Annotated in this window: 116 protein-coding genes and 1 riboswitch (2 of these 117 only partly in view); of the genes, 58 read left to right on the forward strand and 58 right to left on the reverse strand. The window is 48.9% G+C overall.

Annotation, left to right across the window (positions count from 1 at the left end; translation table 11 throughout):
* The 3 genes in view from FPE01S_RS07255 to FPE01S_RS07265 are tightly spaced (at most 3 nt apart) and all read left to right on the forward strand, a layout consistent with a single transcriptional unit that may run on beyond the window.
* A protein-coding gene (locus FPE01S_RS07255; protein ID WP_046368104.1) for a glycoside hydrolase family 127 protein crosses the window boundary here: on the forward strand, positions 1–630 show its final stretch. 1,323 nt of this gene lie to the left of the window's left edge; 630 of the gene's 1,953 nt are visible here — the last part of the coding sequence; the start codon falls outside the window, past its left edge; its stop codon occupies positions 628–630.
* On the forward strand, positions 627–1,403 hold the full coding sequence (locus FPE01S_RS07260; protein WP_046368105.1) for a TIGR02757 family protein: 777 nt from the start codon (positions 627–629) through the stop codon (positions 1,401–1,403). The genes FPE01S_RS07255 and FPE01S_RS07260 overlap by 4 nt, the downstream gene beginning before the upstream one ends.
* Before the next feature lie 3 nt (positions 1,404–1,406).
* Positions 1,407–1,727 (forward strand): hypothetical protein, encoded by a 321-nt coding sequence (locus FPE01S_RS07265; RefSeq protein ID WP_052955573.1) that lies wholly within the window; start codon positions 1,407–1,409, stop codon positions 1,725–1,727.
* Between the two features lie 24 nt (positions 1,728–1,751).
* On the opposite strand, the gene FPE01S_RS07270 is transcribed toward FPE01S_RS07265, so the two are convergent.
* Together FPE01S_RS07270 and paaZ are read right to left on the reverse strand one after the other, a co-directional pair.
* On the reverse strand, positions 1,752–2,534 hold the full coding sequence (locus FPE01S_RS07270) for an enoyl-CoA hydratase/isomerase family protein (RefSeq protein WP_046368106.1): 783 nt from the start codon (positions 2,532–2,534) through the stop codon (positions 1,752–1,754).
* A 42-nt stretch (positions 2,535–2,576) separates the two neighbouring features.
* Complete coding sequence (gene paaZ / locus FPE01S_RS07275; protein ID WP_046368107.1) at positions 2,577–4,634, reverse strand: phenylacetic acid degradation bifunctional protein PaaZ; 2,058 nt, start codon at positions 4,632–4,634, stop codon at positions 2,577–2,579.
* Between the two features lie 56 nt (positions 4,635–4,690).
* Between paaZ and FPE01S_RS07280 the strand changes: the two genes are divergently transcribed.
* Positions 4,691–5,158, forward strand: a complete 468-nt coding sequence (locus FPE01S_RS07280) for a hypothetical protein (RefSeq protein ID WP_046368108.1) — start codon at positions 4,691–4,693, stop codon at positions 5,156–5,158.
* Positions 5,159–5,169: 11 nt separating this feature from the next.
* On the opposite strand, the gene FPE01S_RS07285 is transcribed toward FPE01S_RS07280, so the two are convergent.
* On the reverse strand, positions 5,170–5,751 hold the full coding sequence (locus FPE01S_RS07285) for an adenylate kinase (protein WP_046368109.1): 582 nt from the start codon (positions 5,749–5,751) through the stop codon (positions 5,170–5,172).
* 369 nt (positions 5,752–6,120) lie between these two features.
* On the opposite strand from FPE01S_RS07285, the gene msrB reads away from it, so the two are divergent.
* Positions 6,121–6,657, forward strand: coding sequence for a peptide-methionine (R)-S-oxide reductase MsrB (msrB, locus tag FPE01S_RS07290; protein WP_046368110.1), 537 nt, complete (start codon positions 6,121–6,123; stop codon positions 6,655–6,657).
* Between the two features lie 68 nt (positions 6,658–6,725).
* Here the strand turns inward: msrB and FPE01S_RS07295 are convergent, their stop codons facing one another.
* Positions 6,726–7,313, reverse strand: a complete 588-nt coding sequence (locus FPE01S_RS07295; protein WP_046368111.1) for a YceI family protein — start codon at positions 7,311–7,313, stop codon at positions 6,726–6,728.
* A gap of 70 nt (positions 7,314–7,383) precedes the next feature.
* Entirely contained in the window at positions 7,384–7,731 is a 348-nt protein-coding gene (locus tag FPE01S_RS07300) for a response regulator (protein WP_052955574.1), read from the reverse strand.
* Positions 7,732–7,916: 185 nt separating this feature from the next.
* Here FPE01S_RS07300 and FPE01S_RS07305 point away from each other — a divergent pair, with 185 nt between their 5' ends.
* The 3 genes from FPE01S_RS07305 to FPE01S_RS07315 are packed head-to-tail and all read left to right on the forward strand — an operon-like array spanning position 7,917 to position 8,970.
* Positions 7,917–8,186, forward strand: a complete 270-nt coding sequence (locus FPE01S_RS07305) for a YtxH domain-containing protein (protein ID WP_046368112.1) — start codon at positions 7,917–7,919, stop codon at positions 8,184–8,186.
* Positions 8,187–8,246: 60 nt separating this feature from the next.
* Positions 8,247–8,594, forward strand: a complete 348-nt coding sequence (locus FPE01S_RS07310; RefSeq protein ID WP_046368113.1) for a hypothetical protein — start codon at positions 8,247–8,249, stop codon at positions 8,592–8,594.
* Positions 8,584–8,970 carry a hypothetical protein gene (locus tag FPE01S_RS07315; protein WP_046368114.1) on the forward strand — a complete coding sequence of 129 codons (387 nt, stop codon included), beginning with the start codon at positions 8,584–8,586 and terminating at the stop codon, positions 8,968–8,970. Before FPE01S_RS07310 ends, FPE01S_RS07315 begins: the two co-directional genes overlap by 11 nt.
* Before the next feature lie 8 nt (positions 8,971–8,978).
* Here the strand turns inward: FPE01S_RS07315 and FPE01S_RS07320 are convergent, their stop codons facing one another.
* Positions 8,979–9,410 carry a response regulator gene (locus FPE01S_RS07320; RefSeq protein ID WP_046368115.1) on the reverse strand — a complete coding sequence of 144 codons (432 nt, stop codon included), beginning with the start codon at positions 9,408–9,410 and terminating at the stop codon, positions 8,979–8,981.
* Between the two features lie 42 nt (positions 9,411–9,452).
* Entirely contained in the window at positions 9,453–9,617 is a 165-nt protein-coding gene (locus tag FPE01S_RS25390; RefSeq protein WP_046368116.1) for a DUF1328 domain-containing protein, read from the reverse strand.
* A gap of 128 nt (positions 9,618–9,745) precedes the next feature.
* On the opposite strand from FPE01S_RS25390, the gene FPE01S_RS07330 reads away from it, so the two are divergent.
* The 5 genes from FPE01S_RS07330 to FPE01S_RS07350 all read left to right on the forward strand — a co-directional run bounded on the left by FPE01S_RS07330 (position 9,746) and on the right by FPE01S_RS07350 (position 16,671).
* Positions 9,746–10,054 (forward strand): hypothetical protein, encoded by a 309-nt coding sequence (locus FPE01S_RS07330; protein ID WP_046368117.1) that lies wholly within the window; start codon positions 9,746–9,748, stop codon positions 10,052–10,054.
* Positions 10,055–10,313: 259 nt separating this feature from the next.
* Complete coding sequence (rpoN, locus tag FPE01S_RS07335) at positions 10,314–11,720, forward strand: RNA polymerase factor sigma-54 (RefSeq protein WP_046368118.1); 1,407 nt, start codon at positions 10,314–10,316, stop codon at positions 11,718–11,720.
* Positions 11,721–11,760: 40 nt separating this feature from the next.
* Entirely contained in the window at positions 11,761–13,221 is a 1,461-nt protein-coding gene (locus tag FPE01S_RS07340; RefSeq protein ID WP_046368119.1) for a sigma-54-dependent transcriptional regulator, read from the forward strand.
* Positions 13,221–15,197, forward strand: a complete 1,977-nt coding sequence (locus FPE01S_RS24695; RefSeq protein WP_052955575.1) for a PAS domain-containing sensor histidine kinase — start codon at positions 13,221–13,223, stop codon at positions 15,195–15,197. Before FPE01S_RS07340 ends, FPE01S_RS24695 begins: the two co-directional genes overlap by 1 nt.
* 19 nt (positions 15,198–15,216) lie before the next feature.
* Complete coding sequence (locus FPE01S_RS07350) at positions 15,217–16,671, forward strand: hybrid sensor histidine kinase/response regulator (protein WP_046368752.1); 1,455 nt, start codon at positions 15,217–15,219, stop codon at positions 16,669–16,671.
* Between the two features lie 69 nt (positions 16,672–16,740).
* Here the strand turns inward: FPE01S_RS07350 and FPE01S_RS07355 are convergent, their stop codons facing one another.
* The 5 genes from FPE01S_RS07355 to FPE01S_RS07375 are packed head-to-tail and all read right to left on the reverse strand — an operon-like array spanning position 16,741 to position 21,574.
* Positions 16,741–17,409, reverse strand: a complete 669-nt coding sequence (locus tag FPE01S_RS07355) for a porin family protein (protein WP_052955576.1) — start codon at positions 17,407–17,409, stop codon at positions 16,741–16,743.
* A 24-nt stretch (positions 17,410–17,433) separates the two neighbouring features.
* A complete protein-coding gene (locus FPE01S_RS07360; protein WP_046368120.1) occupies positions 17,434–17,919 on the reverse strand; it encodes a pyridoxamine 5'-phosphate oxidase family protein in 486 nt (161 codons plus the stop codon).
* A 26-nt stretch (positions 17,920–17,945) separates the two neighbouring features.
* Complete coding sequence (locus FPE01S_RS07365) at positions 17,946–19,445, reverse strand: alpha-amylase (RefSeq protein ID WP_046368121.1); 1,500 nt, start codon at positions 19,443–19,445, stop codon at positions 17,946–17,948.
* Between the two features lie 10 nt (positions 19,446–19,455).
* Complete coding sequence (locus FPE01S_RS07370; RefSeq protein ID WP_046368122.1) at positions 19,456–20,658, reverse strand: NAD(P)/FAD-dependent oxidoreductase; 1,203 nt, start codon at positions 20,656–20,658, stop codon at positions 19,456–19,458.
* Positions 20,639–21,574 (reverse strand): YihY/virulence factor BrkB family protein, encoded by a 936-nt coding sequence (locus FPE01S_RS07375; RefSeq protein WP_046368123.1) that lies wholly within the window; start codon positions 21,572–21,574, stop codon positions 20,639–20,641. The genes FPE01S_RS07370 and FPE01S_RS07375 overlap by 20 nt, the downstream gene beginning before the upstream one ends.
* Positions 21,575–21,734: 160 nt before the next feature.
* On the opposite strand from FPE01S_RS07375, the gene FPE01S_RS25850 reads away from it, so the two are divergent.
* Entirely contained in the window at positions 21,735–21,887 is a 153-nt protein-coding gene (locus FPE01S_RS25850; protein WP_157473923.1) for a lmo0937 family membrane protein, read from the forward strand.
* Between the two features lie 82 nt (positions 21,888–21,969).
* On the opposite strand, the gene FPE01S_RS07380 is transcribed toward FPE01S_RS25850, so the two are convergent.
* Both FPE01S_RS07380 and FPE01S_RS07385 read right to left on the reverse strand, forming a co-directional pair.
* Positions 21,970–22,314, reverse strand: a complete 345-nt coding sequence (locus FPE01S_RS07380) for a hypothetical protein (protein WP_052955577.1) — start codon at positions 22,312–22,314, stop codon at positions 21,970–21,972.
* A gap of 38 nt (positions 22,315–22,352) precedes the next feature.
* Positions 22,353–22,820, reverse strand: coding sequence for a ferritin-like domain-containing protein (locus tag FPE01S_RS07385; protein ID WP_046368124.1), 468 nt, complete (start codon positions 22,818–22,820; stop codon positions 22,353–22,355).
* A 222-nt stretch (positions 22,821–23,042) separates the two neighbouring features.
* On the opposite strand from FPE01S_RS07385, the gene FPE01S_RS07390 reads away from it, so the two are divergent.
* Positions 23,043–23,534, forward strand: a complete 492-nt coding sequence (locus tag FPE01S_RS07390; RefSeq protein ID WP_157473924.1) for a hypothetical protein — start codon at positions 23,043–23,045, stop codon at positions 23,532–23,534.
* A gap of 9 nt (positions 23,535–23,543) precedes the next feature.
* Positions 23,544–24,119: a hypothetical protein gene (locus FPE01S_RS07395; RefSeq protein WP_046368126.1), complete on the forward strand. Its 576-nt coding sequence runs from the start codon at positions 23,544–23,546 to the stop codon at positions 24,117–24,119.
* Here FPE01S_RS07395 and FPE01S_RS07400 read toward each other — a convergent pair whose 3' ends face one another.
* The 3 genes from FPE01S_RS07400 to FPE01S_RS07410 all read right to left on the reverse strand — a co-directional run bounded on the left by FPE01S_RS07400 (position 24,120) and on the right by FPE01S_RS07410 (position 25,706).
* Positions 24,120–24,833, reverse strand: coding sequence for a hypothetical protein (locus FPE01S_RS07400; RefSeq protein WP_052955578.1), 714 nt, complete (start codon positions 24,831–24,833; stop codon positions 24,120–24,122). It abuts the gene before it with no gap.
* A gap of 80 nt (positions 24,834–24,913) precedes the next feature.
* Positions 24,914–25,123: a hypothetical protein gene (locus FPE01S_RS07405; protein ID WP_046368127.1), complete on the reverse strand. Its 210-nt coding sequence runs from the start codon at positions 25,121–25,123 to the stop codon at positions 24,914–24,916.
* A 1-nt stretch (position 25,124) separates the two neighbouring features.
* Positions 25,125–25,706 (reverse strand): DUF4142 domain-containing protein, encoded by a 582-nt coding sequence (locus tag FPE01S_RS07410; protein ID WP_052955579.1) that lies wholly within the window; start codon positions 25,704–25,706, stop codon positions 25,125–25,127.
* An 84-nt stretch (positions 25,707–25,790) separates the two neighbouring features.
* On the opposite strand from FPE01S_RS07410, the gene FPE01S_RS07415 reads away from it, so the two are divergent.
* The gene (locus FPE01S_RS07415; RefSeq protein WP_046368128.1) at positions 25,791–26,123 is read left to right on the forward strand and encodes a hypothetical protein; all 333 of its coding nucleotides are present in this window, start codon (positions 25,791–25,793) and stop codon (positions 26,121–26,123) included.
* Positions 26,124–26,135: 12 nt separating this feature from the next.
* Here the strand turns inward: FPE01S_RS07415 and FPE01S_RS07420 are convergent, their stop codons facing one another.
* Together FPE01S_RS07420 and FPE01S_RS07425 are read right to left on the reverse strand one after the other, a co-directional pair.
* Positions 26,136–26,471: a DUF3127 domain-containing protein gene (locus FPE01S_RS07420; protein ID WP_046368129.1), complete on the reverse strand. Its 336-nt coding sequence runs from the start codon at positions 26,469–26,471 to the stop codon at positions 26,136–26,138.
* A gap of 36 nt (positions 26,472–26,507) precedes the next feature.
* Complete coding sequence (locus tag FPE01S_RS07425; RefSeq protein ID WP_046368130.1) at positions 26,508–27,011, reverse strand: DUF5004 domain-containing protein; 504 nt, start codon at positions 27,009–27,011, stop codon at positions 26,508–26,510.
* Positions 27,012–27,128: 117 nt separating this feature from the next.
* Here FPE01S_RS07425 and FPE01S_RS07430 point away from each other — a divergent pair, with 117 nt between their 5' ends.
* Both FPE01S_RS07430 and FPE01S_RS07435 read left to right on the forward strand, forming a co-directional pair.
* A complete protein-coding gene (locus FPE01S_RS07430) occupies positions 27,129–28,976 on the forward strand; it encodes an amidophosphoribosyltransferase (RefSeq protein ID WP_046368131.1) in 1,848 nt (615 codons plus the stop codon).
* A 180-nt stretch (positions 28,977–29,156) separates the two neighbouring features.
* Entirely contained in the window at positions 29,157–29,639 is a 483-nt protein-coding gene (locus FPE01S_RS07435; protein WP_046368132.1) for a SixA phosphatase family protein, read from the forward strand.
* On the opposite strand, the gene FPE01S_RS07440 is transcribed toward FPE01S_RS07435, so the two are convergent.
* The gene (locus FPE01S_RS07440) at positions 29,613–30,401 is read right to left on the reverse strand and encodes a glycosyltransferase (protein WP_157473925.1); all 789 of its coding nucleotides are present in this window, start codon (positions 30,399–30,401) and stop codon (positions 29,613–29,615) included. The two genes, FPE01S_RS07435 and FPE01S_RS07440, sit on opposite strands and share 27 nt — an antisense overlap.
* Before the next feature lie 460 nt (positions 30,402–30,861).
* Between FPE01S_RS07440 and FPE01S_RS07445 the strand changes: the two genes are divergently transcribed.
* Positions 30,862–31,107 (forward strand): hypothetical protein, encoded by a 246-nt coding sequence (locus tag FPE01S_RS07445; RefSeq protein ID WP_046368133.1) that lies wholly within the window; start codon positions 30,862–30,864, stop codon positions 31,105–31,107.
* Positions 31,108–31,188: 81 nt separating this feature from the next.
* Here the strand turns inward: FPE01S_RS07445 and FPE01S_RS07450 are convergent, their stop codons facing one another.
* A complete protein-coding gene (locus tag FPE01S_RS07450; RefSeq protein WP_046368134.1) occupies positions 31,189–32,445 on the reverse strand; it encodes a pyridoxal phosphate-dependent aminotransferase in 1,257 nt (418 codons plus the stop codon).
* An 81-nt stretch (positions 32,446–32,526) separates the two neighbouring features.
* Here FPE01S_RS07450 and FPE01S_RS07455 point away from each other — a divergent pair, with 81 nt between their 5' ends.
* Positions 32,527–35,370, forward strand: coding sequence for a DEAD/DEAH box helicase (locus FPE01S_RS07455; protein WP_169749137.1), 2,844 nt, complete (start codon positions 32,527–32,529; stop codon positions 35,368–35,370).
* On the opposite strand, the gene FPE01S_RS07460 is transcribed toward FPE01S_RS07455, so the two are convergent.
* The gene (locus tag FPE01S_RS07460; protein WP_052955581.1) at positions 35,269–35,847 is read right to left on the reverse strand and encodes a thermonuclease family protein; all 579 of its coding nucleotides are present in this window, start codon (positions 35,845–35,847) and stop codon (positions 35,269–35,271) included. The two genes, FPE01S_RS07455 and FPE01S_RS07460, sit on opposite strands and share 102 nt — an antisense overlap.
* Positions 35,848–35,922: 75 nt before the next feature.
* Positions 35,923–36,183 (reverse strand): hypothetical protein, encoded by a 261-nt coding sequence (locus tag FPE01S_RS07465; RefSeq protein WP_046368136.1) that lies wholly within the window; start codon positions 36,181–36,183, stop codon positions 35,923–35,925.
* A gap of 208 nt (positions 36,184–36,391) precedes the next feature.
* On the opposite strand from FPE01S_RS07465, the gene FPE01S_RS07470 reads away from it, so the two are divergent.
* The gene (locus FPE01S_RS07470) at positions 36,392–37,753 is read left to right on the forward strand and encodes an alpha-L-fucosidase (protein ID WP_046368137.1); all 1,362 of its coding nucleotides are present in this window, start codon (positions 36,392–36,394) and stop codon (positions 37,751–37,753) included.
* On the forward strand, positions 37,753–38,091 hold the full coding sequence (locus FPE01S_RS07475) for an L-rhamnose mutarotase (RefSeq protein WP_046368138.1): 339 nt from the start codon (positions 37,753–37,755) through the stop codon (positions 38,089–38,091). Before FPE01S_RS07470 ends, FPE01S_RS07475 begins: the two co-directional genes overlap by 1 nt.
* A 145-nt stretch (positions 38,092–38,236) precedes the next feature.
* Here FPE01S_RS07475 and xseB read toward each other — a convergent pair whose 3' ends face one another.
* Entirely contained in the window at positions 38,237–38,443 is a 207-nt protein-coding gene (gene xseB, locus FPE01S_RS07480; RefSeq protein WP_046368139.1) for an exodeoxyribonuclease VII small subunit, read from the reverse strand.
* Positions 38,433–39,725: an exodeoxyribonuclease VII large subunit gene (gene xseA, locus FPE01S_RS07485; protein ID WP_046368140.1), complete on the reverse strand. Its 1,293-nt coding sequence runs from the start codon at positions 39,723–39,725 to the stop codon at positions 38,433–38,435. Before xseA ends, xseB begins: the two co-directional genes overlap by 11 nt.
* A gap of 84 nt (positions 39,726–39,809) precedes the next feature.
* Between xseA and FPE01S_RS07490 the strand changes: the two genes are divergently transcribed.
* The 9 genes from FPE01S_RS07490 (at position 39,810) to FPE01S_RS07530 (ending at position 51,692) form a co-directional block, all read left to right on the forward strand.
* Positions 39,810–41,369, forward strand: coding sequence for an alpha-N-arabinofuranosidase (locus tag FPE01S_RS07490; protein ID WP_083990160.1), 1,560 nt, complete (start codon positions 39,810–39,812; stop codon positions 41,367–41,369).
* Positions 41,370–41,425: 56 nt separating this feature from the next.
* The gene (locus FPE01S_RS07495; RefSeq protein ID WP_245623957.1) at positions 41,426–43,426 is read left to right on the forward strand and encodes an alpha-L-arabinofuranosidase family protein; all 2,001 of its coding nucleotides are present in this window, start codon (positions 41,426–41,428) and stop codon (positions 43,424–43,426) included.
* A gap of 35 nt (positions 43,427–43,461) precedes the next feature.
* A complete protein-coding gene (locus FPE01S_RS07500) occupies positions 43,462–44,589 on the forward strand; it encodes an aldose epimerase family protein (RefSeq protein ID WP_245623958.1) in 1,128 nt (375 codons plus the stop codon).
* 5 nt (positions 44,590–44,594) lie between these two features.
* Positions 44,595–45,254, forward strand: coding sequence for an HAD family hydrolase (locus tag FPE01S_RS07505; RefSeq protein ID WP_046368142.1), 660 nt, complete (start codon positions 44,595–44,597; stop codon positions 45,252–45,254).
* Between the two features lie 117 nt (positions 45,255–45,371).
* A complete protein-coding gene (locus FPE01S_RS07510) occupies positions 45,372–47,051 on the forward strand; it encodes a ribulokinase (RefSeq protein WP_046368143.1) in 1,680 nt (559 codons plus the stop codon).
* A gap of 2 nt (positions 47,052–47,053) precedes the next feature.
* Positions 47,054–47,752 (forward strand): L-ribulose-5-phosphate 4-epimerase, encoded by a 699-nt coding sequence (locus FPE01S_RS07515; RefSeq protein ID WP_046368144.1) that lies wholly within the window; start codon positions 47,054–47,056, stop codon positions 47,750–47,752.
* Between the two features lie 17 nt (positions 47,753–47,769).
* Positions 47,770–49,269: an L-arabinose isomerase gene (araA, locus tag FPE01S_RS07520; protein ID WP_046368145.1), complete on the forward strand. Its 1,500-nt coding sequence runs from the start codon at positions 47,770–47,772 to the stop codon at positions 49,267–49,269.
* Between the two features lie 23 nt (positions 49,270–49,292).
* Positions 49,293–50,981, forward strand: coding sequence for a sodium:solute symporter family transporter (locus FPE01S_RS07525; RefSeq protein WP_046368146.1), 1,689 nt, complete (start codon positions 49,293–49,295; stop codon positions 50,979–50,981).
* Positions 50,982–51,002: 21 nt separating this feature from the next.
* A complete protein-coding gene (locus tag FPE01S_RS07530) occupies positions 51,003–51,692 on the forward strand; it encodes an NUDIX hydrolase (protein WP_046368147.1) in 690 nt (229 codons plus the stop codon).
* An 8-nt stretch (positions 51,693–51,700) separates the two neighbouring features.
* On the opposite strand, the gene FPE01S_RS07535 is transcribed toward FPE01S_RS07530, so the two are convergent.
* On the reverse strand, positions 51,701–52,318 hold the full coding sequence (locus tag FPE01S_RS07535; RefSeq protein ID WP_245623959.1) for a peptidylprolyl isomerase: 618 nt from the start codon (positions 52,316–52,318) through the stop codon (positions 51,701–51,703).
* A gap of 209 nt (positions 52,319–52,527) precedes the next feature.
* On the opposite strand from FPE01S_RS07535, the gene FPE01S_RS07540 reads away from it, so the two are divergent.
* The 3 genes from FPE01S_RS07540 to FPE01S_RS07550 are packed head-to-tail and all read left to right on the forward strand — an operon-like array spanning position 52,528 to position 57,911.
* Positions 52,528–55,737 (forward strand): SusC/RagA family TonB-linked outer membrane protein, encoded by a 3,210-nt coding sequence (locus tag FPE01S_RS07540; RefSeq protein ID WP_046368148.1) that lies wholly within the window; start codon positions 52,528–52,530, stop codon positions 55,735–55,737.
* A gap of 18 nt (positions 55,738–55,755) precedes the next feature.
* The gene (locus tag FPE01S_RS07545) at positions 55,756–57,318 is read left to right on the forward strand and encodes a SusD/RagB family nutrient-binding outer membrane lipoprotein (protein ID WP_046368149.1); all 1,563 of its coding nucleotides are present in this window, start codon (positions 55,756–55,758) and stop codon (positions 57,316–57,318) included.
* An 8-nt stretch (positions 57,319–57,326) separates the two neighbouring features.
* A complete protein-coding gene (locus FPE01S_RS07550; protein WP_046368150.1) occupies positions 57,327–57,911 on the forward strand; it encodes an HD domain-containing protein in 585 nt (194 codons plus the stop codon).
* An 85-nt stretch (positions 57,912–57,996) separates the two neighbouring features.
* Here FPE01S_RS07550 and FPE01S_RS07555 read toward each other — a convergent pair whose 3' ends face one another.
* The 3 genes from FPE01S_RS07555 to FPE01S_RS07565 are packed head-to-tail and all read right to left on the reverse strand — an operon-like array spanning position 57,997 to position 61,143.
* Positions 57,997–58,722 (reverse strand): HAD family hydrolase, encoded by a 726-nt coding sequence (locus tag FPE01S_RS07555; RefSeq protein ID WP_052955582.1) that lies wholly within the window; start codon positions 58,720–58,722, stop codon positions 57,997–57,999.
* Positions 58,722–59,879, reverse strand: coding sequence for a TIGR03364 family FAD-dependent oxidoreductase (locus FPE01S_RS07560; protein WP_046368151.1), 1,158 nt, complete (start codon positions 59,877–59,879; stop codon positions 58,722–58,724). The genes FPE01S_RS07555 and FPE01S_RS07560 overlap by 1 nt, the downstream gene beginning before the upstream one ends.
* Positions 59,869–61,143: a DUF5690 family protein gene (locus FPE01S_RS07565; RefSeq protein ID WP_046368152.1), complete on the reverse strand. Its 1,275-nt coding sequence runs from the start codon at positions 61,141–61,143 to the stop codon at positions 59,869–59,871. Before FPE01S_RS07565 ends, FPE01S_RS07560 begins: the two co-directional genes overlap by 11 nt.
* A gap of 239 nt (positions 61,144–61,382) precedes the next feature.
* Between FPE01S_RS07565 and FPE01S_RS07570 the strand changes: the two genes are divergently transcribed.
* From FPE01S_RS07570 to FPE01S_RS07580, 3 genes are all read left to right on the forward strand, one after another.
* Positions 61,383–61,709 carry a DUF6686 family protein gene (locus FPE01S_RS07570; RefSeq protein WP_046368153.1) on the forward strand — a complete coding sequence of 109 codons (327 nt, stop codon included), beginning with the start codon at positions 61,383–61,385 and terminating at the stop codon, positions 61,707–61,709.
* A gap of 78 nt (positions 61,710–61,787) precedes the next feature.
* Positions 61,788–61,918, forward strand: a riboswitch (cobalamin riboswitch).
* A 108-nt stretch (positions 61,919–62,026) separates the two neighbouring features.
* Positions 62,027–62,998: a ribonucleoside-diphosphate reductase small subunit gene (locus tag FPE01S_RS07575; RefSeq protein ID WP_046368154.1), complete on the forward strand. Its 972-nt coding sequence runs from the start codon at positions 62,027–62,029 to the stop codon at positions 62,996–62,998.
* A gap of 259 nt (positions 62,999–63,257) precedes the next feature.
* Positions 63,258–65,663 (forward strand): ribonucleoside-diphosphate reductase subunit alpha, encoded by a 2,406-nt coding sequence (locus FPE01S_RS07580; RefSeq protein WP_046368155.1) that lies wholly within the window; start codon positions 63,258–63,260, stop codon positions 65,661–65,663.
* A gap of 72 nt (positions 65,664–65,735) precedes the next feature.
* Here the strand turns inward: FPE01S_RS07580 and FPE01S_RS07585 are convergent, their stop codons facing one another.
* Both FPE01S_RS07585 and FPE01S_RS07590 read right to left on the reverse strand, forming a co-directional pair.
* Complete coding sequence (locus tag FPE01S_RS07585) at positions 65,736–66,455, reverse strand: hypothetical protein (protein WP_046368156.1); 720 nt, start codon at positions 66,453–66,455, stop codon at positions 65,736–65,738.
* Positions 66,455–67,156 (reverse strand): dioxygenase family protein, encoded by a 702-nt coding sequence (locus FPE01S_RS07590; protein ID WP_046368763.1) that lies wholly within the window; start codon positions 67,154–67,156, stop codon positions 66,455–66,457. The genes FPE01S_RS07585 and FPE01S_RS07590 overlap by 1 nt, the downstream gene beginning before the upstream one ends.
* A gap of 230 nt (positions 67,157–67,386) precedes the next feature.
* Here FPE01S_RS07590 and FPE01S_RS07595 point away from each other — a divergent pair, with 230 nt between their 5' ends.
* The 3 genes from FPE01S_RS07595 to FPE01S_RS07605 all read left to right on the forward strand — a co-directional run bounded on the left by FPE01S_RS07595 (position 67,387) and on the right by FPE01S_RS07605 (position 68,861).
* Entirely contained in the window at positions 67,387–67,692 is a 306-nt protein-coding gene (locus tag FPE01S_RS07595; protein WP_169749138.1) for a carboxypeptidase-like regulatory domain-containing protein, read from the forward strand.
* A gap of 157 nt (positions 67,693–67,849) precedes the next feature.
* Positions 67,850–68,350 carry a cupin domain-containing protein gene (locus FPE01S_RS24700; protein WP_052955583.1) on the forward strand — a complete coding sequence of 167 codons (501 nt, stop codon included), beginning with the start codon at positions 67,850–67,852 and terminating at the stop codon, positions 68,348–68,350.
* 31 nt (positions 68,351–68,381) lie between these two features.
* Positions 68,382–68,861: a hypothetical protein gene (locus tag FPE01S_RS07605; protein ID WP_046368158.1), complete on the forward strand. Its 480-nt coding sequence runs from the start codon at positions 68,382–68,384 to the stop codon at positions 68,859–68,861.
* Here FPE01S_RS07605 and FPE01S_RS07610 read toward each other — a convergent pair.
* Positions 68,855–69,901, reverse strand: a complete 1,047-nt coding sequence (locus FPE01S_RS07610) for an acyl-CoA dehydrogenase family protein (protein ID WP_046368159.1) — start codon at positions 69,899–69,901, stop codon at positions 68,855–68,857. The two genes, FPE01S_RS07605 and FPE01S_RS07610, sit on opposite strands and share 7 nt — an antisense overlap.
* Before the next feature lie 29 nt (positions 69,902–69,930).
* Here FPE01S_RS07610 and FPE01S_RS07615 point away from each other — a divergent pair, with 29 nt between their 5' ends.
* A complete protein-coding gene (locus FPE01S_RS07615) occupies positions 69,931–70,314 on the forward strand; it encodes an SRPBCC domain-containing protein (RefSeq protein WP_046368160.1) in 384 nt (127 codons plus the stop codon).
* Positions 70,315–70,326: 12 nt separating this feature from the next.
* On the opposite strand, the gene FPE01S_RS07620 is transcribed toward FPE01S_RS07615, so the two are convergent.
* The 3 genes from FPE01S_RS07620 to FPE01S_RS07630 all read right to left on the reverse strand — a co-directional run bounded on the left by FPE01S_RS07620 (position 70,327) and on the right by FPE01S_RS07630 (position 71,974).
* The gene (locus tag FPE01S_RS07620; RefSeq protein WP_046368161.1) at positions 70,327–70,530 is read right to left on the reverse strand and encodes a hypothetical protein; all 204 of its coding nucleotides are present in this window, start codon (positions 70,528–70,530) and stop codon (positions 70,327–70,329) included.
* 110 nt (positions 70,531–70,640) lie between these two features.
* Complete coding sequence (locus FPE01S_RS07625; RefSeq protein WP_046368162.1) at positions 70,641–71,534, reverse strand: aldo/keto reductase; 894 nt, start codon at positions 71,532–71,534, stop codon at positions 70,641–70,643.
* 2 nt (positions 71,535–71,536) lie between these two features.
* Complete coding sequence (locus FPE01S_RS07630; RefSeq protein WP_046368163.1) at positions 71,537–71,974, reverse strand: DUF6526 family protein; 438 nt, start codon at positions 71,972–71,974, stop codon at positions 71,537–71,539.
* 116 nt (positions 71,975–72,090) lie between these two features.
* Between FPE01S_RS07630 and FPE01S_RS07635 the strand changes: the two genes are divergently transcribed.
* Positions 72,091–72,558 carry an META domain-containing protein gene (locus FPE01S_RS07635; protein ID WP_052955584.1) on the forward strand — a complete coding sequence of 156 codons (468 nt, stop codon included), beginning with the start codon at positions 72,091–72,093 and terminating at the stop codon, positions 72,556–72,558.
* Here FPE01S_RS07635 and FPE01S_RS07640 read toward each other — a convergent pair.
* The 4 genes from FPE01S_RS07640 to FPE01S_RS07655 form a co-directional block, all read right to left on the reverse strand.
* Positions 72,555–73,079 (reverse strand): DinB family protein, encoded by a 525-nt coding sequence (locus FPE01S_RS07640; RefSeq protein WP_046368164.1) that lies wholly within the window; start codon positions 73,077–73,079, stop codon positions 72,555–72,557. The two genes, FPE01S_RS07635 and FPE01S_RS07640, sit on opposite strands and share 4 nt — an antisense overlap.
* Positions 73,080–73,240: 161 nt before the next feature.
* Entirely contained in the window at positions 73,241–74,386 is a 1,146-nt protein-coding gene (locus FPE01S_RS07645; RefSeq protein WP_052955585.1) for an RtcB family protein, read from the reverse strand.
* 9 nt (positions 74,387–74,395) lie between these two features.
* Positions 74,396–75,481, reverse strand: coding sequence for an AAA family ATPase (locus FPE01S_RS07650; protein WP_046368165.1), 1,086 nt, complete (start codon positions 75,479–75,481; stop codon positions 74,396–74,398).
* 215 nt (positions 75,482–75,696) lie between these two features.
* The gene (locus FPE01S_RS07655; RefSeq protein WP_046368166.1) at positions 75,697–76,677 is read right to left on the reverse strand and encodes an ion channel; all 981 of its coding nucleotides are present in this window, start codon (positions 76,675–76,677) and stop codon (positions 75,697–75,699) included.
* A gap of 127 nt (positions 76,678–76,804) precedes the next feature.
* Between FPE01S_RS07655 and FPE01S_RS07660 the strand changes: the two genes are divergently transcribed.
* Entirely contained in the window at positions 76,805–77,764 is a 960-nt protein-coding gene (locus tag FPE01S_RS07660; protein WP_046368167.1) for a c-type cytochrome, read from the forward strand.
* Between the two features lie 10 nt (positions 77,765–77,774).
* Here FPE01S_RS07660 and FPE01S_RS07665 read toward each other — a convergent pair whose 3' ends face one another.
* The 3 genes from FPE01S_RS07665 to FPE01S_RS07675 form a co-directional block, all read right to left on the reverse strand.
* On the reverse strand, positions 77,775–78,455 hold the full coding sequence (locus FPE01S_RS07665) for an HPP family protein (RefSeq protein ID WP_083990162.1): 681 nt from the start codon (positions 78,453–78,455) through the stop codon (positions 77,775–77,777).
* A 32-nt stretch (positions 78,456–78,487) separates the two neighbouring features.
* Positions 78,488–79,144, reverse strand: coding sequence for an HD domain-containing protein (locus FPE01S_RS07670; protein WP_052955586.1), 657 nt, complete (start codon positions 79,142–79,144; stop codon positions 78,488–78,490).
* 161 nt (positions 79,145–79,305) lie between these two features.
* Positions 79,306–79,719, reverse strand: coding sequence for a VOC family protein (locus tag FPE01S_RS07675; RefSeq protein WP_046368769.1), 414 nt, complete (start codon positions 79,717–79,719; stop codon positions 79,306–79,308).
* Positions 79,720–79,849: 130 nt separating this feature from the next.
* Between FPE01S_RS07675 and FPE01S_RS07680 the strand changes: the two genes are divergently transcribed.
* The 12 genes from FPE01S_RS07680 (at position 79,850) to FPE01S_RS07735 (ending at position 97,277) form a co-directional block, all read left to right on the forward strand.
* Positions 79,850–80,806 carry a YihY/virulence factor BrkB family protein gene (locus FPE01S_RS07680; protein ID WP_046368168.1) on the forward strand — a complete coding sequence of 319 codons (957 nt, stop codon included), beginning with the start codon at positions 79,850–79,852 and terminating at the stop codon, positions 80,804–80,806.
* A gap of 132 nt (positions 80,807–80,938) precedes the next feature.
* Positions 80,939–81,679, forward strand: a complete 741-nt coding sequence (locus FPE01S_RS07685) for a (Fe-S)-binding protein (RefSeq protein ID WP_046368169.1) — start codon at positions 80,939–80,941, stop codon at positions 81,677–81,679.
* Entirely contained in the window at positions 81,676–83,043 is a 1,368-nt protein-coding gene (locus FPE01S_RS07690) for a lactate utilization protein B (RefSeq protein WP_046368170.1), read from the forward strand. Before FPE01S_RS07685 ends, FPE01S_RS07690 begins: the two co-directional genes overlap by 4 nt.
* Positions 83,040–83,600 carry a LutC/YkgG family protein gene (locus FPE01S_RS07695; protein ID WP_046368171.1) on the forward strand — a complete coding sequence of 187 codons (561 nt, stop codon included), beginning with the start codon at positions 83,040–83,042 and terminating at the stop codon, positions 83,598–83,600. The genes FPE01S_RS07690 and FPE01S_RS07695 overlap by 4 nt, the downstream gene beginning before the upstream one ends.
* A gap of 35 nt (positions 83,601–83,635) precedes the next feature.
* Positions 83,636–85,945: a M20/M25/M40 family metallo-hydrolase gene (locus tag FPE01S_RS07700; protein WP_046368172.1), complete on the forward strand. Its 2,310-nt coding sequence runs from the start codon at positions 83,636–83,638 to the stop codon at positions 85,943–85,945.
* Between the two features lie 442 nt (positions 85,946–86,387).
* A complete protein-coding gene (locus FPE01S_RS07705) occupies positions 86,388–89,417 on the forward strand; it encodes a SusC/RagA family TonB-linked outer membrane protein (RefSeq protein ID WP_046368173.1) in 3,030 nt (1,009 codons plus the stop codon).
* A gap of 17 nt (positions 89,418–89,434) precedes the next feature.
* Complete coding sequence (locus tag FPE01S_RS07710; protein ID WP_046368174.1) at positions 89,435–90,802, forward strand: RagB/SusD family nutrient uptake outer membrane protein; 1,368 nt, start codon at positions 89,435–89,437, stop codon at positions 90,800–90,802.
* 17 nt (positions 90,803–90,819) lie between these two features.
* Positions 90,820–92,139, forward strand: coding sequence for a hypothetical protein (locus tag FPE01S_RS07715; protein ID WP_052955587.1), 1,320 nt, complete (start codon positions 90,820–90,822; stop codon positions 92,137–92,139).
* Positions 92,140–92,149: 10 nt separating this feature from the next.
* Positions 92,150–93,574 carry a hypothetical protein gene (locus FPE01S_RS07720; RefSeq protein ID WP_052955588.1) on the forward strand — a complete coding sequence of 475 codons (1,425 nt, stop codon included), beginning with the start codon at positions 92,150–92,152 and terminating at the stop codon, positions 93,572–93,574.
* Complete coding sequence (locus FPE01S_RS07725) at positions 93,571–94,332, forward strand: hypothetical protein (RefSeq protein WP_046368175.1); 762 nt, start codon at positions 93,571–93,573, stop codon at positions 94,330–94,332. Before FPE01S_RS07720 ends, FPE01S_RS07725 begins: the two co-directional genes overlap by 4 nt.
* Positions 94,333–94,335: 3 nt before the next feature.
* Positions 94,336–95,835, forward strand: coding sequence for an MBL fold metallo-hydrolase (locus FPE01S_RS07730; RefSeq protein WP_083990163.1), 1,500 nt, complete (start codon positions 94,336–94,338; stop codon positions 95,833–95,835).
* Complete coding sequence (locus FPE01S_RS07735; RefSeq protein WP_245623960.1) at positions 95,832–97,277, forward strand: phytoene desaturase family protein; 1,446 nt, start codon at positions 95,832–95,834, stop codon at positions 97,275–97,277. Before FPE01S_RS07730 ends, FPE01S_RS07735 begins: the two co-directional genes overlap by 4 nt.
* On the opposite strand, the gene FPE01S_RS07740 is transcribed toward FPE01S_RS07735, so the two are convergent.
* Both FPE01S_RS07740 and aspA read right to left on the reverse strand, forming a co-directional pair.
* A complete protein-coding gene (locus FPE01S_RS07740) occupies positions 97,270–97,986 on the reverse strand; it encodes an SIMPL domain-containing protein (protein ID WP_052955589.1) in 717 nt (238 codons plus the stop codon). The genes FPE01S_RS07735 and FPE01S_RS07740 overlap by 8 nt on opposite strands.
* Before the next feature lie 65 nt (positions 97,987–98,051).
* On the reverse strand, positions 98,052–99,461 hold the full coding sequence (aspA, locus tag FPE01S_RS07745) for an aspartate ammonia-lyase (protein ID WP_046368176.1): 1,410 nt from the start codon (positions 99,459–99,461) through the stop codon (positions 98,052–98,054).
* Positions 99,462–99,535: 74 nt separating this feature from the next.
* On the opposite strand from aspA, the gene FPE01S_RS07750 reads away from it, so the two are divergent.
* Positions 99,536–100,732: an acyloxyacyl hydrolase gene (locus FPE01S_RS07750; protein ID WP_046368177.1), complete on the forward strand. Its 1,197-nt coding sequence runs from the start codon at positions 99,536–99,538 to the stop codon at positions 100,730–100,732.
* Here the strand turns inward: FPE01S_RS07750 and FPE01S_RS07755 are convergent.
* The 14 genes from FPE01S_RS07755 to FPE01S_RS07820 all read right to left on the reverse strand — a co-directional run bounded on the left by FPE01S_RS07755 (position 100,714) and on the right by FPE01S_RS07820 (position 112,000).
* Positions 100,714–101,988 (reverse strand): erythromycin esterase family protein, encoded by a 1,275-nt coding sequence (locus tag FPE01S_RS07755; protein ID WP_046368178.1) that lies wholly within the window; start codon positions 101,986–101,988, stop codon positions 100,714–100,716. The genes FPE01S_RS07750 and FPE01S_RS07755 overlap by 19 nt on opposite strands.
* Positions 101,985–102,695, reverse strand: a complete 711-nt coding sequence (locus FPE01S_RS07760) for a DUF1028 domain-containing protein (RefSeq protein ID WP_046368179.1) — start codon at positions 102,693–102,695, stop codon at positions 101,985–101,987. Before FPE01S_RS07760 ends, FPE01S_RS07755 begins: the two co-directional genes overlap by 4 nt.
* Before the next feature lie 361 nt (positions 102,696–103,056).
* A complete protein-coding gene (locus FPE01S_RS07765) occupies positions 103,057–103,266 on the reverse strand; it encodes a hypothetical protein (protein ID WP_046368180.1) in 210 nt (69 codons plus the stop codon).
* Positions 103,232–103,921, reverse strand: coding sequence for an aspartate/glutamate racemase family protein (locus FPE01S_RS07770; protein WP_046368181.1), 690 nt, complete (start codon positions 103,919–103,921; stop codon positions 103,232–103,234). The genes FPE01S_RS07765 and FPE01S_RS07770 overlap by 35 nt, the downstream gene beginning before the upstream one ends.
* Positions 103,922–103,950: 29 nt before the next feature.
* Positions 103,951–104,370 carry a hypothetical protein gene (locus FPE01S_RS07775; protein WP_046368182.1) on the reverse strand — a complete coding sequence of 140 codons (420 nt, stop codon included), beginning with the start codon at positions 104,368–104,370 and terminating at the stop codon, positions 103,951–103,953.
* Positions 104,371–104,383: 13 nt separating this feature from the next.
* Entirely contained in the window at positions 104,384–105,001 is a 618-nt protein-coding gene (locus tag FPE01S_RS07780; RefSeq protein ID WP_046368183.1) for a hypothetical protein, read from the reverse strand.
* Between the two features lie 50 nt (positions 105,002–105,051).
* Positions 105,052–105,465 carry a hypothetical protein gene (locus FPE01S_RS07785; protein WP_046368184.1) on the reverse strand — a complete coding sequence of 138 codons (414 nt, stop codon included), beginning with the start codon at positions 105,463–105,465 and terminating at the stop codon, positions 105,052–105,054.
* Complete coding sequence (locus FPE01S_RS07790; RefSeq protein WP_046368185.1) at positions 105,465–106,229, reverse strand: class I SAM-dependent methyltransferase; 765 nt, start codon at positions 106,227–106,229, stop codon at positions 105,465–105,467. The genes FPE01S_RS07785 and FPE01S_RS07790 overlap by 1 nt, the downstream gene beginning before the upstream one ends.
* Complete coding sequence (locus tag FPE01S_RS07795; RefSeq protein ID WP_046368186.1) at positions 106,193–106,960, reverse strand: DUF2071 domain-containing protein; 768 nt, start codon at positions 106,958–106,960, stop codon at positions 106,193–106,195. The genes FPE01S_RS07790 and FPE01S_RS07795 overlap by 37 nt, the downstream gene beginning before the upstream one ends.
* 12 nt (positions 106,961–106,972) lie before the next feature.
* A complete protein-coding gene (locus tag FPE01S_RS07800; RefSeq protein WP_046368187.1) occupies positions 106,973–107,335 on the reverse strand; it encodes a DoxX-like family protein in 363 nt (120 codons plus the stop codon).
* Positions 107,328–108,044 carry a hypothetical protein gene (locus FPE01S_RS07805; RefSeq protein ID WP_157473927.1) on the reverse strand — a complete coding sequence of 239 codons (717 nt, stop codon included), beginning with the start codon at positions 108,042–108,044 and terminating at the stop codon, positions 107,328–107,330. Before FPE01S_RS07805 ends, FPE01S_RS07800 begins: the two co-directional genes overlap by 8 nt.
* Before the next feature lie 8 nt (positions 108,045–108,052).
* Positions 108,053–108,490, reverse strand: a complete 438-nt coding sequence (locus FPE01S_RS07810) for a hypothetical protein (protein ID WP_046368189.1) — start codon at positions 108,488–108,490, stop codon at positions 108,053–108,055.
* 41 nt (positions 108,491–108,531) lie between these two features.
* The gene (locus tag FPE01S_RS07815; RefSeq protein WP_046368190.1) at positions 108,532–111,144 is read right to left on the reverse strand and encodes an MGH1-like glycoside hydrolase domain-containing protein; all 2,613 of its coding nucleotides are present in this window, start codon (positions 111,142–111,144) and stop codon (positions 108,532–108,534) included.
* Between the two features lie 82 nt (positions 111,145–111,226).
* Entirely contained in the window at positions 111,227–112,000 is a 774-nt protein-coding gene (locus FPE01S_RS07820; RefSeq protein ID WP_046368191.1) for a LytR/AlgR family response regulator transcription factor, read from the reverse strand.
* Positions 112,001–112,125: 125 nt separating this feature from the next.
* On the opposite strand from FPE01S_RS07820, the gene FPE01S_RS07825 reads away from it, so the two are divergent.
* Positions 112,126–113,192: the 5' portion of a M61 family metallopeptidase gene (locus FPE01S_RS07825; protein WP_052955590.1), read on the forward strand. It continues 895 nt past the right edge of the window; 1,067 of the gene's 1,962 nt are visible here — the first part of the coding sequence; it begins with the start codon at positions 112,126–112,128; its stop codon lies off the right edge, out of view.

The raw sequence follows: 113,192 nt of genomic DNA on the forward strand, positions 1-113,192 counted from the left end.
GATCTCTCCCTGACCACCGGCTTTCCCTGGAATGGCAGAACAACTATTGCTGTTGGCAATGCCCCGCGCAAGTCCATGCAACTGCGGCTGCGCATACCTGGTTGGCTCAGTACGCCGGTCGCGGGAGACCTGTATCACTTCACCGATACCTTATCCGATCAGATGGTGATCAAGGTGAACGGAAAGCCGCAGCCTTTTCTCCAGGATAACGGTTATGCGGTGATTGACAGGAAATGGAAACGTGGAGACAGCATCAGTATTGAAACGCCGATGCGTGCCAGATGGATTCAAAGCAATACCGCACTCCGCGAAAACACAGATCGTGTTGCCCTTCAGTATGGCCCACTGGTATACTGTGTAGAGGGCGCTGATAATGGCGGGAATGCCTGGAATTTCATTATACCACCAGCCGCTAAAGTTGTACCAGGATTTGAACCGCAATTGCTGGGTGGTGTGAACAGGCTTTCGATCGATGGTAAAGTTGCCGCACCTGCTGACGGTGGCACACAGATCAGATGGGAGAACAAAACCATTTATGCGATTCCGTTTTTTTCGTGGAACAACCGGGGCGCGGGTGAAATGCAGGTCTGGCTGCCAACGGCGGTACATTCAGTGAAAATCAACGAGTGAAAAACAGGGAAGCTATAATTGTTTTCCTGAACAGGAAGGTTGAGGAATATAACCGGCAGGCATTTATTGCCGATGACCCCATCGCTGTTCCGCATCGCTATCAACGGTTGCAGGATATTGAGATTGCGGGATTTTTCAGTGCGATTTTCGCCTGGGGAAACAGGAAGACGATTATTCAAAAGGCGTTGACATTGCTGGAGCTGATGGGAGAAAGTCCGTACGAGTTCCTGGTCAATCACCAGGAAGCGGACCGGGTCAGGTTTCTGAATTTTTCACACCGCACTTTTAACGCCACTGACCTGTTGTATTTCGTGGAGTTTCTGCAGCAGCATTACCGTCGGGAAAAGAGTCTTGAAACGGCATTCCTTAAAGGACATCATCCTGGTGATCCGGACATCACCGGGGCATTGAATGGTTTCCACCGGTATTTTTTCTCCCTGGAAGAATATCCGCCGAGAACGCTCAAGCATATTGCAGCACCCTGGAAAGGATCAACCTGTAAAAGGCTGAACATGTTCCTGCGGTGGATGGTGAGAAAGGATGGCAACGGGGTGGATTTTGGCTGCTGGAAAGGCATTGGCATGCACCAGCTGATCATTCCGCTGGATGTGCATGTGGCCAGAGTATCGCAGCGGCTCGGGTTGCTGGAACGGGAGTCGGTTGACTGGAAAGCGGCCCAGGAACTTACGGCATGGCTGCGCACACTGGATGCGGATGACCCTGTTAAATATGATTTCGCCCTTTTTGCCCTGGGCATTGTCGAAAAATTCTGATCTATGGATCTCGCATTGCAACTGAACGAACAGATAGGCTCAGCACTGGCTCCCAACCAGGATGAACGCTCCCTCCGGCAGGCGCTGGCATATTGGGTGAACGAATTGTTGCTGCACGATTTCAACCGATTGATCAACGTGTTGTACCGCGTGGATGTCGATGAACAGAAATTGAAATTCCTGCTGAAGGAAAAGGTAAATGAAGATGCCGCACAGATCATTGCCGACCTTCTGATAGAAAGGCAGCTGCAGAAATACAGGAAGAGATCTTCTTTCGAAGATCCCGATACTGCTGAAGGAAATGAGGAAGAAGAGCGCTGGTAACTGATGCGTTTATCGATGCGTTGATCAGGAGACCTTCACCTTCGCCTTGAATTTGGAAACGGCGGCCCTGGCATGCTCGGTCACAATCAGGCGGCCGCTGATGGCGGCGCGTTCTGAAAGCAGCTGGTCCCAATGCTCTGTGCCTTTCCAGAATATTTTTTTTAACTCCCCTGTGGCTTCAGGAGAAGATGCGGCGAGAGTGTTGGTCAGCCGAAGCACCGATTCATCCATACTGTCCACATTCGGATGCAGTTCAGCAAACAGGCCTTTTCGTCTTGCCCAATCGCCATTGCGCCATAATGCAGAATCTATGGCCAGTTGTGTGAAAGCAGATAAGCCGATCTTTCTTTCGACTGCCGGACCAACCACAAAGGGCCCGATGCCTATGGCCAGCTCACTTAATCTTATCTCAGCAGATTCCACTGCGATGGCATAGTCTACCGCCGCTGCCAATCCCACACCACCGCCGACACATTTACCGTGAATACGGCCAACGATCAGTTTCGGCACTTTCCGCATGATATTGATCAGTTGTGCAAAGCCGTTGAAGAAAGTTGTTCCTTCTTCAACCGATTTGATATTGCTCAACTCTTCGAAGGATGCACCTGCGCAAAAATTGGTGTCACCACCGGAGCGGAGCAGGATTACGCGAACTTCATTGTTGTTACCATGGGAATGGATCTCTTTGGCGAGTTCCCGCAATAAACTGCCCGGAAGTGAATTGCCCTGCGGATGAAAAAACTCTACTGTGGCAATGCCTTTATGGATCTCTGATTTTACATATCCGCCTTTAGATTCATGAATCATATCATAATATTTAGGGGGACTATAAAGATAACCAACCCCCGGTTATTCATTCGTTAATAGCTTTTTCTGAACCATCGTCAGGATGGTGGCAATGGCGAAGGGTTCCTTATTGTTGTCCAGCACCTCCACCAGCCATTTAACGATGCCCCGGGGCAAATCAGTATCTGACCGCTGGTCCTGGGCAATTTTTTCTTTGCAGGTAAACCGGACCTGGATGGTTGTACCGGCATACACCGGTTGGAGAAAACGGAGTTCGTCAAGGCCATAGTTCAGCATCACCGGTCCTTTCGCACTGCTGTCCACAAACAAGCCGGCTGCAGCACTGAGAATAAGGTAGCCATGTGCCACCGGCTTTTCAAATAATGTGCCTTCCAGGGCGGTATGATCGGTATGGGCGTAAAAATGATCCCAGCTGAGGTTGGCGAACTGAACGATATCTGCTTCTGTGATGGTTCGTTTTCCGGTAAGGATCTGATGCCCGATTTCCAGTTCCTCAAAGTATTTGCGGAAGGGGTGAACGGGATCCTGAACGCCTTCGGCATTGGGCTGATACACCTGGGTGATCGCTGTGATCATTTCCGGGGAGCCCTGAACCGCGAGTCGCTGCATATAGTGTCTTACTCCACGGATGCCACCCATTTCTTCTCCGCCACCTGCCCGGCCGGGACCGCCATGTACCAGCAGGGGGAGTGGTGAGCCATGACCGGTGGATTCCTTTGCACTTTTGCGGTCGAGCACCAGGATGCGGCCATGCCAGGGACCGGCACCCACTACAAAATCGCGCGCTTCAGCCGGGGAACTGGTAACGATGGTGCTGCAAAGCGAACCTTTTCCCATGGCTGCCAGTGTTACTGCATCTTCGGGGCCGTCGTAAGGCATCAGGGTACTAACGGGGCCGAATGCTTCAATTTCATGCGATCCAAACTGCTGATGTGGTTGTTCATTCAGTAATAAAAGCGGGCTCAGAAAAGCACCTTTTTCAGGATCTGCGTCCAGAACCGAAACCGAATCAAGCGATCCATAAATGATGCGGGAAGCTGCCAGCAGCTTACTCACCTGTTCCCTGACCTCGCGGCGCTGGTCCTGCCCGGCAAGTGCGCCCATCCGTACTTTTTCATTGGCAGGATTGCCAATGATGGTTTGTCCAAGGGCGGCGGACAGGTCGGCCTGCGCTTTTTCCAGTTTGCCTGCAGGGACCAGGATGCGCCGGATCGCCGTACATTTCTGTCCGGCTTTGACGGTCATTTCCCTTTTTACCTCGCGGATAAAAATGTCCCATTCCGGGTCTCCCGGCTCCACCGTATTACCGAGTACGATGGCATTAAGGGAATCGGCCTCCATATTAAAAGGAACACTGTTATTGATGATGGACGGGTGCGTTTTTAGTTTTTTTCCGGTGGTGGCGGAACCAGTGAATGTTATGACATCCTGGGGTCCGGCGTGATCGAGCAAGTTTCCGGCGCTGCCGCATACCAGCTGAAATGCGCCGTGTGGCAGGATACCGCTTTCGGTGATTTTACGGGCAACCACTTCTGTCAGGTAGGAGGTTACTGTGGCTGGCTTAACGATGGCCGGCATTCCTGCGAGCCAGTTAACGGCGACTTTTTCCAGCATTCCCCAGACCGGGAAATTGAAGGCATTGATATGGATAGCGACACCTTCTTTCGGTACGAGGAGGTGGGTTCCCATAAAACTGTTCTGTTTGCTGAGGTTGTGGGAATCGCCATCAATACAATAGGGGGTGTCAGGAAATTTGCGGCGCAGGGAGGCATAGGAAAAGAGGTTGCCGATGCCGCCTTCCAGGTCGATCCAGCTGTCTCCCCGGGTAGCCCCTGTCATCAGACTGACCTCATAAAATTCAGGAAGAAATTGTTGAAGATGGAGTGCCAGCGCCCGTAGCATCCGGCCTCTTTCATGGAAAGTGAGGCGGCGCAGGGCCGGATTTCCGGTCTCGCGGGCAAAGCGGACGATCGCCTCCCAGTCCAGTCCGGCTGTGGAAGCTGTAAATATAGGTGTGCCATTAACCGCATGATAGAGGGTTTGGCCATCACCGTCTCCCTTTACCCACCTACCGGTTACGTAATTCTCCAGTGATCTCATATGGTGCAACGTTTAAATGCAAATTAGCTGATCTTTGTCCGTATCAAAAGCATTCTATGAAGCGAATTTTCCTGGTAGCAGCGATCCTGTCCGGCCTCGCGGCCTGTAATAATGCCGCCGATGATGGTGCGGCAGAAAGAAAAGATGGTTATTCGGCTCAGCCGGCCAGTGTTGAAGACAGTCTGTTTCAGCAGGTGATGGATGGCCATGATGTTGCCATGGGAAAGATGGGAAAGGTCAAGGGCTATGAAGACCGGGTGGCCAAAGCGCTGGACAGCCTGGACAAGGTAAAAGGTACTGGCAATGATGCTGTAAAGGCTCAATACAAGGAGTTGCAGCAAGACCTGAAGCAGGCAGCTTCCGGAATGGATACCTGGATGGAGGAGTTCAATCCCGATTCATCGAAAGACAGCAAGGACGCCAGGTTGAAGTACCTTCAGTCGGAGGTTGACAAAGTAACCAAGGTGAAACAGGACATACTTTCCAGCCTTGAAAAGGCGGATTTACTTTTCCCTAAGAACTGATAATCAAAGAATCAGGCAGCTTTACGCTTGCTGATTTCGCCGCAGAGTGCATCGAAGATCTCGTCGACGGTGCCCTCTCCTTTCACGCCCACTACCTTGTCGAACTGGCGGTAATGATCGGCTACGGCTGATGTCTTCTTGTGGTATTCAGCGATCCGTGCGCGAATGATACTTTCGTCGCGGTCATCTGACCGGTCACTGGTTAGGCCACGGTTTAGTAAGCGTTTTACCAGTTCCTCTTCTGTAACCTCCAATGCGAGCACCACATTGATTGCTTCATTGCGTTGAGCGAGCAGGTTGTCCAGCGCTTCACTCTGGGCTTTTGTACGGGGGAAGCCGTCAAAAAGGAAACCTTTTGCTTCTGGATTGGCATCCAGGGCTGACCTGATCATGCCGATTACTACCTCATCCGGTACGAGTTGGCCCTGGTCCATCAGGGTTTTGGCTTCCAGTCCCAGTGCGGTGCCATTTTTGATCTCAGAACGGAGGATATCACCGGTGGAAAGGTGTTTCAGACCATAACGGGAAATCAGGCGTTCAGACTGTGTGCCTTTTCCACTCCCGGGAGGTCCAAATAGAATTAAATTAAACATGCTTGCTAAAACCTGTTTGAGGGCACAAAATTAAGGCTTGTGGCTTAAAAATGGTCGAAATTCCACGCTGGTTATTGGATTTTGTTCAAAATGCCCTCTGAAAACGTTTGCGTTCCCCCCTTCGCTAAAGCTTCGGGGGCGAGGCCCCTCTATCTCTGAAGCTATGGAGCGCGAGGCCCTTCTTTCGCTAAAGCTTCGGGGGGCGATGTACAGTGACGATTTCTAAACAGATAGGTTTGGCAGTGCTGGTCGTTGCGAGCGCAACTTCAAACATCAGACTTTAAACCCAACATCAAACCCCAAACTCCTGACCTCAAACCTTGTCTTGTCTCCAAACCTCCCGGCCTTACTTTTGTTATAAATCTATCAATGACCCTTTCCCGCATCATATTGTTCGTTTGCCTGGCAATGCTGCAACAATGCAGTTTCTCCCAACCGTCACCGAAAAAATCCACCAATATGGCTGATACTACCAAAAAGAACCCCTTGTACTCTCATGAAGCGACCGATAAGGTTACGCTCAGCGATGAAGAATGGAAGAAGGTGCTACCGGCAGATGTATATTATATAGCCCGGCAGAAAGGAACAGAAAGACCATGGACCAGTCCATTTGAAAATTCCAAAGAGATTGGTACCTACTATTGCAAGGCTTGCGGCAATGCTTTGTTTAAAAGCGACACCAAGTTTGAAAGCGGCTGCGGCTGGCCAAGTTTTTATGAGCCAGTTTCCAAAGGCAGTATCATTTATACGCCAGACAATAGCCATGGCATGCGGCGCACGGAAGTACAATGCGGCAGGTGTAAGGCGCATCTTGGCCATGTATTTGAAGATGGACCACCGCCAACCGGCCTGCGTTATTGTATCAACGGGGTGATCCTTGATTTTGAGAAGACCAAAGAGAAATAGTAAAGGAGATCTTTAAAAAAATAAGGGGCCACCGGCCCCTTATTTTTTGTCTGTTTTTATGGCAGGATTTATTTTACCTGGTCCATCTCGAGTTTCACAGTGATCTCCACTTCTTTGCTTACAACCAGGTTGCCGGATTCCGTAGCACGGTCCCATTTCAGGTTATAATCAAAACGATTGATCGTAGTGGTGGCCTTGAATCCGGCTTTTGTGCCCCGCTGGCCGGTAATTGAACCGCCGTACGTAACATCGAAAGTGACAGGTTTGGTAACATCACGGATGGTAAGATTGCCGTTCAGTTTGTATTTGTTGTTCCCCTGAGGTTGCATGGACGTGCTTTCAAATTTGATGGTGGGGTATTTTTCTGCATTGAAGAAATCGTCGCTTTTCAGGTGTTTGTCGCGGTTTTCGTTATCGGTATTGATGGAATTTACATCTACGGAGAAAGCGATCTTGGCATCAGAAAAGTCAGGCTTTGTGTTTTCAACGGTTCCGTCCCATACTTTAAAAGATCCTTCAGCCTCAGAAACGACCATATGTGTCACAGAGAAACGAACGGTGGAATGGGCTTTGTCCAGTTTCCATTTGGTTTGGGCAGAGAGGGTAAGCGAAGAGAAGAGGCTGGCGGCAGCCAGAACAAGGGTAAATGGTTTCATGTGCAGGTTTTATTTATTGGTCAAACACTAAGATAGGGAAATAAAAACAACAGTCTATCCCAATAGTATGTTATAGGTTTAAAGCATTCAGTTGTTGCTGGGTAAATGGTTTTTCCAGCACGTGTAGCCGGCTTTTATCCGTGTGGTCGGGTACCACGGGATGAAATGCACTGATGAGGTGAATGTTTAGGTCCGGGTACTTTTCCAGTAATTCGGGTGCTTTTTCCCAACCTAATCCATCGGGGAGGTTATTGTCCAGGAACAGGATATCCGGCTGCCAGCTGTTAAGCTGGATCAGGCCATCATTTAACGTATTGGCGACAGCTACCTGATATTTTTTACGGGTAAAGTAGATCTTTAAGAGCAGGCACAGATCCTCTTCATCGTCCACAATCAATATTTTCTTGAGCGGGCTCATACCGGTTGCTTAATAAATGTGTGCCACGCAACATCCTTCTTGTCAGAAACGCCTATTGCTTTTTTCGAGCAATATATTTCACACTGGGGATACTGGTTTAACGGCGAAAACTAAGATAAGGTTTCTTTGCCAGTGGCATGAAGTTTTAATAGTCCACCACAAATAAACTACTAAAACTTCTTACCATGAACACTACCTCAAAAGTTGTATTGGGAATACTGGGTGCCGCTGCGGCGGGCGCTGTAATCGGGATGCTTTGCGCTCCGGAAAAAGGAACTGATCTGCGGAACAAAATCGCCAGCGGGGCGAAAGACTGGGCCGGGGAATTTGCGGACTGGCTGCATGCGAAAGGCAAAGATCTTAAAGACATGAAAAGTTCGCTCGTGACTAAAGCCGAGGACCTCGCTTCTGAAGCAGGTAATGAATGGAAAGGCTCCAGAAAATCAATGAGCTGATCTGCATAGCACTCCGCACTGTTGGCACAACAGTGCGGAATTTAATTTTAAGCCAACGCAATGGAAAATACGATCAAACAGACCATTGAAGGCCTGGTCGACCATGCAGGAGACATTGCCGATACCTATTATCAGCTATCAGTTGTAAAGGCTACGGAAACGGCCGGGAAAACAGCTGCTGCCAGCATGATGGTGGTATTGGTGATGAGTTTTGCGATCGTGATACTGGCTTTTGTGGGTCTGGGATTCGCCTGGTGGATCGGTGAAACACTGCAGAACATGAAAGCAGGCTTTTTTATTGTAGCCGGTTGTTATGCCCTGGTGTTGGTGCTGGTTTTGCTTTTCCGCAGAAATGCCATTATCCCGATGGTAAAAAATGCCGTAGTCCGGTCAGTTTATGAAAAATGAGATTACGAATATCCAGGAACTCCAGGTGGAGAAGGAGCGGCTTACACGGTTGCTGGAAGTGCAGAAAGCTGCGATCAGGGAAGACTTTGAATTGCTACGCCATCAGCTTGAACCGGCAGGAAAGCTCATCAATACGGTGGGTAATATTACCGGCAACGGCGTAGCCAGGCCTTTATTAAAAATGGGGCTGGGAGCAGGACTGGACTGGTTGCTGGGGAGAACCCTTTTCAAGAAAGCTGGCCTCGTAACCGGTGTTGCCATTCCTTTCCTCCTAAGGAATGCGACAAATGGAACAATTACCAATAAGATCAGAAATGTGTTTTCTACCGTGGGAAGGTTCTTTTCGGGTAAAAAGAAAACAGGAGCCGCATTATAATTTCTGGCTTAACCGGGAATTCTGGCAATATTGAGCCAGTACGAGTGGATAGAATCAATTGTTTGCAGCAAGGCTTCAAATCCCACCGGCTTAACAATATAGGTATTTGCACCAAGCTCGTAGCACCGGCTGATCTCATGTTCATTTTTGGTAGTCGTAAAAATGATTACCGGTATCTTCCTGAACCGGTGATTTTCCTTCAATTCTTTCAATACTTCCCTGCCATCTTTTTTGGGCATGTTGAGGTCAAGCAGGATGAAGCCAGGCATCATGTTATGACCATTGGCATTGGCTTCCACATTGTGCAGAAACTCCATTAGTTCCACACCGTTCTCAACAAAAGCCAGCTGTTCGGTATAACCCTTTTCTGCAAAAGCAGTTTCCATAAGGAACCGGTCATCAGCATCGTCTTCCGCAACTAGGATATAAACCTGGTTCATGAAATAAAATTAAGGCAAAGGAGTGGGCATGTGCCACTCCTTTTAGCCTCTTCTGAAATTCCCCGCAATGAGGGAAACCAGAAACAAAACGATGAAAATATAGAACAGAATTTTTGCGATACCTGCCGCACCAGCAGCAATACCGCCGAATCCGAAGAGTGCCGCTATAAGCGCCACTACAAGGAAGATTAATGTCCAGCGTAACATACTGATTGATTTAAAGATTGTTAATGAATCGATATTATGGGTTTAAAAAAGAACCATGCCAGCAATACTGGTGTTGTGGTGGTACGGTTTTTCCTGAACCATTATTAAACAAAATCAACTAGCCAGTCATGGAAAACACAATTCATGTCAAATTGGAATGCAGCATCCAGGACCCGCGGGCAATCAGCTCGCTGATGGAACTAATGCTGGAGAAGTTAAAGGTGATTCAGTCTATCAGTGGATCTGTGCAGCGGATGGAATTAAAGCTGTTCGATGAATCGGGATCGGAAAAAATTGCGCTTTTCAGGCTGATCAGCGACCAGATCAACATGGTGGAGTATGCGCGCTCGAAAAGATGGGACGATGCAGTGCTGAATGCGATCGAGAAGATCCGGGAGCGTTGTATCCAGGTGAACCCGTGGGCAAGTATTGCCTGACTTTCTAATATCGGAATACAGCCGGCAAGCAATTGCCGGCTTTTTTGTACCCAATCCCCGAACAGGGTATTTATTTCCACAACTTTTTCGTCAATTTTGTGCTTGCAGCAGGCGTTGGGGAAATAGCCAATTCAAAACATATTGATAACAAATGAATTATATATTCATTTAACATTTCGGGTTTCGAAAAGGTACTTTGGCGTTTTACTTGTCCTCTATGGGTTGAATCGTCATTCTGTTGAACGCACAACATTAGTTTATGATCAGCCAACACCAACAACAACAGCAGACACTAAAAATTCTTCCCCAGCAGATCCAGTTGCTGAACCTGTTCCAATTGAACAGTCTGGAGCTGCAGATGCACCTGCGCCAGGAAATGGATCAGAATCCCTATCTGGAAGAAACAACTGATATGAACGACCGGGTGACAGATCAGTATGATCACCAGGGAGAGCATGATTATAAGGATTGGGAAGAATACGGGTATAATGATTTGCCCGACTATAAACGGGAATATGCCAACTATTTTGGCGAAAACAACCTTCCTGACCGGCCAATCGTTTCGGTTATTGATTTTCGTGACGAAGCAAAAAAACAACTTTGCCTGCGTGATCTGGATGACCGGACCATCGCGATTGCCAATTACCTGATCGATTCACTGGAGGACTCTGGTCTCCTTTCAAAGGATCTTGAAGCAATCGCCGATGACTTTTCCTTCGGAAGTTTTATGACTACCCCGGAAGAAGTGGGTTTTGCACTGGGTCATATTCAGTCGCTTGATCCGGCTGGTTTCGGTGCCAGGGATATCAGGGAATGCTGGTTGCTGCAGCTTGCGCGCATGAATCCGAAAAGACCTGATGTCAAGAAATCTATAGCCCTGTTGCGCGACCATTACGATGACTTCAAGGCCCGGCGCTTTGACCGCATTATGCAGGAGCTCGACCTGGAGGAAGAAGAATTCCGGATGATCGTTCAATTTCTGAGCAAGCTGCCCATGCGGCCGATCAGTGAACAACTATCCTCCATTTCTCCGAAAGACAATATCGTTCCCGATATCCAGATCAGCCTGGATAACGATATTTTCAATATCACCGTATGCGGCATCAGTTCAGAAAACTTCAGGGTCAGCGACTCCCTGCAGGAAACGATGAAAGCCACAAAAGATAAAGGTGCACTGCAATTTCTGCGCAGTAAATTACAATCCGCCAACTGGTTGCTCTATGCGCTTCGGCAAAGGAATGAAAGCATGATGAAAATCACCAAGGCAATTGTCCAGTTTCAGAAGGAATTTTTCATCGATGGCGATATCAACAAGCTGAACCCGATGATCCTGAAAAATATAGCCGACCAGGTGGGACTGGATATCTCAACTGTATCCCGTCTGACCAGTAACAAATATGCAGACACACATTTTGGCACGATACATTTAAAAGATCTTTTCACGGAAGGCATTATCAATAAGGCAGGAGAAGTGATCAGCAATAAGGTTATTCAACACGCACTGGAAGAAGTAATTGAGCAGGAAGACAAAAAGAATCCGTACACTGACCAGCAGCTGGTGACCATCCTGATGAATAAGGGATACAAGGTTGCCCGGCGGACAGTTGCCAAATACCGCGACCTGCTGCAGATACCGGTGGCCCAGGTTAGGGCAATGTGGGCTTAACAACCAGCGCGAAACCATATGAAAAAATAAACAGGAATACATGCAGAAAATACTCGTTATTGACGACGACCGGGACATGTGTATGTTACTCAACCGCTTTCTGACACGACAGCAGTTTGAAGTGATTGAAATGTACAACGGAAAGAAGGCGCTTGAGTGGTTATCAGTGAATAAACCGGACCTTGTATTATGTGATTTTCGCCTGGAAGATATTGACGGAAAACAGATCCTCACCCGTACAAGAGAATTGCATCCGCAGGTTCCTTTCATCATCATTACCGGCTACAGCGATGTTAAACTCGCTGTGGAGGTATTGAAGCTCGGCGCGTATGATTATGTGACCAAACCGGTTTTTCCAGACGAGATCCTGATCACGATCAGGAAGGCGCTGGTGGCGCCGGTGTCATCAATCGCCCCGGTGGCGGTTTCGTCTGAAAAGACAGTAAACGGCAACCGCAAGCCGGCTGTTTCGGGCCCGATCGAGAAATACATCTGGGGTAACACGCCCGAAATGAAAAATATTCTAAAGCAGATTGAACTGGTCAGTCCGACCAATTATTCTGTGATCATTTACGGGGAAAGCGGAAGCGGAAAGGAGGCGATCGCCAGTAAGATCCATGAATTGAGCAAACGCAGGGAAAAGCCCTTTATCGCCATTGATTGCGGGGCTATGTCCAAGGATCTTGCTGGCAGTGAATTGTTCGGTCACGAAAAAGGTTCATTTACCGGAGCGCTTAACCAGAAAACCGGTAGCCTGGAACTTGCCGACGGCGGCACCGTTTTCCTGGATGAAATTGCCAATCTTCCCTATGATGTGCAGGTTTCCCTACTCCGGGTGGTACAGGAAAGGAAAATCAGGCGCGTCGGGGGCAATAAGGATATCGAACTTGACCTCCGGATCATTGTAGCAAGCAATGAGAAACTATGGGATGCAGCCAGAAACGGTAAGTTCAGGGAAGACCTTTACCACCGTTTTAATGAATTCTCCATCAACCTTCCCCCACTCCGGGAAAGGCATGAAGATATCCTGCTGTATGCGCGGCATTTCCTGGCCATCACCAACCAGGAATTGGGAAAGGATATCCGCGACTTCAGCCGTGAAGTACAACAGGTTTTCCTGGCTTATCCCTGGTACGGAAACCTGCGGGAACTGCGTAATGTCGTCAAACGGGCGGCTTTGCTTACCGATGCCGGACAAGTGGAGATTCAGGCGCTTCCTTTTGAAATCATCTACCACGATAAGCTCAATTACGAAAAACCCTCTACCAGTGACCTGCCGAATTATGTTCCTGCTCCGGAACCGGCACCCCCTGTTACACCGAAGTCGGTGGTGAATGAACAATCACTCAAATCGGCCAGCATCGATGCAGAGTATGAGATGATTGTAAAAGCATTAAGGCAATCCAATTTCAATAAAACAAAAGCAGCCAAATTATTGAATATAGATCGAAAGACGTTGTACAATAAGATGAAGCAGTATCAGCAATTCAACAATCTCTGATGGATAATGGCAAAGACGGTAACCCGCTCCAGCAGCTAAGGTCACTCCTGGCTTCAGGCGAAAGCAATGAAGACCTGCTGTTGCAGTTCACTGATCTTTTCCCCGCCCTCATTTATGTTTATGATGCGGAGAAAAAAAAACTCCGTTATATCAACAAAAGGATCACTGATCTTTTGGGGTATGAGTGGGAAGATGTTAGTAAATGGAACAACGACCTCAGCGAACTGGTCTTCTCGGAAGACAGGCCGCTTGTGGAAGCAGAGCTGAAAAAATACTATGGCCTGGAAGGACATTCCAGCCATTCCTACAACTGCCGCCTGCTGCATAAGGGTGGCGATTTCCGTTATTTCAAGACGGTGGGCACCGTATTGCGCAGAACAGAAGGGGGTAGTGCTGAATCCATGCTTTTCCTGGCCCAGGATATCACTGAGCAGGTAAAGGGCGAACAGGAAAAACTTGCCGCCTATGCGCTCATGGATGAAACGGAGAAAATGCTGCGCATGGGCATGTGGAATCTCGACCTGAATTCCGACAAGATGGAATGGTCAGACGGCATGTATGACCTGATGGGATATACAAGGGAAGAAATGCCTGTCGTAACACATTCCTTCTATCTTGGTCATCTCCTGGAAAACGAAAGGGAACTGGTGAAAGAAAAGCTGGAAGAATCCTTTGAAACAGGCAATGAGTTACGGGCAGACTATTCGATCTTACGCAAGGACGGATCCCGGCTGTTTGTGAATTCCCTGGGAAAACCGGTCAGGGATGAGTCCGGGAAGGTGATCAGTGTGAATGGCATCAACCGCGATATTTCCTCGCAATACCTTCAGAACCTTGAATACAAGGCCAACAAAGACATGCTGAAACAGACGGAGCAGATGCTGCGTTATGGTGTTTTTATCTGGGACCTTCAGGCCGATATTGCCCAGTGGACGGAAGGGCTCTTTAATATTTTTGAAATGGAAGGCGTTACGAGGCAGGCCATTATCAACACTTCCTGGTATCAATCGCACGTGCTGGAAGAAGACCTGCCCCGTTTCCGGGAAGCACTGGACAAAGCTATGACCGATCACGGTACCTGGGAATGTGACTACAGCATTATTACCGCTAAAGGCAATCTGAAATCCGTTCATTCCATTGGCAATATCATCAAGACCAGCCATGGGGAGCCGGTGAGAATGGTGGGTATCACCAGGGATATTACTTCTTTTAAAAAGACAGAAAACGAACTGAACAGGAACCTTCGTGAACTGAACCGGTCCAATATGGAACTGGAGGAATTCGCCTACGCTGCAAGCCACGATATGCAGGAACCGCTCAGGAAGATCACTACATTCGGTTCCCGGCTCAAAAACAAATACAGCAGCCTGCTGAATGAGGAGGGCCGTATGTATATCGATCGTATGCAGATCGCGTCAGAGAACATGCGAACCCTGATAGACAATCTCCTGGAATTATCCAGGGTGAGCCGTACTATCCAGATCTTCATGCCTGTGCAATTAGACAAGATTGTACAGGATTCTCTATCTGATATGGAGATCACCATCGATGAAACAAAAGCCGAAATCATTATCCATCCACTACCGGCAATAGAAGGCATTCCCAGCCAATTGCGCCAGATGTTCACCAACCTGATCAGCAATGCGCTTAAATTCAGGAAGCCTGAAATAAGGCCATTCATTGAAATTTCGTCAATGCGCCTTGGTAAAAAGGCAAAAGAGGAACATTATTTGCTGCCGGATAGGAATTATATCCAGATCGATATCGCTGACAACGGCATTGGATTTGATCAGGAATATGAGAACAGGATCTTCCAGATCTTCCAGCGGTTGCACGGGAAATCAGAATACGCGGGTTCAGGCATTGGCCTGGCTATCTGCAAAAGGATCGCTGAAAGACACCAGGGACTGATCAGCGCAAAGGGCGAAGAAGGAAAAGGAGCAATATTCAGCATTATTTTACCGGAAAATCAATAGGCAGGCAATGTCGCCATTTATGCAAAAGACTACCCGAATCCTGATAGTCGATGACGATGAAGACGATTTTTTCATTACCAGCGATTACATCAAGGAGATAGAAGAAGGCAAATTCCTGATCCAGTGGGCGCAGCAGTACAATGCTGCCCTGCAACTGATGCGGGAACATGCTTTTGATATCTACTTTGTCGATTTCAGGTTGGGTGCTAAAACAGGGATTGACCTTCTTAAGGAAGCAATCGCTTCGAAATGTGAAGAGCCGATCATTCTGCTGACTGGAAAAGGCAACAGGGAAGTTGACCGCCTCGCTATGAAAATAGGGGCATTTGACTACCTCGTCAAGTCAGAGTTGAATACGGAAAAGCTCGAACGTACCATCCGTTATGCACTGGAACGGTCCTCCTATATCAATGCGATCCGGCGCAATGAAAGAAAATTCCGCAACATCTTTGAGCAATCCATGGATGCGGTATTTATTGCCGATATGCACCTGAACTTCCGGGAAATGAATCCCGCTGCGGGAGATTTACTAGAAGCAGGAGACCCGTCGGAATTGCTCGGTAAGAAACTGCCCGACCTGCTCGCTGACTCACAGGAAGCCTACCGGATCCTGACGTCACTGCAGTCTGGTCAGGATATCAATGACCGCGAGCTGGAAGTACTCACCAGCGGGGGTAACCGAAAATCCTGTATCCTTTCTGCATCAGTGGAATCTGACCTGGAAGGCCAACACTATATACAGGGAATTTTACATGATATTACTAACTTAAAGAAAACAGAGTGGCTCACCCTGCAGGCGGAAAAACTTGCTGCTACGGGACGGCTCGTCAGAACACTTGCACACGAAGTCCGCAATCCCCTCAATAATATCACGCTCTCTGCGGAACAGCTGCAACTGGAGTATACCGATGAAAGCAACCAGCTTTACCTGGATGTGATCCGGCGGAACAGTCTCCGGATCAGCAGGATCATTACCGAATTGCTCAACAGTTCGCGGCAGACTGAATTTGAACTGCACGTAGCCGCCATCCAGGAATTGCTCGATCTCGTGCTTACCGAAGCTGCCGACACCATGTCGCTGCAGCAGGTGAAACTGGACACGCAGATTCCGGAGGGCGAACTGATGGTTCTTATGGACAAAGAGAAGCTGCGCATAGCATTTATGAATATCATTGTGAATGCCATTGAGGCCATGCAGCCCGGCGGCGGTGAATTGATCATCCGCCTTTCTGAGAAGAACGGATTCGCTGTAACAGAGATCAATGATAACGGTACCGGAATCCCGGCGGAAAACATGGGCAGGTTATTTGAACCCTATTATACTTCCAAAAGAAACGGCATGGGGCTGGGGCTGGCATCTACCCTGAATATCGTGCAGTCGCATAAGGGATTTATTGATGTGCACAGCACAGAGGGGCGGGGGACTTCTTTTATTGTGAACCTGCCGCTTTTCCAGAACAATACCGACCACTAAGTTTTTTCTACCAGAGCCTTGAAAAAGAGAGAGGGCCCCGTATAGGGACCCTCTTTTCTCAAAACACCTCTAAAAACCAACGCCAACGAAAACACTTATGTTGCTGTTTTTCACGCCGTTGAATGATTCCCCGACTACGGAGCCTGATTTGCCCAATTCTGTCAGACCGACGTTGTAGCGTGCGCCAAGAGTTATATGCTGGATATCTACACCAATTCCAGCAGCCACACCAAAGTCAAAGCGGTTGAAGTTGTCTGAATTCAATTCAGCCACTTCGTTATTGCTACCATCTGACTTGGCGTCATTCACCCTTGCTGCTGCCAAGTAGCCTACGTATGGGCCGGCCTGGATGTTCAGGTTGGGCAGGATATTGATCACACCCATCACCGGCAGTTCCAGGTAGTGCAGGTTCAGGCGGTATTCCCCTTCGCCCATCAGCAGGTTGTTGTAACTGCGGCGGCTTCCTTTGTTGCTGTACAGCAGCTCCGGTTGAATACTAAAACCTCTTCCTACCGGCAGTTTTGCAAAGAAGCCGGCATTCAGACCCATTTTCATGTTGTTGTCATTCAGGTCGTCATGGTAGAAATTGCTGCCGTTGAGGCCCACCTTAACGCCGAATTTAGGTTGAATACTGCTTTCTTCTACTGTCTTCTGTTCCTGTGCGGATACGCCTGTTGCGCCTGCAAGAATTGCTGTAATCAACAGCATTCCTGCCATTTTCATGGTTCTTGTTTTCATGTAGTACTGATTAATGATTATAAGTTACAGTTTTACCTTTCCTGCCTCTCCTTCGGCATATTTTTCTCCTTTAACGATCGCTTTGAACATCCCGGCAAAAACCACCATCCTGTTTGCACTGCTGTTCCAGTAATAGGCATCCTGTGTGATTACCTGCAGCATGCACAGTTTCGGATCATCGAGTCCTGCAGGGAACCAGGCCTTCATCATCGGATTCCAGTGGGTTTTCATGACGGACTTGTCTACAATGATCTTGCAAGTGCCGTGTATGTCGAGGTAGGTGTTTTTTCCCGGATGGGAATAGATCAGATTGACCACATTGTCACGTGATACATCGTGGATTTTTTCTGAAAATTCGTTGGTAAAAAACCAGATATTGTTGTTCTCATCCACATGGATAGTGGCCATGGGGCGGCTGGTGACTTTACCGGCTTCATCAACTGTGGTGAACATGCAGATCCCCACATCTTTGATCATAGCTGCAATGCTGGTGTTCGTGTTGGTTTCCATAAAAAAGAGTTTTCGTCAGTCCGGCTCTAAAAATTCTGTGCCATCTGGCAGGAGATCCACACGGATACCCCCCCGGCGGGACAGGAAAAATCCGCGCCACCCTTTTCGTTTAAGGTCAACGGTGGCTTGTCGCGGTGCAGGATGTCGCAGTATTCCTGGCCAGCGTGTGATGCTCCTAATTCCATGTATTTGAATCCATCCGACCCGTTGCTGATCAGTACGGCGACCCCGGTTTCCGGTTTGCCCCGCTGGCCTTTCCGCACCCAGCCCACACAGTTCGGATGATCAAAATAGTCGATCTGCTCGCCTGTTGCCAATTGTGCCCGGATGGGTAACATTACGTCCAGTTCGGGCACCCTCGAAAGCCATATTTCGTAGTCATTTCCATCACCACCCTTGTCTACATAATGGGCATCATACAGGGAGGGGTAAAATACGCAGGGTATACCATCCTGTCGCAACAGGATCAGGGCATGGGCGATGGGTTTGAACCATGCTTCAACAGGTGATTCCAGATCCTGTAACGGTTGTGTATCGTGATTATCAACAATAGTGATGGCGCGGTCAGGCATCTTTTGCAGCAGAGAGTTGTCGAAGATCGTGCGGAGATCATATTTGTTGCCCATTTTTGAAGCAACAAAAAAGTTGTGGTGCAGCGGAGCATCAAATAACTGCACGTGCCTGCCGGTAGCTTCGATATACCGGAGCAGCGCTTCTACATCGTGAATGTTCCAATACTCACCGATAAACAGCAAAGGTTTTTTCGATAGGGTCTGCATGTATTCCACCCACTCTTTAATAAAATCAGGTGACATGTGCTTTACGGCATCGAGGCGAAAGCCGCTCACCTTCGTCGTTTCCAGATACCATTTCCCCCAGTATTTCAATTCTTCCCTCACGCTTGGGTTGCGGAATTCGATATCAGCGTTCATAAGGTAGTCATAATTCCCCAGTTCTTCTTCCACCAGGTCTTCCCAGCCTTCACCATACTGGTTCTGAATAGTGTACACGCCGCCCTCGTTGAGATCATGGGCCCAATCAATGCCGGTAAAGCATTGATGGTCCCAGACGAACTGGGAGTACTTACCGTTTCTTCCCGGGAAGGTGAATTTTGTCCAGGCTTCTATGTCAAAATTGTCGCTGATGAATTCTGTGCGGTTGACGGGGTTCACTTTTTTTACCGTAAACCTTTCCAATTCATCAGCGCCTGCTTTGTGATTGAAAACAACATCAGCCAATACCTGCAGCCCTGCTTTTTTGCATGCTTTAACCGCTTCCAGGTATTCATTCCGGTTGCCATATTTTGTGGGTATTGTTCCCTTCTGATCGAATTCGCCGAGGTCAAAAAGGTCATAGGAGTCATATCCCACCGAGTAACCGCCGGAGGCACCCTTATATGCAGGAGGAAGCCAGACTCCGGTGATACCTTTCGCTTTAAGGTTGGGGATTTCTTCCTGCAGGTGCCGCCACAGGGAGTGATCAGAAGGATAGTACCAGTGAAAAAATTGTATCAGTGTAATCGGCATGTGTGAATTTTTATCTGTTGAATGAAAAAATGTTGTTATCGATCCTTGGTTTGCCCAGTATAGTATCGCGGATTATTTCTGCGGCCAGCACGCTGAAGGTGATGCCGTTGCCGCCAAAACCGAGGGCGAAATGGGTATGTGGGCGTTGCCGGATGGCACCGATATAGGGCAATCCGTCTTTGGTGCTGGCAAATGCGCCGGCCCATTGAAAATCAGGGCGGAAGGGGATCTCCGGAAACTTCCGGTGAAATGCTGCTACCAGGCGCCTCGTCTTGTCAGAAATGCGCGCATCCCGTTTATCCGGCTGGTAGAAATCATCATCCAGTCCGCCAACCAGGATTCTTTTATCATCTGTGGAGCGCAGGTAAAGGTAAGGTGTGGCTGTCTCCCAGATCAGGCAACGACGGTACCAGCTTTGCCATCCGGGCATTGGTTCGCTGACCATTGCATAAGTGGAGTGGATCTGCTCAACCTTAAAGGGAATATACCGTTGCGATTCGTAACCGCAGGCGATTACCAGTTCTTTTGCCTTTACCGTGAAGCCAAGGTCGGTATGCAGGGTTACTCCCTTTTTATCATGATGAATATGGGTAACAGTTGTATTGTCGTAAATGCGGGCGCCTTTGTGCTGGCTTTTCTTCAGCAGCTGATGAGTGAGCAGGTAGGCATCCAGCTCCGCTCCGATCGTCGAATACAATCCCGCTGGTGCAAGGAATCCCATTTTGCTGCTGAGTTTTTCAGCATCCCACCAGTAAACCGGAAACCCATGTGCTCTCCGCAAGCGGAATTCCTCCCGGAGATCTTTGACATGGGATTGGCGGGAAGCATATTGAAGGCTTGGGCGGTTGGTGAAGGTCGATTGTTTGCCCACCCTGGTGCTGATCCATTCGAGTTTGCTGATGGCCTCTGCCGTGAGCTTGTAGGCGCGCACGGCTGCGGCTTCTCCCATCCTGGCGGCAAGTTTTACTAGCGGCGTATCGATTTCATATTGCAGCAGTGCTGTGCTTGCCGCCGTTGATCCCGTGCCCGCATGCCGCTTGTCAAGTACTATAACTTTAAACCCGGCCTCCGCGAGATACCATGCTGTCAAGGCACCAGAGATTCCTGCGCCCATCACGGCAATATCCACCCTGCTATTGCCTGGCAACGACGGATAGGTTTGCGGAAGACCACTCTTCAGCAGCCAGTAGGGACTATGTGATCGGAGGTCCATATGTGTCGTTAACTGCTATTTCTTTTGACTCGCGTTTGATAATAAACACCGCAGTGGTATCCGGCTGTATGCCATGGCCTGCATAAAGGGCAAAGGCGCGGGTAAAGGCGGCTCCGAAATACAGGATCAGCGACGAATAGTATACCCACACCAAAATGATGATAATGGAAGCCGCTGCACCGTAGGTAAATCCGAAATCGGCTTTACCGATATAAAAGGTGATCAGCAACTTACCGACCAGGAAAAGCGTGGCAGTAAATGCCGCGCCTGCAAAGGAGTCTCTCCAGCTGATCCGCGCATCCGGCAAAACGTGAAAGATGACTGCGAAAAGCAGGGTAATGGCGGAAAAGATCAGCGCGAGGTTGAACGTATAAAAACTGATGATGGCCAATCCCGGGAAAAAATTGGCGATCTCTGCATTAAGCAGATCCATCAGTGCATTGACAATCAGTGCAACCATGAGAACGAAGCTGAGCCCGATTACCAGGGAAAACGATAACAGACGGTTCAACAGCAGCTTGAGCCAGCCTTTTTCGGGTTTTGCCCTGATTGACCAGATATAATTGATCGAACTCTGGATCTCGGTAAATACGCCGGTTGCGCCGATCACGAGGATCACCAGTCCCACTATGGTTCCTGCGAATGTCTGGTCAGACTTGTGAATATTGCTGATAATGGATTGAATCTGGTAGGCTGCAGAATTGCCCAGCAATCCCCGCAATTGCCCGAAGATCTTTCCCTGAACCGCTTCCTTTCCGAAAAAGATGCCGGCAAGAGACATCATCAGCAACAGAACGGGGCCGAGTGCAAAAATGGTGTAGTATGACAGGGAGGCGCTGAGTTTAAACGCGTTGTCGTTCGCAAAACTTTTGCCCGCCGTCAGCAGGCATTGGTAAAATGTGCGGATCGCCTTCATGCATTACAATGAAAAGAAACTGTGCCGCCGAATTTACCCGTCATCCGATGGTGCTTCATCCTGTTCTGTGGACAGATTTCCTCAAAGGACCAGTATAGTGGCAGCGGCACATTTTTTTGAGGAGAAGTGTAAAGAATCTTCTTCACTTAAATTATAAATTATGAGAAGCTTATTGTATCTGATCGCAGTGATCCTGATCATAGGATGGTTACTTGGCGTATTTGTTTACAGCGCCAGTGGATTGATCCATATTCTGCTCGTACTCGCAGTAGTATCCATTCTGTTATCACTGATCCGTCGGGGGGTAGAATAGCCTTCCGTTCATATAAGCAAAAAACCCCCGGGAGGGGGTTTTTTTTATGACTGACCGAGTCATACACAACCTTTAACATTATTCACGCTTCAAGGCTGGTTTTTTTCTTATGGATGTCTGTAACTGCCTGAAAGAAATCTGATACTTCAGCATCGGCATAGGCGCCGAAAGCATCTGCCAGGGTTCCTTTTCTTCCGTCATTGGTTTCAATGATGTAGAGGATGGCATTGTCTTCGGGATCACTTACCCCTTCGAAGCGGTAGAAATCCACCACGTGGACCTGTTCAGGCTGATAAGTTTTGCCACTGTCAGCGTGCTGCAGGAGTGCATGGTGCATATTGAAATGAGCAGAATAACCCCTGCTGATCGCCTTGTCCATACAGTAACTCAGGCTTCTCATCCGGCCAAGTGCATTGATAGATTTCATACCGGTTGTTTTACTGTTTGTTTAACGAGCCAGCAATACTAATGGTTGATGGCCTGGTGCATGTCGCGATATTTTTTTATCATGTCATGCGATGTCTTCAGGGATTCTTTCTGGGAAGTGATGAGCTGCCTGGCTTCGGTATCCATGCTGGCATCTGTTTCCAGGGCTTCCTTATAGGCTTTTTGTGCAGCGTCTTCACCTGCTTCACAAAGTTCAAGAACAGATTCCCTTTCTTTGGTACTGAAAGCTGACTTGATGTCCATCCAGGTGCGATAGATTTTACCGCTCATTGTGGTACCGGATGCCGGTTCTCCACCCAGCTTTGTAACCTGTGCAATCAATTGGGAAACGTTATCGCGGCTCTGACTGATCATTTTATTGAAAATGGCCTTCAGGTCAACATCAATCTTGTCAGATTCGGAAATCGCTTTTTCATAACCCTCAATCCTGTCGTTGTTAATACGAATCAGGTCATTCAGTACGTCTGATAATGCTGTATTTGCCATAACTTAAGATTTTAATACAGCTCCTTAAAAACCATTCCATTGGATTTTTGTGGTGAAATGCGGGAATGGCCGCTATTACGGGTGTTTTTTGCTCCAACCAGTTGAAGAATCGCCCCAGCTTTCATTACAGTATGCACGAGCAATTAATTCCCCGAAAACTGCCTGAAATACGGTGTATGACTACTGGTATCCTTTTTTTGATATTGAAGTAAAGTCTATACCATGGCTAACTATAGTACATTACAGGAAATGATGAACAGTTTTCAGAATGGGCTGTTTTATAATTTAAGCGACAGGGCTTTTTCATTGCCGAATGGCATTGGTCATCTGCTTGAGGCTGATGACACCGGGTGCATCTGGTTTCTTTTCCACGTGCATTCAGAGCAGGCAGCATCTTACGAAGAGGAATGTGCTGCCAGGATCAGATTATACGATAAAGAACAAGATCACTATATCGATGCTACCGGAAAGGCCGTGTTGCTGAGGGATCCGGAAGATTGGACCAAATGCAGCAAGATATCTTATGGAATGGCCAAGGCGCTGCGTTACCATGGACTAATTGTACGTTTTAGAATTAACCACGCCACGGTGGTAGAGAAAGGCAGGAATGCCCGACGTAATTTTTTCCAACGCCTCATGGATGATGTAAACAGTTGGTTATCGGGGAGAAACATTGCTGAAACGGAGTACCCGGCTCCTATTCTTTCACATTAAACACTTTTTATGTCACAAAGTATCATCAAACACCTCCAGGATTATCTTGGTGCCCATATTGAGAAAATCAACCCGAATACGCAGGCTATTGATCCGGCAACCCGGCATCACCGGTATGACCTGCTGGCACAGGCAGCAATTCCTGCAGTGCTGACAGCTTTTTACAAGCACAGCCGGTCGCCATCAGGCGCAAAGGATCTCGCCGGTGATATTGGAAAAAGTGAACCGCTGGATTTTCTGCTGAAAGGCCGGAAGGCTGCAGTTGTAACAAAGATAGCTGCCTATTCAGGAGTTTCAGAAGAACAATCAGAAGCTGCGATGGATGCTGTTGCAGATGAAAGTATCAGGTTTGTAAGGAACAAACTGGGTTCAAATATGAATGCAGAAAACATCCAGACTTATTTTGCTTCACAGCGGCAGGATATCCTGTCCCATCTGCCGGAAGACATCCGGATGGGTGAATTGCTGGATGATAACACACTTGACGACAGAACCAACAAAATGGCAGGGCCTATATCTTCGGTCGCCCAGGCAATTTCCAACCTGCTCAGTTCCCCGGGCACGGAAGATAACGACAGGAGATAATTATTTGATCGGTACCCAAATTTCGTGTATGGGATCACCCTTGGAACTTTTTCCCTGGTGGTCCCACTTTTCATGCGTTACGGTGTCGGCAAAATTCAGCGTGAGGCCAACACGGGATGCATCCCTTGAAAAGAAACGTATGGTTTCGGTATAACGGCCCTGTGCATACGAATAATTGCCACCCCCTGTACCGAAGAACTCGCCGGTATCTGTATTGATGGCCGCCCACTGGAACCAATCGCCGCAAAGTATTTTGATAGTTTTTCGTGCGCCGTAGGGGATGCCTGTCATTTGTCCATCTCTTTCCCTTTCACTGATTCGCCATACACCAGCCAGGGGGTTGTCGCCGAATGGCTGATGCTTCCAGGAATCTGTGGGGAAGGGCTTTGCTTTTTTATAATGGAATTTGTTGATCAGAATGGAGTCATTGGTCTTTTCTTTCACCTGGGTAATATCTGATGCGTTGAATTCGGTGATGCATTCTACCACCGGTGTTCCTGCAAAGCTACGCCAGCGGCCGCCTTCCGTATGCACAAAAGTTTTGCCGGTGGTTGAGAATACAGCATAGCTGTAATAGTTTGCAGCGATCAACAGGAGATGGGTAAGACTGTCATCCTGCAGTTGCCATACGCCCTTCCATTTTTCAGTTTCCTGCGCATGCAGCAATAATGGTATAAACCCAAACAGGAGCACGAGATATTTGCGAACAGGCATTTTTTGCTTTTCCTGAATCTACGAAAAATAAAAAGCCGGTTGAAATCAAGTTTCAACCGGCTTTCTGAATAACTGCAGAATTATTTCCTGCTCGCGCCAATAGTGATTGCCACACCGGCGATGGTTACAATTGCGCCTGCATACAATGGCCAGTTGACTGATTTTTTTTCTTTCTTGTTGATTTCAACCGGACCGAGATCCACTACTTTCTTTTCAGTGGTAAAGTTAATGCCACGGAACAACAGCATGGCAATGCCGGCGACAATGAGGATGATGCCTAGGGTTTTCATGTTACTTTTTTAAAGTGGCGTCACATTTTTTGAGCTCATCCAGATGCATCCGTACTTCCGGGAGTGCATTGTCGATCCATGATTTTAATTCGGAATCCGTGGTTTCAGTGCTGGCGGATTCCAGTTTTGAGATCGTTTTTTCATGTTTGTCAACAAGTGTTTTGCACCATTCCTTGTTGAAGTTCTTGTCATCCGCCAGTTTGTCGATGTCTTTCCTGGCATCATCCGTTACGTCAGTGGGATAGGAGATCGCTTTTGTTTTGGCAATTGCTTCGAGACTGGCAAGCAGTTTTTCATGAGCGCTTTCCAGGTGTGCGGCAACCTTTTTTATTTCCGCATTGGTTGATTTCTGTTGTGCGAGCTGAGCGTATTTGATTTCCGCGCGATTGGCGGCAACAACATCGACCACGAACTGGGCGTCCTTTTCAGAAGTCTTTGTCGTGAACTTGTCATCGTTTTTTTCTTCTGCTACCTTTTCGGCAGACTTGTCTTCCGTATTCGCTGCATTGTTGCAGGCAGTAAAACCGGTACCCAGTGTGGCTGCAACCGTTGCGACTAATAGGAAATGCTTAGTGTTCATCATACTAACATTTTTTTATACTACGGGTGCATAAAAAAAGTATGCCATCCAACGTGAGGGAAATAAGAACGCCGTAACTTTATAGAGATGACGATCGAGCTGCATACCCCCAGGGTTGGTTTGCATGAAGCGATTGTGCACAAAGCCAAGCAAGCTATCATGCGACTACGACACCTCCACAAGGCGATTGCCCGCCTGGAGTGTGTGATGCGGGAGGATCATGCCATGGCGACCCCCTATAACAAGATTTGTGAACTCCGGGTTAATGTAGACGGCGAAACATTGTTTACCCATGCCCGAAGCGACGACTATGCCAGCGCATCCGAGGAAGCAATGGGCCATATGTATGACCAGGTCGCCCTGCTTGCTGCCCGGCAACATGATCTTCCCGATCAGGTCACTACTACCGTAAAAGTTTGATAAACGAGATGATCAGAAGGGCAGATCATCATCCGGCATCGGATCGATGGGACCCTGATAGGCAGGTGCAGTATTTCCACCAGCGCCCTGCCCCACTACTTTCCATGCTTTAACGTCCGTATACCAGCGGCCATTGAACTCGCGGCTTTCCACATCAAATGAAACCTGGATGCTGTCGCCAACATGGAACTGATTCATATCGATCTTATCGCCCCAGACGGCAATACACACTTTTTTCGGATAGTTATCTCCTGTCTCCAGAATGAACTCCTGTTTTTTCCAGGTGCCGTTTTTGCCCTGACCCGTCTGCACGGGAAGAAATTGAATCAGCTTGCCGTTAATGTCCATGGATGATTTTTCGCAAAGAAAACAAATATTTTCTGGTCAGTGTTTAAAAGTCAGCGTCATCGTCACCTGCGTTGTTCCACTGAAATTTTCTGTTACTGTTCCTTTCATGGTGGTGCTGGTAAGCTCGATGATGGTGATCTGCTGACCGTTCGCATAGAGGACCGTTTCGTCGTTGTTCCAGTTCCAGCTCATGTCATAGGTTTGCGGATCACCAGCATCGCATTTCAGGGGGCCTTCATCGATGGTTCCGGACTCGTCCGTGTGGAAGGTTATGAAGTCGTCTTTTTCACAGGGCTCATAATACTGGTAATAATCGGTGTCATCCGCCTGGCCGTCGCCGTCGAGGTCAACTGCCGGATCAAAAGTGTGGGCAACCAGTTTCCAGCTCCCTGTTGTGAGCAGCTGGGTCCGTGTAGCAGTATTCAATTCCTCGTCTCCGCTTGCCTTCTGGCAACCGCCACCCAAAAAGGCCATTCCGGCGACCAACAGGCCCAGTCTCGCGGCAGCAGATTTTATAGTAATGGGGAAAAAGCGCTTCATAGAGATAGCTTTCCTTCTAAGTTACACGATTTAAACTTGCGGTCTGAGCCAGTCAGGGTGTTTTGCAATCGCTTTTGCGCGTTTAATTTTTACTAACTTTGCGCCTCAATTCCTCCCATGAGCGACGCTATAAAGCATGAGTGCGGACTGGCATTCATTCGTTTACGTAAGCCTTTTTCTTATTATTTGCAGCAACACGGAACAGCCTTGTACGGCCTTAACAAACTCTACCTGTTGATGGAAAAGCAGCACAACAGGGGTCAGGACGGCGCCGGAATTGCTTCAGTTAAGTTAAATGTTGAGCCCGGATATCCCTTTCTCCACCGGATCCGGAGCATCGCTACCCAGGCTATCGCCGACATCTTCCGTCAGGTAAGCGAGGAATTGATCGACCTGGAAAAATATCAGCCGGATATCCGCAAGCACCCCGGACTGTTGAAAGGGCACGTTCGCTTCCTGGGTGAACTGATGCTCGGGCACCTGCGATATGGCACCCAGGGCAAAAACAATGTCGAATTCTGTCACCCATTCATCAAACGAAATACGATCCAGAGCCGCAACCTGGCCCTGGCCGGTAACTTCAACCTGGTCAATACGGAAGAGTTGTTCGGACTGGTTAATATTGATCCGGGTGTTTTTCAGCGCCAAAGTGATCTTGCAGCGATGATGGAAGTGGTTCACCATTTCCTGGTTCAGGAAGATGAAGTGAAACCCGGCAATCCCGATATTGCTGCGGTACTGCGCAAATCGACCAAACTGTTTGATGGCGGTTACCATTTCGGCGGACTTGTTGGCAATGGCGACAGCTTCGTAATGCGTGACGCACACGGTATCCGCCCCTCATATTATTATATTTCAGACGACGTAATCGTTGCAGCCTCTGAGCGTGCTGCTATCAGGACCTCGTTTAATGTGGGTGAAAATGAAGTAAAAGAGCTGATGCCGGGGCAGGCATTGATCGTGAAAGCTGATGGCAGCTTTGCTATTGAACAGATCCTGGAACCGAAAGAGCGGAAAGCCTGCAGTTTCGAAAGAATTTACTTCTCCCGGGGCAACGACGAAAAGATTTACCGCGAAAGAAGCCAGCTGGGTTACAATCTCAGTGATGCCGTTTTGAAATCCATCGGAAACGATCTCAAGAATACCATCTTTTCTTTTATTCCAAATACGGCTGAAGTTGCGTTCTACGGAATGCTGAAGGGTATGGAAGACTATCTCAACAAGATCAAGGTGCAGCGTATCATGGCCTGGGAAAAGGATTTTGATGAAGAAAAGCTCACGGAGATGATCAATCGCAAGATCCGTGTGGAAAAGATTGCCATCAAAGATGTGAAGATGCGCACCTTCATCACGGAAGACTCGAACCGCAATGAGATGGTGCAGCACGTTTACGATATCACTTATGGCACGGTGGTTCCCAACCAGGACACCCTGATTGTGATCGATGACTCTATCGTAAGGGGAACCACGCTGAAGGAAAGCATCGTACGCATGCTCGGCAGGCTGAAGCCCAAAAAGATCATTATTGTTTCCAGCGCCCCGCAGATCCGGTATCCCGACTGTTACGGCATAGACATGAGTAAACTGGGGGATTTCATCGCCTTCCGCGCTGCGATTGCCCTGATCAATGAAAGAGGCTTGCAGGGCACCCTGAGCAAACTTCATGAAGAATGCAAGGAGATGGCCAGAACCGGCCAATTGCATACCCGGAATATTGTGAAGGAGGTTTATGCGCCTTTCGCCGCTGAAGAGGTTTCCCGCAAGGTGGCTGAACTTATTACCCCCGCCGATATAGACTTTGAGGTGGAAGTGATTTTCCAGACCATTGAATCTCTTCATCATGCCTGTCCGACGAATACTGGTGACTGGTATTTCACCGGCAACTATCCGACACCGGGAGGTAATAAAGTGGTGAATACGGCTTTTTTGAATTATATGGAAGGCAAGAACGTGAGAGGTTATTGATTTTCGTCAATACTTAACCGAAGAAGTCCGTTCTGGCAACATATTTGATGCAAAAAGCGCGACCGACCGTTTTTAATACACAACCTATGAGGGACCGATTAAGCAGGCCTGTTTAATTAGCCATTTCTGTACCTATGTAAAGCGGTTAAGAGATCACAAAAAGCCAGTTAACTTTATGGTATGAAATCCATCTATGTGGTTAGACATGCCAAGAGCAGCTGGGGTGACTTAACGCTTCCGGATTTTGATCGTCCACTAAATGATCGCGGGCAACGCAATGCGCCAGAAATGGCGCAGCGTTTGCTCCAAAAGGGTGTCGCAATCGACCTCTTTGTATCCAGTACCGCCAAGAGGGCATTGCAAACTGCGATGCACTTTGCGCGGGCTTACCAGCAACCTGCTGAAGTCATTCAACTTCACGAAGAATTGTATCATGCGCCAGCTTCCGTTTATTCGGATGTTATCAGCACGCTTGATGACAAGGCGTCCAGTGTGGCCATCTTCGGCCATAATCCGGGTATAAGTTTTTTTGTAAATGAGCTCTGTTCAACCCGCATTGATGAAATGCCCACCTGCGGTGTGTTTGCCGTAAGTGCTCCCATCAGCCACTGGGCCGATTTTCCGGCTGCCACCAAATCATTCCTGTTTTTCGAAAGACCGTAGCAGGGCGTTAAGGTCAAAGTCTTCCTGCCGCACCACCCGGATACGGGGCGTATCGGCATGCAGTTTACCGAGGTACTCCTGTTCCGGTTGTCCCGGTGTTGGCACCAGGATCAACTGTTTTTTCAGGGGAAGGAGGTCCATCAGGCTGCTGTAGCCTGACCGGCAAAGAATAACGGCGGCATTTGCTGCCAATTGGGAAAGTTCCATCGGGGACGCATGGTTTTTCAGGCTGACGCCCCGGGTTTCAGCCATTTTATCGTTTGGTTCCCCCGGCAGCCCGCGTACAAGCACCATTTTTTTACTGGCCTGAGGCTGCCATTGCGCCATAACAGCCTGTTCCAGCAGGGTGCGTTGCGGCTCGGGTCCCGACAGGATGACCAGTAAATCCAGTCTGCCGGTGGGGGTAACCTGTTCCAGCCGCGTCATCGGCCCGATATAAACGGTCGCTACCGGCGGAAAAACCTCCGGATGCGATAACCGGCCAGCCAGCCCCGGGTATTGCGGCAGGTCAGGGATCCAGCATTCATTAAAACGGCTGATCATCCGGTAAATCCTGCATTGCAGAAGCTTATCGGCCCATTTACCGAAGCCGGTATAAATAGACAGTTGGTGGGTGATAATGATAGATGGAACGGTATTATGATAAAATCCATAACGGTTATCACTGATGATGTAATCGAAGCGTTCCTGGATAACAAGCGCATTTACCCAACGTCTTTCTCTATATACCGCGCTCAGTATGCGTGGTGCGGAAGCTATCAAGCCGAATTTTGTAGCGGTCCGGTTTTTGTGGTAGTTAATATCGTAATCCGGTGGGGAAAGAAAACGGATTTTCGGGTAGATTTCACTGATGAGGGCTTTTTGTTTCCCATTGGCGGCGACAACTATTTCACATCCTAACGCGTCTATACAGTAGCGTATCAGCGGGATCACCCGGGAAGCGTGTCCCAGGCCCCAATCAAGCGGAGAAATAAGTATTTTACTTTCTGGTAAAATTATTTGTAGGATTTTTGAAAAATCACTCAATCAGAAATACTTTTTTCTCTGCAAATAAGTTTAAATTAGAAATCTAAAGTATGAAGAAGACGCTGATATACGTCGTTCTGATCGTATTGATTAGTAGTATTGCAACCGGTTGTGGAAGTAGCGGTAAGATGGGGGGAAAGAAAAATTGCGGTTGCAACCTTAATAAAGGCTTTGTTGGTTATTAAAATCTGATGAAATGAAAGCGCCGAATCGTGATTTGCTCGTCCTTGTAAAAAATGCACGCGACAATGAAGCTGCGATGGAGTTGGAGTTGACACGCCTGCACAGTTTGTTGCTGGACGTTGAAAATCCGCAGACATTCAGCAACGTGTATGAAGTGATCGATTGCAACAAATTTAAAGTGTTCGATGACAGCAGAAGGATTATGCAGGTAATTGCAGCTGGTGAGTCTGCCTTTGTCTTTTTGAACAACAAGAATTAAACTGTAAGGCAAGCGTACCATACAGCCATCCATCCGGGTGGCTTTTTTTATGCGGTTTAGGGAACTCTGGTGTTGTAACTATCAGTGCAACTGTTCCAGCGCTTGTTGTAAAAGTTCAAACATAGCCGGTATCTCTTCTTTTTTGCAGGTGCCTACACTCAGCCGGTACCAGGGAGAGTCGGGACGTGCACCAAAGGCATAAAACGGAACAACAGCCAGTTTTGCGGTATTCAAAAGATAATCGGAGACGGCTCCCTGGCTCGACAAAACCTGTCCGGCTGCTGTAGTTCTTCCCTTCAGATCGAATTTGACGGTAAGATAGATCGCGGCCTGCGGCGTGATAGCATCTACCTCATGACCCTTTTCTTTCAACCGGATAAAACCATCATGAATCCTTACCAGCCTTTCCGCTACTTCCTGTTTGAAATGGGCGAGGTATACCCTGATCGCGTCTTCCTGGCCAAGGAATTTCGCTACTGCTTTTTGTTCTGCCATCGGAGCCCATGCGCCGACATGAGTTAATATCGCTTTCATTTTTGAGATCAGCGTCGCAGGGCCAAAGCTCCAGCCCACCCTTACCCCCGTAGCTGCAAAAACCTTGCTGATCGCATCGATGAAGACGGTGAATTCCCGCATGGCGGGACGTAGCGATACCGGGTTGTAATGGCGGATATCGCCATATGTTAGATGCCAGTACATCTGGTCATACATCACGTAAAGTTTCTTTTCACCGGGAGCACGACTGGCATTTTCAGCCAGTACCAGGTCGCAGATCTCCTCAAGCGTTTCCCTGCTGAACACGGTTCCGGTAGGGTTTTGCGGGGAACAGAGGGCCAGCAGGGTAGCACCTTTCAGATGAGGTGCAAGATCAGCTGCACTGGGCATGAAATTATTCTCTGGCCCGGCTTCCACCACTACATGTTCTGCCTCAACAAAATGCGTATAATGATTATTGTTCCAGGAAGGCACGGCATAAATAACCCTGTCACCTTTGTCTACGATTGCCCTGAAACAGGCATAAATCAGGGGCCTGCCGCCGGCAGCCACCAGGATATCCCCCGGAGCATAGTGCAGATCCTCCCAGGTAGCGGTAAATGCAGCGATGGCATTCCGGAGATCTGTGTTCCCTTCGGCGGCCGGGTAATTTGTAAAATGCTGACGGTAAGCTTCAACAATGGCATCTTCGAGGGCTTTCGGTATCGGGAATACCTGCGGATCAAAATCGCCCACAGTAAAATTGTAAATCTTTTCCCCTTTGCTGATCTTTTCCCGGATTTCTCCACCCAGTTTCACAATTTCTGATCCGATCAATGTTTCGGCTAGATGACTCAGTTTCATGCCTGACGATTTTGACGTTTTGCGGCAGCGAAGATACAAAACTGCTCTCCCTATATTTGCAGGCCCATGATAAAACCGGAAATGAAAACGGCATTGTTCCTGAAGCCGTCGAGATTGAAGCAGCGGTGGTCACCTCTGGAACTGATCCATATCAGCAAGGGCGCAAAAGGTATTGAAACGGCGAAGGATCTCCTGGACCAGGATACGCTTACCCGATATTTTCCGGGCTGGACAAGCACTTTCCGGGAGACCGTATTGTCACTGGGTGATGAGGCCCTGACCGCAAAAGTAGCCGAACTGACCCGCACGCATGCCAAACAAAAAGCCGGCACCTCACTTACACAATATGTCAACCGGTCGTTTATGCGTCATACGCATCAGGTGCTGGAACAGCTCTGGATGACGCTTTGCACGGAAAAAATCTATCACCAGGTGGTCAACCCGGCAACGGGCAATCACCTCACGACAACCTGCCAGTTGTTCCCCGGACAACCGGTTCTCAACTTCCTCGTTCACCGGGACAACACGACGGGCCTTTCACTGGAAGCGCGATTGCTGCTTAACGATCAGCAGTACACACTTACAGAGTTTGAGCAACAGCTTTTCTTTCTGCAGCGTGACGGCACCTTTTACCTGCTGCGTTTCGCAGACTACCAGACCCTGCAATGGCTGGCAGCCAACGATCCGGCAGTATATGCCATGGATCCTGTTGGTTTTTCCGAACAGGTTCTCGCTCGTCTGACCAGTGATGGCTATGCGATTGAAACCAGTGCAATGGATGATATTGAAACAATCTCCGTTGAACCGGTGCATGCCATTTATCTCTCGGAGATCAGCAACGCATTTCTCCTGCTGACACCACGCTGGAATTATGACGGGTTTTGGGTCGAAGGGCCATGGGTGCATTCAGAGCGGGTCAACAGGAATGGAAAACTGTATGATATCCAACGCAGCCGGGAAAAAGAAACGGGTTTTGTCGACCGGTTGCAGGCATTGCATCCGCTGTTTGCCAAACAGCTGAATGGCGTTTTCCACCTGAATTTTGCAGAGGCCAAAAAGAAACACTGGTTTCTGAAAGTATATCACCAGTTGCTGACGGACAATGTCGAGCTGCTGGGTATGGCATTTCTGCGGCATTTCCGTTATGCGCCATATCCGGTTGAAACTGCAGTGAACGTATTGGAGAAAAATGATGCTGCCATCATACTGGAAATGAAAGTGACCTGCGGCGCAGAAGAGATCCGTTTGCTGGAATTGCAGAAGCTGCTGCTGGCCGGACAAAAATCACTGCTGCTGAAAGACCATTCCATCGTGGTGCTCACAGAAGAATGGCTTCATGCCTACAGCACGCTGGTGAAACATGGCAGAGTGGCTGAACGAAAACTCACGGTGCCGCCATGGATCTTCCTTGCTGCGGAAGACAGGCTGAACACAGCTGTCAGACCACTTCCACAAATTTGGTTGGAGAAGTGGCAACGCTGGCAATCGACAGAAGAAAAACTGTATTCGCTTCCTGAAACGGTGCAGGCACAGCTACGGCCCTACCAGCAGAAGGGTTTTGAATGGCTTTGCCTGTTACATGAGATTGGTGCAGGCGGTTGCCTCGCCGACGATATGGGTCTTGGTAAGACGTTGCAGACAATCAGCTTCCTGGCCCGGTTGAAACAAAACGCACCAGACCGTCCGGCGATGATTGTTTGTCCCGCGAGCCTGGTGCACAACTGGAGGATTGAGATGGAAAAGTTTGCGCCTTCGTTGCGTCCTTTTGTATATCATGAATCCACCCGATCGCTCGAAGACTACTGGGCCCCGGGGAAACAGCCGGGTGTACTGATCACCAGCTACGGAACCCTTCGGGCAGATGATGCAAAATTACAGGCTATCGAATGGGAGGCTGTTGTACTCGATGAAAGTCATTCTATTAAAAATCCCGCTGCACAGATCACGCGTGCCGTTTATCAGCTTCGTGCGAAAGCAAAGGTGGCACTCAGCGGGACGCCGGTAATGAACAACAGTATTGATCTCTTTGCCCAGCTGCAGTTCCTGCTGCCGGGTATGATGGGAACACTGGAGTTTTTCAGGAAAGAATATGCCGTACCGATTGATCGCGATCAGGATGAAGAAAAAATATCCGCCCTGCAAAAACTTACGGCGCCATTCCTGCTGCGGCGTACCAAGCAGCAGGTAGCGTCTGATCTTCCCCCGAAAACAGAAATGCTGCGCTGGTGCGAAATGGGAACTGAACAGAAGGCATTCTACGATGAAACTCTTTCACAGGTGAGGGACAGTATTTTCCTGAACATCAAAAACGAAGGACTTGGCAAATCCAAATTGTCGATTCTGCAGGGGATGCAGCGGCTTCGCCAGATCTGCGCGGCACCGCAATTATTGCCCGAAGCATCAGGAATTCCTTCCGTAAAGATCAGCGCGCTCATGGAAGAGCTGCGTGAGCCGTTGCGCCAGAAAAAGGTTCTGGTGTTTTCGCAGTTCAAAGGAGTACTGCACCAGCTGGCCCACCAATGCAAGCAGCAGGGTATCGCCTATTACCATTTCGACGGTGAAACACCTGCTGCCAAAAGGATGGAAATGGTGGAGGCTTTTCAGGCAACAGACAACCAGGTGAATGTCTTCCTGATCAGTCTGAAAGCAGGCAATACGGGTCTGACGCTTACGGCGGCGGAGTACGTTTTCCTGGTGGATCCCTGGTGGAATACTGCGGTGCAGCAGCAGGCCGTGGATCGTGCGTACCGTATAGGCCAGACGAAAAATGTTTTTGCCTATCAGATGATCTGCAAAGACAGTATAGAGGAGAAAATTGTTGAATTACAGCAACGCAAGCGGTCGTTGTCTGATGCCCTTGTGGGAGATGATGACGGATTGATGCGGGCGCTTACAGAAGAAGACCTGCGATACCTGTTTTCCTGATGCTTGTTTAGCGGGTGTTGGTTTCTTCTGTTGCCTGAATTCCCAGGGTGGAATGGGGTACTGCATCTTCCATAAGCCGGTTTTATGGGTTTTTGCAAAAATTTCTGCATCGGCAAGCAATACTTCGGAGGAGTATTTTTTGAAATGCCATGCCATGCCGCACCTGATCATCGCGAAGTTAATATCACCGTGATCCCCGGCGTTCACGCGGGCGATCAACCTTCCATAGCGGTCTTTACTGATTACTTTAACTGTAAGGGGGTTTTGCTGCAGTAGCCTGCAAAGCATGTTTTTGGAAGCCTTGTAAAAATCCTGCCCTTTCTCCGGCGCATCAATACCCTCCAGCCGGATGGTGAAGGTTTCCTGTTTGCCGGTGAGCAACACAAAAGTGTCACCGTCCTTGATTTTGACAGCCATCCCTGTGAGCGTATAAGGATACCCGTTAAGCAGTAGAAGAAGCAGCAATGCAGTAAACATGTTACAATATAAAGAAGCCATTCATTAGAATGGCTTCCGAGCACAGATAATATATCAGGTGATCGTAGAAATGGACTAGGCTGCAACCTTTTGTGCAAGTGCACCACCGATTGCATGCTCTATTTTGGGATGGATCTCTGCGGATGCACTATCCAGTGCGATGATTTTTCCGACTTGCGGATCCAGGCCAAATATATGAACGGGTCCTCCGTTATAGCTTACACGGAATCTTGGCAGATCGTGGACTGCGTTGTATGGTTTTGCTACAACTTCCACAGGCTTACCATCTACTACAACTTCAAAGTTTATTGCCTTCTGACTGTTACGCTTTTTCATACTATTTCCTTTTTTGATGAACAATTACAATCCTACATTTTCAAGAACTGTGCCTGTGCATGCCATCCTGATTTTTCTTAACGTTTCTTTTGTCCAGGCCGGATCGCTAAACCGGTAACTGCCTCATTTAGAGCACAGGTTAATTTTTGCTTGTATTATGGCCAGTTAGAAATAAAGCCAAAACAGGCAGACACTTAACTTTAGCAGCATGAAAAAAATGCTAACGATTTTGCTGGGAGCCGGCAGCCTGTTTGCCATAACTCCTGTATTTGCGCAACCTAAGAATTCCTATCAGCCGACAGATGCGAATCAGGCTGCCCGGGAAACTTTCCGGAAGGACCGGTTCGGTATGTTTATCCATTGGGGGGCTTCCAGTGTTCTGGGTGCCGGTGAATGGGTGATGAACGACAGGAATATCAAAGTAAAAGATTACCAGAAACTCCGGCAACTCTTCAATCCGGAACAGTTCGATGCTGCAAAATGGGTAAGCACGGCAAAAAACGCCGGCATGAAATATATCACTTTCATTACCCGCCATCATGATGGGTTCAGCAACTGGGATACGAAGTATTCAGACTGGAAGATCACGAATACACCTTACGGAAGAGATGTTCTGAAGGAGCTGTCGGCGGAATGCCAGAAACAGGGTATCCAGCTTTTCCTTTATTACTCCTTACTTGACTGGTATCGTACGGACTACCAGTACTGGACAGGACGCACCGGGCAGGGAACCGGAAGAACTGAAAAAGGGAAGTGGGATGACTATGTACAGTTCATGAAAAACCAGCTTACGGAGCTGCTTACCAATTATGGACCGATTGCAGGCATCTGGTTCGATGGCCACTGGGACCAGGTTGGGTTTAATGAAGAGACAAAACAGTGGGACGGGAAAAGTAAGGTCGACTGGCATTATGACGAGATATATCAATTAATCCATCAGTTGCAGCCGAAGGCGCTTGTTGGCAATAATCACCACCTGAGTACGATCAGCGGAGAAGATTTCCAGATGTTTGAAAAAGATCTGCCCGGTCATAATACGACAGGATGGGGAACTGATGTAAACAGCATCTCTGACCTGCCGCTTGAAACCTGTGAAACCATCAACAATTCATGGGGATTTAATATAACTGACGGCTCCTACAAATCAACCAAAACCATTGTGCAGTTGCTCGCAAAAGATGCGGGACTTGATGCCAACCTGCTGCTCAATATAGGACCGATGCCTAACGGTGTCATACAACCGGAGTTCGTAAACGTGCTGGATAGTGTAGGCCAGTGGCTAACAAAGAACGGGGAAAGTATTTACGGTACGAGGGGAGCGGGAACTGGTTTGCAGTCCTGGGGCACTGCCACCAAAAAAGACAATGTACTTTATATTCATTTGTTGGATCCGGCGGCGGACACGGTGTCTATTGCCAATCTTCCCTTCAAGAAAGTAAAATCAGCTATCTTGCTGGCAACCGGCGCGGTCGTGCAGAATGTGATCCTGAAAAAAGGGCAGCTTCACCTTTCGGGATTGAAATCGCTGGAGCATGATCCGAATGATACTGTAATCAAAATCAATTTTTAATGGCACAACGTTATTGTTTGGCGCTGGATCTTCGCGACGATCCCACCGCCTGGGATGAATACGATCGTTATCACCTGGAAGTCTGGCCGGAGATCCTGGCTTCCATCCGGGAAGCGGGAATCGAAAGCATGCAGATCTATCGGACCGGGAATCGTTTATTCATGATCATGGAAACAGCGGCATCTTTCAGTTTTGCGGATAAGGGTGCTGCTGACGCAGCGAATCCGGTGGTTCAGAAATGGGAAACACTGATGAGCACATTCCAGCAGGCGCTGCCCTGGGCGAAGCCTGGAGAGAAGTGGTTGCTCATGAACAAAGTGTTCGACCTGGGGAAATAGCGCAACGAAGGATATGCAGTCGTGTAGCCTGTTCTACATGGTCAAAATTATAAGTAACTGATAATCTGTTCACTGTTTTTTGGCCCGCTTTTTCCTTTATTCAGAGTGAATAAGAGAAGAGAAAAACAAGCATTTAGGGACGGTTTCAAGAATAAGCCGACGGAACCTGACCAGTTATTTTGTTCACTTCCGATTCGGTAAACCTGAGGCGCGCCTGACAGATCTCCAGTAGAACTGCGGCGCGCTTCAATTTTTGTGTCAGTTCATCCACGCTGATCGTATCGTGTTCGATTGCAGCAGCAATTCCCTTCAGCTCTTCAAAAGCTGCTTCGTAAGTCATTTCATTTTCCATGGTAAGCTGTTTTCTGGATTAAGGTGGTTTTTAGCAGGGCGTCTTTCAGCCGTACATCAAAGTTATCGCCGTTGGTAAGGCCATCAGCACTGGTAATAATTTTCCCATCTTGCTCCAGCCAGGCAAAGCCGCGTTCCAGCGTGCGCTCGGGGGAGGCAATATGGCAAAGGCGGCGGATTTCATTAATAGCCTGCTGCCGGCGTTGTAAAAATGAAACAGGCGCTGCAAGGATTTCCCTGGCGATATGTTGCAGGTTGTGTTTTTTATTTAGCAACAGTAAACCGGGACGGGCTGCAATGGAAGCACCCAGGCGCTCCAGTGTGTGTTTCCGGCTCAGCAGGTTTTGGCGGACAGATGTTGCTATGGCGGACTGCAACGCTACAAGACTGGTTTCAAATTCACGGTTGCGCTGGACCAGGAATTCCGCCACCTGGGTGGGTGTTTTGAGTGCTGTATGAGCAACGAGGTCGGCGATTGATTCGTTTTTCAGGTGGCCAATGCCTGTAATTACCGGAAAAGGACAAGAGGCGATAGCCAATGCAGCAGGAAGTTGATCAAAGAGCAACAGGTCGGTATCGGCACCACCACCCCTGACAATCACCACCGCATCATAATCCACTTTCGATCTGAGCGCTTGTTCAGCCACAGTAGCCATAACGCCGGCAAAAGCTGCAGCATTTTCTTCTCCCTGCACCAATACTGGAAAAGGATCTACTTTGAACCGGAAACCAAAAGGGTTTTCGGTGAGACTGTGAAGAAAGTCAGCATAACCGGCACTTTGAAGGGAGCCGACAAGGGCGATGCGCTGCACTACAATCGGCAGGTCCAATTGCTGGTTAAAACTCGCCAGCAAGTCTCCATCCTTCCAGACCATATCAGGCGAATCGTTCAGCAGGGCCGCGAAAACCGCCTGACGGGCAAGTTCCAACCGGCCCAGCGTGTGGGCAGCATCGATGTCTGTCAGCGTTAATTTAAGGCCATAAACCGGGTGGAAATCGACGGTAACTTCCACACATACGCCAATTCCATTGCGGAAAGACTGCCGGGTGAGTTGTTCAAATACCCTGATCCTTCCCGCCCCAGCAGTCCATGCAACTGCTGCGATCTTTGCGATCAGCTGGGTGCCTGATTTTTCTACCAGCTCAAAATAATGAAAGCCTTTCTGGGGATAGTAGCTGTGATTGCTGATCTCAGCGATTACCCAGTACCGGGTTGCGGAAAACCTTCTCCTGATGGTTTCCTGGAGCAGCAGGCTTAGCTCGGAAAGGGCGATCGGTGACATGATCGTATAAAGATAAGCATCAAAACTTCTTGGCTGTTTTGGTTAAAAGTGTAAATTGTACAATTAATAAAACTTAACGAGTCTATGTTGCCATTTAAAAAACCAATCCGTACTGCTGTCGCCTTTCTGGCAGCGGTGATGGCCGGAAAAGGCGTTGCAGCACAGGATGCCACTGGTACCCTGCATTTCAAAGATGCCCAGATAACCATCAACAAAAACATTTACGGACATTTTGCGGAGCACCTGGGTACCTGTATCTACGGTGGTTTTTTTGTGGGTGATACCAGCAGGATTCCCAATACGGAAGGCCTGCGTAACGATGTGGTCGAGGCGCTGAAGAAATTGAAAGTTCCGCAGTTGCGCTGGCCCGGAGGCTGCTTTGCAGATACTTATCACTGGAAAGACGGCGTTGGGGATCGCAAAAAACGGCCAACTATTGTCAACACCTGGTGGGGCGGCGTTACGGAAGACAACAGCTTTGGTACCCATGATTTCCTGAATCTGTGTGAGCGTATCGGGGCTTCGCCCTATCTCGCAGGAAATGTGGGCAGCGGCTCTGTTCAGGAACTGTCTGACTGGGTTCAGTACGTGAATTTTGATGGCACCAGCCCGATGAGTAAATGGCGCGAAGAAAACGGGCGCAAGCAGGCCTGGGATGTACAATATTGGGGTGTTGGCAATGAAGCCTGGGGATGCGGCGGTAATATGACGGCGGAATATTATGCCAACGAATACCGCAAGTATGCCACGTTCATGAACAACTACTCCAAAAAAAGCAGGCTCTTCAGGATCGCTTCGGGCGCAAACTCAGGTGATCTTCACTGGACGGAAGTGCTGATGCGTGATATTCCGAACCATATGCTGGAAGGCGTAGCGCTTCACCACTACTCGGTGATCGACTGGGACAAGAAGGGGTCTGCCACCGGGTTTACAGAAGTACAATATGCCGCTACCATGCGCCAGGCGTGGAAAATGGAAGAACTGGTAACGAAGCATTCGGCAATTATGGACAAGTACGATCCGAAAAAAAGAGTTGCCCTCGTGGTGGATGAATGGGGTGGATGGTATGACGTGGAGCCCGGTACCAATCCAGGCTTCCTGTTTCAGCAGAATACTATCCGCGATGCGGTGCTGGCCGGACTTACACTGAATATTTTCAATAATCACGCTGACCGTGTAAGAATGGCAAACCTAGCGCAGGCCATCAATGTATTGCAGGCTGTGATCCTGACAAATGGTGCAAAGATGGTACTGACACCCACCTACCATGTGATGGAAATGTACAATGTTCACCAGGATGCTACCCTTATCCCTATTACGCTGAAATCTCCCGACTATATTCTTGGCAAAGACACCGTACCAGCAGTATCCGTATCAGCATCTAAAAATGCAGCGGGAAAAGTTGCTGTGTCACTGACCAATGTTGATCCGAAGAAAACACAACTGATCAGTATTAAACTGGAAGGCATGTCGCTGAAGCAGGTAAGTGGCCGTATACTGACTTCTGCGAATCTGCAGGATTATAACGGATTTGACACACCGGATAAAATCAGGCCTGTCGTCTTTAACGGAGCTCAGCTGAAAGGTGACCAGCTTGAAGTGAAACTTCCACCTGCCTCAGTGGTTGTCCTTTCACTGCAATAAATTCAGGGGCGGAAGTTTGTGGTTAATTCTATTCTTCGTACACAACAATCATTCTGGTGAAATATAAATCTGGGTCTTTCTGGCGTACCCTTGGATGGGTTGGCGCCAGCCTGCTGCCTGTGACCGGATTACAGGCGCAGGAAACTTCATGGGTAATTGAAGGCGCCAAAACTGTAGCCTCTGTTCAGCCGACCATGTGGGGCATTTTCTTTGAAGACATCAATCTGGGTGCAGACGGAGGCCTGTATGCAGAGTTGGTCAAGAATCGCTCTTTTGAGTTTTCCGACCCATTTATGGGTTGGGAGTTGTCTGGCAAACAAATCAGCGACGGTATGGTCAGAGTGCTCAATGAGCGCACCCAGCGTCCAACCAATCCCCGTTATATCAGGATCGAAGCGAATGACCTGGCGACCGGAGGCCTTGAACTGACCAATGAAGGGTTTCGGGGGATGGGTATCCGGGAAGGACGGCAATACGATTTTTCCCTGCTTTACCGGCAAGTGACAGCCGGGCTTGCACTCACACTCGAGTTACTGGATGACAGCAGCAAAGTGATCGGGAAGGCAAACTGGCGACCGCAAAGCAATGCAGGCGGGTGGCAGAAGGGAAGCGTCAGTTTTGGTACAAGTGGTGGGGCGAAGAAGGGCAAACTTCGGTTGACCATTACCGGCAGCGGAACAATTGATCTCGATCAGATCTCCCTTTTTCCACAGGATACCTGGAAGGGCCGGAAGGGGGGCTTAAGAGCAGATATGGTACAGGCACTGGCTGATCTCAAACCTGGGTTTGTCAGGTTTCCGGGTGGTTGTATCGTGGAAGGGCATGAATTGGAAACACGATACCAGTGGAAAAAAACGGTTGGTTCTGTTGACGACCGGGAAGTGAGCATCAACCGGTGGAATAATGAATTTGCACATCGTCCGGCTCCTGATTATTACCAGACATTCGGTCTCGGGTTTTATGAATATTTTCTGATGGCGGAAGACATCGGAGCCTCGCCACTGCCCATTCTCAGCTGCGGAATGGCCTGTCAGTTCAATACAGCTGAGCTTGTTCCCCTTGATGACCTTGACCCCTACCTCAGTGACGCCCTCGACCTGATCGAATTTGCCAACGGAGACAGTACCACGCACTGGGGTCAGCTTCGTGCGAAAATGGGGCATCCCGCTCCTTTTCAACTCAGGAAGATCGGCATCGGAAATGAAAACTGGGGGCCGCAGTATGTTGAGCGGTTTACCATTTTCCAGCAACGGATCAAGGCAAAATATCCTGAAATAGAGCTGGTCAGCAGCACGGGTCCTTTTTCCGGTGGCCCCGGTTTCCGGTACCTGGACAGTGCCTTCCGGTCGATGAAGGCTGACCTGATCGATGAACATTATTACGCCAAACCGGAATGGTTCCTAAAAAATGCAGACCGGTATGACAAATACGAACGTACAGGGAGTAAGGTTTTTGCCGGAGAATTTGCAGCACATGTAGAAGGCCTGACCGGCAGTGACCGGAACAACTGGCGTAGCGCCCTGGCGGAAGCGGCATTCATGACCGGCCTGGAAAGGAATGCTGCTGTTGTACAGATGGCATCCTATGCACCCTTATTTTCGCATATTGATGGTTGGCAATGGGCGCCTGACCTGATCTGGGTAGACAACCTGAATGTATGGCTGACACCAAATTATTATGTGCAGCAACTGTACAGCCTGAATAAGGGGACTGAAGTTGTATCGCTGACTGCGATGAATGTTCCGCTGACCGGGCAGGACAGTCTTTACGCTTCGGCCGTACTTGACCGGCCTGCCGGGATGCTCATTGTGAAGATTGCCAATGTGAAAGGCGTTGCGGCAGAAAAGAACATTCAGCTGAACGGGATTCGCCGCAAAGGTAAAACCATCAGTGAAACAAGGTTGCAGCATAATGACCTGACGGTGTTCAACGCGCCGGGCGAAAAGCCATCAATATTACCGGTTACTACCAGCAGATCGGTTTCAGGCAAACAGTTGAAAGTATCACTGCCGCCTTATTCCTTTACTGTCATCCGCATACCCTGCCACTTACCGTGATACGCTTGTAAACCATTAATAAAAAACACCAAAACGTGAAAACATTATTCATGACCGCAACTTCCCTGGCGCTGGGGCTTGCTGCCTGCCAATCGCCCGGCACTGAGACACAAAAGCCGCATACCGGCATCATCAAGACGCCGTTTGGCGCAGTTGAAGGCCAACCTGTTGAATTGTACACGCTGACCAATAGCAACGGAACAGCTGTCAGTATTACCACTTATGGCGGCATTATTACTGCTTTCCGTACAAAAGACAAAAATGATTCTGTGAGCAGCATCGTGGTGGGTTTTGATACCATCACCCAATACCTGCAGCAACCACCTTATTTCGGCGCCATCATTGGTCGTTATGGTAACAGGATCGGGAATGCGGCATTTTCGCTTGATGGAAAAGAATACAAACTGGCTGCCAATAACGGAAAGAACCATCTCCATGGCGGCCTGAAAGGATTTGACAAACAAATCTGGAAAGCAGCGGATGTGCAGGATTCTGTACCGACGCTCATTCTGGAATATACGAGCAAGGATGGTGAAGAGGGTTACCCCGGAAACCTACAGGTAAAGGTCACCTATGCATTGGGCGATAATGACGATCTCAGGATTACCTACGATGCCACAACCGACAAGGCAACCCCCGTCAACCTGACCAATCACAGTTACTTCAACCTGACCGGTGATACCAGGAGCACCATTCTGGACCATCGCCTGCAGCTTAAATCCAGCTCCTATACCCCTGTAGACAGTGGATTGATCCCCACTGGCGAGATCCGGAAGGTGGCGGGAACACCTTTTGATTTCTCACAGGCTGCTACTGTAGGCAGCCGGATGGATCAGGTGCCGGGCGGATATGACCACAACTGGGTGATTGACCGGAAAGGGAAGAACCTGGAAACTGTGGCAATCCTTACAGACAGTGTAAGCGGCCGTTTGCTGGAAGTACAGACCACCGAGCCGGGCATCCAGTTTTATGCCGGCAATTTCTTAGATGGCAAGTTTACCAATCATACCGGAACACCGGTTAATTTGCATACGGCGCTTTGCCTGGAAACACAGCATTTCCCGGACTCGCCCAATAAAAAGGATTTTCCCACTACCATCCTGCAGCCGGGTGAAAAATATCATACCGTTACGGTGTACAGGGTAGGCAGGATGGCTAAATGACAAATATGACAGCTGTTTTATCGCGTTTCAAAGGACTCCTGTTTGACCTGAATGGAACGATGATCGATGACATGGGATTTCATGTGAAAGCCTGGACTGGAATACTGAATGATGACCTGAAAGCGGGGCTGGACTATGAAGGCGTGAAACGCCAGATGTATGGCAAGAATGCTGAATTACTGGAAAGGGTGTTCGGCAAAGGCAGGTTCTCGGCAGAAGAAATGGATCGCATTTCCATGGAAAAAGAGCGACGTTACCAGGAAGCATACCTGCCTGAACTGAAATTGATAGACGGGTTGCCCCAACTGCTGGAAGAAGCAAGACAGCAGGGCATTAAGATGGCCATTGGTTCCGCCGCCATTCCCTTCAATATCGATTTCGTGCTGAACAATCTGCACCTGCGGCATTATTTTGATACCGTTGTAAGTGCTGATGATGTGAAGATCAGCAAGCCGGATCCCGAAACTTACCTGGAGTGTGCAACAAGGCTGGGATTGCAGCCGGAGGATTGTGTGGTATTTGAAGATGCACCGAAAGGGGTGGAGGCAGCAGCGAATGCAGGGATGAAAGCCATTGTGCTGACCACCCTGCACGAGCCGGACGAGTTCTCGGCATATAAAAATATTTTACTGTTTACCAGCGACTATACCAGCCTCTTGGGTTGAGGCGGTAATCGGGGTCAAACGCAGTCAGGGTCTGTCTTAAATTTAAATGTCGAAATTACACTTATTGTTCCGAATAGTGATTATATTGGGTTCGAATTTGCCTGTCATACTCTTTTTATGCCAAATACATTTGTAATCGGCGTGGATTACGGAACTGATTCTGTGCGTTCTGTGATTGTGGACACTGCCGATGGAACCGAGATTGCTGCTGCCGTATTTGAATATCCCCGCTGGAGGGACGGCTTGTATTGTGACCCTGCTGCCAGTCGTTTCCGGCAGCACCCCCTGGATTATATAGAAGGACTCGAAACAACAGTAAAATCCTGTTTACGGCAGGCGGGTGCATCCGTTGCTGCCGGGGTAAAAGCTATTTCAGTGGACACCACTGGAAGTTCGCCTGTGGCGGTAGACCGTCATGGTGTGCCGTTGGCCCTTTTGCCTGAGTTTGAGCAGAATCCGAACGCCATGTTTGTGCTCTGGAAGGATCATACTTCCCTGAAAGAAGCGGCTGAAATCAATGCCCATGCAACCCGTTACGATATTAATTACCTGCAATATGTAGGTGGTATCTATTCTTCAGAGTGGTATTGGGCCAAGTTGCTGCATGTGTTGCGGGAGGATTCTGCCATACGTGCAGCCTGTTATTCCTGGGTGGAACACTGTGACTGGGTTCCATTCCTGCTGACTGGTGGCCAGTCGGCAGATACCATGCGCCGGGGAGTTTGCAGTGCGGGTCATAAAGCACTTTGGTCGGCTGCGTATGGCGGGATGCCGCCCAATTCCTTCTTTACCGATCTCGACCCCCTGCTGGATGGCTACCGGGATCGCGCATTTGAGCAGACTTACGCTGCAGACCAGGCTGCAGGAAGACTTTCTGCCGAATGGGCAGCGCGGCTCGGGCTGGATGAATCTGTTGTGGTAGGAATCGGCGCATTTGATGCGCATATGGGTGCGGTGGGTGGACAAATTGAACCCTATCACCTCAGTAAAGTGATGGGGACTTCCACCTGCGACATGCTCGTAGCGCCGGTAACAGAAGTACAGGATCTGCTGGTGCGCGGTATTTGCGGCCAGGTACCCGGTTCCGTTATTCCAGGGATGATGGGGATGGAAGCCGGACAATCCGCTTTCGGAGATGCGTACGCGTGGTTCCGCAAGACCATCACGGGTTATACCGGACAATTGTTACGACAATCCGCCCAGATTGACAGTGTACTGGCAGCAGCGTTGGAAAAAGAAATGAACGATCGGTTTATCGTGGATATTTCTGAAAAAGCAGCGGCGTTGTCGTTGACTGCGCAGGATGAGCTCGCGCTGGACTGGCTGAACGGCCGGCGGACGCCAGATGCCGACCAGGAGCTGAAAGCCGCAATCACCGGTTTGAGCCTGGGAACGGATGCGCCCAGAATTTTCCGTGCGATTGCTGAGGCAACCTGTTTCGGTGCCCGGGCAATTGTGGATCGTTTCCGGGATGAAGGAGTTCCTGTAAAGGGATTGATTGGTCTTGGCGGCGTTGCCAGGAAATCTCCCTACATCATGCAAATGATGGCTGACGTCATGCAGATGCCATTGCGGATTCACCGGTCGGAACAGACCTGTGCAGCAGGAGCCGCCATGTTTGCCGCCACGGCAGCCGGCATTTATCCAAATGTTGAAGCGGCAATGGATAAAATGGGGCAAGGCTTTGACATGATCTATGAACCCCGCCCTGCTGAAAGTGCCTATTATGCGAAGCGTTATCAGCGCTATCATCACCTGGGCAAATATATTTCCAGCCATCAGACCAAAACAAACTGACCATGACTTATGCTTTGATCCGCGAGGAAGCTTATGCCGCGAACATGCAGCTGCCTGAACTCGGGCTGGTGCTTTTTACTTTTGGAAATGTCAGCGCTGCAGACCGGCAGGCCGGTGTATTCGCTATTAAGCCCAGCGGCGTTCCCTATGCCAATCTTCGTCCGGAAGATATGGTAGTGGTCGACTTTGATGGCAAATTGGTGGATGGAAATCTGCGTCCTTCATCAGATACCCTGACCCATGCAGTTTTGTACAAGCATTGGGAACATGTGGGTGGTATCTCCCACACGCATTCCGTTTATGCAACTGCCTGGGCACAATCCGGCAGGGATATTCCCCTGTTTGGAACTACACATGCGGATCACCTTACCGTGGATGTTCCCTGTGCGCCACCGATGGAAGACGAGAAGATTCGCGGTGATTATGAATATGAAACCGGTTTCCAGATCTTGCGGTGTTTTAAAACCCGCCAGCTGGATCCCCGCGAAGTGGAAATGATCCTTGTGGGCAATCATGCACCTTTTACCTGGGGGAAAACAGCAGCAAAGGCCGTTTATCATAGTGCCGTTCTTGAGACAGTTGCCAAAATGGCACTGCTGACGGAGCAGATCAACCCCGAGGCACTTCGCATGAAAGAATCCCTTATCCGCAAACATTTCGAACGCAAACACGGCCCGGACTCCTATTACGGACAGGCTTAAAATTATAAAACAAGCATATGAAAGCATTTCAGCAGGCTGAGGTCTGGTTTGTAACCGGCAGTCAGCATTTGTACGGAGAAGAGACGTTGAAACAGGTAGCGGCGCACTCACGGGAGATCGCAAATGCCCTTCAGGCAGCACCCGGTGTTTCTGTTAATGTGGTATACAAGCCGGTGGTTAAAACTCCGGATGAGATCTTCAGCCTCTGCCAGGAAGTGAATCAGAGCAGGAATTGTATCGGCATCATTGCCTGGATGCATACTTTCTCCCCGGCGAAGATGTGGATCAGTGGCCTGAAGATCCTGCAGAAGCCGCTGCTTCACCTGCACACTCAATTTAACCGTGATATTCCCTGGGCACAGATTGATATGGACTTTATGAACCTGAACCAGAGTGCACATGGAGATCGTGAATTTGGATTTATCATGAGCAGGATGCGGTTACGCCGTAAAGTGGTAGTGGGTCACTGGCAGGACCCTGAAGTGCTGACCCGCATTGATGTTTGGGCGAGGGCGGCAGCAGCCTATAACGACTGGAAGACGGCAAAATTTGTTCGCTTTGGTGACAACATGCGCCAGGTTGCGGTTACTGAGGGTGATAAGGTAGAGGCGGCAATCAAGTTCGGTTACAGCGTTGACACCCATGGTATCGGTGACCTGGTGAAGGTGATCAGCCAGGTGTCCGACACTGAAGTGGAGCAGCAGATGGAAGTTTACGGCGACGCGTATACGCTGACTGAAGGCCTCCTGAAAGGGGGTGTGCAGCGGCAGTCTCTTGCCGACGCTGCCCGTATCGAACTGGGTATGAAGACTTTCCTGGAAGCCGGCGGATACAGCGGATTCACAGATACATTTGAAGACCTGCACGGCATGAAGCAATTACCGGGAATTGCCACCCAGCGCCTGATGGCGGCGGGCTATGGTTTCGGCGGAGAGGGTGACTGGAAGACTTCTGCCTTGGTACGGGCGATGAAAGTGATGGCAACCGGCCTTCCCGGTGGTAACTCTTTTATGGAGGACTACACCTATCATTTTGACCCTTCCAATAAAATGGTGTTGGGTTCGCACATGTTGGAAATCTGCCCGTCTATTGCAAACGGAAAACCAAGGTGTGAGATTCACCCCCTGGGAATTGGTGGCAAGGAAGACCCAGTACGTCTGGTGTTTAATGTGGCTGCGGGTGCCGCGTTGAATGCCTCTGTGATCGACATGGGTAACCGATTTCGGTTGCTGGTAAATACAGTAGATGCAGTTGAACCGCAGCATGATCTTCCCAAATTGCCCGTGGCAAGGGTACTCTGGAAGCCTCATCCCGATATGCAAACCGGCTGCGGCGCGTGGATACTGGCCGGTGGAGCACATCATACCTGTTATAGTCAGAACCTGACCCAGGAGCATCTGGAGGACTTTGCAGACATGCTACAGATTGAATATGTTTTGATAGGAAAAGAGACAAATCTCTATCAATTCAAGAACGAATTGCGGTGGAGTGACGTATATTACCATCTTAATTCTTAAGCTAAAACTCTTTACTGGCCAACATGAACAAGTATCTTTCGATTGCAGACGTTGCCGTTTTCCTCATCTATCTGATAGTAGTAGGCTCATACGGATACTGGATTTACACCCGCAAGAAAAAAGCGGTTACCGATACCAAAGACTTCTTCCTCGCGGAAGGTTCACTCACCTGGTGGGCCATTGGCGCCTCCCTGATCGCTTCCAATATTTCTGCCGAGCAGTTTATTGGCATGAGTGGTAATGGATTTTTTGTGGGTATTGCTGTTGCCGCTTATGAGTGGCTGGCAGCCATTGCCCTGATCATCATTGCGGTCTGGTTCATTCCGATCTACCTGAAGAACAAGATTTATACGATGCCACAGTTCCTGAAGATGCGGTATAATGAAACCGTGGCGCTGATCATGGCGATCTTCTGGTTGTTCCTCTATGTATTTGTGAACCTTACCTCAATTCTTTACCTGGGTGCCATTGCCATCAATGGATTGCTGGGTGGTGAATATCTCCACACAGTCATGATTGCCCTGGCAATTGCGGCCATCCTGATCACATTGGGTGGTATGAAGGTTATTGGTTATACGGATGTAATCCAGGTTGCGGTGCTGATCATCGGCGGATTGGCCACTACTTATATGGCGCTATCCATCGTTGGCGAAAAATTTGGTGTGGGAGCTGATGCGATCGCTGGTTTCAAAGTGCTGCTCAAAGATGCGCCGGAGCATTTTCATATGATCCTGGACAAGCCGACTGCGGCCTCGTCGCAGGAGGATGTCAATAAATACCTGATTCTCCCCGGAATATTAATGTATATCGCGGGACAATGGATAGTGAACCTGAACTACTGGGGTTGTAACCAGTACATTACCCAGCGGGCGCTGGGGGCTGATCTGCAGACCGCCCGTACCGGTATTTTGTTTGCGGGTATGCTGAAGCTCATGATGCCCGTAATCGTAATGCTTCCCGGTATTGCGGCTTATGTGCTGTACAAGAATGGTCACCTGCCCCAGCTGGTGGGCGGCATGGACGGCGCCTATTCAGCAGTACTTGGCTTCCTGCCTTCAGGTTTGAAAGGCCTTTCCGTAGCAGCACTGACAGCAGCCATTGTGGCTTCACTGGCAGGCAAGGCCAATAGTATCTCCACGATCTTCACGCTGGATATCTATAAAAAATACATGAATAAGGAGGCCGATGAAGCCAAAATGGTTTGGACCGGCCGGATGGTCGTGTTGTTTGCGATGATTATTGCCATCCTTTTTACCTGGAATGATCTTCTGGGGATAGGCAGTGCAGGCGGATTTACCTTTATCCAGAAATATACCGGCTACATCAGTCCGGGTGTATTTGCCGTATTTATCCTTGGTATGTTCTGGAAACGCACTACTGGAGCCGCTGCTGTCGTGGGAATCCTGCTCGGATTTGCATTGTCCGTATTTTTCAACGAATTTGCGCCCTTGCTTTTCGGAAACGAAACCTGGCTGTATACCGCTTACTACAACAGTGATGCGAAAGCTTACCAGATTCCATTCCTGATCTGTATGGGCTTTGCGTTCTTCTTCACCGTGCCGGTGATGGTAGCGATGAGCCTGACTGGTCCGAAAATTAATCCGAAAGCATTTGATCATGAGCCGGGCATGTTTAAAGTGAAGCCAACGACCCTTGTGCAAATAGTGGTTACATTGCTCATTCTCATGGCACTTTATGTGAAATTCTGGTAATTTAGAAGTTATACGACTGCGATGTCTAGAATCGAATACAAAAACTATGATCGCTTTTTGCTGGCAGTAGATTGCATCATTTTCGGTTTCGATGGAAATAGTTTAAAAGCCCTGCTGATCAAGCGGGGCTTTGAACCTGAAAAGGGGAAGTGGTCACTGATGGGCGGTTTTGCCGCCCAGGACGAAAGCATTGATCAGGCAGCTGGCAGGATCCTGCTGAACCTGACCGGACTGGACCAGATCTACATGGAGCAATTGCATTGCTTCGGTGAGGTCGATCGCGATCCGGGTGGAAGGGTTATTTCCCTGGCATATTTCGCATTGATCAAAATTGATGATTCCGATGGCGAAAAGCTGGAACAGCATAATGCCAAATGGGTAGACCTGCGGAAGCTGCCCGCGCTGATCTTTGATCATCGCCAGATGATCCGGCTGGCTAAGGAGCGGTTGCAGCAAAAGGTATCCAATCACCCGATTGGGTTTGAGTTGCTGCCACATAAGTTTACCTTGCAGCAGTTGCAGGCCCTGTATGAAGCCGTTTATGAAACGAATTTCGACAAGCGCAACTTTACCCGGAAGATATTGTCCCTCGGCGTTTTACAGCGGCTTGACGAAAAGGAAAAAGCTTCGTCGAAGAAAGGCGCTTTTTACTATGTGTTTGATAAAAAGAAATATAAACGCCTGGAAAGCGAGGGCATCAAATTTATCTGAACAGCAGGTTAATTACGGCTGATATTAAAAATCGGAACAGGAGGATCAAGATATTGATCCTCTTCCGGTTTCTGGTAGATCTTGTACACCACCTCCATTCCCTCCACTACTTTTCCAAACGCAGCGTAACCCTGCCCGTCAGAATTGTTCACGCCGCCAAAGTCCAGTCCCGGTTGGGTGGTAAGACAGATAAAAAATTCAGAAGTTCCGGTTCCAGGTTCATTTCGGGCCAGGGAAATTGTACCCGTTTCATGATGAATGCCGGTAGTCGCTGTGGATTCATGGGGGATAGCGGGCAGCGTTGGTCTTTTTTTTCTGCGGTTCCATAGTCCGCCCTGAAGTAGCTCAGCCTTTGGGGCATTCGAAGGCTGGTTGGTTACAGTAAGGGCGCGGTAAAAGGAAGTGTTTTCGTACCTGCCGGCGTCTACCAATGCAAGAAAGGCAGCTACAGTTTTAGGGGCTTTATCTGCGAACAGTTCAATAATGATTTTTCCATCGGGAGTTTCGATAGATATGCGCGGATTGCCCTGGGGTGATTGGGGATGACAACCGGCCAGGAACAGCAGGAGCATGCAGGAGATCACCGCAGGTGCGGCCAGCCGGGAAATGGGAAACAAAAATTTCATATTGCCATATCTGCGAGGTAAAATTCGGAAAAATCTACCAACGATATACTATTTAAAGAGATGCACCTCAGCAGGCAGAAGTGATTTGCCGGTAACGGTTAACTACAGCCGAATGTAGAATTCCGTTCACATTTTGTTAAAGTGTGTTTAACACTCGCGTCATTTAGCCCGGATACTTTTGCCGCAAATCAACATCAAAGCAACTCTTTATGAGAAAGATTACAAACAGGTGCCTCAGGCACTTGTGGTTACTCTTATTGCTCTGCTTTCCGCTTCTTATGCAGGCACAGCAAACGTTATCCGGTAAAATAGTATCACAGAAAGATCAGGCACCGGTTTCCGGTATTACCGTTACCATAAAGGGCGGTAAGAAAGGCACAGCGTCCGGTGTTGACGGCAGCTTCCAGCTGGCCGCAAAAGCCGGTGATGTGCTGGTGATATCGGGCGTTGGCATTACCACGCAGGAAGTAACTGTGGGAGATGATGGACGCATAACCATTGCCGTCAATCAGGCAGCCAACGCACTGAATGAAGTGGTGGTGACAGCACTGGGAGTAAAGAAAGACAAGAAAAAAGTTGGATATGCAACCCAGGAAGTAAAAGGGGAAGACCTGGTGAAAGCCCGGGAGCCTAATGCCATCAATGGTTTGGTGGGGAAGGTTTCTGGACTTACCGTTGGCGCATCACCCGAACTGCTGGGCAACCCGAATGTACTGTTGCGCGGTACGGGAATCACCCTGTATGTTGTTGATGGTGTTCCGATCAACTCGGATACCTGGAATATTTCACCTGATGATATTGAATCCTATACCGTACTCAAGGGGGCGACAGCTTCTGCGCTGTACGGTTATCGCGGGCAGAATGGCGCGATCATGATCACCACGAAAAGAGGTTCAAAAGACAGGCGCGGGTTTTCCATTGAGTTTAACAGCAGTACAATGTTCGAAAAAGGATTCAATGCAATTCCCAGGACCCAGGATATGTATGGCCCCGGTGATCACGGTAAATATGCTTTTGTTGATGGAAAGGGTGGTGGCACCAATGACGCAGACTATGATGTTTGGGGACCTAAGTTTGAAGGTCAGCTGATACCCCAATACGATTCTCCGATTGATCCTCAGACCGGCGAACGTATCCCCACACCATGGGTCGCCCGTGGCAAAGATAACCTCGAGCGCTTCCTGCAGACAGGGTTGTTGTCTACAAACAGTATTGCCATTTCTTCCAAGTCTGACAAGTCTGATCTGCGTTTCGGTATTGCTCACAGTTACCAGAAGGGTATCGTCCCCAATACTCAACTGAATATTACAAACTTCAATTTTTCAGCCGGGTATAATTTTAGTGACAAGCTCCGACTGGAATCTTATATCAACTACAATCGGCAGTATACGCCTAATATTCCGGATGTTACCTATGGTCCGAATAGTATGATTTATAATATCACGATCTGGGCAGGGGCGGACTGGAACGTTGACGACATGCGGAATTACTGGCAGCCAGGTAAGGAAGGCGTTCAATCAATCTATGCGGAGTATCAGCGTTACCACAATCCTTATTTCATGAGTTATGAATGGTTACGCGGACATTATAAGAATGATGTGAACGGAAACCTGAAGCTGACCTACAAGCTTAACAACAATATCGATTTCCATTTGCGTACACAGGTTACCACATATGACCTGCTGCGCACGGAGAAAATGCCCTTTAGTGCTCACCCTTATGGACGGGAAGAAGGTCTGGGTGACTACAGGGAAGACAGAAGAGCGCTTTTCGAAAATAATACCGACTTCCTCGCAACCTATAACAAGAACAAGCTGGTTGGGGACATAAGCCTGCGTGCATCGGTGGGTGGAAACGCCCGTTCGTTCAAATACAGCAGCAGCTACGTTAGTACCGATTACCTCAATGTGCCGGAGTTGTATACGTTCACTAATAGCAGAAATCCTATCAAAGCCAGTAATTTCCGTTCAGACATGCTTGTGTTGAGTGGCTATGGCTATGTAGACATTGGGTTCAGCAAGTATGCCAACCTTTCTCTGACGGGCCGCGTAGATAAACTCTCAACACTGCCACAGGGAAACAACACCTACTTCTACCCCTCGGCCGCACTCAGCACCGTAGTGAGTGACTATCTCGAACTTCCTGATTTTATTTCTTTCCTGAAATTCCGTGGATCATATGCCAACGTAAAAGGAGGACTGACCAGCGCAACCATCGGAGCTACTCCGGGCGCGTCGTATCCTGTTGGTTATGGCATGCAGTATTATTCCTCTTACGAGGGTCCATCATATCAAAACTCTTCGATTTACAGTACGCCGATTGTATATGATAATAAAGCTGGTGCATATTATACCCCCACAATTAACAACCCAAACATTCAGCCTTTTACGAGCAAAGCACTGGAAATAGGTGTTGATGTGAGGTTTCTGCAAAACCGTCTTGGTTTTGATGTAACTCACTTTGTTAACAACGATGGCCCTGGCATTTACCTGTTGCCGCGTTCGGAAGCAACCGGATTCACTAGTGAGCTGGCAAATGGAGTTAAGACAAAAAAAACCGGTTGGGAAGTAACAGCTACTGGTGTGCCACTTCGTAGTGCAAAAGGATTAAACTGGAACATCATGGCAAACTGGTCAACCTTCACAGAAAAGTTCACCAGTTTCTTTCCAGATGTTGATGTTTACAAGACCTATTTCAGAGCAGGTGACCGGGTTGACAAACTGTATGGATCTGCGTTTGTAAGAACACCCGATGGACAGATAATAAATGATGCCGGTGGTCGCCCTTTGCGCTCTCCAGTTGCACAGTATTTAGGTAATGGTAACCCTGATTGGGTTTGGTCTATGATCAACAACTTTTCATATAGAGGAATCAGCCTGGGCTTTCAGTTCGATGGTCGGGTAGGAGGTCATATGGTCAATTACATCCAGCAGCAGACTTACCGTGGTGGCCGCCATATCAATACCGTAGAAGGAAAGATGGGAGAAGCGCGTTACCAGGACTATCTTGGTGTGAAATCGTGGATGGGCGAGGGTGTTGTTGTGAGCAACGGAGCAGCAATTGAATATGATGTGGATGGTAAAGTGACCAACTACAAAGACCTGCAATATGCGCCGAACACCATAAAAACCTATCTGCAGGACTATATCAGTTTCTTCTACAATACCAATGAAGCAAATATTATTGAAAAGACATTTAGCAAACTTCGTGAAGTAACGATAGGTTACAGCATTCCTCAGCAGGTATTAGTTAAAAGCTTTATCAAGCAGGCGTCTATCACACTGGTGGGCCGCAATCTCCTCTACTTTTCCAAATATAAGGACGTTGACATCGATCAGTATGCCAACTCCACTATGAGTTCTTCGCTTCAAACACCAACTACCAAAAGGTATGGCGTAAATATTAACCTTACTTTTTAACCGTTCAAGTATAACAACATGAAAAGGATAACCACCATACTTCCGATCACCATTGCAGTGCTGGCAGTTTTCAGTGGGTGCAACAAGAAAATGGAAGAATATGAACAGAATCCGAATGGCGCGGAAAGTGTGAATTCCGCGCTGATATTCAGAGGCATTGCCAGCGACATGAATAATGACGAGCCCTGGAGTCTGATCAGCCGCTGGAATCAGTTTGACTGTTGTAATTATAACTATTACGGTGATCAGCGATATGACTGGACAGGTGCATCACTAAATTACCTGACTTTGGAGAATGTACAGAAAATGGAAGAGGAAGCTGCTAAAAGGGGATTACCTGCGATAAATCCTTATGCTGCAATTGGTAAATTCCAACGCGCTTTCTTTTTCTATCGCATGACAAGTCTGGTAGGCGATCTTCCGCTCACGGAAGCGCTAAAAGGAAAAGACAACGTGCATCCGGCATATGATACACAAAAGTCCATTTTTCAACAGATATTGACTTGGCTGGACGATGCCAATAATGAACTGACACAATTGCTCACCACTGGAGATAAATCGCTGGATGGAGACATTTATTATGATAATGATTTGCGTCAGTGGCAGAAGGCAGTGAACTCCTTCCGGCTTCGGGTAATCATCGCCCTTAGCAAGAAAATTGACGATGGCGACCTGAACCTGAAATCCCAACTGGCGAATATCGTTTCGGACAAATCAGGCTACCCGATTTTCGAAAGCAGCGACGATGATCTGCAGTATATCTATAGCTCCTTCAACAAGTATCCGTCCAATCCGGACAATCTGGGATTCGATGCAACCCGGTATAATATGTCTGCCACCTACCTAGACAACCTGGTAATGTTAAAGGACCCCCGGACGTATATAACGGCAGAACCAGCCACTTACCAGTTGAGAACCAATCACAAAACACCTTCAGATATTACAGCATATGTAGGTGCACCCAGTGGTGAAGACCTGGCCAATATGTCAAGCAAGATGTCTGATGTTGACAACGCAGCCTATTCCGTTCGCAGCCGCGGGCGTTACTACAGTTCTTATTCAGCTGAGCCGGGCATTCTTATTGGTTTTGCGGAACAATGCTTTAACATTGCAGAAGCGATCAATCGGGGATGGATAAACGGAGACGCAGAAGAGTACTATAAGAAAGGAATCAAAGCTTCACTCCGGTTTTATGGCGTGCCGGTTGATGCTCCTGGTACAGTCTCGAAGAACTATGATGGCATGAACTATTCCATTCCCTTTGATTTTGAAGGGGTTTACTATCAGCAGCCTACTGTTAAATACAAAGGAAATTCACCTGTCGGATTGAAACAGATCCTGATGCAGAAATACCTGGCATTTTTCCAGGGGTCCGGATGGGAGGCCTATTTCAACTGGCGCCGGACAGGAATTCCTGAATTTTCTACCGGTGTCGGAACTGGCAATAGTGGTGTGATTCCCAAGCGTTTTCAGTATCCGGTAAGTGAGCGGGACAATAACACCGAAAATAACGCCAAAGCGGTGTCTGACCAGTATGGCGGAAGCGATGATATAAATGCAAGCATGTGGCTGATCAAATAATACATCCTATGCAAACACCAGAAGCTGTAACCCGGGAAATATTTACCCTGTTTGAATTGCAGGGTGCAAAGGAATATGCCGGTGAAAAGGTATCGCAGCTGGAACACATGTACCAGGCGGCAATACTGGCTATGGAAGAAGGCTGTGAGGACGAAATCGTCCTTGCGGCCTTCCTGCATGATATCGGACACTTGCTGCCGTCAGAGGAAACAGTGATGACAGGTACTGACGGGAAGCACTATGGCGTAACCGACCATGAGCAACTGGGCGCGGACTGGCTTCAGCGGCGCGGGGCAGGAGAACGCATGTGCAAACTGATCGCGTCACATGTTACAGCCAAACGCTACCTGACTTTTGCTGATCCGCTTTATTACAATCAGTTATCCGAAGCCAGCAAACAAACACTCACCCTGCAGGGTGGTGTAATGACAGCTGCCGAAGCTGCGACGTTTGAGGCGGATGACCTGTTCGAGTGGTATATCAGGATGCGCCGATGGGACGAAGCGGCCAAGGAGCAGCATCAGCCTGTTGATCAACTTAAGCTGCTGGAACAGAAATTGTATCAGTACCTGAAAAACAGGGCGGAAGCTTAGTCAGGCAGGATAAGATTCAACCGACAATACAAAAACGGGCTTTCATTTGAAAGCCCGTTCTGTTTTTGTGGACGGTTGCTGTTGACTATAATACAATTGGTGTGGATTCCCTGAGGTGTTTTTCGAGATATTGGCGGAATGCTGCCATGGAGCCGAAGGTCAGATCTGCTGAAAACGGGTCAAGTTGTTCCGCTGAATGGGTACCATTGGTTACACAGCAGGAATATAAGACACCGGCATTTTTACCTGACTGTATATCCGACGGGGTGTCACCAATATTGATCACTGCCTTACGGTCTTTGATACCGGCAATGTCCATTGCTTTACGGATCATGTCCGGTTCAGGTCTTCCTTTGGCCACTTCATCGCTTGCGATGGAAATATCAACAATGCCATCCCGCATCCAGCCGAGTTTCCCCAGGATGATATCAACGACTTTCCTGTAAAATCCGGTTGTCAGCGCGATGGTAACACCTTTTTCATGGAGGAAGCTGAACAGATCAAGGCAGCCTTCGGTTGGCGTGATGGGGTGGTGCAGGTAATGCTCTTCGAGGATGTTACGAAACAAAGCATAGGATGCATCAACCTGGTGATTCCATTCATCTGTTCGTCCACCGATTTGCCGTTCCCAGAAGGTTTCAAATACATGTCGCTTTGACCAACCCTGTACCGAAAGGATCTCATCGTCGGTTATGTCAAGTCCGCTTTTTCGGGCGCTGATCGAAAAGCACATTTCCACCTCATGGTTGTCGGTTACAGTGGTTCCTGCCATGTCGCAGACCACCAGTTTCAGTTCCTGCATTGGTTTCATCAGTCAAATATTTTATGGATGTTTGCTTCTGCCAATCCTGCGCTGGCGGTCATGCCTTTTCCGCCAATGGCGGTCACCACCCAGATCTCCTTTTCTATTTCCTCCATAAACAAGTCATGACTTTTTCTCTGGGCATAATAGCCATTCCATTGCCGGGTAATGTTCCAATGCGGCAGGCGGAAGATCCGTTGTGCTTCTTCCAGGATAATATCATTGATCACCTGTTTATTGTCGTACCCAAGCTGACCGGCATGCGCGGCATCGGCGTATTCATGGGAATCGCCAATGATAATGCTTCCGTCCAGCGTCTGTTTGAACAGGATGTGAATACCCCATTTGCCACAGGGTTCAGTGATCGCGGCAGCGTCGAGTTTTTTGAAAGAGGGGCATTCCCGGAAACTTTCGTAGCGGCGGATGCTCAGACCGCTGAGAATGGATCCTTTCAGGCTGATTTCCGGCATCGGCGCGGTACACATCATTTGCAGCTTGGAGACTTCTATATCACTGTTATAAAAACGCTCGGGAAATAGCGCACTGAAATCACGGCCATTGCAGATGATTACGTTACCGGCAGTATAAACATTGCCGGTGCCGGTTTCTACACTACAGTGATCTCCTTTGTTCTGTACGGACCTGACCAGCGTCAACGGTTTGTATTTCAAAGCCATTTGTTCCTGCATACAGGCGATCAGCCGGTGGATCATCTTATGTGGTTCCACCGTTATCTCATCCGGAAAGAAAAGCCCGCCCACACAATAGGACGCCCGAAGTCCCGGATATTTTTCAAGGCAGGTTTCCTTGTCAAGCAACTGGGAAGAATATCGCTGTATTCTGTTGATCGCCGACAATTCTTCCAGCAGGGTCATTTCTGTACTGTCGGATGCAAGGTATATTGTTCCGTTATGGCGCACAGAAATATCAAATTTCGACTGGATGTCCTTATATATTTCCAGGCTACGGCGGCCGTAGTCCTGCCATTTTCCCACGCCCATGCCTGAAGGCACTACTTGTCCAAAATTGCGGACAGTTGCTTCCATAGGCTTTTCGTCCTTTTCCAGCAACAGCACATTCAACCCTTTCCTGCAGGCGTGATAAGCATGGAAGGCGCCCAATGCACCCGCACCTACGATAATGCAATCGAAATGTTCAGAGCGCATGATGCAGTTTTTTGTGTGAAAAATAACGCCAGCTTCCCAATACCGAAATTAACCCTACCCCGCCAAATATCAGGCTGAGGCCGACGAAATATGGGAACCAGTTTAGTTGTGGATTGAACAATTCTTTATAAAGAATAAGTATACAGCTGCCGAGATAGCCGATTGAGTCCATCAGGTAAAAGAAGAAACCGATGTTGCCCTTGACCTTGTATGCGGCAATAAATCGTTCAAGGAAAAGGCACTGAATGCAATTGTAGCTGATGTATAATCCGACCGTGTAAGTAATCATCAAGGCGATCGGATCGCCGATACGCTCATGCAGGAAGAATGCAACGAGAAGGATAGTAAGGAATCCCAGGGCAATGGCGAGGTGTTGCCTTTGCAGGCTTTTGAAGTGATTGCCGATCCCCGCGAGCGTGAGTAGCGCAAAGAAGACCGCGATGGCAGCAACGGTTTCCATCCTGGTGAAGAGCAGCGCAGAAGCATCCGGGCGGACCTGCCGGACGATCTCCACCGCAAAATTGTCTTTTACATCCCGCAGAATGGTTAAAAGCAAATTCATTACGATCACAGCAAACAGACCGGGAAGAAAGGTTTGCAAAATTGCCATTCGATTCCTGCCGTCCAGGGCCGGTCGTTCGCCACGCTGCTGTATCTCTTCAGGAGTGGCAGCCGGGATACGGGACAGCAAGTACACAGAAATAAATAGTAACGGCAGAAAAAAACAGCCCGTCACAAAAGGCATCATCATTTCGGAGATGCCGAGATTTTTCATGGCAAGTAATCCAACTGATTTAACAGCGCCGGAGCTGAAGATGAAATTGATGCTGAGCACCAATGCCACCATATCAGTGTACCGCCGTCCTTCAATATAACTGAACACGAGCCCCCAGATGAGTCCCAGGCATAAGCCATTGCCAAAGAGGAACAGGGTATTCCAGGGTAGTGGTACTAGCGCCATGAGCAAGAGGCAAAGGTGTGCAGACAGGATCAACAAAAGAATATTCATTGCCCGCCTGTTGGGATTCAAATTTGCAATGAAGCGTATTCCTAAGAACTTGGATGTCATATAGCCAAGCACCTGGGCAATTACCAACGCTGATTTAAACGAGATTCCGAAAGCCTGGAGGTGATCCCATGTGCCGGCACTGATTGCTTTGCGGAAACCATACATACAGAAGTAGGTGCTGAAGCACGCAACTGCCGCAAGCCAGACGACAGACCTGCTGGTGCCGCCTGCTGATATATCGGAAGTGTTGGGCATGTACGCCATAACGGGGTAGCAAATCTGCCTTTGGCCTGTAACTTCAGCGTGAACCCTGTGTTATCAAATCAATAAGCCGCATTTTCCATATTTCGAAAGTCGATTTACGCTTCTCGTAAACTACGGGGACCCATCCACGAATAAGTTTGTAATAACATAAACCTTTAGGATCAGGTAATTAACCTGCATCAGCATCCTGAGGGGATAACAACGGTATAAATCTGTAAATACTGCCGCAAATGTGTGCGTTTGAACCATTGTTTCATGATGCCGACCTGGGTTACGTATTGCGTTGTAGAGACTGCAGCCATCTGCAGATAGCGTTTGGCAACGTCGTATTGACCCTGCAGGAGATCGATTTTCCCTCTTTTGCCGGGTGGTTGAGGGAAATTGAAGCCGGACAGCCGGTAAATGAGGATATCTTATTAAAAAATATTCTACTACCATCGCCCTGTGAGGGGTTAAGATTGATGTTCAGCCTGGCGGAATTGAGGAAATTGAACCGGATGATCGACCTGGCAGACACTGAAATGCAGAGCCGGTCAATACTTCGATTGTTCCAATAACCAGGGGGGATTATCTATCCACACCTGTGGAAATGTAAAAAGGGATACTTTTTCAATTCCCAATACTTTCGTTCCAGGTCTTAAATAATATGTGAAGGTGCAATACTTCCGGTATTGCTTAAAAGGGAACCACGTGTAATTCGTGGGCTGACGGGCAACTGTGATCCGCCTAGCGGAAGCCAGATACCTGCCGAAACATATTTGTTTGGAACCTTCCCGAATAAGGTACATGCAAAAGATGACGCTGTATTAGCTCCTGATACGGCAAGGAATCGTCTTCTGTTGTACCGTTCGCTGACCAGTCAATTTTACCAGTTATGCAGACAGAAAACGAGTTGTTGCTCCGTGAGAACAAGGATCGCTTTGTAATCCTTCCAATTAACTATCCCCGTGTTTGGGAGATGTATAAAAAGCATGAAGCCAGCTTCTGGACGGCAGAGGAAATCGACCTTTCTGCTGATCTTGGCGACTGGGCGAACCTGAACGACGGAGAGCGGCACTTCATTTCGCATGTACTGGCATTTTTTGCCGCCAGCGACGGTATCGTCAATGAGAACCTGGCGGTTAACTTCATGAGCGAAGTACAGCTTCCGGAAGCCCGTTGCTTTTATGGCTTTCAGATCATGATGGAGAATATCCACTCTGAGACCTATGCATTGCTGATCGATACATATGTAAAGGATCCGGTGCAGAAAGACAAGCTTTTCCATGCCATTGATACTGTTCCTGCTGTGAAGAGAAAGGCAGAGTGGGCATTGCGGTGGATCGAGAATGGCAATTTTGCGGAAAGACTGGTCGCGTTTGCGGCGGTGGAAGGCATTTTCTTCAGTGGCAGCTTCTGTTCCATATTCTGGTTGAAAAAGCGGGGACTTATGCCCGGACTTACTTTCAGTAATGAACTGATCAGCCGTGATGAAGGCCTGCACTGTGAATTCGCCTGCCTGTTGTATTCCATGCTTTCTCAGAAGCTTACCCAGGAAGCTGTTTATGCGATCATCGGCGATGCAGTGACCATTGAGAAGGAGTTCATTTCAGAAGCCTTACCGGTAGACCTGATCGGCATGAACGCCAAGCTCATGCAACAATACATTGAGTTCGTTGCAGATCGTTGGCTGAGTGAACTCGGGTATGAGAAGATGTTCAATGCAACCAACCCGTTTGATTTCATGGAGATGATCTCCCTGCAGGGCAAAACGAATTTCTTCGAAAAGCGTGTGGGAGATTACCAGAAGGCGGGTGTAATGGCTGGCAGCGCGCAGCAGAATTTCTCCCTGGACGAAGATTTCTGATTACAGGATTATCCTGTGTTTCGCCGCAATTCAGCGGTGAACAGATGTATCATGAGTGGCCTTATGGGCAATTGATTAAACCGGAAACAGTGTGAGCTGCGGTCCGGTCAGACGATCCACCTCCTATTTCAGCTATCCGGTATCCTTTTCCAGTGCCTATGTTAACAGGCACCATCCACTATCCGGCAAAACACCGTGCTGCGGCACTGACGATTTAAAATTAAACTACTAACTACATAAACAATAAAATCCATCCAGCATGTTTGTAATCAAAAGAAACGGCCGGAAAGAGTCCGTTAAATTCGACAAGATCACTGCAAGGATTCAGAAACTATCTTACGGCCTCAGCCCACTGGTTGATGTTCTGGAAATAGCAAAGAAAACTATCGAGGGAATCTATGACGGTGTAACAACCACCGAACTGGATAACCTGGCGGCGGAAACAGCTGCTGCGCTGACAACAACGCATCCTGATTATGCTTTGCTGGCATCACGTATCGCAGTGAGCAACCTGCATAAAAATACGGAGAAGTCATTTTCGCATACCATGCGGAAACTGCACCAATATACCGACTCCATCACCGGTAAGCTGATGCCCCTTTTGGCAGATGAGGTTATGGAAGTGATTGAGGCCAATGCTGAATTGCTGGACAGCACCATTATTTATGACCGTGACTTCGGTTTCGACTATTTTGGTTTTAAAACGCTTGAGCGTTCCTACCTGCTGAAAATTGATGGTGTTGTGGTAGAGCGTCCGCAACATATGTATATGCGGGTTGCGATCGGCATACACAAAGATGATCTGGAGCAGGCGATCAAGACGTATAACCTGATGAGTGAACGCTGGTTCACGCATGCAACGCCAACATTGTTCAATGCCGGCACTCCCAAACCACAGCTTAGCTCCTGCTTTTTGCTGACAATGAAGGAAGACAGCATTGATGGGATCTATGATACACTGAAACAAACTGCCAAGATATCCCAGAGCGCCGGTGGAATCGGTCTTTCTATTCATAATATCCGCGCAACAGGAAGCTATATCGGCGGCACCAATGGTACCAGCAATGGTATTATTCCCATGCTGCGGGTATTCAACGACACAGCGCGTTATGTTGATCAGGGGGGCGGAAAACGTAAGGGCGCATTTGCTGTATACCTGGAACCATGGCATGCTGATGTATTCGCCTTCCTGGACCTCCGTAAGAACCATGGTAAGGAAGAGCTAAGGGCAAGAGATCTTTTCTACGCCATGTGGATCCCTGACCTGTTCATGAAGCGTGTTGAAGCCAATGAAGAATGGACTTTATTCTGCCCTAATGAAGCACCGGGCCTTGCAGATTGTTTCGGCGCAGCCTTTGAAAACCTGTATGAGCAGTATGAGCAGGAAGGCAGGGGACGCAAAACGATCAAGGCACAGGATCTGTGGTTTGCTATCCTTGATGCACAGATCGAAACAGGCACTCCTTACCTCCTGTATAAAGATGCGGCCAACAGCAAAAGCAATCAGCAGAACCTGGGCACCATCAAGAGTTCCAATCTTTGCACGGAGATCATCGAATATACTTCACCGGATGAGGTGGCAGTCTGCAACCTTGCTTCGCTTGCACTTCCCCGTTTTGTAAGGGATGGTCAGTTTGATTTCCAGCAGTTGTATGACGTTACCTACCAGGTAACTTTGAACCTGAACAAGGTGATCGATATCAACTATTATCCTGTTGAAGAGGCGAAGCGTTCCAACATGCGTCACCGTCCTATCGGCCTTGGCGTTCAGGGACTCGCTGATACCTTTATCCTGATGCGCCTGCCTTTTGAAAGTGAACTTGCATCATTGCTGAACCAGAATATTTTTGAAACGATCTATTTTGCAGCCATGACGGCAAGCTGTGATCTGGCAAAGAAAGACGGTCATTATGAGACATTCGCCGGTTCACCACTTTCAATGGGGCTCTTCCAGTTCGATCTTTGGAATGTGCAGCCTTCCGGTCGTCACGACTGGGACAGCCTGCGGAAAGAAGTAATGGAGCATGGCACCCGCAACTCCCTGCTGGTAGCGCCTATGCCAACTGCCTCAACTTCACAAATCCTTGGCAACAACGAATGTTTTGAGCCATACACTTCGAACATCTATACCCGCCGCGTACTGAGCGGTGAATATGTGATTGTGAATAAGCATCTGCTCAAAGACCTGGTTGCACTTGGCCTCTGGAACAACGACATGAAGAACAGGATCATTGCAGCTAATGGCAGCATCCAGCATATAACGTCAATTCCTGAGGACGTCCGCGAATTGTATAAGACTGTTTGGGAAATCAAACAAAGGACCATCATAGATATGGCAGCTGACCGTGGCGCATATATTTGCCAGTCTCAGTCTCTGAACCTTTTCGTAAGCAGCCCTACAGCGGCAAAACTTACTTCCATGCATTTCTATGGCTGGAAGAAAGGGCTTAAGACCGGAATGTACTATCTGCGTACGCAGGCTGCCACCCAGGCTGTACAGTTCACGGTGGAAAAGCAGGCTGCGGAAACTATCACAGCCACCACCGGAACCATTACCAGTGCGAATACTTCAGCTGCGGGTACTGCTGCAGAAGCCGGTACCGATGCGGATTACCAGGGACCTGTATGCACCATGCAGGATGGTTGCATCAGCTGTGGTTCCTAAACGATATAGCTATTGAAAATTCAAAGCCACTCCCGAAAAGAGTGGCTTTTTTGTGTCATTGGTGAGACGTCGTTATGTGTCATGTTTATAGGGAAATTCCAAAGTAAAACAGATCGCATTGTTGCTTAACGCTTCTATGTCGGCGGAAGGCAGATCCCAGAGCATCAGGGCATCTGAAGGGTGCAGCAGGCGGCCTTCAATATCAAAGGCCCCCTGCAGGGAATAGATCATTACAGCATGCTCCCGGTTGGTCATAAAGTAATCCTCCGACTGTTTGCCGGCCAGTTTTCCAATCCCAAAACGGCAGCCTGTATCAGCCAGCTGGATTAGTGTCATCGGTTTACCTGCTTCCAACACGAAGGGAATAATGGATGATTCCAGTGAAGGCATTTCCGGTTTTAGGTTGATTTGAAAGCTGATATGAATAAAATTGATCAGCGTTTCCACCTCGCTGTATGGATTTTTGATTTCCAAAACAGAATCTTCGGAATGCTGCAGAAACAGAAGGTTGCCGCTGATCAGTAGTTGTGAAATTCCTTCACTCCCTACCCGCCAAATCAATGGACCGGCTACCGGCAACAGCAAGGTGGCAGTTCCCGCAGTGACGTCGAAATGCCGGATCGTTTGTCCGGCAAGTGTTTCCTCATCCAGCCGCGTGAGCGGACCAAATGGTTTGCGGAACGACACCTGAAAGGAACCGCCATTAAATACCTTAAGTTGCCGGTGAGTTGCCGATTGCGTTAGTCCATGCTGATCGTGTAAAAATATTTTGCCGGAGACCTCTAGTGCCATCAGGGTATATTCAGTTGAAAAGATAAATTGAAACCGCTGGAGGTTTCTCCGGTTACAGTTGCAATTTCTATACCGCTGCTGTCGTCACCGAAAATATTGTCATTGGCATTATAAGTGTAGCCATTCATACCTTTCGCATATCCATTTACTTTAGACAGGGCTGTACCACTGCCTTCGGGGAAAGCGATCTGGGTTACCTTAAGAGAATTTCCAGACGCGTCAAAAATATGTACATGAATATGTGTCGCACGACCATTGTACCATCCCGGAAAAATGGTGGTAAAAGTCACCTTTCCATCGGCATCAGTTACCTGCCTGCCACGCAGGAAATGTAAACTGGTATAGTCGCTTGACTGCATTCCGGATCCCCCGTATTCAGAGTAGTTCCCTTTGGCATCACAGTGCCAGATATCTACAAAGGCACCAGCCAGTGCTGCGCAGCCGTTGCTGACTTTGCCAACCGTAATGGTAACATCCAGCTGGTACCCTTCACGGTCTTCCCGTATGTCGCTCCTGGAATAAGTTGCAGGGGAATGCGTGGGGAAAGGGCCTTCTGTTTCTGTTGGGGCTACCGCGCAATCGCCCTGCTCTCCCTCAGCCGCAGTTTCCATATCTTCTTTGGAACAAGAGTGGGCAAGGGGGGCTACCAGTAATATTCCGAGTGCTGCAAGGCCGTTCTTCAGGAAAAGCTTTCTTTCCATGGGTTGATTTTTGTTTAGACAATCAGGTTTCTCAACAAAACTGGTAAATAATAAAAAGGAACGGGTGATGATGCAATAAGCGGGGTGATCAATGCGACATACCATCACCGTTTGGCATTTTTAACAAGGATCAATAAGCGGGAATCCGGGAAAGATGGAAAATTATTTGGGCGGGAAAGGAAATGTAACTACTTTAGTCTAGTGAAACGATAGACTTTAAAATGCTCCACATGAGAAAGCTCACCTCCCTGACAATATTTTCTGCGCTTTTGCTGTCGCTGACCGGATTTGCGCCTGACACCCGTAAAGTAAACGGAAAGGTTGTTTCATTCAGTGAGTCCTTTCCGCTGGAAGGTGTCAGCGTCGTCGTTAAAGGCACATCAAATCAGACCGGAACCATGATTGACGGCACTTTTACCCTCGAGCTCAAACCGGAAGACAAGGTTTTGACATTTACCCTGCAAGGTTATAAATCACAGGACCTGGCCCTCGATCCGTCAAAGGCGGACTATGTGATCGCCCTGCAATCCCAATAGTGTTTCTTTTCAAGCAGCATATCTTAAGCAAGTTTGGTTTATTCAAAAACGGTCGGTGGTGTCTACTGCCGGCCCTTTTTATTACAACTCATGCGGACAATCCGGCATTTCAACCTCCTGACCTTGTGCTGGTCGGATAAACCCGGAATTTTGTGGTATGGTATACAAAGGGAAAAAACTCACGAATAGCTATAGTGGTCAGCAATTGGTGTTTTTGCGTACGGCTGCCGAAACCAACGGATCCATGCTGGAAATGGAGATGACCCTAATGGGAAACAGTCCTGAGCCTCCGTTACATTATCATCCGCTTCAATCCGAAGAATTCCGGATTCTAACAGGCAAATTGACGGTGAGAATGGGAGACAATGTCCGCGAATATGGAAAAGGACAGTATTTCGCGATACCTTCCAGGACGCCGCATTCCATGTGGAATGCAGGCGCGGAGGCAGTTGTAGTGAACTGGAAAGTGCAACCTGCGCTGGAGACGGCAGAGTTTTTCGAACAGGCTTATAATTTAGGAAAGCCGGGATTGATAGACAAAATTGCACTTGCCAGGAAATATGCCCATGTATTCCGTCTTTCTAAACCTCATCCCGTAATGCTCTGGCTCCTATATATACTGGTCTATCCAATGATCTGGTTGAAAAAGAAATGCTGATATCTCCATAAAGTGCTACAGATTTGCCAACATGAAAGCGGCAACTGTTCAGGAAATCAAGACAGGATTGGAAGAACTCTCATCGGCACAAGTCAGCGCTCTTTGCCTTCGTCTTGTTAAATTCAAAAAGGAGAACAAGGAACTGGTCACCTATATGCTTTTCGAGTCGGGAGATCAGCAATCCTATGTCAACACGCTGATCACAGAAATGGAACAGGCGTTCGGAGAAATCAATCAGTCCACTTTGTATCTCGCAAAAAAGAGCTTGCGTCGATTACTGCGGGAAGCCAACAAACATATCCGTTATATCGGGGAGAAGACCGCCGAGGTTGATTTGCTAATGGCCTGGTGCAGGTGTCTGAAACAATCAGGTATCCCATTCCAGAAAAGCACGGCACTCGATAATCTGTATAAAGCGCAGCTCAAAAAGGTCAGGAAGATCATTGAGGGGATGCATGAAGACCTGCAATACGACTATTCACGTGCGCTTAAAAAGCTGTCCGATCAATGAAGAATGCTGTGTAAGGCAGCGGTATTGACGTTTCGCCATACACGATTGATTTCGCTGAAGCGGTTTGCCGCTTCCATTCCGCAAAAAGGGAACAGGTCATTGACCAGTCCACGCGAGCCATTTGCCAGTTTTCGCGCGGCGTAACTGGTTGCCCGGAGAAGGTCTGGGGGAATTTCATGGCCGGTTTCGAGGATATGCCAGGTTTTTTCAACCAGGGCGTACAACGCCGTTCGCCATTCCTGAATTTGCTGAAGCGCTTCCATTTTACGATCTGCACCGTCTTTTCTGGGGTCGGCGAGATCAAGGAACCGAAGGCACATTCCCGAAAGATTGACTGCGATGGTAGTTTCAGCCAGCTGGAGAAATGGATATCTGTATACGGCCGCAGGTTCTATGGCGTAAGCCGGATCGATCGTAAAGCATTGCTCTGCAGGTACAAATACGTTTTCAAGGGCAAAGGAATGGCTGGCAGTAGCCACCATACCTATGGCATTCCAGGTGGGAAGAAGATTAACCTGGTTCCTGGGCACCCAGGCGGTTAGCAATTGCTCTTCCCCTTTTTCATTTTTTACCGCGATCCCATTGTTTTCCACCCTGGCGTTGAACGTAAAGACGGTGGCCTGCAAGGCGCCGCTGGCATAGGGCCAGTATCCTGTGAGCTGCCATCCGTTTTTAACCGGCGTGGCAACCCCGGAAGGCATGCCGCTGCCGCCGATACAAGCCCTGGGATCAGCCCACCATTGCCGGCACACAGCATCTTCGAGAAATCCACTGAACCACCCGGCACCGCTGCATAACGTAACCGTCCACCCGATACTGCCATCCACCCAGGCAAGTACTTCCTGAAGCCGCAGACCCTCGGGCAGATTGGCGTCCAGACCGCCGTAAATCTTTGGCACAAAAAGCCGGAACCAGTTCTTGCGGTAAATAATTTCCAATTGTTCGGGGTGCAGCTGGCCCAGCCGTTCCGCTTCGGCGGCGTGGCTGCGCAGGGAATCCACAGTATCAGGAGAAAGATAGGCGGAAGGATGCACGGGCATACATGCAAAGGTATTTTTATTTTTGTGTCATGAAAGACTACAAAGAATACTTTATCATACCCGCTACGCCGGAAGAATTGTACGCAGCATTGACCAATCCGGCCACTATTCAGTTATGGACAGGCGAAAAAGCTGTTATGTCAGAAGAACCGGATTCTGAATTCAGTCTCTGGGAGGATTCGATTGTAGGTCGCAACATTGCATTTGAAAAAGGGAAAAAAATAGAGCAGGAATGGTATTTCGGCGACGATCAGCCGGAGTCGTCTATCGTTGTCCTGAAATTACATCCTCATAAACAGGGTACTTCCCTTGAAATCCGGCAATCCAATATACCGGATGAAGAATATGAAGAAATAATAGAAGGCTGGCGGGAAGTTTATGTCGCTAGCCTCCTGGATTTCTATACTGAATGAATAATAAGCCTGTTACAGGCAGGTGTTGTCCTTATGCTTGATATAGCCCGATTCATGTTTGGGCATGTTCCAGCTCGCGAAAGGATTAATAGGAACAATTTTCGTAAGGGATGGCGCTGTCGGTTTTGCCGGTATCCCCTTGCTCACGGCACCACTTCTCTTTTTTCGGGAAATGTGGTGCACCATTGTTTTTTTTTCTGTGGATAAATTTGCCATTTGACTTACAGCTTGTTCAATTATAAGTCCAAATTCCAGGCCACATACTAATATTCATTTGTTAAACACGATCCGCGTTGCAACCGCGATTCGCAAGACCAAAAAAATCCTCAATCGCGATGCAATGCGTAGAAATTGGGGTTCAATGATTTTCGCAGTTGACCGTAGATTTCCTTAGACAAAATAATTTCATCAGCATTTAATGCTTCCCGAAGTTGCGTGGTCGTTCTCACGCCGACAATGGCACTTGTGATGGCAGAATTTTCGAGAACAAAACGGATTGCCATTGATCCCAGTGAAATTTTGTCAGTTGCCCGATGCATTGCATCCACAACAGTGGCAACAGTTTCCACATTGTGGTCAAGGTAAGGCCTCGGAGGTTTTCCACCTAGTAAACCGCCTGCAACCGTTCCTCTGGCCAACACTCCGATCCCTGCCTGATGCAAGTCCCGAAGGCAATGTTCCTCTGGGCGGAGATCGAGCATGCTGTATTGCATCATAACACTGATGATGTTCGAACGCCGGATAAATTCCCTGATTACATTCGGTCTGATAGAGGATATGCCGTAGTACCTGATCTTACCACTTTTTACAAGGTCCTCAAATGTACCGATGGTCTCGTCAATATCATCCTGGATCGTTCCGCCATGAAGTTGGTAGAGATCGATGTAGTCGGTTTTAAGCCTTCGGAGACTATCATCAATCGACCTGAGTATATGTGATTTTTCAGGATGCCAGTCGAGTCCGCTACCGTCCGGTTTCCAGACATTTCCAACTTTGGAGGCAATTACGACTTCTTTTCTTTTTTCAGCGAGCGCCTTTCCGAGATTGGTTTCATTGATGCCGTGCTGATAGATATCTGCGGTATCAAAGAAGTTAATTCCACCCGCAATTGCTTGATGGATCAGGTAAGCGACGTTGTCAGGATTTGCGTCCAGTGACATTGCACCAAAGCCGATACGACTGATATGAAGGCTTGAATTGCCCAGTTGCCGGTATTCCATGGTTAAACACGCAGGTAATCGGGTTTCCAGTTCCGGATGCTTTGTTTTATGCTGCCTGCAGACAGTTTTTCTTTAATGGCCCGGTCTGTCAGGTCTGGAAATTCTTCGTCTCCCGCGAACCTGAGGGCGGCCAGCTGCCGCATAGAAAGTTGATGTTCCACGGGTGAAAAGTCTTTTCCTGTCAAAATATAATAACGAAGGCGCATTTCATTTCGCACCAGCCTGTCCTGCAGTGTAAGGGCATAATGCTGACGAGTCATGTAAGAAAGCCACCCGATGACAATAAACAATATTCCCAGTATTAACCATTCCATTTGCTGTTCTGGGTGCCGGCTGCTTTCAAAAAAAGAAAATATGGTACCCGCCAATATAACCGGATAAAAAACAAAATGGTGTGGCGGATAGTATCGGATATGGTTGCTGGCATCCTGTCTTTTCATGAAAAAAAATTTGATTTTAAAATTAGTGTATTGCAAGTACTTCTATTTTTAAGGCCGCTGCCCATGCAGGCTTTTTTTTTGCATTGAACCCGCTAGCAAGAATAAAGATTTGAATTATGAAACAGCATCTTCTCTATTTACTGCTGCTTCCACTAGCGGTTGCTATCGCAGCCGGTACACAGCGCCCCGGAGTTGAACCGACTATAATCTTCCGGCAAAAGGATACAACAAAAATACTGGTGACCGGTACCTACTGGCGGCTCACAGAACTGATGGGCAGATCGGTTGGTGCGGCTGCTGCCAACCGAAAAGAGGTTTTTATCCGGTTTAGACCTGATGGGCGAATGGAGGGGTTTGCGGGATGCAATGATATCGGTGGAAATTATGAATTAAAAGGGAAAGACAGCATTATTATCACGAATGTGGTGGGTACACTGATGGCCTGCCCGCAAACAGAAACGGAGAATAGTCTTGTAGACATTCTCAAAACCTGTGACAGCTATTTGTTGAAAGATAATCAGTTGGTACTGAACCGGGCAAGGATGGCATCACTTGCCCGGTTTGAAGCAAGAAAATTGCCTTAGCCAGCTGTAGCTGCCTTTGCTTCCATCTCCATTTCGTCTGCACTTGGCCCATAGCTACCCGGTATGGGTATATCAAGCAGGCGAAGAAAGACACCCAATTGAGCCCGGTGATGAACAGTCTGACTGAAAGCCATTCGGACTACTTTTCCTTTGGGAGAAACATCATAGATCGTTTCACCGCTACGGAGAGTCCAGTTGGGAACAAGATCCGCCACCGAAGCTTTGGCGAGGGCAGCTTTACTTACTGCAAGTTGTTTTTCAAAATAGGCAAGCACTTCTGCCCTGTTGTTCAGATCAGGGTATTCGTAGTCTCCCATATTCTCGAAATCGAGCTGCTCTGTCCGCAAAATAAGGTCCGGCCAACCGGCGAGATCAGCAAGGTGCGTTGACAACGTTTTTATGTCCATACTTTTTTTGTGAGGCTTCCAGCCAAACTTGTCATCGGGAATTTTTTCCAGCATTTTTCTGGTGGTTGCTGCCTCCATTTCAAGTTCAATCAGAAATTCTTGTGGCGTGATCATAACGATAAGTTTTTTGTTCTGACAAAGTAACGAAGGGGTAATGACAGCCTTATGTCAGCAGGATAAAGGAAAAATAAAATCAGGGGGTTACATGTCTGACCTTTAGGCAGAAAACGGGGAACGACTACCGGAAAACCGGGAACGTCCCCCGAATGTTCTGCTTATTTGTCCATACGGACGATCACAGGCTGAAAAGTACCGATGACCTCCACAAGTTCCTGTTGTTGTAACATTACTTTATGGATGTCTTTATAGGCATGAGGCGCTTCGTCAGTACCGCCACCCAGCAAGGTGACTTTCGCTTTTTGCAAAGCCTGGTTCAATTCTTTTGCGGAGATCGCAGCACGCGCTTTCGATCGGCTCATTTTTCGTCCTGCACCATGTGAAGCAGATTGCAATGAACTCGAATTGCCCCTACCGCTAACAATAAAACCGGGCGTCGTCATCGATCCGGGAATAATACCCGCCACTCCTTTTCCTGCAGGAGTGGCCCCTTTTCTATGCACTACACTGGTGATGCCGTCGATCGTTTCCTTCCAGGCAAAATTGTGGTGGTTGCTTACAGTGGCTACCGGCCGCTGTCCCAATTCCCGGGCAAGTTTTTCATGGATCACCTCATGGCAGGCGGTCGCATACCTTCCTGCCAGCTGCATTGCTGCCCAGTATTCAGCGCCTTCCTGTTCATGAAGCCAGAGCCAGCTCAGGGAACACAGGTCCTGGTTGAGCTTTCTTTTCCTTGCGGCCAGGCGGGTGAAGTAATTGGCAATATTGGCTCCGAGTGCGCGGGAGCCGGAATGTGACAACAGGCCGATAAATTCCCCCGCCGGTAAATCAGGATGATTGGGATGGTGCTGCAGGGTAACTTTGCCCCACTCTACAAAGTGGTTGCCACTTCCCGAACTTCCAAGCTGCTTCCATGCTTTTTTTTGAAGTTCTCCAATCCATTTCACTTCCCGGAAAAGCGGGTCTTCCATTATTGCATGATTGCTTGCTTTTTCAAATTGATTACCACTGCCGAAACAGGTGCTTTCCAGGAGAGCATTGGTGAAAAAGTAGCTTCTTTTATCCAGTTTTCGTGGAGTTATATCAAAAAGACTAAGATGCATGCGACATCCGATGTCAACACCCACAGCAAAGGGGATGACTGCATCTTCCACAGCAAGAACACCGCCAATTGGCAATCCATACCCCGCATGTGCATCCGGCATTAATGCACCGGCCGTGCTGACCGGAAGCTTCATGGCCTGGTGCATCTGGTGCAACGCAACAGATTCAATATGTTGTTGTCCAAAAATATTCAGTTTCATTTTTTTTGTTTAATTGTTCGATACTTCCCTTCTGAATCCGATCACCTCCATCCGTTGTGTTGTTGTTGTTGTACCCGGATTTGTGATCTCAGCAAGGGTGAGCGGCGCAGTGATCCTTTGGTGTAATCCCAGGTGATCACTCAGTCGCTGTGCCTTTGTTGTTTCAAGTTTGCCAAACGCATATTGCGCAATGAGCCGGCCTTTCCGTAGAAAGGCCTGATCCAGCAACTGGATGGAATTGTTGAAGGTGCAGACGAGCTGAATGTTAAGGCAATCATTAAGCAGTCCGTCGCTGATATTTAACAGGTTACTGACTGTATTGCTGTAAGTGATTTTTCTGTCCATCAGGATATTCTCCGCATCTTCTATTACCAGTACTGAATCCGGATGATCAAGTAATAACTCCATCAGTTCGGGCCGCGCAAGGTCACCTGCCATAGTTGGGGAAAGGAATAATACTTTCTTGCTGAGGCTTCCGATCAGATGGCGCAGGTAAGTAGTTTTACCGGTGCCCGGAAGACCGTGCAGTAACACGATGCCCTTGCCTTTCGGTTCGCTGAGACAGGCCTTGACAGTTTTATCAACAGGTTTGAAATCATCATTGTAATACAAATCGATGTCAAGTTCAGTCGGTTCAATGGGCAAAGACCTTAGATCCAGTCCATGGTTCCCGTTAACGATAATGTTGATCCTGTATTCACCTGACACTTCACTTTCAGGGTATTGCAGGATGCATTTGTACATTTCCGTTACCAAAGCTTCTGACGATTCAGCGGAGTAGATAAAAACGCGATCTGAATCAACGTCTATTACTAGTTCCTGCCGGAACACAAGTATGGTATCACCAGCTGATAGCTGTTGTTTTTCCCAGTCGTGATATTGCCTGCTGCAAACTTTGACAATGTGATTGCGCCACCTGTCCAGTAAAAACCGCAAAACTTTTTCTCCGTCAAGGCGCGTGATGACATGCATGTTCGGAATGCTGCCAAACCTGCTGTAGAAAAGCTTTCTGCCATCCACGTAATAGTCTGTGAATAGATTGGCCGGCTGTGCAACAGTCAATAAGTTGCGCAGCCACCGTTGAATTATGTTCATGGTGATTGAATGAAAAATGAGCAATAAAAAACCCCGCAATCGCTGCGGGGCCTTTACTATCTTGAATCCTTAATGTTATCGGTTAGAAATAGGTTGCCCGCGTCGCGAGGTGACTTTTGTAATTGAATGGAATGCGGGACATAGCTGACAAATTTTGATGCGCAAAGGTTTAAAAAATATTTCATCTATGCAAGAAGAAGCCAGAAAATTTTTTGTTACGCTTTTTGGTAACTGCAGTTATCAGGTAGCGGCAATTCATCATAGGCATTGAGAAGATCGAGTTCAAGGACCGTTGCAGTCTGGGTTTCATTCGGATGATACATTGCCCTGAACTTTGCTCCGTAAACAAAATCTTCAGCATTATACGATGTCTTCGAGATCACGGTGTTGGAAAAACTTTCATCAAATCCTTCAACAAACACGAGCATTTCCGCTTTGGATGCCAGAAGATCCTGATGGGTTAAACCATACAGCGGACTTTCTTCATTGATGACGTGCACAAGTGTCCAGTTGGCAGTAAGTGTGTTGGCGCGCGACAATTGCAGGGGAAGGGAATAAAACCGGTTTTTGGCAACGCCGTCTTCCAGTTCCTGAATCGCCAGCGTTGTTCTCACTTCAACATTAACCAGGTAGTTTCTGGTAAAAGGTACCATGCGGAACATGATGGCTAGTCCGCCCTGGAAAGGGGCGAACAATGCCTTCTCACTAAAACGGATAAACGCTCTCGGCCGTGCAAATCGCCCATACATGAGACCTGTCACCACCGCAAAACTCATGAGACCTGTAAGGGCTTCCAGGGAGGCTACAAAGCTCGCGGCAATGCCAACAGGATTGATCCTGCCGTAACCCACAGTCGTAAAAGTCTGCGCACTGAAAAAATAAGCTTCCCCGAATTTTTCACTCCAGGTGTTGGCAACCATTCCACTCAGGTGATCAAGTCCGATCCAGATGTAGACGCCCGCAAACAGAAGGTTCACCGACAGAAAAAAGATAACGACCACCACCAGGAACTTCCATTGGGGCATGGTCAGCAGGCTATGGTAGATGTTAAGTCTTTCCATCAGCCGCATGCCCCGGATATGCATATTGGGTTGGCCATTTTTGTGGAAAAAACGGCCACCATTGAGCGCGGTATTCGTACCCAGGCCAGTTTCCAGGTTCTGCCTGGCTTTGCGGTTGGTTTGTTTGAGTGCCATAATCAAAATTAGCGATGCAGCATTGGTTCTCAATACCGGAAATGATGCTCCTGCCGCACTCTTCATCACTGCCGGGGGTTGACAGTGCAGATTTTTATTTGGACATTGTAGTTAATAACCCCTCAACATGAAAAAAGTCCTGCGCTGGGCTGCCCTGATCCTGGGCATCCTGCTTCTTTCTATTGTTATCGCCGTAGCGATGCGCCAGCACCGCGTTTTTGAAGCCCCTTATCCCGAGCTCCATGCAATTAAAGATTCCGCCGTTATTGAAAAAGGCCGGAAATTGGTGATGGGTCCTGCCCATTGTGGACACTGTCATGCTTCCCCCGCGTCATTTCCAGACGTGCTTGCCGGAAAAGAAGTACCGCTTTCCGGCGGCTTTGCATTCAAAATTCCGCTGGGAGATATTTATGCCAAAAACCTCACCCCTGATCCGACCGGTATTGGTAATGTATCAGATGGTGCCATAACAAGGGCATTGCGCCATGGTGTAGGATTCAAGGGAGAAGCATTATTGGGCATCATGCCTTTTCAACACATGAGCGATTCAGACATGGTGGCTATTCTTTCTTATCTCCGCGCCCAGAAACCTGTTGCCAATATTGTTCCGGACAATAAGTTTTCAGTTCCGGGAAAGCTTGTAAATGCATTTCTGCTGAAACCGGTTGGCCCTACTGAACCTATCCCTGTTTCCGTCACACCTGACAGTACTGCAGCCTATGGCAAATACCTGGCGAACAGTGTTGCCAACTGCCGTGGCTGCCATACCAATCGTGATCTGATGACCGGCGCATTTGTCGGTGAACCTTTTGCCGGCGGATTCGAAATGGATACACCCACAGATTCCGGAACCTTCCTGATCACCACGCCGAATCTTACTTCAGGAAGCGGTAGTGTAATCCAGGACTGGACACTGGAGACTTTCAAGGCGAGAATCCGGGAGGGCGCCCGCATCCCGCAGTCTCATATGCCGTGGGGACCATTCAGCAACATGACAGACGGCGACCTGACGGCGATTTACCGGTATCTGAAAACGCTAACGCCTGTCGATAGAACAGTCAATTCTTCTTTGCGCAAAAAAGAGTAAGCGGGTGTGATTACCGGCTGGCCGAAGTGTGAGAGTCGTTATTGCCGGATACTACTTTCTGTGTTTGGGCGGCAACCGGAAAGATCCTGTTGGCCGTTGATTTCCGGATCAACCGCCATTTTCTGCGCAGATAACGGGTGAACCGTTTATCCGTAGGATAATGCCGGTTGGGAGTAAGGTTGTTGAAAACCATCGCCACGATATAGAGAATCAGGGCCCCGGAGAGTACGGGTGAAAGCACATAAGCGTAACCGAGGGCCTTCACTTTTTCCGATCCGATCACCGCGATCAGCGCTGTCGCTCCACCGGGAGGATGCAGTGACTTGGTCACCTGCATGGCTACGATCGACCAGGCGACTGCCAGCGGGGCAGCGAGCCATATGATATCTGGCAACAGCTTATGAAAAGTAACCCCGATAACAGCGGACACAACATGCCCGAGGATAAGATTTCTAGGCTGTGCCAGCGGGCTCTGGATAGCACCGTAAACCAGAACGCTGGAAGCACCGAAAGAACCAATCAGAAAGAGATTATCCGGCTGTGTGAGTGACCGGCTCTGAAGAAAAGCGATCAGGCCGATCCCAACAAAAGACCCCAGAAATGACCAGGCATGCTCCCGGAAATCCACCAGCGTCTCCTTATACAGGATATACCTGGAAATGCGCAGGCTTCTTTTGATCCGTTTTTTCATTTCGGTTTTCTTACCAGGCAGCGAAGGTACGGTCAGATCCGCGAGAGCTGTAACATTTCCTGCTGCAGGTTTTCACGGGCTGCCTTTTCATACCGGTCAAAGAAATGGGGGGTTTTGTAGATCCGCTCCATGTGAAGGAAATGGGACAGTACCCTCCTCCGGCCGGGCCCGTAAGCGAGATCGGGGAAAAATTTGTATTCCCGGCGGATATTGGCTGCATAGGCTGCAAATACCGGCGAGGGCTGCCCCAGAATAGACAGGTCTGCGTCAGTGAAATAATTAATATCACTGCTGTTTCCCGGCTGGTGCGATCTGGTTGCGAGTATGCAATCGTAACACGCCATCGCCCTGTCTTTTGGCCAGTGAAGCAGGTTCAGTTTGTCCACAGCGACCTTGGCGCTTTTTTCTTCGTTATCCTTTTTCAGCGGATTGTAAACAAAATCATGGTACACAGTAGCGAGTACCAGCATATCCCAGTCCTGAATTTGTTCCTTGACTGCCAGCAGCTCACCAAACAGGTCCTCCAGGTGCTGCAGGTTGTGGTAGGTTCTTGCGGGACGGCTATAGGCAGCCTGAACCTCATTCCAGAGCTGGGTAGCCAGCCCCGGTTCGGGATTGTCTGTGGAAGCTGTCGCAGTTTGAATGACTGTTCTGAAGGCACTTTCCAGGCCGGATATTGGTTTTGGCATGCTGTTGCGTCAATTGTAGGTTATCATGATACTGTAGTCACTTCTCCCAAAATTGAACAGGAATATGCCCCGCAGGTGCTGATTTTGGATGATATTGGGGTTTGATGTTATGAATGGTAATGCTTCCATCCGGCAATTCTCAGGACCGGAAATTACACCATTTACTTTTTCAATGGAAGATTGAACAGCCAGGGAATACCGAACTTGTCTACCAAAGATCCAAACAAGTCACCCCAGAACATCACCTGAAGCTGATCAGCTATTTCTCCACCCTGGCTCAGGTTATTGAAAAATCGCCGGATCTCCTCTTCACTGCTGCAATGTACAGCCAAAGTGATATTGTTTCCGGTAGCAAAGGGCCCCCTGGTCAGGTCAGATGCCATAATCTTTAAGTCACCACTGGTCAGGGTGCTGTGAACGATCTGATCTTTCATTGAAGGAGGCATCTGGCCGGCAACCGGGGATTCGGCAACAGTCTGAAATTCAAGTGTACCGCCGAGCGATTGTTGGTAAAAAGTCATGGCTTCCCGGCATTTACCGTTAAAATTGATGTAAGCGGAAATATGTGTGCTCATATAGAATAATTTGTTCATTAAAGTTCTTTGACGACCATGAACCTTAACTGGTGCGTTCGCGACAAAATAAGGGCGTTCCTGGTATGGTATGGTTTGTGTAAACCCCGTTGTAAACCTGTTGTTGTCGGCCATGACGAAAAAATTTGCGATAAGGGATATACCCCTGCTGGCGAAAGAAACTTTTAAAGGATTTCCGGAAGACAAGATCCCGAAACTCAGCGGGGCGCTGGCATACTACATGGTGTTTTCAATGGGACCGCTGTTGGTAGTGGTCATTTCCCTTTGTGGCATTTTCCTCGGTCGGGAAGCAGTAGAAGGTCAGGTCTTTGTCGTTTTACAGAATTTCCTGGGAAAGGATACTGCAGCAACGCTTCAGGATATTATCCGGAACGCTGCTATAACCGGCGAAAGCAGGCTCGCCGCGATCATCGGTATCGTTACACTGCTCATTGGGGCGACAACAGTATTTGCTGAGATCCAGGAATCCATCAACGGAATCTGGGGAATCAAACCCAAACCCCAACGCGGTTTTGTTCAGTTGCTCAGGAACCGGGTCCTTTCCTTCTCGATTATCGTCAGTCTCGGTTTCCTGCTCCTGGTATCACTTGCTGTAACCGGTCTGATAGAAGTACTGAGCCGGCACCTGCAGGCAAAGTTTCCTGATCTTGCGGTGACGCTTTTCTATATTCTGAACCTGCTGCTGACACTTGGTGCCAGCGCCCTCATTTTCGGTGTGATCTTTAAGGTGCTGCCAGACGCCAGGATCAGGTGGAGGGACGTCCGCACCGGTGCGCTGGTCACCGCAACGCTATTTCTACTCGGAAAATTTGCCATCTCATTTTATATCTCCAAAACAAGGGTCGGAAGTACCTACGGTGCAGCCGGGTCACTGGTCGTTTTACTGGTTTGGATTTATTATTCGTCAATCATCCTGTACCTCGGAGCCCGGTTTACCAAAGTGTTTGCAGTACACTACAGTGAACCCATAATACCTAATGATTATGCTGTCACTACCCAGCAGGTGGAGGTCGAAACCGGAAAAAAAAGCGTGCAGCATAAGGAAAAGATCGTCAAAAAGGTTCCCTGACTATATATCCCCGCCCGGTGCAATGCAGGACAGCCATTCCCCGCTTTCTGGATACTTTTAAAGCAGTAATTAGCAAAGTGCAGGACAACGGGCACGTCCAGGCAGAATAAATTTGAACGCAGATTCGAGCATATGAAAGTCGGGTTATTCATTCCTTGCTATATAGATCAGTTTTATCCCCAGGTAGCTGTAGCTACCCTGGAGCTGCTGGAGCGTTTGGGTTGCGAAGTCCATTATCCCCTGCAGCAGACCTGCTGCGGACAACCAATGGCCAATAGCGGTTTCTCCCATCTCTCGCAGGGCTGTGACAACAATTTCTTCCGGAATTTTGAGGGATATGATTATATCGTTTGTCCATCGGGAAGCTGTACGTTACACGTAAAAGAACATTTTCAGCAACCCGGAAATGAACAGGCCGCTGTCCACTTGAGGAACAGCGTCTATGAACTGACAGAATTTCTCACCGATGTTTTGCAGGTCACCAGCCTGGAGGCTGAATACCGGCATCGGGTGGGGCTTCACGTTAGCTGTCATGGCCAGCGGGGATTACACCTCTCTTCGATGACGGAAACCATGACTCCCGCATATTCGAAACCCGAAAGACTCTTGTCATTGGTGGATGGCCTTGAACTGGTTTACCCTGACCGCCCGGATGAATGTTGCGGCTTCGGCGGCACCTTCTGCGTGTTTGAAGAAGCAGTAAGTGCCAAAATGGGTAAAGACCGGATTCGTGAGCATGAAGAAAAGGACGTAGAAGTGATCACGGCTGTCGATATGAGCTGCCTCATGCATCTTGAAGGTATCCTGAAACGCAATGGTAGCAAGGTACAGGTTAAGCATATCGCAGAAATTCTAAACAGCCCCTCATCATGAGTCTACACGCGGAACTGGCGGAACAATTCAATGCGGATGAGGACCGCACCAACTGGCATGACCAGACGCTATGGTGGGTCAGGCAAAAAAGAGATCTGTCCGCCAGGCAATTACCGGAATGGGAACAGCTCAGGCAGCTGGCTTCAGACATCAAGGCGCACACACTCTCCAACCTGGATCAATACCTCGAGCAGTTTGAACGGCAGGCTAACGCCAATGGGGTCACTGTCCACTGGGCAGCTACTGCTGAAGAACACAATGCTGTTGTCCTGGAATTGTTGCAGAAAAACCAGTTGCAGCATATAGTGAAAAGCAAAAGCATGCTGACGGAGGAATGTCATCTCAATCCCTTCCTTAAAAAACACGGTTATGAAGTGGTGGATACAGACCTGGGGGAACGGATTGTTCAATTGAGAAATGAACCTCCCAGTCATATTGTTTTACCGGCGATCCACCTTAAAAAGGCAGATGTCAGCGAAACCTTTCATCAGCATCTCCATACAGAGGCAGGTAATGAGGATCCCCAATACCTGACACATGCGGCAAGACTCGACCTGCGCAAGAAATTCATAGAAGCAGATTGTGCCATTACCGGCGTGAACTTTGCCATTGCAGAGAACGGGGCAGTGGTAGTGTGCACCAATGAAGGCAATGCAGACATGGGGGTTCACTCGGCCAGGTTACATATTGCCTGTATGGGCATTGAAAAGATCATCCCCAGAATGGCAGATCTGGGCGTATTTACACGGCTGCTGGCAAGGAGTGCTACCGGGCAATCTATTACAACTTACACCAGTCATTTTCAGAAAGCAGGTCCGGGTAAGGAGATGCACATTGTTATTGTCGACAACGGGCGTTCCAGGCAGCTGGGGAGAGCAGATTTCAGGAACTCCCTGAAATGCATCCGTTGCGCTGCCTGTTTCAATACCTGTCCGGTTTACCGGCGCAGCGGCGGCCACAGTTACCATACTGCAGTGGCAGGGCCAATCGGGTCCATCCTGAATCCGAACAATGACCTGAAAGCGAATGCAGATCTCCCGTTTGCTTCAACACTTTGTGGTTCCTGCTCCAATGTTTGTCCCGTTAAGATCAATATCCATGAGCAACTCTGGAAATGGCGGCAGGTAGTCGTGAAAGAAGGGTATGCAGAGCCGGCCAAAAAAGCCGGAATGAGCGCCATGGCGAAATTATTTGCGCATCCCGCACTTTTCAGATTGGCCGGAAGTGCAGGACGACGGATGATGCGGTGGTTTCCGGCTCTGGCAAAACAGAAAAAATTTAATCCCTGGTATAAACAGCGGGAGATGCCGGAACCGCCAGCAGACAGTTTCCGGGACTGGTACTTACAAAACCGAAAGAAATGAGCAGTCGCAATTCCATTTTACAGCAGGTAAAATCCAATAAGGGCGAATTCATTCCCCTGCCCGAAATACCTGCATTTCCACCGGCAGTGGAAGGAACTGCGGTGAACGAAGGACTGCTTGAGGCTTTTGTTGCGGCTGTGCGAAAAAACGGAGGGGACGTGTTGCTGGTGAATAGTGAAGCGGAAGAAGCACCGCTAACCGGCACGCTGTCTCCCTTGCCGCAGGTGCGCGCGCACAACCCCGTGGAATTGGAACAATTGGACACTTACCTCACGGAAGGCTTATGCGCAGTTGCGGAGAACGGCGCTGTCTGGATCAATACGAATGCCATAGAAGGCAGAATTCTTCCGTTTATCTGTGCCCGTTTGCTGGTACGAATCAGCGCCACGTCCATAGTTGCCACCATGCATGAGGCATACGCGCGGGTAACCATTCCCGGGGGTGGTTTTGGTGTATTCATTGCGGGCCCTTCCAAGACTGCTGATATTGAACAATCGCTCGTAATCGGGGCACACGGACCCTTACAACATACGGTGATCGTCAGGGTAGATATGTAGGTATATTTTTGTATATTCAGGTACAAGCTTTTGCCATGATAATCCAGTCGAGAAGTGTGTTTCTCCTGGTGCTCGCCATGCTGGTTTGTTTCCTTTCCGTATTCCTCGTTTCACCTCGTTCCATTGTTGCTGAAAACAGTTCATTGCAAGACTTTTCAGCCGCGCGAGCTGCCAGATATTTTCCCCGTGTAGCAACCCGGCCGCATATGGTCGGAACTGCTGAACATGCGCGGGTACGCGATTCCATCATTGCTTTCTGTAACGGATTCCAACTGGAAACCCGAGTCGATACGGGCGTGGGGATCCGGCGAATCGGTGGCATTGTTTCCGGCGCACGAAGTTTGAATATCCTGGCCAGGTTAAAAGGCAGTCAGCAAGGTAAGGCCGTATATGTTGTAGCGCACTATGATACGCAGCCCAATACTCCCGGCGCCGGTGATGATGGCGCAGCAGTTGTGGCCATGATGGAGTGCATCCGTGCGCTGAAAGCCGATGGTAAAACACTGCGCAATGATGTCGTATTCCTCTTTACCGATGCGGAGGAACTGGGACTCCTGGGAGCAACGGCACTGACTACCAATGCTGCCACAGACAGCGTTAAACAGAATATGGGCATTGTACTGAATTTTGACGGTACCGCTGTACGTGGCGCAAATATGCTGATCGGATCAAGTGCAGGCAACCGGGAACTCATCGGCCATTACCTGCAGGTTCCACACCCCCTCGGCACTTCTTTAAGTGCTGCAATTAAAAGGATCGCTCCGGGAGATGTGGATTTTACCGTGTTCAACAATGCCGGCATTCCGGGGCTATCAATGGTGACTGCTGAAGGCAGGAGCCACTACCATAGCCTCGTGGATCGCTATGAATGGTATGATCTCCGTACACTGCAACAAACCGGCGACAATATGCTGTCACTGGTGCGGAGCTTTGGAAATGACGACCCGGCAAAACTACAGGGGCCACAAATCACATATTTCAATTTGTTTGGGAAAAATATGGTGGTGTATCCCGCTTCCTGGAATGGGCCAATACTCCTGGTGGCTAACCTCCTGTTCATTTTTAGCTTGTTCGCGTTTGTGAGAAGGGAAAGGGCCGGGGAAAGAAATGTCTGGCTGGAATGGACCGGTGGAATTCTTCGCTACCTGGTTGTGCTCCTGATTGCTGGAGTCTTAAGTTTTTCCCTGATACTCGCTATCCGTTATGCCTATCCGCAAAACAGCAATTTTTATGGGGCAGAGGCTTACAATGCTTGGCTTTACTATATCGCCTTGTTTTCAGTTGGAGCCGCAGTATTCGGCCTTGTTTATGCTTCGGGGCGCGGGAAACTGACGCTGCCTTCTTTGATGATGGGATTTCATACAGTCGTGTTAGCCCTGGTGAATGTGTTGTACTTTTATGTGCCGGAGGCAATTTATTTTTTATTATTTCCGCTGATATTTTCAATGCTTGCCCAGATCATTCCCTGGACCCGTTACAGTGACGGGCAGCCAGGGTGGGTAGAAGCAGTTTTTCAGTTTTTCGGAGCTATGCCTGCCTGCCTGTTATTGCCCATACTCTTGTATTTCAGTTACGCAGGCACCTTTGGCCTTTCCACCATGACAGCCTATACCGGGATCTACGGATTATTATTGCTGGGATTTATGCTGCCGTTATGGCGGGCAGCGGATAATCTGCTCCCTGGATGGCTCGCTTCCATTGCATTGATGAGTATCTTTACCTGCCTCGTGATGGCGCATATTTCTTCACGGTTTACGGGCAGGCACCCGCTTCGGTCCAGCCTCTATTACCGTTTTGATGCTGATGAAAAAAAAGCTGTCTGGATCAGTGATTTCCCGTTGACAAACCGGTGGAACAAAATATACCTGGGTCCACTGGCTACACCAAAAAGCAATGACCCCACCACCTATTACCCGGGGCAGCCCGCAGAAGGCCAACTCACCAATCCGGCATTACCGATCGATTATCCATTGCCGGAAGTCGTCGTGCTGAAGGACAGCGTTATCGGGAGCCGCAGGCACCTGCAGTTGGCAGCTTTTTCGGGTCGGGCAGCGCCCAGCCTGCGATTGATCTTTGATCCGAAATCGATCCCCGAAGACCTTCGGCTTAATGGCCGGCCAGTACCGGCAGACCTGAGCAGGATGATTTTCTTTGCCGGTCTTGGTACCGATTCACTGAAGATTGAATGTCGCCTGCCCTATGGTAAAACGTTGCAGATCCAGGTGATCGACTGTTCCGTGGGACTACCACCGGAAGCTGAAACAGTCATCAGGCCGGATGACATCATTCCCGCTGCCGGGTATAACGACAACACCACGCAAATCATCAGACGATACCAGTTTTAGAGAATTTAAATAATTACTACTCTATAAATTTGGTAGACAAATAATTTTGTATAGTTTTGCTATTCGTTAAGATTTTCCTTGATAGCTGCTGAACAGAATGTACCAGTTTTATATCATAGACCTTTCATGTCACCGATGTTGTCGCTTCTGACGAGATAACAGATCGGTTCATCATCATTTTATTACACACAACCATGCATACTAACCTGAAAAGGTGCGGCGGAGACCCGTTTGCCCCATTCGGACGCGCGGGCCCGTGAGCAATATCTAAAACAAAGAGGCCGGAAACTGGTGCAACAGTTCCGGCCAGATTCAAGGCCATTGAGATTGCATCCAGGTATTTCGGACCTGAAGGCTGCCTATTGTCCATTTCAAATATACATCCAATCGGCAACCGATGCTTTCTCTGGTTACATCCCATTGACCCACAATCGAAACGATTATGAGAAAGTACAGATTAATCCTCCTGTTGTTTTTGTTCGCCTTTAGTGTGCGCGCACAACAGGGAAATCCCACCATCCTCAGCGGAACCGTGGTGAACAGCAAGACAAAAGAGCCGCTGGAAGGCGCCAGCATCAGGCTGAAAGGCTCAACCAATGAAGTAATTACTGACAAAAAAGGACAGTACAAACTAGTGACTTACAAACAGGCACCACATGTACTGACCATTTCCTTTGTTGGATTTGCCAGCAGTGAAGTACAGGCTCAGGCTGATGGCAACCAGATCTCACTTATTGAAAGCGCTACCCAGCTCAATGAAGCTGTGGTAGTGGGCTACGGTACACAAAGAAAGGCAGATCTGACCGGCTCTATTGCCAAGATCAGTGCAGCAGATATTAAAAAGATCCCGGTATCCAGCTTTGATGGACAACTGCAGGGAAAGGCAGCTGGATTGCAGGTGATCACCAATTCCGGCGTGCCGGGAGAAGGCGTGTTCGTGCGGGTGCGCGGCACCACCTCCATCAACTCCAGCAGTGACCCCCTCTACATCGTTGATGGCGTGTTTCTCAACAACACAAGTCTGCAGACCATGAACATGGGTGGCCGCACTACCTCCCCCATTGCAGACATCAATCCGGCGGATATTGAAAGTATCGAAGTACTGAAAGATGCCTCAGCAACCGCAATCTATGGATCACGAGGTGCAAACGGTGTGGTTATCGTTACTACCAAGAAAGGCAGCTATAACAGCAAACCGAAGATCAGCTTCGATGTATCAAACGGTTGGGTACAGGCAGATAAATCCACTTTGCCCGTACTTGCATCCGGACCGGAAACAGCAGAACTCGCCAACGAGTACTGGATCAATTCCGGTATCGATAAACCATCCCTTAACCAGACCTACGCGAACAGGCCGTTCCGGCCCAAGTCCGAAGGTGGCCTGGGCCTTCCGGAAGAACAGAATACCTATGACCGTATCGGTGACCTGACCCACAAGGGATATGTACAGGATTACAACATCGGTGTACAGGGAGGTAACAATAACTCCAAATATTATATCGGCGCAGGTTACAGCGACCAGCAATCATTTGTGCGGGTGCTGTCCTTTAACCGCGCAAGCCTGAAATTCAATTTCGACCAGAAACTGTCAGACAGGATCAGCATTGGACTGACCAACAGCCTTTCACGATCTTACCGCAACCAGGCCCGCACTGGCGATGGCCCTCAGGTAAGCCTCTGGAATTCCGCCAATTCCGCTGCTACATATACCCCAAAGTATGCGGATGATGGTACCTCAGTAGGAGCTGACAATACTTATGTGCTGATGGAAAACTATAATGTAAATACCGTAACTCTTCGTTATATAGGAAGTATTTATGGAGAAGCCCAGCTCGCGCAGGGGCTGAAATTCAAAAGCAGCTTCAGCCTGGATCACAACAACTATGACGAATCTGCCTACTGGAATTCAAAAACCAGTATCGGTAAAGCATCCAATGGATCGGCTACATCAGCCATCACCCAGAATACTACATGGATCGCTGAACAGTTGCTGAGTTACCAGAAAAAATTCGGGCTGCATAACCTGATCTTCCTGGCCGGAAACACGATCCAAAGCAACACTATCGCACTTACTTCTGCAGATGGTCAGGGATTTGCCAATGACAATTATCAACTCATTTCTTCTGCTTCCGTTCGCAATTCCAGCCAGGGCTGGACTAGATCCACCCTCGTGTCCTTTTTCGGAAGGGCGAGTTATAACTTTCTCAACAAGTACTATGCAGAGGCAACACTTCGTACGGATGCCTCTTCCAAGTTCGGTGCCAACAGCCGCTGGGGCTATTTCCCGGCATTCAGTGCTGGATGGCGGCTCAAGGAAGAAGGCTTTCTTCGTGATGTTAGCTGGATCAGTGACCTGAAAGTACGCGGGTCATGGGGTATCACAGGAAACCAGAGCGGCATCAACAATTTCGCTGCTCAGGGATTATGGACAGGAAGCGGCAGTTATGCAGACATAGTCGGTACACCACTTGCAGGTATCGGACCCTACCAGCTGGGGAATGACGACCTGCGTTGGGAGAAGACAGCACAAACCAACGTTGGATTTGACCTCGCGCTTTTCAACAGCCGGTTGAATGTTACCCTCGATCTCTATAAAAAATATACGTCCGACCTGCTGTTGCAACAACCCCTGCCTTCCAGCAGCGGATTCAGCAGCTACTGGGCCAATATCGGCGAGATCAGCAACAAAGGATATGAACTCACGATCAACAGCGTCAATATCCGCTCAAAAGGATTTACCTGGACAACCAGCCTGAATATTTCAGGTAACCGCAACAGGATCGAGAAGCTGCCATCGCAGCTCACGCGATACACCCGCGACTGGGTGATCATGAAAGAAGGATATGAAATGAACTCTTTCTGGTTATATAACCAGTTGTATGTGGATCCAAAAACCGGTGCTCCGGTATTTGAAGGACAGGATGGCAACGGCGCTGTAACAGCAGATGACAGGAAGATCGTACATAGCGCCTATCCTAAATACTACGGTGGCATTTACAACAATTTTTCCTACAAAGGATTTGACCTGGGCATTCAGTTCAATTTCCAGTACGGCAACTATTCGCTTAACCTGAACCGTTATTTCCGCGAGCGCAACCCACTTAGCGGTGGCGTGAATGCGAAAGTGCTCGAACGCTGGACACCGGATAATATCAACACCGACGTTCCCCGCCTGACATCAGTTGGAAACAATTACACCATCGATCAGAACAGCCGCTACCTGGAAGATGCTTCTTTCCTGCGCCTGAAACAACTGTCACTCGCCTATAACCTTCCGCCGTCCGTGCTCCGCAACCTGAGGTTGACCAACGTACGCATTTTTGCCCTGGGCACAAACCTCAAACTCTGGTCTAAATACACCGGCGATCCTGAATCCAATGTCACTTCCGATCCGACAGCGCAGGGTATTGGTTCATTTGGTACACCCCCGCAGCCCATGGGATTCCAGTTCGGATTCAATGTGACGCTTTAACCACAAAAAACGAAAAGATGAAACGACAATATATTTCAATCAGCCTGATGTTTTCTGCCGTGTTGCTGCTGGGTTCGTGCAAGAAATTCCTGGATGTGCAGCCAAAAGAGAACATTTCAGATGATGTTACCATTGTAGATGAAGCATCGGCTAAAACAGCAGTGCGTGGCATTTACAACCAACTCGCCTCAAACGGCTACTATGGATATTCCTTCCAAACCATCGGATTTTTCAGCGGTGATAATATTGAGTACACAGGTTCCCAAACAGTCAATAAGCAACTGACCAATCATGATGTAAAATCTGATCTCGGCGTACTGGCCACGTCCTGGTCGGCTATCTACAACACGATTAACCGTGCCAACAACGTGATCGCCAAAGTGCCCGTATTGGCAACCACCGGAACCTTTACCGACTCGGTTAAAAATGGCTTGTTGGGTGAAGCCTATTTCATCCGCGCACTCGCCTATTTTGACCTTGCGCGGACCTGGGGAGGTGTTCAGCTTGTGTTGGAGCCTACTGCATCTGCCGGAAGCAGGGAGTCGACCCCGCGGGCAACTTTGCAGGAGACTTACGCCCAGGTGCTGAAAGACCTGGTTACTGCAGAAGGCCTGTTGCCGGAAAAGGTAAACCGGATCCGCGCCAGCAAACAAACCGTCTGGGCTTTAAGGGCCAGGTACCACCTTTACCAGCAGCAATGGGCTGAAGCAGAAGCCTATGCCAGCAAACTGATCGGCGACATCCAGAACTACCAGTTGCTGAGTCCTTACAATGCCTTCTTTGCCAACAATGCGTTGGCTACAAAGGAATCGATCTTTGAACTCTACTACAGCACCACGTCCACCAACAACCAGGCGTCACAATGGTTGCCCACCACCAAAGGCGGTGTGGGCTGGATCAAACCAACCACCAAAGCCATCGGGTTGCTGAATGATCCCGCTGTTGGCGGAAACCGCAATTCCCTCCTGCAGGTGGTATCCATCAATAGTCTGGATACCTGGTGGGGCAATTTGTATTACAGGATCGTTTCCAGCGGGGGGACTGACCCAGCCTACCTCATCCGGGTAGGGGAAATGTACCTGATCCGTGCAGAAGCCCGTGCGCAGCAGGATAAGCTGGAAGATGCCGCATTCGATCTGAATGCCATTCGCCGCCGTGCAGGACTGGAAGCAACGACCGCCGCCAACCGCGACGACCTCCTGCTGGCGATCGAAAATGAGAACCAGGTTGAATTTGCCCTGGAAAACCACCGCTGGTACGATCTCCTGCGTACAGGTCGGGCACAGACAGTGCTGGGCATCAGTGACCCCAACAAACTGCTGTTGCCCATTCCCTATAGCGAAGTACTGGTCGATCCGAATCTGCCACAAAACCCCGGCTATTAAACCAAATCGATTCTCCCATGTCTAATCCTTCAACAGCATACCCCGTTACACACACATGGGGATCGAAGGAAACCTTTGCATTCCGCACGGGTTTCCTCTTTCTCCTGTTACTGAGTATTCCCTGGGATCCGGGCTTTTACAAAAGCCTGTTTACGCTGAATGCCGACAGGCTACAGCAGCTTTATGAAATCGGTTATGCAGGACCGTTTGCCAATACTTTTGGTCTTTTTTCCGGATGGCTGATCGCCGCAGTGCTCGCCATTGCCGGTGCTGCCATCTGGACCAATCGGTCGTCCGGAAAAGCATTGAATTACGACCAGCTGTTTTACTTCACCAGAGTGGTATTGCGATACCGGCTGGCCTGGGCCTTCATCGGTTCGGGACTGGTGCTGCTACTGCCTTTTCAGTTGCCTGCACCTTCCATCAGCGACCTGCATACTGCCTATGGTGACTTCCTTCCCTGGAAGATCTATTACCATTCCACCGCTGTTTCTTCAGCCGGTTATCGCCAGACCCTGGGCGCTTTTGAACTCTTCGGTGCAATACTGTTGTTATTCCGCCGCACCGCCGCAATCGGCGCCCTGTTGATCGCTTTCCTGCTGGGCAATATCGTGCTGGTCAATTTCGCTTATGATCTGGGCAGCCAGGTTTACAGCAGCTACCTTTTGCTGGTAGCCCTGTTTCTGCTGATATATGATTTTCCCCGTTTTTATGCCGTGCTCGTTACAGGATCCGCCATTGTTGCAGATCGCTTCCGGCCCGAAACCCGTTATGGCTTCTATCGCTGGCGAACTATTCTGAAAGGTAGTTTCCTCGCCATCACGCTTTTGCTGACCGGTTTCGCTTTCGCGCGGTTTTCAGGCGATAACTGGCCTTATCCCCAAACGCCGGGACTTGCCGGTGCCAGTGGCTATTACCAGGTAGACAGCTTCCAGGTGAATGGCAAATTGATACCACCCTCCTACACAGACGATACCCGCTGGCGGGATGTGGTTTTTGAGAAATGGAACACCTTCAGCATCCGGTACAATCAACCGCACCAGCCCCCTCCCGAACGTCCGCAGATTGCTTTCCGCGACGACACAAACCGAAACTATGAATGGATCGGCAACGGTGGCCGCAACTTTTACCGGTATACCGTCAGTGGCGATTCCATTCTCGGCATCAACCCGGCCAACCCAGCCGACAAAATGAATCTCAGGCTGCAAAGACCAGACGAAAAAACGATCACCCTACAGGGCAGCAACACCCGGGGTGACCAATTTTCGGTTACACTGCACCGTGTCAACAAGAAATACCTGCTGTATACCGGCAGGAGAAAACCTGTTTCCATTTAAATCGAAACACATGTCAATCTTAAACATCGACATCGCCTTACCGCCGGAAAAGGAAATCACGCGGCACCAGGCCGGTAAGTGGACTGAAACCCATAAGTTCCTGGTGAGAATCCTCTTCCTGATCACCCTGCTTTTTGTAGTCCCGCTGGAAGGAAGGTGGTACACACAATTCTTCAACTCCAGGGGATTTTTCTGGTACCTGTCATCACTGGCAGGATACCGGCCGAATTTTATTCAGGTCACATCAGAGTCCGGCCGCTGGGGCATTGGCGCTTACGCTTCCTGGGCAATAGCAGCAGGCATCGCCTTGGGTGGTGCTTCGATCTGGACCTTACTGGGCCGCCGGTTTGATCGCATCAATTATGATGCATTGTATTACTGGACACAGGTATTGATCCGGTACCGGATAGCAGCAGGCCTGATCGCATTCGGATTTCTTAAAGTGTACCCGATGCAGATGCCCTACCCGCCACTCTCAAATCTGCTTACAGACTTTGGAGATTACAACACCTACAAGATCTACTGGCAACATGTCGGCATCAGCACCTGGTATGAGATCGTACTCGGGTTCGTTGAGGTCATCGGGGGGATCCTGATGTTTTTCCGCGGAACCACCGCCCTCGGTGCAATCATCAACGCCGGTGTATTGTTCAATATCGCGCATGCGAACCTGGCCTATGATGGCGGCGTGCACGTGTACAGTTCCTTCTTTGTACTGTTTTCCCTGTTATTGCTGGTTCCCTATATCATCCGGCTGTGGAAACTGTTTGTCAAGGGTGAAGACCTGAAAGCTCTTCAATACGCGCCTGTGCTGAATACGCCGCTGAAAAAATACCTGTTCTATGGAACCAAGTTCGTTGTCGTCTTCCTGTTTACAGTTCTATATGCCTGGGGCCGCTACAAGGTCCATTACCAGGAAGGCTACCTGAAAGAACCGATCAACCCCGCACTCCCCGGCATTGCAGGAATCTACAACGTGACCAGCTTCAAACTGAACGGTACCGAACTTCCCTACAATCCTTCAGACAGCATTCGCTGGCAGGAGGTGATCTTCGAAAAATGGGGTACCATGGTATATCACGTGAATAAGCCATTCCCGATCTCGCTGGCGAATGGAACCCCGAACCCCAGCAATGTTGACCGCCGCTACGAACTGGCCGGTATTGGCGGTGGCCGGCGATTCCTCTATTATGAAGCCGACACGGCTAAACATCTGCTCCACTTTCAGGATAAGAACAAAAAAGGCGGAGAAGAGGGTGAAAGTCGGAACAACAGTAAAAAGAAAGAAAAACCACAGATACTCACCTGGCGCTACAGCCGTCCCGATGATACGCATTTCGTTCTCGACGGCCTGAATGAACATAAAGATTCCATTCATGTGGAACTTGAAAGGATAAGCCGCGATTTCCCCATTCAAACTCCTTCCAACCAATGAAAAAAATTCTGACAATTCTCGCGCTGTTCATAACAGCAACCAGTTTTGCGACACCAACCAGGCTACTGGTCAGGGTGAAAGCAAAAGACGCCAAATTTATCGGAACCGGTATCGGTGGTGCGTATGTTGTGGTACGCAATCACCTTTCCGGGGATGTTCTCTCTAAAGGAGTGACTACCGGTGCATCCGGCAACACTGACCTGATCATGCTGTCGGCGCATCAGCGTAACCAGCGCCTGACCGATGCTAAAACAGCAGGCTTTGAAGCCAGCATCGATATTTCTGAGCCGTTGCTGGTGGATGTTGAGGTAACGGCACCGCTTAGCCGAAAGAATGCAGCGGTAAACGGCAGTACCCAGCTCTGGCTTATCCCCGGCAAACACATCGAAGGTGAGGGACTGGTAATTGAACTGCCGGGCTATATTCTGGATATCCTTTCCCCCACAACGCACGCCTTCCTGACACTTCCTGCATCCGGATCACTGACGGTTGACGTGAAAGCCAGCCTCACCATGCTTTGCGGTTGTACGATCACCAAAGGCGGTACCTGGAATGCAGACGATATAGAAGTAGTAGTCCTGATCAAAAAAGATGATAAACCGCTGCGCGAACAGCGCCTGCAGTATTCCGGCACAGCAAATATTTTTTCATCACCAGTAGCATTGACTGAAAAAGGTGCATATGGTTTGTCGGTTTATGCCTATGATCCGAAGACCGGCAATACCGGGGTGGACAATATCAATTTTGTAATTCAGTAACCCATGAGAAAAGTGAAACCGAAGAAAGACAGGAAGCGGAAGGGAAGAAGACAGTTTATAAGAAATGTCGCCAGCCTCGGGGTATTTACAGTAGTATCACCGGCACTGGTTAAAGCAGCAGGAAGATTACAACAGGCAGACAAAAAAGAAACCGACAGATGGTCAGTACAACAATTTAAGGATGCGGGACTCGCACACTTCAGTTATGCCTTACTGGTAGATAAAAAGATCTACCTGGTGGATCCCGCCCGCGACGCAACGCCTTATTTTGACTATGCCCGTGCGAATGGTGCCAGCATAGCCGGTATCATCGAAACCCACCCGCATGCCGACTTTGTGAGCAGCCACCTGGAGATCCATCGCCGTACCGGCGCCCCCATTTATGTATCCAGGCAACTGGCACCTGCCTATATGTTTACGCCGTTCAACCAGGATGACCGCCTGGAACTCGCGCCCGGCATCTTCCTGCGAGGACTGGATACACCTGGCCATGCACCGGATGGGATCTCTGTCGTTCTGGAAGAAGATGGGAAAGACAAGCTGGTTTTTTCCGGTGATTCATTGCTGATCGGTGATGTCGGCCGCCCTGATCTGCGGGAATACAACGGCGACGTATCGGCCAGGCGGGAGCTCCTGGCCCGCCAGATGTTCATCACCCTGAAACTGCGTTTTGCACCCCTTGCCGATGATGTCATACTGTATCCGGCACATGGTGCGGGATCTCTATGCGGCAAGAGCATGCGTGACGCCGCGAGTTCCACTATCGGGGAAGAAAAACGAAGCAACCCGGCTTTCCAGATCGCGGATGAAACAGCTTTCGTAAAACACCTGCTGCAGGATCTGCCCGCAGTTCCGGAATATTTTCCTTTTGATGTGGCATTGAATGTAAAAGGAGCGCCTGACCTGAAAGGAAGCCTGAAAAACATACCGCTTGCCAGCGAAGGGTTTCGTCCGCCGCTGAACGCGATCATCATTGATGCACGTCCGGAAACAACATTCCGGTTCTCCCACCTGTCGGATGCCTACAACCTGCAGGACGGCTCCAAATTCGAAACGTGGTTAGGTAGCATCATTGCACCCGGACAACGATTTTTCCTGGTGGCCGGCGACAAGGCAAAACTTGCGTCGCTCGCAGGAAAGATTGCAAAGATCGGTTATGAGGCCCAGATCGCTGCTTCCCTTGTATACACCGCAACGGATGGACGCAGGTCTCCCGAAATAGACAACGCGGAAGTGCTGGCACATCCGGAAAAATTCACCATCATCGACGTACGCAGTGCCCGTGAAGCCGCAAATAGCCAGTTGTTCCCATCGGCCCTGCTGATCCCGGTTAATGAATTAGCCAAAAGGCAGTCCGAAATTCCGCAGGGAAAGCCGATCGTAGTACATTGCGCATCAGGTTATCGTTCCGCACTGGGCAGCAGTATGCTGCAGCGGTTCTATCCGTCTGCCGAAATTTATGATTTCGGTACAGCAGTGACGAACTACCTGAAGCATCCATGATGACGCCTACAGATTATGATGCAGTGGTGGTCGGGTCGGGGCCGAACGGCCTGGCTGCAGCCATCACCTTGCAGAAACAGGGTAAATCCGTTTTTTTGCTGGAAGCAAAAGACAGCATCGGTGGTGGGATGCGCACTGCAGAACTGACCCTTCCCGGCTTCCGCCATGATATCTGTTCGGCAATTCACCCGATGGCGGTAATGTCTCCGTTCTTCAGCCGCCTCCCCCTTGAACAGTTCGGACTGGATTACCTGTACCCTGAAGTAGCCGCTGCCCATCCTTTTGATGACGGTACCGCGGCTGCACTTTCCGGAACGCTGGAACAAACTGCTGCCAGTCTTGGTACAGATGGACCTGCTTACCGCCGGCTGCTTGAACCCGTAATCAATTCCTGGCAGGATATCAACCAGGAGATCCTGGGACCATTACAGTTTCCCCGCCGGCCGCTTGACCTTGCTGCCTTTGGCCTCAAAGCCTTGCTGCCGGCATCTTCTATCGCCCGGAGGTTCCGCACCGAAGCGGCCAAAGGACTGTGGGCAGGGATGGCAGCGCATTCTATCCGGCCGCTGGAGGCAGCGGTAACCGCAGCAATAGGCCTGGTGCTTTTATCGGCAGGACATATCAAAGGATGGCCTGCCGCCAGCGGGGGCTCAGAATCCCTGGCAAAAGCACTGGGCGCTTATTTCATATCCCTCGGCGGAAATATTCAGACTGGGATTACTGTCCGCTCGCTGAAGGATCTTCCCTCGTCAAAAGCTGTTTTATTTGATCTGACGCCGCGCCAGCTGCTGGCGATTGCGGGGCACAAATTTTCTTCCACCTATAGCTGGCAACTGGAACGTTACCGTTACGGCATGGGGGTATTTAAAGTAGATTGGGCACTCGATGAACAGGTGCCCTTCACAGCAGCAGCTTGCCGGAAAGCCGGCACTGTTCATCTTGGGGGAACTTTTAGTGAGATTGCCTTAGGTGAAAGAGAAACCGCAGCCGGAAAACAAACTAAAAAGCCTTTCGTCCTGCTGGCCCAGCAAAGCATTTTCGACAACTCCCGCGCTCCTGAAGGCAAACATACTTTATGGGGATATTGTCATGTACCTCATGGCTCAAAGGCCGATTATACCGCCGCGATCGAAGCCCAGGTAGAAAGATTTGCCCCGGGATTCCGTGAGCGCATCATCGGTCGGCACGTCATGAGCCCGACAGCCATGGAAGCTTACAACCCCAACTATATCGGCGGCGATATCAACGGCGGACAGCTGGATCCCACACAATTGTTCACGAGGCCGGCATTACGCTGGTCGCCTTACAGAACATCTGCAAAAGGTATTTATATCTGCTCTGCCTCAACCCCTCCCGGCGGCGGCGTGCATGGCATGGGCGGATACCACGCTGCACGCCGCGCGCTGAAGGATATTTTCGGGATCAGTACGGATCTTAGTTGAGAATGAAAATGGTATTAACACCGACAGAAACAGGAATCTTTTCAAATTCAATTTTCGGGGGTTCCAGTTTGTCTTTATTAACTGTTCCGTATCCTCTTACCACTACACCAGCTATCCTGCCTTCCAATGCATTCCTGACTGGCGCAACCGACACATCAGTGATCTGAATGGCCCGGCCAATGTTCTGCCCCAAAGCCTGAGACATGGCATTTGCCTTTTCCTTCGCTTTCAGCACAGCACGGATCCTGCAGGAATTACGAATTGCTTCCAGTTCTGTATGATCCACATGGTCTATCGACGTGTTCGATATATCCAGGTCTTCCAGGGTCATAAAAACTTTACTGGCTGTTGTGGCGTCATTTATTTCCAGTAGATATTGCTTGGTCTTGATAATATCACGCGACTTCATGAAATAATACTTGTAATTGCTGATCTGGTCACTGGTGCGAAGTTTTGTGTCAGTGTTGACGCCGAGCGATTTAAGAGCATTTACCATTTTGATTTCCATCTCTTCCAGGGAAATTTTATCCTTCGTGTCTTTCTCCGACAATATGATGCGGATGAAGATCTGGTTAGGGGTCACCAGGCTGTCGGCTTCACCATGCACCTCCAGGTAAGGCTGGTCAATAAAGTTCTTCGATTGTCCGCATACGACAGACACACTGCAACCAAAGGCAATTAACGCGAGGGCGAGGGTTTTTCTGATCATCCTTTTGAATTTCCTTTTGGATGACAGAAACGCAGCGATTACATAAGCCGCTCCTAAAAGTTATGTTAAGACGTGATGAATTTCGGATGAATGAGATTTTCCAGCGAAAACACCTCATCCCATTTCTGCTGGGTGATAAGTTTCTTCTCTGTAACAACCAGGTTGTGAATGGATTTGCCGGAAGCCAGTGCCTCCCGCGCCACTGCTGCACAGGTTTCATATCCAAGAATGGGATTCAACTGTGTTACAATCCCGATACTATTCATCACCATTTCCTTCGCATGTTCCGCATTGGCGGTGATGCCCACCACGCATTTCTCGCGGAGCGTGTTGCATGCTTTCGTCAGGTATTCCAGCGACGTGAACAGTGCAAACCCCAGGACTGGTTCCATTACGTTCAGCTGCAACTGGCCGGCTTCGGCTGCCAGTGTTACGGTAAGATCAGCACCGATCACATAAAAACATGCCTGGTTCACCACTTCCGGAATTACAGGATTCACTTTCCCGGGCATGATGCTGGAGCCGGGCTGTAACGGTGGCAGGTTGATCTCATGCAATCCACACCGGGGACCACTGCTCAGCAGGCGGAGGTCATTGCAGATCTTGCTCAGCTTGATGGCGCTCCGTTTCATGGTACCACTCAGCTGAACAAACGCACCCGTATCATAGGTCGCCTCAATCAGATCAGGGGCCAGGGTTACCGGCACATCACTGATCTCCGCGAGGTGTTTCACACAAACAGCCGCATAATTCGCCGGCGCATTTACCCCGGTGCCAATAGCGGTAGCGCCCATGTTTACTTCTGTAATCAGCTTTTCAGCCTGGCGCAGCTGTACCACATCTTCGCCGATGGTGGTGGCAAACGCATTGAATTCCTGCCCCAGTGTCATCGGAACAGCGTCCTGCAACTGGGTACGGCCCATCTTGATCACATCCTTAAATTCTTTTCCCTTGTCATAGAAGGCCTGCTGCAACTGACACAAAGCCTGTGCAAATGATTCCATTTTCAGGTAGAGCGCAATCCTGAACGCGGAAGGATAAGCGTCATTGGTGCTTTGCGAAAGGTTTACGTCATTGTTCGGGTGAAGAAATTCATAGGCGCCTTTTGGCTTCCCCATTTTTTCAAGACCGACATTGGCGATCACTTCATTCGCATTCATATTGGTGGAGGTGCCTGCACCGCCCTGGATCAGGTCACTAATGAACTGGTCCAGGAATTCGCCGGCGATCAACCGGTCACAGGCATACACAATGGCGCCTGTCTTTTCCGGTGAAAGCACACCGAGTTCCCTGTTAGCCAGCGCCGCCGCCTTTTTCACATATCCGAATGCTTTTATAAAAAGTGGCTCTTTCCCTATGGAGATCCCCGTTATATCAAAATTCTCTTTGGCGCGAAGCGTCTGGATGCCATAATAACAGTTGTCAGGAATCTCTCTTTCTCCCAGGAAATCGTGTTCAGTTCTTTTGCCGGTCATGACGGTGAATTTTTTTAAAGGTACCTATGCAATTAACCCACGTGAACTATTTTTGTTTGTAAGACGAAACTGCTATGGGTAAATTTTTAACGCGCGGAACCAAACTGCTGGTCCTGTTGTCGGGAATATGTTTGAGTGCTGCTGCTCAGGACACTTTCAAAGTGAAGGACAAGTTCCGTTTCTTCAGTCTCAAACTTCACACCGGTAACCACTACTATACCGGAACTGAGTTGGAAGACAAATTAAAAAATGGCTATGGCTCTATAGAACTCCGGTACGGCTGGCAATCCACCGGTAAGGCAGGCTGGAATGCCGAACACCTTTATCCATCCTATGGAATTGGTTGGTACAGCGGATACATTGGGGATGTTGATATTTTCGGAAGTCCCCATGCCTTTTTCGGCTTTATTACATTACCGATTACCCACAGCCGTAGAAACATCTTCCAGGTAGAACCGGCATTGGGGTTGACTTATAACCTGAAGCCCTATGATCCGGAGACCAACGTAACCAATGATGCCATCGGGGCAAAATTTGCCGTATATTTTTCTATTCATGCAGGAGGAAAGTATCGGCTTACCAGGGAAGTAGACCTGCTGTACGGGATCGACCTGACACACTTTAGTAATGGCCGTACAGTAACACCGAACCTCGGATTGAATATGTTCGGCATCAGCGTTGGCGGCCGCTATAACTTCAATGCCAGCCAGCGGAAAGTTGATAATACAGAACATCCCCAGACGGTGCTCCAGGCACGGCCCGTTCTCGATTACAGCAACACCCGGCCCAGACCGATCCGCGAATCAAGTTTGTCGCTTTACCAGGCATTCGGAACAGTGCAGAACAAAATAGACGCCGGCACCAATCATCGCTACCTGACCTCATCCACAACGATAGAATGGCAGCATAAATTCAATACAAAACATGGATTGTCGGTTGGCTTCGATGCTTTTGTTGATCCAAGTGCCAGGGACACCTCGGAATACCCGGAAAATAAGGAAGCCATGATGGTCTTTTTTCCTGGCCTGCATGCAGGCTATGATTTCCTGATAGACAGGCTCAGCATCCGGCTCCAGGTCGGTTATAACCTCAACAGTACTGCGAGAACGATTAAAGGGAATTCCTATGTTCGGGCGGCAGTCCGCTATGAACTGACCAACCGCCTGTTCGGACAGATCGGGCTGAAAACGATGAATGGCGCCACAGCAGACTGGATCGAATGGGGCCTGGGGTATAAGGTGTTCCGTTCTGTTTACCGCAAATCCCCCTGATTCTGCTGGATACAGGAATACATGTTCCGGATGTAAAAGATACCATCAAACACCTGGTTCCACTCTTTTTTAAAACGGGATTGATGCCCGAGGCCTTTTAGTTGAAACACTTCCCGGGCAGTGTTGGTACAGTTGAATTTTTTAAAATCGACAAATGCATATTCCCAGGAGGGATCAATCCATGTTTCAAAGCCATTTTTTTCAGGTGCCGGAACTTTGTATTGCTGCATGGTGGTCATCCGGCCGGCTTCGCCGGAATAACTCGTGAAGCCTAATACATAAGTCTCCCGCGACAATGCCGTATCGCGGGTAAACAGGTATCCCATTGCCACTAACTTTTTGTCCCGCTTGCCCGAGCTGTCCGCATACCGGCCCACATGTCCATTGGCGGCCCAGACGATGATCTTTTCTCCGGAATATTTTTTAGTTGCCAGCCACCGCAGGTTGTCAGCCATCTGAACATCCCTCGCATTAAAAGATTGATGATAGTCGGATCGCAGGTATTGGTATTGTATCCTTTCCGCAATCATACTGTTGATGAGCAGCAGGCCATATTCATCTGCCTTGCCTCCCTGGATCGCTTGTTCACGGATGATTCGCAGGTAACCGTCGATCCGGGGAAAATTGCCCGGGTCCTGGTAGGTCATTTTCTTGCCCAGGGAATCCAGAAAGGGTAGTACGGCGCTGTTATAATCCGGAGCCTTTGTAATGGGAAGTTCCCAGGCCCGAAAACAACTGTCAAGGTAATGGGTTAGTTGCAGCGAAGCATACCGCAGGATCATCTGGTTGTCGAATCCGCTGACCACAAGAGGATGGGGAGTGGCAAGGGTGGCGGGTATGTACTGGTAGAAAAGGTTGTCGCAGGCCTTGCAGAGTGTCCAGATAGGAAAAATGTTGACCCGTAAAAAGGCCGCGACGGAATCCGGATTTTTATCCAGCCGGTCCCACCCGGTGTTGAGACCAAAGACATCACTTTCAAAGGCGAGTACGTTGAATCCCTTTTTCTCATGCAGGTAACGGATCATCCGGGTTTTTGCCAGGAAAGCAGGCGCATCGCCATGATCCTGTTCTCCCAGCATAACGATCCTGGCATCCCCAATAGCATCCCCAATGCCTGCGAGATCGTCATCATTGGTCTCTTCCGGCGACACAGAATTGATGCGCACCACATTAGCCATAACATAGGCCTTGATGGCACGCTGCGGATACGCCGCCAGGCAGCAGCTCAAAGAAAGAAATAGTAACAGGTATCTCATAGTTGAGGGTGTTTACTCTTCCAGCGCTCAAGTTTCGCCCTGAGCATCGTCACGGCATTTTGCCCGCCTTTCGGCTGATTGAATATGCTCAGGTTAACGGATGGCCGCTTGTCATCCGGCATTGCCACCATCAGGAAGGCACTGGTTGCCCGCTGGTCGCCGCAACGCTTGTCGCCCCCTGCCAGGCCTCCTGCCTCGAGCGCAATCATCAGGATCTCTGGAAGCGACAGTTTTGCCACCTGACCTTTAATGAGCGCGTTCATGATCTGCCGGAGCGCTTCCTCGTTGGCGAGTGTATTTCCCTGTACTGAAACACCCGGAGCCGTAAGTGTTCCATTAAAGGGATGAGTCGAGTCACCGGTATAGGTGGCAGGTTGTTGCAGAAATTTAATGGTCACCACGGCGTATTGCTGCCTTTCCGGATCATACTGCGGATCACGTAAGGCCCGGACAATGGTTTCCGGGGAAGCTTCAGCAACAATCATCTCCATGCCTGCTTTTCTTGCAGCACTATTGCTCATTGCCTGTACGATGATGGCGCCCATTCCCGGCACTATGCTTCCAATGCCATAGCAGTTTGGCGTGCAGGAAGCTCCGGCGATACCGATTGCTTTTGTTTCCGGATCAATCACGATGATCGACCACGTGGCAAATGCTTTAGAAAGACCACATAACAACAGGACCGCAAAGAGCACATATTTTTTCATGAAATTGACTGACGGTATTTTTCAGTTCAGTGTCTTCACAAAAGTTAACAATTCACCCGCAATCCACCACTTGACAACGACTCCTATTTTCAATAATTTTAGGAATAACCGTTTTATGTGCTTCTTCTTTGTGCTTGTTTCCTGTTTTTTGATCAGCCGGGCCGCCACTGCTCAATCACATCGTGTGGTAGCGCATTATGGTTATGGGAAAGCAGACATATCAGAACAGGAGCGTCGCTGGCTCATGAAACAGCTCGACAGCCTGATTCCCGAGGATTGTTATGTAGATACCGTTCGACTGATTGGATTTACTGACACGATCGGGAGCCTGCCTTTCAACACGCGGCTTGCGCTGAAGCGGTCAGGCAACATGATCGGAATACTGCACGACCTGGGCTGGTTCCATGAACGGACCACCTGGTATTTCTCCGCCAGTGGCGAAGATCTTTCCACCCAGCCGGACAGTCTCAAGCGAAGGGTCGAGATCCGGATCAGCCTCCGTTGTTCCAAAAACTACCTGGAAGCAAAACAGCCGGTTAACCCAGCGCGAAATCAATTGCCGCCTGCGCATGCAACTGCGTGGTATCGAATAGGGGAACATTTACATCTTCGGGTAATACCACCAACGGAAGTTCTGTACAGCCCAGGATGACACTGTCCGCGCCTTTGGCGATCAGTTCCCGGATGATGGTAAGGTAGCGGGCTTTGGTTTCCGCTGTTACAATGCCTTTCCCCAGTTCATCGAAGATCGTCTGGTGAATGAAAGCGCGGTCTTCCTCACCAGGAATCAGCACTTCTATGCCGCCGGCAAACAGTTTGGACCGGAAGAAGTCGAGTTCCATGGTAAACTTTGTTCCGAGCAGGGCCACTTTCCTGCAACCGCTTTTCTCAATAGCCGCTGCAGTTACTGTAGCGATGTGGATCAGCGGGATCTGAATGACTGCCTGTAACCGGTCGGCAATATTGTGCATGGTATTGGCGCAAAGGATAATGGCCGACGCGCCGCTATCCTGCAGGTGCAATGCAGCCTTGCTGAGCATCTGGAACGTTTTGTCCCAGTCATTGCTGTCGTTATTGCGCTTGATATCGCCATAATTGAATGAATAGATCAGACATTCAGCGAATTCCAGTCCGCCGAGTTGCTTATTGATGCCCTGGTTGATCAGGCGATAATAATCTGCAGTGGAAACCCAGCTGATGCCCCCGATAAGTCCGATGATTTTCATGGTGTAACAATAAGCGGCAAATTTACCGGCTATTCTGTTTTGCGGCGCATCGATTTCAGCAGGGGAATGCCGTGCAGTAGCACCAACACTGATGCCGTGCAGTACAGCAGGAAAAGGTGAGGTCCGTAGAACCTGTGATCTGCGATTTGAATATAACGCTGGGGATAAATCGGTCGACGTAAAAAGAGATTGCTGACCAAAACGATAACAGCAGTTATCATGAGCAGGAGTAGCTGGTATTTTCGCGACAACGTTTTCAAACGAGTGAATTTGTGTAATAGGGCAATGACAAGCAATAGTACAGTTACTGTTAGCTTATAATGCAGCTGGCTGGGTGACATAGTATATTTACCAGGTGTGCTTACGCCATCAACGATCAGTAACCACCAATTGACCTGGAAAGCCGCAAGTATTAAGTAGTAAATCCAGAAACCAAAAATCCTGCTCATAAGGTAAAGTTTATCAGAGACTCAACTGAACTGATTCCATAAAATAACGATAGATGTCTGTACAATTCTCATCTGTTTCGTTGTCCCGCAAATCAAAATTTATAACGTAGTCACCGACCAGCACCAGGTAATAGCGGGATCTCCGCAAGGCTGTTGTGCTTCCGAAAAGTTGATTTAAATACCTGACACTGTAGTATACTGCCGGGTAACCACCAACAGTCGTTTCCTGGATCTCATCTATCGTCTGAACTTCACGGAAAAGTTTTTTTATGTTGGTCGCAATGCCCGACATTTCAACCCTGAGGCCCAGCAGTGTTTGCCATTCTTCCTTCCTGGACTGCACCGAAATGCTTGGGTTATACCTGTCCTGCCCGTCATATTTGATAAAACTGTACAACAATGTGGTGTTGTCGGGCTGCTTTGAGGCCTCCTTATATTTTTTTCGCATTTCCCTGCTCATCATAGCCGTTTTATAGAATTCCGTTGTCCAATAGCCTTCCGGAGTGGCATACCAACCGGTTGGTCGCTGCAGCCTGATGGTGAAGGATTTTTCTTCCGGGTCCTGGGCTTGGACGGTAATTGACAAAAAGCTCAGTATAACGAACAGGGGGAACGGGATAGGATTTCTCATGATAAGGTTTGAACGGGCAGTAAAGTAGGAACTTTTTAATTCCCGGGCAATTACCGCAGGCCTGAAAGGAAAAATAAAGCGGACAGATAACTCCAAAGAAAAATGAAAAGAACATGCACAGTGGTTTCGAACGGCTTGCCCTTCCATGTGCCACGGGAATAACCGAAAAATTGTGTAAGCAACCGGACCAGCCAAAAAACACCGAGTGCTGCACTGATCTTCCTGCCCAATGGTGTACCGATGAGCTCATTCGAAGCTGTTACACACAATAACCCGATCCCCAGCACCACCAGTGCAATAAAAAAGGAATGGACATACATGATCTCCCGGTTTACGAGGCTCAATGTTGCGAGCTCTGCTTTCCACCGGAAGTATTTGGGAAAAACGCCATGTAACAATGCCAGAATAATAAGCACAACCCCTGTACCCTGCAATAAATATGATAATGTGTTGGCAGTGGGCATCACGCGGTACAGTTAAAAACAGACATAAAAGGGGTGAACTTGGTTTCCTTCATATCGGCAAATCCGGCATCGGTGAATGCTTTCTTCCAGGTATCACGGGAAAAGAAATGCGTAAACCCAATGGTGAATGCCAGGAAATTGGGAAAATCTCTCAGGTGTTCCACCATAATTACTTTTCCGCCGGGCTTGCAAATGCGGCGGCATTCTTCCAGCAAACGCGCTTTTTCTTCATTCGAGCGAATCTCATGCGCGGCAGATAAAAGAAAAACAAGATCGGCTGCTTCTTCCCCCAGCGGGATGGCATTGGTTGCTATCCGCGCGGTATCGGGAAATTCCTGGGTAACTTTTCTTGCGCGCACTATCGCTGGCTCCGTGTGTTGCTTTGCGTTATAAAAATCAAATACCGTCACTTCCGCCTTCGGAAAATGCCGCTGCAGGATAAAACTGGTTTCGTCAAAACCCGCATTGATATTCACGATTCTGCCCACCGCATTGGGCTCCTCTACTTCCTTTTGCAGCCAGTCGAAATGATAGTAACCGGAAAAATCATAGACATAAGCTGATACCAGCAGCGGCATGACCAATCCATAGGTATAGGCCGCAAGTAGTATCCAGGTGGCTGTGGTCATTACAGGCGGTGTCAGCGGCAGCAGCCTTATCGCGAGCATTAACAATCCCAGAGACAAGAGCCCGTACACATAGAAATGCCGGTTAAAACTCAGGATGTTCAGGACACCCTGGAAGGGTCTTCTTTTGGCTTCCATGATTCAAGCTTTCCTTTTTTCCAGTAATAAGGGATATCGCGGATGATAAATGCATTGGCCAGCCGGGCTTCCGGTAGTTTCTTCCTGTCGAAAAAGCTGAACTGCTGGTGCAGCACGCTAACAGGTTCAGGATTCCATTGCTGCCGCACGCCTTCAATGATCAGCACGGAACGGTTCGCCGGGTTATAGGTAAAAGTAAACGGCAGGGGGCCAGCATAGCGCCGGGCAGTTTTCCAGTCAGGAAAGGGGGATTCTTGCGGCAGTCCCGGTAGTTCAGCACCAGGCAGTTCTACTGCAACATTGAAACCGGAACGGCTGGACTGCACCGTCATCAGCCCGTTCTTGATCTTCTGGCTGATGTCTGTTGTCGAATATTGGTAGTGGGTGAAAATGTTTCCGAAGAATTCCATTTTCTTTTTATCTGTCTCCGATTGAAGAATATACAGCCCGCGAAGGTGCTTTCCCCGCTGGTCGGTATAACGCACAAATACGCGGTAGCCAATGAGGTGAAAATCATTTCCCATAAATTTCGGAAAACCTTTTGGCCGCAGGTCGCGGGTCTGCACCATGGCGACAGCAACAAAGGCCCATTGATTGTCGTAGGTATCCAGTTCAAGACATTCAGGGATCAGCGGTTGGACGCGTTCAATCGGAAGGGCATAAGTGAGAACAAGTGAGTTCTCAAAGAATGCTTCCACCGCAAAAGGGTGGTTTTGAAGGAAGGAAAGCATTTTTCAGGCGGATTAGGTTTCGGTTGCGGGTCGCCGTAAGCCGGTGAACCCGATCAACAAGATAAACAAAAAAGCGAAAAATGCGTTGAATTTTCCCCACAACAGGAGGTCCGGCACCAGTATGAATTCCAATAGGTTCATGCTGGCAATCACCACCACCTGGACTATTGTATTCAGCCGCGGCCGCAAACCACTGATGATCCAGACCGCCATCCCGATCTCGGCAAAACCGATCAGCTTTGTAAACAGGGCCGCATGCTCCGTTCCCAGAATGCGGCCAACAATCTCCTGGTGACGCGGTACCTGGTTCAGCACTTTGCAATAAAGTCCGTTGATCAGCCAGACTGCGGCGATTGGATATTTCAGGTTATTCATGGAAGCGCCAGAATTTGCTGGCGCCGTAGTCTTCCGAATACATCACCAAAGTGTCCTTTTTCATCCTGAGTGTTGCCTTATAGGTGAAATCAGGATAAATGATGGTTATGGTGTTTTCTTTGAGCCGGTATGGATAGCTTTCACCCTGGTCAGTATAGTAAATGCTGTCCTTCATTATGTGAAAGCTTGCAAATTCGTTGGTGCCGTCTGTCCACACACCAATTATTGAATCTGGAGAAATCGAATATGACTTTTCAATACTTGGTGTTGTTGCAGTTGCTGCCGGAGTAATCTTCACCGAAGGCTCATATTCATGGATTGTAGCCCCAACGATAAATGGCGTAATGAAGATGCCAATAAGCAACAACGCATTCAATACTCCGTCCACATACCAGCGATAGCCTTTGGGAATAGTCTCACCTCTTGAAACAAATATTAAATCCCGGTTTAACAGCCAATAGGGTAAACTGTTGGCTATTGCGATCATGACCAGGGTAGTCAGCGGTACTAAAAATCCGAATTCAAAGGCTGAGTAATAGAGGCACCTGTAAATACCCAAACCCGCCATCGGCAACGCCAGCACAAGGTGAAAATATAAAGCGGGCCTGGAGAAGAATCTCCTGAACAGTGATTTTTTCGGTCGGAAGTGGTTGTTGACTACGACCATTATGAAATATCCCGCTAATACGAAAAATGAAAGAATAGTCATGTCAGTAATTATCTCCTTCCTGGTTCAGTTCCCGTAAATCCGATCCTTTTGAATATCATGAACGACTGTCCCGGCCTGTATAGCACAAGCGATGTATCGTTAACCTGGTGAATTACCACAGTATCCTGCTCTATCACCAGCAAATTATCCGGAAGCAGGGCATAGTCCGCGATCTTGTTATTCTCCTCCAACCCGCCGGGCTGGTCAGATTCAAATTCCCGCGATGGTGAAAACCTTATGGTCAGTCCTGAATTAGTCTGGTTGACAGTATCCTGAAACTTTTTGCCCTCATCAGTCATGGCATCATAACCTTCCAGTTCAATGCTTTTGTATTCCCACTTGCCGATTATGGCATTGGGTGAACTGGTATTTGGGGATGGAACAGACAGCTGGCAGGCTGCAAAAGGCAATGAAAGGGCGACAATGCAGGCCGGTAATTTTTTCATGGTAAGGGTTGGTGTTACCCAAAACTATAGTATCACACGCATCAATCCTCATCCATCTCCAACAATAAATTCGCGATCAGTGCCGTCCAGCCCGTCTGATGCGAAGCCCCCAATCCCTGGCCCGTGTCCCCATGAAAATATTCGTAAAAAAGATGATGTTCTTTGAAATGAAGATCACTCCATTCTGTGTGATCCTCCCGGTGGTAACGGAACTTGCCATCACCATTAACCGAAAAGATCTTCAGCAACCGGCGCGTCAGCTCATTGGCCACCTGCTTCAGGGTGAGCTGCTTACCCGATCCTGTCGGAAACTCCACCGTATACGCATCTCCGTAATAAGTGTAATATTTCCGGATCGCATGGATGATCAAATAATTGATCGGAAACCAGATCGGCCCCCGCCAGTTGGAATTGCCACCAAACATCGAGCTGGTGCTATCTCCCGGCTCATACTGGATCCTGTAGGAATTACCCTGGTAATGGAACTCAAAGGGTTTGTCCTGGTAACACTTCGACAAAGACCGGATGCCATAGTCCGACAGGAACTCCGCCTCATCCAGCAGTCTCTTCAACAGGTGTTCCAGGCGGTCACCTACCATGATGGCGAACAGGTAATTGCCATCCTTGTTCTTTTGTTCAATATCAGAAATGATCCGGGTAAGATCCGGACGTGTCAGGCGGATCACCTCCAGGCGGGTATTGAATTCGCGCAGTTTTTCAAACACACTGGTGTTCATGATCTCCACGGCCAGCAAAGGAATAATCCCCACCAGCGACCGGATCTTCAACCGCTGGCTGCTACCGTTCTCGAACTGGATCGCATCGTAATAGAAAGCATCTTCCTCATCCCAAAGCGAAATGTCTTTCTTGCCCATATGATGCATGGCCCAGCCGATATTGAGAAAGTGCCGGAAGAACTTGGAAGCAGATTCTTCATAGGCCCGGTTGTGCTGGGCCAGCTCCAGGGATATGCGCAGCATGTTGATCGCATACATCGCCATCCAGCTGGTTGCATCGGCCTGTTGCAGCTTTTTGATGCCATGGGGCATCTGGTTGCGGTCAAATACCCCGATATTATCCAGTCCCAGGAAGCCACCTTCAAATATGTCGATGCCGTTGGCATCTTTCTGATTCACCCACCAGGTGAAGTTCATTAATAGCTTCTGGAAGGCGCGTTCCAGGAAATCCCAGTCGGCCACACCGGTCTTGTTCCGGTCGGTTTCAAAAACATACCAGACGGCCCACGCATGCACGGGTGGATTCACATCACTGAAGTTCCATTCATATGCCGGGATCTGGCCATTGGGATGCATGTAGTATTCCCGCAACACCAGCTGCAGTTGCTGTTTGGCAAATGCGGCATCCACATGTATAAAGCTGGCCGCGTGAAAAGCAAGGTCCCATGCCGCAAACCAGGGATATTCCCATTTGTCGGGCATCGAAATGATATTGCGGGAAGTCAGGTGCTGCCAGTCGTAGTTGCGCTGGTGGTTGCGGTATGGAGAGTTCTCATTGGGCTCTCCGAACAGCCATTTGAACACATCCAGGTAATAAAATTGTTTCGTCCACAACAACCCGCCAAGCGCGCTGCGCAACAGCGAACGGTGATCGCGCGACAGCCTTTCCGGGGCATGCTGGTGATAGAAAGCATTAGCCTCTGCTATTCTCTTTCCGAACACCAGGTCAAAATCATCCCACGGCGCATCATTGTGCACCTTGGATAGCCGGACCCGGAAAACAGCCGATTCTCCGGATGCCAGGCTTCGCTGGTACCAGACAGCGCTCTTTGTTCCTGTCTTTTTAATGTTGACCGATTTCGAACCATGCACCACGAAATTGTTGATACCGTCCTTCACAAACGCAGTATCGTTGGGACGATGATACATCCGCTGGTTGTTGGTTTCATTGTCGCAGAACAGCTGTTCACCCGCTTCATGGTAGAGGTAGTAACTACCATTGCGGGTCGATTGCGCCAACAGCGACAGGTCGTTCAATGCACTGAGCTCAGGTTTTTCAAAACGGGGATTATGCCGCCAGAAGTTGCGGTACCAGAGATGAGGGAGCACATGTATGTCGGCCGGATCCGGACCGCGGTTGATCACCGTGACCTTCATCAGGATATCATCAATCGATGCTTTTGCATATTCAATGATGCAGTCGAAATACCGGTTCTCCCGGAACACGCCTGTATCCATCAGCTCAAACTCCTGCTGGTGCCTGTCCCGCTGGTTATTTTGGATGAGTTCGAGGTACGGAAAAGCCGCCTGCGGGTATTTGTACAGAAACTTGCAGTAAGTATGGGTGGGAGAAGAATCCAGGTGGAAATAGAGCTCCTTCACATCCTCTCCGTGATTGCCCTCGCCATTGGTGAGACCGAAAAGGCGTTCTTTCAGCAGGGGATCATTACCATTCCAGAACGCCGGTGCCAGGCAGAGTACCTGGTCGCTGTCGCAAAAGCCTGCAATGCCATCTTCGCCCCAGCGGTAGGCATAGCTGCGGGCGAGGTCATGGTTCACGTAATTCCATGTATTGCCCTCGGGACTATAATCTTCCCTTACAGTTCCCCACTGTCGTTCTGAAATATAGGGACCCCATTTTTTCCAGTGCTTGCTGCTGGCGGACAGGGCAAGGCGCTCATTTTCTGCGTTGGACAAGCGAAAAGGTTAAAGTGACAAAAGCGGCTTGCAATCGTTGATGGAGAATAAGGCAGTTGTTGTAGCTAATATAGCAATTCCCTCACTTTCCCAGCCATTTCTTGAAGTCGTTGGCGCGAAGGCGGCTGATCACAATGTCTTCATAAGCGGAAGGGGTGACGGTAAGTTTGAGTTTTCCGTCAAACCAGGGATACACCTCATGAATGGACCGGTAATGGGCAATGAACTGCCGGTTCACGCGGAAGAAGTTATCCGGATCAAGCTGGGTTTCTATTTCGTCTAGATGGTTGTCGATCAGGTAGTCGGCACCGGAAAAAGTCTTGATGAAATTGTCGCGCCCCTTTTTGTACACGAGGGCAACTTCCGCGGTATCGATGCTGAACATCCGGGTTGCTTTTTTGACCAGGAACCTCGATTTGTAGGGTCTGGCCTGTTCCTTCAGGTTACTGACCAGGTCCTCGAGTTGTAAGTGCTGCAACTGCAATTCCTTCCTTGCCGCCCGGTGCAGGGATTTCCATTTTTGGATGGCCTGTTCCAGCTGCTCGCGGCGCAGCGGCTTCAGCAGGTAGTCGATACTGTTATACCGGAAAGCCCGGATGGCGTGGGTGTCCAGTGCTGTGATAAAGATGATGGCGCTGTTGGTCGTCACCTGTTGGAGGATATCTAAGCCTGACCCCTCGCTCAGTGCGATATCCATAAAGATCATCTCAGGCGGCGGGTGCTGCTGCAGCCATGCTATAGCTTCTTCCACACTGTCCAGCCATTCAAGGATCACCGCACCCGGTTCAATTTCACCCAGCAACCGGATCAGTCTTTTTGCTGCCAGCTTTTCGCCATCAACGATCAGCACTTTCATGGCCCAATTTTAGGAAATCCCGATGCTGAAGCCGGATTAAATGGGATGACCGGTAATTGCCAGTAGTAAATCCGAAATCCAATATGTATTTTCCGGTCATGATGGCACCTGTCAGGTTACTATTTATGTTTTGGTTTACACTGCTCACCGTGGTTGTGGCAGCCCAACCGCGAACTGCCGGCTACCAGTTTACAGTTGATCTCAGGGCTGTGGACTCCGACCGGCTGATGGTGCATGTAAAATTGCCGGCACTTTCCGGCGTGGGATCAAAACTGGTCTGGGCTTTTCCACGGATCATCCCGGGTACCTATCGGATCAGTGATTTCGGACAATTCATTTCGCAGGTAAAAGCGTATGACCGGCAGGGAAGGCTATTGCCGGTGAAAAAAATTGATACCAACCGGTGGCAGATCAACGGTACTGCTCAACCCGAACGGATCACCTACCTGGTAGACGATATTGTTGACACGGAAAAGAAACATAACATCTATGCCATGTCGGCAAGCAATATTGAGGCGGGAATGAATTTTGTGCTGAATACGCCGGCATTTTTCGGTTACCTCGAAGGATACACGCAGTTGCCCGTTCGCCTGGAGATCAGTAAACCCGAAACTTTCTATGGTGCGACCAGCATGATGCCAATAGCACAAACGAACACGAGCGATGTGTTCGAAATGAGCAGCATTGACGCCCTGTACGACGGGCCATTATTGTATGCCGTTCCAGATACTACTGTGGTAACCGTGGGCAATTGTCGCGTGCTGGTTGCCGTGTATTCACCGAATCATAAGATAACATCGGCGCAGATCGCTTCCTGGCTGGAGCCGCTGCTGCGCGCCACGCAGGCTTTCCTGGGAGGGAAGTTGCCCACCGACCAGTACGCTTTCCTGTATTATTTCAGGGATCCCAATCTGAAGCATTCCTTTCCGAATCAAAACATGGGCGCACTCGAGCATACCCGGAGTTCTTTTTACTACCTGCCTGAAATGTCGGCTGATGCCCTGCAGAAAGACGTGACTGATATGTCGTCGCACGAATTCTTTCACATCATCACGCCGCTGACCATTGCGTCGAAAGAGATCAAACAGTTCAATTTTTCGCGGCCGGTGCTGTCACAACACCTGTGGCTGTATGAAGGGGCTACAGAATATTTTTCACGCCTGGTGCAGGCACAATACGGGTTGAAATCAAC

This window comes from Flavihumibacter petaseus NBRC 106054 (genome assembly GCF_000974785.1).
In the GTDB taxonomy this organism is placed as follows: domain Bacteria; phylum Bacteroidota; class Bacteroidia; order Chitinophagales; family Chitinophagaceae; genus Flavihumibacter; species Flavihumibacter petaseus.

Excerpts from the sequence above, each read along its gene's own strand:
- FPE01S_RS07270 (WP_046368106.1), bottom strand. The coding sequence starts at position 2,534 with ATGATTCATGAATCTAAAGGCGGATATGTAAAATCAGAGATCCATAAA.
- FPE01S_RS07435 (WP_046368132.1), top strand. The coding sequence starts at position 29,157 with ATGAAATCCATCTATGTGGTTAGACATGCCAAGAGCAGCTGGGGTGAC.
- FPE01S_RS07430 (WP_046368131.1), top strand. The coding sequence starts at position 27,129 with ATGAGCGACGCTATAAAGCATGAGTGCGGACTGGCATTCATTCGTTTA.
- paaZ (WP_046368107.1), bottom strand. The coding sequence starts at position 4,634 with ATGAGATCACTGGAGAATTACGTAACCGGTAGGTGGGTAAAGGGAGAC.
- FPE01S_RS07740 (WP_052955589.1), bottom strand. The coding sequence starts at position 97,986 with ATGATCAGAAAAACCCTCGCCCTCGCGTTAATTGCCTTTGGTTGCAGT.
- FPE01S_RS07665 (WP_083990162.1), bottom strand. The coding sequence starts at position 78,455 with ATGAAAAAACGGATCAAAAGAAGCCTGCGCATTTCCAGGTATATCCTG.
- FPE01S_RS07570 (WP_046368153.1), top strand. The coding sequence starts at position 61,383 with ATGTGTGCGTTTGAACCATTGTTTCATGATGCCGACCTGGGTTACGTA.
- FPE01S_RS07425 (WP_046368130.1), bottom strand. The coding sequence starts at position 27,011 with ATGAAGCGCTTTTTCCCCATTACTATAAAATCTGCTGCCGCGAGACTG.
- FPE01S_RS07580 (WP_046368155.1), top strand. The coding sequence starts at position 63,258 with ATGTTTGTAATCAAAAGAAACGGCCGGAAAGAGTCCGTTAAATTCGAC.
- FPE01S_RS07765 (WP_046368180.1), bottom strand. The coding sequence starts at position 103,266 with ATGCGCAGGCGGCAATTGATTTCGCGCTGGGTTAACCGGCTGTTTTGC.
- FPE01S_RS07675 (WP_046368769.1), bottom strand. The coding sequence starts at position 79,719 with ATGAGCACACATATTTCCGCTTACATCAATTTTAACGGTAAATGCCGG.
- FPE01S_RS25390 (WP_046368116.1), bottom strand. The coding sequence starts at position 9,617 with ATGTTACGCTGGACATTAATCTTCCTTGTAGTGGCGCTTATAGCGGCA.
- FPE01S_RS07510 (WP_046368143.1), top strand. The coding sequence starts at position 45,372 with ATGCCAAATACATTTGTAATCGGCGTGGATTACGGAACTGATTCTGTG.
- FPE01S_RS07685 (WP_046368169.1), top strand. The coding sequence starts at position 80,939 with ATGAAAGTCGGGTTATTCATTCCTTGCTATATAGATCAGTTTTATCCC.
- xseA (WP_046368140.1), bottom strand. The coding sequence starts at position 39,725 with ATGTCACCGATCGCCCTTTCCGAGCTAAGCCTGCTGCTCCAGGAAACC.
- FPE01S_RS07380 (WP_052955577.1), bottom strand. The coding sequence starts at position 22,314 with ATGAAATCTATCAATGCACTTGGCCGGATGAGAAGCCTGAGTTACTGT.
- FPE01S_RS07330 (WP_046368117.1), top strand. The coding sequence starts at position 9,746 with ATGGAAAACACAATTCATGTCAAATTGGAATGCAGCATCCAGGACCCG.
- FPE01S_RS07590 (WP_046368763.1), bottom strand. The coding sequence starts at position 67,156 with ATGGAAAGAAAGCTTTTCCTGAAGAACGGCCTTGCAGCACTCGGAATA.
- FPE01S_RS07690 (WP_046368170.1), top strand. The coding sequence starts at position 81,676 with ATGAGTCTACACGCGGAACTGGCGGAACAATTCAATGCGGATGAGGAC.
- FPE01S_RS07635 (WP_052955584.1), top strand. The coding sequence starts at position 72,091 with ATGAAACAGCATCTTCTCTATTTACTGCTGCTTCCACTAGCGGTTGCT.
- FPE01S_RS07650 (WP_046368165.1), bottom strand. The coding sequence starts at position 75,481 with ATGAACATAATTCAACGGTGGCTGCGCAACTTATTGACTGTTGCACAG.
- FPE01S_RS07445 (WP_046368133.1), top strand. The coding sequence starts at position 30,862 with ATGAAAGCGCCGAATCGTGATTTGCTCGTCCTTGTAAAAAATGCACGC.
- FPE01S_RS07705 (WP_046368173.1), top strand. The coding sequence starts at position 86,388 with ATGAGAAAGTACAGATTAATCCTCCTGTTGTTTTTGTTCGCCTTTAGT.
- FPE01S_RS07670 (WP_052955586.1), bottom strand. The coding sequence starts at position 79,144 with ATGCCAAAACCAATATCCGGCCTGGAAAGTGCCTTCAGAACAGTCATT.
- FPE01S_RS07385 (WP_046368124.1), bottom strand. The coding sequence starts at position 22,820 with ATGGCAAATACAGCATTATCAGACGTACTGAATGACCTGATTCGTATT.
- FPE01S_RS07610 (WP_046368159.1), bottom strand. The coding sequence starts at position 69,901 with ATGCCCGTGCATCCTTCCGCCTATCTTTCTCCTGATACTGTGGATTCC.
- FPE01S_RS07615 (WP_046368160.1), top strand. The coding sequence starts at position 69,931 with ATGAAAGACTACAAAGAATACTTTATCATACCCGCTACGCCGGAAGAA.
- araA (WP_046368145.1), top strand. The coding sequence starts at position 47,770 with ATGAAAGCATTTCAGCAGGCTGAGGTCTGGTTTGTAACCGGCAGTCAG.
- FPE01S_RS07575 (WP_046368154.1), top strand. The coding sequence starts at position 62,027 with ATGCAGACAGAAAACGAGTTGTTGCTCCGTGAGAACAAGGATCGCTTT.
- FPE01S_RS07535 (WP_245623959.1), bottom strand. The coding sequence starts at position 52,318 with ATGAAATTTTTGTTTCCCATTTCCCGGCTGGCCGCACCTGCGGTGATC.
- FPE01S_RS07360 (WP_046368120.1), bottom strand. The coding sequence starts at position 17,919 with ATGGAAACCAACACGAACACCAGCATTGCAGCTATGATCAAAGATGTG.
- FPE01S_RS07695 (WP_046368171.1), top strand. The coding sequence starts at position 83,040 with ATGAGCAGTCGCAATTCCATTTTACAGCAGGTAAAATCCAATAAGGGC.
- FPE01S_RS07560 (WP_046368151.1), bottom strand. The coding sequence starts at position 59,879 with ATGCGCTCTGAACATTTCGATTGCATTATCGTAGGTGCGGGTGCATTG.
- FPE01S_RS07400 (WP_052955578.1), bottom strand. The coding sequence starts at position 24,833 with ATGCCTGTTCGCAAATATCTCGTGCTCCTGTTTGGGTTTATACCATTA.
- FPE01S_RS07505 (WP_046368142.1), top strand. The coding sequence starts at position 44,595 with ATGACAGCTGTTTTATCGCGTTTCAAAGGACTCCTGTTTGACCTGAAT.
- FPE01S_RS07645 (WP_052955585.1), bottom strand. The coding sequence starts at position 74,386 with ATGAAACTGAATATTTTTGGACAACAACATATTGAATCTGTTGCGTTG.
- FPE01S_RS07800 (WP_046368187.1), bottom strand. The coding sequence starts at position 107,335 with ATGAATAACCTGAAATATCCAATCGCCGCAGTCTGGCTGATCAACGGA.
- FPE01S_RS07730 (WP_083990163.1), top strand. The coding sequence starts at position 94,336 with ATGAGAAAAGTGAAACCGAAGAAAGACAGGAAGCGGAAGGGAAGAAGA.
- FPE01S_RS07405 (WP_046368127.1), bottom strand. The coding sequence starts at position 25,123 with ATGAAAACCCTAGGCATCATCCTCATTGTCGCCGGCATTGCCATGCTG.
- FPE01S_RS07770 (WP_046368181.1), bottom strand. The coding sequence starts at position 103,921 with ATGAAAATCATCGGACTTATCGGGGGCATCAGCTGGGTTTCCACTGCA.
- FPE01S_RS07395 (WP_046368126.1), top strand. The coding sequence starts at position 23,544 with ATGTCACAAAGTATCATCAAACACCTCCAGGATTATCTTGGTGCCCAT.
- aspA (WP_046368176.1), bottom strand. The coding sequence starts at position 99,461 with ATGACCGGCAAAAGAACTGAACACGATTTCCTGGGAGAAAGAGAGATT.
- FPE01S_RS07785 (WP_046368184.1), bottom strand. The coding sequence starts at position 105,465 with ATGCCCACTGCCAACACATTATCATATTTATTGCAGGGTACAGGGGTT.
- FPE01S_RS07550 (WP_046368150.1), top strand. The coding sequence starts at position 57,327 with ATGCAAACACCAGAAGCTGTAACCCGGGAAATATTTACCCTGTTTGAA.
- msrB (WP_046368110.1), top strand. The coding sequence starts at position 6,121 with ATGACCCTTTCCCGCATCATATTGTTCGTTTGCCTGGCAATGCTGCAA.
- FPE01S_RS07370 (WP_046368122.1), bottom strand. The coding sequence starts at position 20,658 with ATGGACCTCCGATCACATAGTCCCTACTGGCTGCTGAAGAGTGGTCTT.
- FPE01S_RS07750 (WP_046368177.1), top strand. The coding sequence starts at position 99,536 with ATGGGTAAATTTTTAACGCGCGGAACCAAACTGCTGGTCCTGTTGTCG.
- FPE01S_RS07565 (WP_046368152.1), bottom strand. The coding sequence starts at position 61,143 with ATGCCCAACACTTCCGATATATCAGCAGGCGGCACCAGCAGGTCTGTC.
- FPE01S_RS07375 (WP_046368123.1), bottom strand. The coding sequence starts at position 21,574 with ATGAAGGCGATCCGCACATTTTACCAATGCCTGCTGACGGCGGGCAAA.
- FPE01S_RS07680 (WP_046368168.1), top strand. The coding sequence starts at position 79,850 with ATGACGAAAAAATTTGCGATAAGGGATATACCCCTGCTGGCGAAAGAA.
- FPE01S_RS07700 (WP_046368172.1), top strand. The coding sequence starts at position 83,636 with ATGATAATCCAGTCGAGAAGTGTGTTTCTCCTGGTGCTCGCCATGCTG.
- FPE01S_RS07530 (WP_046368147.1), top strand. The coding sequence starts at position 51,003 with ATGTCTAGAATCGAATACAAAAACTATGATCGCTTTTTGCTGGCAGTA.
- FPE01S_RS07390 (WP_157473924.1), top strand. The coding sequence starts at position 23,043 with ATGGCTAACTATAGTACATTACAGGAAATGATGAACAGTTTTCAGAAT.
- FPE01S_RS07415 (WP_046368128.1), top strand. The coding sequence starts at position 25,791 with ATGACGATCGAGCTGCATACCCCCAGGGTTGGTTTGCATGAAGCGATT.
- xseB (WP_046368139.1), bottom strand. The coding sequence starts at position 38,443 with ATGGAAAATGAAATGACTTACGAAGCAGCTTTTGAAGAGCTGAAGGGA.
- FPE01S_RS07760 (WP_046368179.1), bottom strand. The coding sequence starts at position 102,695 with ATGAAAAAATATGTGCTCTTTGCGGTCCTGTTGTTATGTGGTCTTTCT.
- FPE01S_RS07475 (WP_046368138.1), top strand. The coding sequence starts at position 37,753 with ATGGCACAACGTTATTGTTTGGCGCTGGATCTTCGCGACGATCCCACC.
- FPE01S_RS07300 (WP_052955574.1), bottom strand. The coding sequence starts at position 7,731 with ATGAGCCCGCTCAAGAAAATATTGATTGTGGACGATGAAGAGGATCTG.
- FPE01S_RS07735 (WP_245623960.1), top strand. The coding sequence starts at position 95,832 with ATGATGACGCCTACAGATTATGATGCAGTGGTGGTCGGGTCGGGGCCG.
- FPE01S_RS07625 (WP_046368162.1), bottom strand. The coding sequence starts at position 71,534 with ATGGAATACCGGCAACTGGGCAATTCAAGCCTTCATATCAGTCGTATC.
- FPE01S_RS07810 (WP_046368189.1), bottom strand. The coding sequence starts at position 108,490 with ATGAAAAAATTACCGGCCTGCATTGTCGCCCTTTCATTGCCTTTTGCA.
- FPE01S_RS07595 (WP_169749138.1), top strand. The coding sequence starts at position 67,387 with ATGAGAAAGCTCACCTCCCTGACAATATTTTCTGCGCTTTTGCTGTCG.
- FPE01S_RS07420 (WP_046368129.1), bottom strand. The coding sequence starts at position 26,471 with ATGGACATTAACGGCAAGCTGATTCAATTTCTTCCCGTGCAGACGGGT.
- FPE01S_RS07490 (WP_083990160.1), top strand. The coding sequence starts at position 39,810 with ATGTTGCCATTTAAAAAACCAATCCGTACTGCTGTCGCCTTTCTGGCA.
- FPE01S_RS07295 (WP_046368111.1), bottom strand. The coding sequence starts at position 7,313 with ATGAAACCATTTACCCTTGTTCTGGCTGCCGCCAGCCTCTTCTCTTCG.
- FPE01S_RS07820 (WP_046368191.1), bottom strand. The coding sequence starts at position 112,000 with ATGAAAGTGCTGATCGTTGATGGCGAAAAGCTGGCAGCAAAAAGACTG.
- FPE01S_RS07340 (WP_046368119.1), top strand. The coding sequence starts at position 11,761 with ATGCAGAAAATACTCGTTATTGACGACGACCGGGACATGTGTATGTTA.
- FPE01S_RS07780 (WP_046368183.1), bottom strand. The coding sequence starts at position 105,001 with ATGAGAAATCCTATCCCGTTCCCCCTGTTCGTTATACTGAGCTTTTTG.
- FPE01S_RS07545 (WP_046368149.1), top strand. The coding sequence starts at position 55,756 with ATGAAAAGGATAACCACCATACTTCCGATCACCATTGCAGTGCTGGCA.
- FPE01S_RS07355 (WP_052955576.1), bottom strand. The coding sequence starts at position 17,409 with ATGAAAACAAGAACCATGAAAATGGCAGGAATGCTGTTGATTACAGCA.
- FPE01S_RS07365 (WP_046368121.1), bottom strand. The coding sequence starts at position 19,445 with ATGCCGATTACACTGATACAATTTTTTCACTGGTACTATCCTTCTGAT.
- FPE01S_RS07350 (WP_046368752.1), top strand. The coding sequence starts at position 15,217 with ATGCAAAAGACTACCCGAATCCTGATAGTCGATGACGATGAAGACGAT.
- FPE01S_RS07660 (WP_046368167.1), top strand. The coding sequence starts at position 76,805 with ATGAAAAAAGTCCTGCGCTGGGCTGCCCTGATCCTGGGCATCCTGCTT.
- rpoN (WP_046368118.1), top strand. The coding sequence starts at position 10,314 with ATGATCAGCCAACACCAACAACAACAGCAGACACTAAAAATTCTTCCC.
- FPE01S_RS07285 (WP_046368109.1), bottom strand. The coding sequence starts at position 5,751 with ATGTTTAATTTAATTCTATTTGGACCTCCCGGGAGTGGAAAAGGCACA.
- FPE01S_RS07620 (WP_046368161.1), bottom strand. The coding sequence starts at position 70,530 with ATGGCAAATTTATCCACAGAAAAAAAAACAATGGTGCACCACATTTCC.
- FPE01S_RS07540 (WP_046368148.1), top strand. The coding sequence starts at position 52,528 with ATGAGAAAGATTACAAACAGGTGCCTCAGGCACTTGTGGTTACTCTTA.
- FPE01S_RS07720 (WP_052955588.1), top strand. The coding sequence starts at position 92,150 with ATGTCAATCTTAAACATCGACATCGCCTTACCGCCGGAAAAGGAAATC.
- FPE01S_RS07525 (WP_046368146.1), top strand. The coding sequence starts at position 49,293 with ATGAACAAGTATCTTTCGATTGCAGACGTTGCCGTTTTCCTCATCTAT.
- FPE01S_RS24695 (WP_052955575.1), top strand. The coding sequence starts at position 13,221 with ATGGATAATGGCAAAGACGGTAACCCGCTCCAGCAGCTAAGGTCACTC.
- FPE01S_RS07305 (WP_046368112.1), top strand. The coding sequence starts at position 7,917 with ATGAACACTACCTCAAAAGTTGTATTGGGAATACTGGGTGCCGCTGCG.
- FPE01S_RS07715 (WP_052955587.1), top strand. The coding sequence starts at position 90,820 with ATGTCTAATCCTTCAACAGCATACCCCGTTACACACACATGGGGATCG.
- FPE01S_RS07265 (WP_052955573.1), top strand. The coding sequence starts at position 1,407 with ATGGATCTCGCATTGCAACTGAACGAACAGATAGGCTCAGCACTGGCT.
- FPE01S_RS07455 (WP_169749137.1), top strand. The coding sequence starts at position 32,527 with ATGAAAACGGCATTGTTCCTGAAGCCGTCGAGATTGAAGCAGCGGTGG.
- FPE01S_RS07450 (WP_046368134.1), bottom strand. The coding sequence starts at position 32,445 with ATGAAACTGAGTCATCTAGCCGAAACATTGATCGGATCAGAAATTGTG.
- FPE01S_RS07515 (WP_046368144.1), top strand. The coding sequence starts at position 47,054 with ATGACTTATGCTTTGATCCGCGAGGAAGCTTATGCCGCGAACATGCAG.
- FPE01S_RS07805 (WP_157473927.1), bottom strand. The coding sequence starts at position 108,044 with ATGACTATTCTTTCATTTTTCGTATTAGCGGGATATTTCATAATGGTC.
- FPE01S_RS24700 (WP_052955583.1), top strand. The coding sequence starts at position 67,850 with ATGGTATACAAAGGGAAAAAACTCACGAATAGCTATAGTGGTCAGCAA.
- FPE01S_RS07315 (WP_046368114.1), top strand. The coding sequence starts at position 8,584 with ATGAAAAATGAGATTACGAATATCCAGGAACTCCAGGTGGAGAAGGAG.
- FPE01S_RS07555 (WP_052955582.1), bottom strand. The coding sequence starts at position 58,722 with ATGAAACCAATGCAGGAACTGAAACTGGTGGTCTGCGACATGGCAGGA.
- FPE01S_RS07465 (WP_046368136.1), bottom strand. The coding sequence starts at position 36,183 with ATGAAAAAGCGTAACAGTCAGAAGGCAATAAACTTTGAAGTTGTAGTA.
- FPE01S_RS07460 (WP_052955581.1), bottom strand. The coding sequence starts at position 35,847 with ATGTTTACTGCATTGCTGCTTCTTCTACTGCTTAACGGGTATCCTTAT.
- FPE01S_RS07790 (WP_046368185.1), bottom strand. The coding sequence starts at position 106,229 with ATGGAAGCCAAAAGAAGACCCTTCCAGGGTGTCCTGAACATCCTGAGT.
- FPE01S_RS07655 (WP_046368166.1), bottom strand. The coding sequence starts at position 76,677 with ATGGCACTCAAACAAACCAACCGCAAAGCCAGGCAGAACCTGGAAACT.
- FPE01S_RS07775 (WP_046368182.1), bottom strand. The coding sequence starts at position 104,370 with ATGAGCAGGATTTTTGGTTTCTGGATTTACTACTTAATACTTGCGGCT.
- FPE01S_RS07630 (WP_046368163.1), bottom strand. The coding sequence starts at position 71,974 with ATGAAAAGACAGGATGCCAGCAACCATATCCGATACTATCCGCCACAC.
- FPE01S_RS07725 (WP_046368175.1), top strand. The coding sequence starts at position 93,571 with ATGAAAAAAATTCTGACAATTCTCGCGCTGTTCATAACAGCAACCAGT.
- FPE01S_RS07605 (WP_046368158.1), top strand. The coding sequence starts at position 68,382 with ATGAAAGCGGCAACTGTTCAGGAAATCAAGACAGGATTGGAAGAACTC.
- FPE01S_RS07710 (WP_046368174.1), top strand. The coding sequence starts at position 89,435 with ATGAAACGACAATATATTTCAATCAGCCTGATGTTTTCTGCCGTGTTG.
- FPE01S_RS07755 (WP_046368178.1), bottom strand. The coding sequence starts at position 101,988 with ATGAGATACCTGTTACTATTTCTTTCTTTGAGCTGCTGCCTGGCGGCG.
- FPE01S_RS07280 (WP_046368108.1), top strand. The coding sequence starts at position 4,691 with ATGAAGCGAATTTTCCTGGTAGCAGCGATCCTGTCCGGCCTCGCGGCC.
- FPE01S_RS07640 (WP_046368164.1), bottom strand. The coding sequence starts at position 73,079 with ATGATCACGCCACAAGAATTTCTGATTGAACTTGAAATGGAGGCAGCA.
- FPE01S_RS07585 (WP_046368156.1), bottom strand. The coding sequence starts at position 66,455 with ATGGCACTAGAGGTCTCCGGCAAAATATTTTTACACGATCAGCATGGA.
- FPE01S_RS07795 (WP_046368186.1), bottom strand. The coding sequence starts at position 106,960 with ATGCTTTCCTTCCTTCAAAACCACCCTTTTGCGGTGGAAGCATTCTTT.
- FPE01S_RS25850 (WP_157473923.1), top strand. The coding sequence starts at position 21,735 with ATGAGAAGCTTATTGTATCTGATCGCAGTGATCCTGATCATAGGATGG.
- FPE01S_RS07470 (WP_046368137.1), top strand. The coding sequence starts at position 36,392 with ATGAAAAAAATGCTAACGATTTTGCTGGGAGCCGGCAGCCTGTTTGCC.
- FPE01S_RS07320 (WP_046368115.1), bottom strand. The coding sequence starts at position 9,410 with ATGAACCAGGTTTATATCCTAGTTGCGGAAGACGATGCTGATGACCGG.
- FPE01S_RS07310 (WP_046368113.1), top strand. The coding sequence starts at position 8,247 with ATGGAAAATACGATCAAACAGACCATTGAAGGCCTGGTCGACCATGCA.
- FPE01S_RS07410 (WP_052955579.1), bottom strand. The coding sequence starts at position 25,706 with ATGATGAACACTAAGCATTTCCTATTAGTCGCAACGGTTGCAGCCACA.